Genomic DNA, 115,343 nt, shown 5'->3' with positions numbered 1-115,343 from the left:
TATCACTGGCTTTAAATATGGAACAGTCGAAACTATAGCTGAGGCAACAAAAAGAAACGCCACCTACACTAGGCCGAAAGGAGCACAGCATGGCACAGCCAAAAATATTTGCCCTTAACAAACTTACATTCAACGACTCTTACCCAGGACTGGATATCACCACAATTGAGTCAATGCTACCCTCAAAATTTAAAGGCAGGGAGCATTTTATCGACTTCTACTCAAGGTACAACGGAGGATACTTTGATGGAGGAGCATTCATATACAGAGATTTATTTTACAAAATAACAACCAAAGATCCCAATCTTTTTGAAATAGAGTCTTTCCATTACATTGAGACACCAGGCATTCTCCAACATCCAAGACCCCTGTCGATAACCGAGGTTATTAACAACAAAAAAATCAGCTATCCACGAAACCCTGAATTTTTCCAAAACAACATCCCGTTCGCCGGAAATTGCGGAGACAATGACTTCTGGCTTGACACCGTAACCGGCAGTGTGAAATACACCGCGATGGAAGATGATATAGGCCCCAACAATGCAATATTAGTAGCACCAAGCTTTTTAGATTTCTACACTCAAATCCAAGGCAGTCGAAGAAATTAGCAGATATGCCGCGAGTTCACCCAGGTCACCGATGCCCTCGAAAAGAGCAAGTACCTGAGCTGGAACACGTGCGGTCAGTTGCTCAGCTACCGCGACTGCAGCAATGCCCAGACGCTGTATCACTACGACGCCCATGGCCGCTTGCGCGAAAGCATCAATGCCCGGGGTGAACACACCCACTTCCGCTACGACGCACGTGGTTATCTGGTCGAAAGCGAACGCCCGGACGGTCGCATTGATCGTTATGAAATTGATGTCGCTGGTCAACTGACGCGCTATATCGACCCTGCCCAGAAAACCCTGCAATTTCGCTACGACCCCAGCGGCCGGCTGGTCGAACGCACGGACGCCATGGGCTACAGCGTGAAATTCCGCTACGACGCCTATGGTCGGCTACTGCAACTTACGAACGAGAATGACGAGTCATACCGCTTCGGCTGGGACGAACTGGACCGGCTGGTGGCACAAAAAGACCTGGATGGCAGTGGCCGCCTCTATGCTTACAACGTGCTGGATGAGGTCATTCGTCTTACCCATGTGCCCTCGCCTGACGAGCAGCCGCCGCTGTCCGACAACGCCCCGCCGACACGGACGGCTGCCATCCGCCACGACTTCGAGCGGGACGCCATCGGCCGGCTTGTCAGCAAGCGCACTGAAGATGGCACTACAGACTACCGCTACGACGCGGCCGACAATCTGTTGTCCATCACCTTCACAGACAACCAGGGCAAGAAGCAGCAACTCGACTACACCTACGACGCCAACGGGCAACTGCTCAGCGAAACCAACAGCGCTGACTTGCTGCAGTACCGCTATGACGAACTGGGCAACCTGCAGACGCTAGTTCTGCCCGGCCAGCGTGAACTCAACCACCTGTACTACGGCAGCGGGCACCTGCACCAGATCAACCTAAACGGCCGGGTCATCAGCGATTTCGAGCATGATGCGGTGCACGACGAGGTCCTACATACCCAATGCAAGGCGGCTCTCCGTACTGCACCCAGTAAACTCGCTCAGGATAGGGGGGCGTCCAAAGCGGAAATGGCAAACATCAGCGAGAATGCCATGCTCCTTAAGAACCTGCACAATCATCTGCTCGCCGTCATCGCCTGGAAAATCCGTTGATTCGTGCGTCAATCCAGATACGCAAGACAAGGCAACACGACCAGAGAGTAACGCTTCAGCCGCTTGCCCGTTTCGCCTTGGCCTACCTGAGGAATCAAACCGTGAATCCCCTCGCCAGCAAAACCGAAGCTCAGAAAAGCTGGCTGATTGAGCAGGGCTTCCAGGTTCAGGCATGCACCTGCGCTGACGCATGCTGCCTGCAGGCCATGCGTTTAAGAGGCAGCGGGACATCGTGTGAATTTACTTCCAAACCGCCGCGGCGCCACTTCTATCGAAAGCGTTTAACCCCGCAGCGTCCATCGTTGAAACAAAGAAGGAGCCGTAGCTCCGCACCGTGCCACCCGTTCGTAACTGGCACTGGCGATGACGGAACCTGAAGAGCAAGCCTGCGTCATAGCCTCATGCAGCAACTCGGCATCAGTGGACTCGATGCCGCCCTCCGCATGACTCAGGATGGAGACGGCGCACCGGTTTCGAGCCGTTCGATCTGGAATTGCCAGGAGCAACAACATGGGCAAACGGATGAGTGCAACCAACCTAAAGTGGGCCTGCGGCTGGCTCGCAGCCGCGGTTTTGGCACTGTGCTGGTGGCTGCCGCTACCTTTTCGTTCTACCGCCGATGATGGCCCGCCGCGGATCTACGGCAACCCCGAAGCGCGCTTCACCATCACCCTCTACGCCGACCTCGAATGCCCGCGCTGCCAGGCCTACCTACCGCAACTGCAACGCTGGATCGTCACCAACGATCACGTCAACCTGGCCTGGCGTCACCTGCCCCTCCCCCAGCATGAACCGGCCGCAAGTCGGGAAGCGCGGCGGGTCGAATGCCTGGGCCAGGGTGAGGGTCGCGAAGGCGTTTGGGGGGCCGTGCTCCGGGTCTACTTGCATAGCCAAGGCAACGGCCGTGAGTTGGCTGCTGGACACGACTATCCGGACATCGGCCCGTCCCTGCAACGCTGCCTGGCCGGCGAACGGGCTGCCCAAGTCGTGGACACGCAAAAAGCGGAAACCTTGGAGATTGGATTTAACGCTACACCCACACTGCGCCTGACCGACAATCACACCCAGCACACGCTGATCCTGGAAGACCCAATCGATCCCGATGCCTTGCTGTCCGCAGTGGACCTGTTGAGCGCAGCCGAGATTTTTGAAATGCCCGCTGACGTGATCAGCGATATGTCCAGGTAGCCCACGGCGTCACGGCCAGGGCGCCGCGTTGTGGTGTTTGTACTTGAATTTCGTGGAGGGAGGGGGATTGAAGCAGAATGCATTCGAACGAAAAAAGGCCCCGAAGGGCCTTTTTTCAACGATTTACAGACTTCGACTGAAACCTGTAGATCTTTATTTGGAGCGGGAAACGAGACTCGAACTCGCGACCCCGACCTTGGCAAGGTCGTGCTCTACCAACTGAGCTATTCCCGCGTCGTGATGGGTGCCATTCTAGCGATTTCTAAAACAGCGTCAACCCCTTGATTCAAAAAACTTTTATTTTTTTTCCGAGCCTTCGCGCAGGTGCGGCCAGGCGGCCAGCAGGTAGTGCACCATCGACCACAGCGTCAGCCCCGCTGCCACCAGCAGCAGCCCGTAGCCCAGGATCACCCAGAAGGTCACCGCCGGTGGGTTGCCCAGCAGGATCACCAGCGCCAGCATCTGCGCCGCAGTCTTCCACTTACCGAGGTTGGACACCGCCACATGCGCCCGCGCGCCTAGCTCAGCCATCCACTCGCGCAGCGCAGACACCACGATCTCGCGGCCGATGATGACCGCGGCGGGCAGGGTCAGCCAGAAGTTGGCGTGGGTCTGCACCAGCAGCACCAGGGCCACTGCCACCATCAGCTTGTCGGCCACCGGGTCGAGGAAGGCGCCGAACGGCGTGCTCTGCTGCAGTCGACGCGCCAGGTAGCCGTCCAGCCAATCGGTGGCGGCGGCAACGGCGAATACGCTGCTGGCGGCCATGTAACTCCACTGATAGGGCATGTAGAACAGCAGAATGAAGCACGGAATGAGCAGGACGCGTAGAACGGTGAGCAGGTTTGGAATATTCATCGGTACGACTGGCTGCAAGTTGAGCCCGGCATTCTACTCGCTATGCAGGCTGGCATAAATCGACTCGGCAAGCTTTTTACTGATGCCGGGGGCTTTGGCGATTTCATCGATACTGGCGCGGTTGAGCTCCTGCAGGCCGCCGAAATGTTTCAGCAGGTCGCGGCGGCGCTTGGGCCCTACCCCAGCCACATCTTCAAGGCTGGAGACTCGACGGGCCTTGCCACGGCGGGCGCGGTGGCCGGTGATAGCGAAGCGGTGGGCTTCGTCGCGGATCTGTTGGATCAGGTGCAACGCCAATGAATCGCCCTTGAGGGTAAATTCGTGATGCACATCGTTCAGGTACAGGGTTTCGAAACCCGCCTTGCGTGTAACGCCCTTGGCCACACCCAGCAGGGTGAGGTCGGTGAAGCCCAGCGCCTGCATCACATCGCGGGCCATGTTCAGCTGGCCCTTGCCGCCGTCCACCAGCAGCACGTCGGGCAGCTTGCCCTCGCCGTCCTTGATGCGCCCATAGCGGCGGGTCAGGGCCTGATGCATGGCCGCGTAATCGTCACCTGCGGTGACACCTTCGATGTTGAAGCGGCGGTAGTCGGACTTGATCGGCCCTTCGGGGCCGAACACCACGCAACTGGCCACGGTCGCTTCACCACTGGAGTGGCTGATGTCGTAGCATTCCAGGCGTTGCGGCACTTCATCCAGGCCCAGCACTTCGGCCAGGGCTTCGAAGCGCGCAGCCATGTGCTGGCGGTTGGCCAGGCGGGCATTCAGCGCCTGCTCGGCATTGGTCACGGCCAGTTGCTGCCAGCGGGCGCGGGTGCCGCGCACCCGGTGGCTGATGGTCAGTTCGCGGCCACGCAGCGTGTGCAGCGCTTCGGTGATGGCGTTGAAGTCTTCGTGAACAACGTTGACGATCAACTCACCGGGCAGCTCGCGCTCTGCGTTGCCCAAGTAGTACTGGGAAAGGAATGCGGCCATGACCTCGGCCACCTCCTCCTCGATGCCCACCTGCGGGAAGAAGTTCTTGCTGCCCAGTACTCGCCCGCCGCGCACGCTGATCAGGTGCACACAGGCACCACCCGGGTTGACGAAGGCGGCGATGACGTCGACATCGCCGCTGCCGCCCTCGATGTACTGTTGGTCCTGCACGCGGCGCAACAAGGCGATCTGGTCGCGCAGCTCGGCGGCTTTTTCGAAATCGAGGGCCATGGCGGCCTTCTCCATCTCGGCGTTCAACTCATTGCCCAGTTGCTGGCTACGCCCTTCCAGAAACATCACCGAATGACGCACGTCTTCTGCGTATTCCTCGGCAGTCACCAGGTCGGTGCAGGGCCCTTTGCAGCGCTTTATCTGGTACTGCAGGCATGGCCGGGTGCGGTTGGCGTAGTAGCTGTCTTCGCACTGACGCACAGAAAAGGCCTTTTGCAGCAGGCTGAGGCTTTCGCGAATGGCCCCGGCGCTGGGGTACGGGCCAAAGTAACGGCCCTTGGCCTTTTTCGCCCCACGGTGAATGCCCAGGCGCGGGAACTCGCCATCGGACAGAAACACGTAGGGGTAGGACTTATCGTCGCGCAGCAGGATGTTGTAAGGCGGCCGCCACTCCTTGATCAGGTTTTGCTCCAGCAGCAACGCCTCGGTTTCGTTGGCGGTGATGGTGGTTTCAACCTGGGCGATGCGCGCAACCAGCGCGGCGGTCTTGGGCGCAAGGCCAGCCTTGCGGAAATAGCTGGCCAGGCGTTTCTTCAGGTTCTTGGCCTTGCCCACGTAAAGCAGCCGGGCTTCGCCGTCGAACATCCGGTAAACGCCCGGGCGACCACTGCAGGTCGCCAGGAATGCGCTGGCATCAAAGACTTGAGACATGAGGTTTTACAGGCTTGCGTCAACCATACCGTGGCGAACGGCCAGCAAGGTCAATTCGACGTCGCTGGTGACCGAGAGTTTTTCAAAGATCCGATAACGGTAAGTATTGACGGTCTTGGGCGAGAGGCACAACTTGTCGGAGATGATCTGCACTTTCTGGCAGCCGACAATCATCAGGGCAATCTGGATTTCCCGCTCGGACAGCGCGTCGAACGGCGAGCCCTGCGGCTGGAACGGTTTCAGCGCCAACTGCTGGGCGATCTGCGGGCTGATATAGCGCTGGCCGGCAAAGGCCAGACGAATGGCCTGAACCATTTCGTCAAGGCCTGCACCCTTGGTCAGGTAGCCGGCAGCGCCGGCCTGCAACAAGCGTGTGGGGAACGGGTCCTCCTCGCACACCGTCACCGCCACTACCTTGATGTCAGGGTGGCTGCGCAGCAGTTTGCGGGTGGCCTCCAGGCCGCCGATACCGGGCATTTTCACATCCATCAGCACAACGTCCGGTTTCAGCTCCCGGGCCAGTTTCAGTGCCGATTCGCCGGAATCTCCCTCACCCACCACCTGCAGGCCGTCGATGTCGGCCAACATGCGTGTAATACCGGTTCGTACCAGATCGTGATCATCGACCACTAAGACCCTAATCAAGCACACACCTCGTCAGCAGGGCGATTGGATCCCGCCACCTTAACAAAATTTTTCACGGTGGGCCTAACGCATTGCTTCCGTCAGAAACGACTGACGTTGGACTGTGAGAGGCCTCACTATTTGCCGGGGCGTGGCGTCGTTGGCCAACCGCCCCAAAAGGTGCAAGAGCGCGGCCTGATCTTCCGACCGCAATTTCCGAAAAGCCCCCAGCAAACCGGACTCATCCGTGTTCAAACCTTCGAGCGCTGCCGGGGTGCGCAGGCCGCTGAGGACATACAACGCATCCACGCCCCGGGTCGCCAATGCCGCCAGGTAATCTAGCCGCGGCGTGCGCTCACCGCTTTCGTACTTACCCTGAGCGTTGGGCTCGACCCCACCGATATCGCCAAATACACGCTGGGTCATACCCAGTCGCTCACGCTCTTCCCGCAGCCGTGGACCGATTTCGTTCATAGGGGCTTCTCCTTTTCCCTTATCCTCTCAAGTACGGCCTGCCCGCCTGCAGGCAGCCGTAAAGGTGTGGATCCACTATGCCCATGCTCTGCGGTCGCGACAAGCCATCATTTAGCTACTACGTTGATATCCCGCTGCATCCGCACAAAGCATTCGTCTTCACCCATTTCGATGAAGCCATGGCGCTGGTACAGCAGGCGGGCCGGGTTGCTGCGGAACACCATCAGCCGCAACAGGGGAAGGCACCGCTGCCTGGCCCACAGCGCCAGTTCTTCCAGCACCCAGCTACCGACCCCTCGCCCACGGTACTCAGGCAACAGGTGCAACTCGCGGATGAACAGCGCCTGGCGGTCCTGGCTGAGGCTGCAAAAACCCAACAGCGTGTCGCCTTCGATCACCAGCCACTGCTCGCGCCAGCCCCAGGCCGCGTCGAAGGCGTCCTCGATCCACAGCAGGTCGAATTCACGGTAGTAGGGCAACATGGCGCGGCGCGTAAGGTTGCGGGCGAAGGTGCAGTGGATGTCTTGGGCGGGAATCAACTGTAAGGGCATCGCATCGCGCTCATTGGGCATAACACACTGGCGAACTGCCAGGGCCACACCTGTCCAGTTCGTTTTCCAACCAGTCGGCCAGCACCCGGGCATTGTTGTGCTCGCTGTCCTTGCCAGCATAAAGCAATGTCAGCGTCCCCTTCCTGGCCATGTCCAGCAGCGGATACCAGTGTTCGGGGTGGGCCGCCAGCGCTTGCTGGTACCGCTGGGTAAAACCGGCGAAATCCACTTCACCCTGATGGAACGCCTTACGCAATTCATTCGAAGGTGCCACCTCGCGCAACCACTGCCCATGGAGGTCATCCTTGCGCTTGTTGCGCGGCCAAAGGCGGTCGACCAGTACACGCTGGCCATCTTCATCCTCAACCGCATCATAGACACGTTTGCAGCGAATCATGGGCGTCTCCTGCCATTACCGTCCGTCTTGAGCCTAGATAATTCATTGATCGAGGTCACGGCCGGGTTACGAATTGTTTCTATGCTCAAGGCCTTCGGCACTTTCCGCCCAACGCCAACCGGAGCCCCCATGGCAACCCCGTCAGTGGCCAGCAGCCCACTACTGGCCAAACACGACGCTCGCCCGCAGCTCTCCCACAAACCTGGGCGTGCCACCTTAACGTTGTTCTTCAGCCTGCTGCTGGCGGGTATCGCCTACACCGCCTGGAGCCTCAAGCAGGATGTGACCGCAAGCGGTACGGTCATCACCACGGCCACACCGTTCCTTCTGCTGGGCCTGGCGCTGGTGATTGCCCTGGGCTTCGAGTTCGTCAACGGCTTCCACGACACCGCCAACGCGGTAGCCACCGTGATATACACCCATTCATTGCCGGCGCCGGTAGCGGTGGTGTGGTCTGGGCTGTGCAATTTCCTGGGCGTGCTTTTTTCCAGTGGCGCGGTGGCCTTCGGCATCATCGCCTTGCTACCGGTAGAACTGATTCTACAGGTGGGTTCTTCGGCCGGCTTCGCCATGGTCTTCGCCCTGCTGCTGGCGGCGATCATCTGGAACCTTGGCACTTGGTGGCTGGGCCTGCCGGCATCGTCCTCGCACACCCTGATCGGCTCGATCATCGGCGTGGGCGTGGCCAATGCGCTGATGCATGGGCGTGACGGCACCAGCGGCGTGGACTGGGCCCAGGCCAGCAAGGTGGGTTATGCCCTGCTGTTCTCACCGCTGATCGGTTTTGCTTGTGCAGCCCTGCTGCTGCTGGCCCTGCGCGCGCTGGTCAAACGCAAGGCGCTTTACCAGGCACCGGAAGGCCAAACACCGCCACCGTGGTGGATCCGCAGCCTACTGATTCTGACGTGCACCGGGGTCTCTTTTGCCCACGGCTCCAACGATGGCCAGAAAGGCATGGGGCTGATCATGCTGATTCTGGTCGGCACCCTGCCGATGGCCTATGCGCTGAACAAGACCATGCCCAACGCGCAGGCCCTGCAGTTTTCCGCCGTCGCCGAGGTGACCCGCCAGGCACTGGTACGCAGCAACCCGCAAGCGGCCCCGGATGACCCGCGCCAGGTGCTTACCCTGTTCATTGCCCAGCCCAAGGCCAGCCCGCACCTGGTACCGGCATTGGCGGCGCTGACCGGGATGATCGGCGAAGAGGTCAAAGGCTATGGCTCGCTCAAACGCGTACCGGCTGAAGCCATGGCCAACGTGCGCAACGACATGTACCTGACCAGTGAAGCCATCCGCCTCATGGAGAAAAACCACCTGGTGACATTCGATGCCGACACCCGCAGCCAAGTGCTGTTGTTCAAGGCCCAGGTGGACGACGCCACCCGCTATATTCCGTTGTGGGTGAAGGTGGCTGTAGCCATCGCGCTCGGGCTGGGGACCATGGTTGGCTGGCGGCGTATTGTGGTCACCGTTGGCGAGAAGATCGGCAAGACCCACCTCAGCTATGCCCAAGGCGCATCGGCTGAAGTGGTGGCGATGTGCACCATTGGCGCGGCGGATATGTTCGGGTTGCCGGTGTCGACCACGCATGTGCTGAGTTCGGGGGTGGCCGGCGCCATGGTCGCCAATGGGTCGGGGATTCAGAAACGCACGTTGTTCAATCTGCTGATGGCCTGGGTGCTGACCCTGCCAGCGGCAATGCTGTTGGCTGGCAGCCTGTACTGGCTGCTGAACCACATCTTCTGAACCCGTACGCCGCCTTCTGTAGGAGCGGGTTTACCCGCGAATACGGTAGCGGCAGCAACGGTGAACGGCGGGTGAAAATTGGCCAGCAGGCCCGGCCCTTTCGCGTGTAAACCCGCGCCTACGGGCGACCGCGCAGGCCTTTCAACGTTTGCACAAGGCTATTGTCCCTGCACGGGTTGATCAGCCCGGGATTTTCAGGCCACGCTGCACGGCTGGCCGTTCGAGGAAATTCACCAGCACGCGCTGCACTTCCTTGAACTGGTCGAAGCCCACCAGGTCACGGGCGTTGTAGCGCTCCACCAGGTTGCGCACCCAAGGGAAGATGGCGATGTCGGCAATGCTGTATTCCTCAGCCATCCACTGCCGACCTTTCAAATGCCGATCCAGCACGCCCAGCAGCCGCTTGGACTCGTTGACATAGCGGTCGCGCGGGCGCTTGTCTTCATATTCCTTGCCCGCAAAGAAATGGAAGAACCCGACCTGGCCGAACATCGGCCCGATGCCGCCCATCTGGAACATCAGCCACTGCAGGGTCTGGTAGCGCTGGGCGGGGTCCTGGCTGAGCAGCTGACCGCTCTTCTCCGCCAGGTACTGCAAGATCGCCCCCGACTCGAACAGCGGCAGCGGCTGACCGCCCGGCCCGTTCGGGTCAAGGATGGCGGGGATCTTGTTGTTCGCGCTGAGCGAGATGAACTCGGGGCTCAATTGGTCATCGTTGTCGAAGCTGACCTTGTGCGCCTCGTAAGCCAAGCCAATCTCTTCAAGCATGATCGACACCTTCACCCCGTTGGGCGTCGGCAGCGAGTACAACTGCAGGCGTTCGGGATGTTTGGCGGGCCATTTGCGGGTAATGGGGAAAGCACTGAGTTCGGTCATGATCAACCTTGCCAAGGGAATGAGCCTGTCACTCTAGAGACATCCCCAGCCGCTGACCATCACCGACCACTCATCAGCGTTGGCAGCTCAGGCCTGGCCGTGGGCCTTGAGCTTGAGCTTTTCGGTATCGACGCGGACAAACACGGAGTCGGCCGTCACCGTCAGTACATCCTCTGCCCAGACTTCGCAGATGACCCGGCTCTTGCGCCCCACTTCGCCTTCGACACGCGCCTTGAGCAACAGCTCGACGCCCATCGGCGTAGGTTTCAGGTAGGTCAGGTTGAGCGTGCCGGTAACGCAGTCGATACGCGGCAGGCTGCCCGGTTCTCGGCCTTCGTTACGGTAGTGGTAGGCCATCGCCGTCCAGTTGGAGTGGCAGTCGACCAGCATCGCCAGCAGGCCACCGTAAACCAGGCCAGGCCAGCCAATGAAGGTGCTGTCGGGCGAGTGCCGGCACACCAGGTGAACACCGTCGGCGTCCCAGTGGCTTTGCAGGTGCAGGCCGCTGGGGTGGGAACAGCCGCAGCCATAGCAAGTACCCTCAGGGGCCGCGAGGGCTTGAAGGGAAAGGGTGTGCTCAGTCATACGCTTCCTGTGCTTGTTGGAATGGGGGCGCGCAACGCCCCCATTAAAGCAGAAACATCAGGCCGTCTGGGCAACCATCTTCGTACGCCGCTGGGTCAGCGAAACCAGCAGGATGAACGCGGTCACCCCGGCAGTCATCAGCGTCTCATAGCGGTAGGCATCGCTGAACAGCATGTAGCCCAGCACCATGACGATGGTGCCGATCACCAGCCAGGTCAGCCATGGGAACAGCCACATCTTCAGTTCCAGCGGGCGCCCTTCACGCTCGGCACGGGCACGCATGCGCAGCTGCGACACGGCAATGACCAGGTACACCAGCAAAGCGATGGCGCCAGTGGTCGACAGCAGGAAGCCAAACACCTTGCCCGGGAACACATAGTTGACGAGGCAGCCAGCGAAACCCGCCAGGGTCGAGAAGATCACTGCCACGGTCGGCACGCCGGAACCGGAGATGCGCTTGGTCACGCTCAGCGCCTGACCACGCGCACCAAGCGAATAGAGCATGCGCGACGCCGTGTAGAGCCCCGAGTTCATGCAACTTGTCACCGCCACCAGCACCACCAGGTCAACCAGCAACTTGGCGCCCGGCACGTTCAGCACTTCCAGTACACGCTGGAACGATCCTACTGCTTTCAGCCCGGGGTCGTTCCACGCCACCAGCGACACCACCAGGAAGATCGACGCCAGGTAGAAGATGGCGATGCGGTACACCACCAGGTTGGTGGCGCGGCGAATCTTGTCTTTCGGGTTGGCGGTTTCGTCAGCCGCGATGGTGACGATTTCGGCACCGAAGAACGAGAAGATGGTGATCAGCACGCCCCCAAGCACCGTCCCGAACCCATTGGGCATGAAACCACCGCTGTCCCACAGCCGCCTGACCCCGGAGACCTCGGCCAGCGGCCAGAAGCCGAACACCGCCAAGGTGCACACCCCGATGAAGCCAATGATCGCGACCACCTTGACCAACGCGAACCAGTACTCGAAAGCACCGAAGTTCTTCACGCTGACCAGGTTGGTGCCCGACAGCACCAGCATGATCAGGAAGGCGAACAGCCAGGACGGCACGCCAGGGAAGTAGGCATGCAGGATGTCAGCACCGGCAATGGCTTCCACCGGAATGATCAACACCCAGAACCACCAGTACAACCAGCCAATGGTAAAGCCCGCCCAAGGCCCGATGGCCTCCGAGGCGTAGGTGGAAAAAGAGCCGCTGTTGGGGTTTGCGATGGCCATTTCACCCAGCATGCGCATCACCAGCAAGACCAGCAGGCCAGTCATGGCGTAGGAGATGAGGATGGCCGGGCCGGCGGTGGCAATGGCGTTGGAGGACCCGATGAACAGCCCGGCGCCGATGATGCCGGCAATGGAGATCATGGAAACCTGACGGGAAGTCAGGCCGTGCTGCAGTGAGCGCTGTTTCTTGTTGTCTTGCGAAGCCATGAAGAACCCTCGAATGGGTCGGCCGCAGCAAAGCGGCTGAAGGTCTGAGCAGAATTCTTATAAATTTCTGATGTGTGTTGTTGTTGTTTTTTGCAGATGACCGAAGCGGGTATTGACCTCCTCTTCGCATGACCGGTTGTAATCGTTGATCCAGGTCAGTATTAATCTATAGGCCGGGGTCAACAAACGACCTTTTCGAACCACATAATTCCTTTATGGAATGAACTCCTTCCTTTTTTGCTCGGTATTCGCCCGTCATGTCCAAACGCCTGATGCCTTCGACCACCGCCCTTCAGTGCTTCGAAGCGGCCGCTCGCCACCTCAGCTTCACCCGCGCGGCCCAGGAACTGCACCTGACCCAGAGCGCCGTCAGCAAGCAGGTCGCGCAGCTTGAAGACATGCTCTCGCACTCGCTGTTCCAGCGCATTCGCCGGCGCCTGCACCTGACCCCGGCCGGCGCGCTGTACCTCACCGAAGTGAACAAGATCCTCACCCAGATCGACATATCCAGCCGCTACATCCTCAGCTACGGCGACGAAACCGAAGTGCTGCGCATCGCCACACAGCCGACCTTCGGCGCCCGCTGGCTGGTGCCCCGGCTCAAGGGTTTTGGTGACCGCTACCCACGCATTCACCTGGATGTGCGCAACGAGCTGGAGCCATTCGACCTGGTACAGGCCAAGGCTGACGTCGCCTTTTTCTTCGGCCAGGGCACCTGGCCCGGGGCGACCTGCATCGAGTTGTTCAGCGAAGAAGTGGTGCCGGTGTGCAGCCCGCAGCTGCTGGCCAGCCACCGTTTCGACAGCGCCCAGGCATTGACTGAGCACCGCCTGTTGCAATGCGTGTCGCGGCCGGAGGCCTGGCATGAGTGGTTCCTGGGGCTTGGCTTGCATAGCCAGAACAGCTACCACGGGCCGCGCTTCGACACGTTCTACCTGTGCATCCGCGCGGCCATCTCCGGCTGCGGCATAGCCCTGATTCCCCGCTATCTGGTGGCCGAAGAGCTGAGCGAGGGCAAGCTGGTGGTGGCCTGGGACCACCCTGTGGCAAGCAACGGGAGGCACTTCATTGCGCATGCCGAGCATGCGGCCGAAGTGCCCAAGATCAGGGCCTTCGTGCAGTGGATCCGGGAGCGGGTGGCTGAAGGCGATTGATTTGACCTGCCCCGGCCTCTGGTAGGAGCGGGCTTGCCCGCGAAGAGGCCGGCACAGCCAACCCAAAAAACCGGCCAGATCACGAATCCATGGAATGATCGCAATCGAATAATTCGTTTGCGGAATAACCCGCCGACACGCTTGGATAATAAGAAACTCGAACAAGGTCCGCGTGCCCCCATGAACCAGGAAAGTATCAGCCAATCCATTGCCATCGTTCACCCGATCACACTTTCCCATGGCCGTAATGCCGAAGTCTGGGACACTGACGGCAAACGTTACATCGACTTCGTCGGCGGTATCGGCGTGCTCAACCTGGGCCACTGCAACCCCGCTGTAGTCGAGGCCATCCAGGCTCAGGCCACCCGCCTGACCCACTACGCCTTCAACGCGGCCCCTCACGGCCCGTACCTGGCCCTGATGGAGCAACTGAGCCAGTTTGTGCCAGTCAGCTACCCACTGGCCGGCATGCTCACCAACAGCGGCGCGGAAGCGGCGGAAAACGCCCTGAAAGTGGCCCGCGGCGCCACCGGCAAGCGCGCCATCATCGCGTTCGACGGCGGCTTCCATGGCCGCACCCTGGCCACCCTGAACCTCAATGGCAAGGTCGCCCCCTACAAGCAGCGGGTCGGCGAACTGCCTGGGCCGGTGTATCACCTGCCCTACCCTGGCGCGGATACCGGGGTTACCTGCGAGCAAGCGCTCAAGGCCATGGACCGCCTGTTCAGCGTCGAGCTGGCGGTGGAGGACGTCGCGGCGTTCATCTTCGAGCCGGTGCAGGGTGAAGGCGGCTTCCTTGCCCTGGACCCGGCCTTCGCCCAGGCCCTGCGCCGCTTCTGCGACGAGCGTGGCATCCTGATCATCATCGACGAGATCCAGTCGGGCTTCGGCCGCACCGGCCAGCGCTTCGCGTTTCCGCGCCTGGGCATCGAGCCCGACCTGCTGCTGCTGGCCAAGAGCATCGCTGGCGGTATGCCGCTGGGTGCAGTGGTCGGGCGCAAGGAATTGATGGCGGCGCTGCCCAAGGGCGGCCTGGGTGGCACCTATTCGGGCAACCCGATTGCCTGTGCGGCGGCCTTGGCCAGCCTGGCGCAGATGACCGACGAAAACGTTGCAACCTGGGGTGAACGGCAGGAACAGGCCATCGTCAGCCGTTATGAGCGCTGGAAGGCTTCGGGCCTGAGCCCGTACATCGGCCGCCTGACCGGCGTGGGCGCCATGCGAGGGATCGAGTTCGCCAATGCCGATGGCAGCCCGGCACCGGCACAACTGGCCAAGGTGATGGAAGCGGCCCGCGCCAAGGGCCTGCTGCTGATGCCCAGCGGCAAGGCGCGGCACATCATTCGCCTGCTGGCGCCGTTGACCATCGAGGCCGAGGTGCTCGAGGAAGGGCTGGATATCCTCGAGCAGTGCCTGGCAGAACTGAACTGAGGCTTACAGGCCGAGTTCTTCCGGGGTAAGCATGTCGGACTCGAAGGCGATCCAGCCGCCTTCCAGTTCGGCATGGCCGTTGACGATCGGGCCGTAATAGGTCAGGCCGTTCTCCAGGGTTACGCAAATGTGCGTGGCCGGTTTCTCAGGGGCCGCGAGCGTACCGACGAAATGCACCTTCTTCAGGGTTTCGGTCACCGCTTCCAGGCCCACGCGCATCCTGGGGTTTTCCGAAGCCTCGGTATCTCCGCCACGGTCTTCAGCGCTGATGGTCACGGTGGCGATGTACGGGTACTTGATGCTCAAACGGGGTTACCTCGGTGGGTGTATAGGCGTACGGGCGCGTAGAGTACGGCAGGCCGTCTCTGTTGTCTCTACTGGCCTCTTCGCGGGCACGCCCGCTCCCACAGGGATCGCATGTTGCTCAGGGTATGCAGGGTACCTGTGCGGGGCGGGTCTGCCTGGGAAGAGCCGGGCCTGCAACAGGTGATCTGAATGCCCCGATCTGTTAGGGTGCCCGCCGATGCACGCCACACCACACGAGGATCCCGAGTGAGCGCCGAAGAACCCCTGATCGCCGACCTGTTCGAAGTCGACAAACGCCTGTCCCTCAAGCCCGTCGTGGACTTCAACAGCTACCTGCGCAATGCCTTCGGCGAGGGCCCATGCCGCTGCCACCGCTGCGTGGAAGGCGCCGACCAAAGCACCTACAGCCACGCGCACAACTTCACCTTCGAAGGCCGCCAGTGGCACCGCCGGTTCGCCACCACCGCCGGCAGCGACGTCGCCCAGGTGTTGAAAAAAGCCTGGCTGTCGTACACCAAGGCTGATCTCAACCTGGTCGGCGCGCTGGACCTGACCACCCTCAAGACCTTCACCGAGGCCGCCCTGCACACGCGCCTGCTGGCCTTGCTGCCGGCCAGCGGCCTGGCCCGTGAAGTAGATGGCCAGTGGATGCTGCAAGCCCAGGCCGACTGACGGCCCGGTGGCAGGGCAGGATTCCACCGGTCTGCTAACTTGGTGGAATCCGTCCACCCACAGGTAGTCCGCCATGGCCCGCACAACGCCCATCGAGCTGTACCGCAATATCGGCATCGTCGCCCACGTGGATGCCGGCAAGACCACGACCACCGAGCGGATCCTGTTCTACACCGGGGTCAACCACAAGATGGGCGAAGTGCACGATGGCGCGGCGACCATGGACTGGATGGCCCAGGAGCAGGAACGCGGCATCACCATCACCTCAGCGGCGACCACAGCGTTCTGGCAAGGCTCGACCAAGCAGTTCGCCCACAAGTACCGTTTCAACATCATCGACACCCCAGGCCACGTCGATTTCACCATCGAGGTGGAGCGCTCATTGCGCGTGCTCGATGGCGCGGTCGTGGTATTCAGCGGCGCGGACGGCGTCGAGCCGCAGTCCGAGACAGTCTGGCGCCAGGCCAACAAGTACCACGTGCCACGCTTGGCCTACATCAACAAGATGGACCGCCAAGGGGCCGACTTCCTGCGCGTGGTCAAGCAGATCGATCAACGCCTGGGGCACCACCCGGTGCCCATCCAGCTGGCCATCGGCAGCGAAGAAAACTTCATGGGCCAGATCGACCTGGTGAAGATGAAGGCCATCTACTGGAACGATGCCGACCAGGGCACCAGCTACCGCGAAGAAGAAATCCCCGCCGATCTGCAGGCGCTTGCCGACGAATGGCGCGCGCACATGATAGAAGCAGCCGCCGAGGCCAATGACGAACTGCTCAACAAGTTCCTCGAAGGCGAAGAGCTGAGCGTCGACGAAATCAAGGCCGGATTGCGCAAACGTACCATCGCTAACGAAATCGTGCCGACTATCCTCGGCTCCTCTTTCAAGAACAAGGGCGTGCCGCTGATGCTCGATGCGGTAATCGATTACCTGCCCGCCCCCTCGGAAATTCCTGCCATCCGCGGCACCGACCCGGACGATGAAGAAAAGCACCTGGAACGGCACGCCGACGACAAAGAGCCGTTCTCGGCACTGGCTTTCAAGATCGCCACCGACCCGTTCGTCGGCACACTCACCTTCGCCCGCGTTTATTCCGGCGTGCTCAGTTCAGGCAATGCGGTACTCAACTCGGTCAAAGGCAAGAAGGAACGCATCGGCCGCATGGTGCAGATGCACGCCAACCAGCGCGCAGAAATCAAGGACGTGTGTGCCGGCGATATCGCCGCGCTGATCGGCATGAAAGACGTGACCACCGGTGACACCCTGTGCGACATGGACAAGCCGATCATTCTCGAACGCATGGACTTCCCCGACCCGGTGATTTCCGTCGCAGTAGAACCGAAAACCAAGGCCGACCAGGAAAAAATGGGGATCGCGCTGGGCAAGCTGGCCCAGGAAGACCCCTCATTCCGCGTGCGTACCGATGAAGAGACTGGCCAGACCATCATCTCGGGCATGGGCGAGCTGCACCTGGATATCATCGTCGACCGCATGCGCCGCGAGTTCAACGTCGAGGCCAACATCGGCAAGCCGCAGGTGGCCTACCGGGAAAAAATCCGCAATACCTGCGAGATCGAGGGGCGTTTCGTGCGCCAGTCCGGTGGCCGTGGCCAATACGGCCATTGCTGGATCCGTTTCGCCCCCGGTGATGAAGGCAAAGAAGGCCTGGAGTTCATCAACGAGATCGTCGGCGGCGTGGTACCCCGCGAGTACATCCCGGCAATCCAGAAGGGTATCGAAGAGCAAATGAAGAACGGCGTGCTTGCCGGCTACCCCCTGATCAACCTCAAGGCCGCCGTGTTCGACGGTTCGTACCACGATGTCGACTCCAATGAGATGGCCTACAAGATCGCTGCTTCAATGGCCACCAAGCAGCTGTCGCAGAAAGGCGGTGCAGTGTTGCTGGAGCCGGTGATGAAGGTAGAGGTGGTGACGCCCGAGGAATATCAGGGCGACATCCTCGGCGACTTGAGCCGACGTCGCGGCATGATCCAGGACGGTGATGAAACACCGGCTGGCAAGGTGATACGTGCCGAAGTGCCGTTGGGTGAAATGTTCGGCTACGCCACCTCGATGCGCTCGATGACCCAGGGCCGGGCCAGCTTCTCGATGGAGTTCACCCGCTATGCCGAGGCCCCGGCGAGCATTGCCGATGGCATCGTCAAGAAGAGCCGCGGAGAGTAAGCGGTTCTCCTGTGCCGGCCTCTTCGCGGGTAAACCCGCTCCTACAGGATGGCCGCAGGCCCAAACATTGTGCGCCCCCCTGTAGGAGCGGGTTTACCCGCGAAGAGGCCGGCACAGGCCACAATCAAGCTCAGTGCTGCTCGCCCGCCCGCTTCAACAGCTTTTTGCACCGCTCGGACAAATGCACCACGCGCAAATGCTTGCCCGCCTTGGCATAGCGCTCGCGCAGGGTTTTCAGCGCCGCAACCGCCGAATAGTCGACAAAGCTCAAATGCTGGCAATCCAGCGTGACCTGGGCCGGGTCCCCGGCCGTGTCGAACTGGTTGAGGAACGAGGTGGTCGAGGCAAAGAACAGCGTGCCATGCAGTTGATAACGCTTGCCGCCCTCCGCGTCCTCATGGGTGTCGGCATACAGCTCCCGCGCATGCTGCCAGGCAAAGTTGAGCGCCGCGATGATGATACCGAACAGCACTGCCATGGCCAGGTCGGTGAGCACCGTGACCACAGTCACCGCAACGATCGCCAGCACATCATTCACCGGCACCTTGTGCAACACCCGCAACGACGCCCAGGCAAAGGTCTGCTGGGCCACCACGAACATCACCCCAACCAGCGCCGCCAGGGGAATGCGCTCGATCAGCGGCGACAGGAACAGCACGAACAGCAGAATCATCACCCCGGCCACTACCCCCGACAACCGGCCCCGGCCATTGGAGCTGAGGTTGATCACCGTCTGCCCGATCATCGCGCAGCCGCCCATGCCGCCGCACAGGCCCGACACCATGTTCGCAGCGCCCAATGCCACACACTCGCGGTCCGGGAAGCCACGGCTCTCGGTGATCTCATCGGTCAGGTTGAGGGTGAGCAGGGTTTCCAGCAGGCCGACCATGGCCATCAGCACCGCGTAGGGGGCGATGATCTTCAGGGTTTCCAGATTCCAGGGCACCTCCGGCAGTGCCAGCCCCGGCAGGCCACCGGCGATGTGCGCCATGTCGCCCAGGGTGCGGGTAGGCAGCCCGAGCACGTACACCAGCAGGCCAACACCGAGGATCGCCACCAGGGCCGGCGGCACCGCACGGGTCAGTTTCGGCAGCACATAAACCACCGCCATGGTCAGCGCGACCAGGCCGATCATCAGGTACAGCGGCGTGCCACTGAGCCAGTGTTCGCCGTCCTTGAAATGCTCCAGCTGAGCCATGGCGATGACGATGGCCAGGCCGTTCACGAAGCCAAGCATGACCGGGTATGGCACCAGGCGCACCAGTTTGCCCAGACGCAGCAGGCCGAACAGGATCATCACCACACCGCCCAGCAGCACCGTGGCCAGCAGGTACTGCACGCCGTGCTGCACCACCAAGGCGACGATCACCACCGCCATCGAGCCGGCAGCGCCTGAGATCATCCCCGGCCGCCCGCCGAACAGCGCCGTCAGGGTACAAATGATGAACGCGCCATACAGGCCCATCAGCGGGTTGAGATGGGCCACCAGGGCAAAGGCGATGCACTCGGGGACCAAGGCAAACGAGGTGGTAAGGCCGGCGAGCAGGTCGGCGCGTAGTCGGGCGGGCTTCATGGGCTTCCTGTGGTGCAGTCCTGACGGACGTTAGAAAAACGAGGGGCGCGATGTTACGGAATTTGTCTGACAGCGGCCACCGCTCAACGCACCCGTTCCAGGCTCTGCACGGCCAGGTCCAGCGCACGCTGCATGTCCAGGCGCGCCGAACGGCCCAGGTCCGGGTCGTTCAGGCGGCCACCACGCTCTGAGGGCAGGATCGGCGCCGTCAGGTCTTCGGCATCCATCGCTTCAAAATCCTGCTCGGCGCCCAGGGTCAAGGCACTGCGCCGCAACAGCATGCGCACCTGTTCCGGGGTAAGTGCCGGGTTGATCGACAGCATCGTCGCCACAGTGGCAGTCACCAAGGGTGTTGCGTACGACGTGCCGCAATGCGCAGCCTCGGCAGACACTGGGCGTATGCAAGCAGCAGCACTGACGTCCACGCGCATGTCGATATTGGAACTGTGACGCTTGCGCACGTGATCGTGGGCTTCAACTGCCGTAGCCTTGTCACTGCGCTGATGCCCGCCCACTACCAGCAATTGCTCGGTGATAAACGACGAAGGCAGGCGATATTCATCGGTCCCCGACCAGGACGCACCATTGCCCGCCGAATTCACCACCACCACATCAGGGTGCTCCTTGCGCAGCCAGAGGAAGAACTCCTCAAGTAACTCCTCGTAGCCACTCATTGCCAGCCCGGAGCGCACCAGCGAATCGACCTCATCACCCTTCACATTGCGTGCCCCGACCCGGTGAATGCCCCAGCTCCAGTTCAGCACCCGCACGCCATCTTCGACCAGGTTCACCGAGGCAGCGATGTTGGCGGTGATACCGGCATCCGAGTTGCGCTCTACCACCACCTCGAAGCCAGGGCTGTGCTTGCCCAGCCCTGGCAAAAAGCCCTCACCCTGCGCAGCGAGAATGCCTGCGACATGGCTGCCGTGGCCTGCCGGGCGATCACCGTCGCGCGCGTAGAGGCATGTCTGGCCTTGTTCGCAGCCCCCTCGATAATGGCTGAACCCTGGGGCGTCAAAGTCCACTTCGCGCTCGATTACCCCGACCCGCACGGGCTTCACCGGCAAGCGAGATGCGGCAATCCGGCGCCGGTAGAAATACAGCGCGTCCATGAAGCGGTTGGCGGCCCATTCGTCCGCCTGGTCGATGGCCCGGGTGCTGCGCCCATTGCCCTCCTCCCCGCGCTCGGGGCCGGACTCTTCGACAATCACGGCATCCACGCTGACTTCACTGCCCATGCGCAGGACCATCGCATCGCGCTGCACCAGGTCATCTACCGGCAAGCGCAACTGGTAGACATTCAGCGGCGGTATGGCACCGACAACCTGGGCGCCGTATTTGCCGGCGATGCGCCGGGCCTCGTCGAGGCCGTCGTATTTTTCTTCGATCAACAGGCTGACCAGATCGACATAGGTGATCAGGCCATCCATGTTCTTCGCCACTTCATCGGGCCCTGCGGCGATCACATGACTGCGTTGGCGGCTCAGCCATACCGGGTTGCTGGTGCGGCCGCCATCGGCCAGCCAGAGCGGGGCACTGCGCTGGGCTTGTCTCGCCAGTTTCAGCGTTAGCCGGTCACCCTGGCGCTCGATATCGGCTTCTGACAGCCGCGTACCGCCGAGCCATACCGTTGGCAGATTTGCCCGGAGCCCTTCGGCACGCAGGCACCATCGCTGCTGGCTATCGCTGAACAAGTCGCCGCAACGCTGCAGCTGCTTGATGCGCAGCGTGTCCGCTGCAGCCTGTGCTCCAAGACTGCAAAGCCATAACAGCAAGATCAGGACACCCTTCATGCAATCACCCCACGCGCTCCCTGTGAGTGCGACTTACGGGGCACCTCAAAGGTTCACCTGTGGCCGGCGACTGCCTGGTCGCGGGCGAGCCATTCGGCCATGGCAGTATCCTCCAACGCGTACTCGCCACGATTGGCCTTCCATACCAGCTCCTTGTCGCGCAGGGCATCGAGGGCCTTCTGTACGTTTGCCGTGTTGACGTTGGCTACCGCCTGGGCCTGCTCCAGCTTGCGGCTGACCTCAACCAGGGTTTGCTCGGTAAACGGGGAAAACGGCTGCCGGCCCAGCGTGCGCTCAGCCATGACCTCTAGCACGGCCTGCTGCAACGGCGTAAGTTCGTTCCAAGCGCTTTCGTAGTCGCTCCACACCCCGGCTTGATGGTTCAGCGCCCCATTGCGCAGCAGTTCACCCAGGTTGCCCGCCTCACCCAGGCCGACACTGACTTCGGCCAACAGTTTGTTGAGCATTTCCGGGCGCCGGCCGACCAATTCGAACGCGTATGCCAGGTCCTCTACCTTGAACTGGTTACTGTCGGCCAGGCGACGGTTCCACAAGGCGGTGATGAATTCGACATATTCACGCCCCAGCAACGGAAAGGGCGTGATGCTGGCACCAAAGAATGGCTGCTTGCTCTTGAGTACCAGGTTGGCCAGCTTGTCGCGACTAGAGCCCGTGAACACCAGGCGCAAGCCATCCGGACGGTCGCCACGGTTAAGGTGGTCACGCGCGGCTTTCAGCGCGAACATCGCATTGAGGCCATCTTCGCTGTTAAGGGCGTGCTGAGCCTCGTCGATGATCAGCACTACCAGCTGCCCTGACACTTGATGCAACACGGCAAGCGCCTGGGCCAGGGTAGTACCCGCAGGCAGTTGCGGGCGGGTGAAATCCCAGCTCAGGGTGCGCAGCAGGTTGATCTTGTCGACACCGGCCTTTTTCGCCGTCCTGGCCAGCGCACCTTCGAATCTGGCCAGCGCAGTACCGATGGCGCCACTGATGAGCTGCGCAGGGGCGGCGTCGCGATCCGACCACAGGTCGACGTAAACCGGTAGCCAGCCGCGCTGTACGCATTCCGGTATGAAGTCGTTGTTGAGGAAGGTGCTCTTGCCCGTACGCCGGGGCGCGGCCAGGAACATGCCCGAGCTGTAATCGACCAACGACTCGCCGGCCAAGTCTTGAGCCAGTGCGTTGGCCAACTGATGACGGCGTAGGAGCGGGCGAACGGGAGACATGCAATTAACCTCAATTATCTTGCCTACTATAATTTATAGCCTACAAGATAAACCAGGATAATACGACCGTCTGCAACCGTGCCGGCGTGATCCAGATCCGGCAAAAAGTCAGCAAATTTGCCATCATGTTGATTCCACCTGCGGAGATCATGGACATGCCGCTACGCCCCCTTTTCACCTCCCTGTTGCTGGTCGCCAGCCTCACCGCCCATGCCGCCACCGAGGTGGTGCCACTTCAGCATCGCAGCAGCGCCGAACTGCTGCCCACCCTGCAGGCCTTCATCGGCAAGGACGGCACGGTCAGCGCCTTCGAGAACAAACTGATCGTCAACGCCAGCCCCGAGCGCATCGACGACCTGCGCGCCCTGCTGCAACAGCTGGATACGGCGCCCAAGCGCCTGCTGATCAGCGTCGACAACAACGACAGCAACTTCCAGGACAACCGCGGCAACGCACGCGTCATTCACTACGGCACCAGCAACCGCGACGGCGGCATGCAACAGGTACAAGCCAGCGAAGGGCAACCGGCACTGATCCAGGTGGGCCAGAGCATCCCCATTACCAGCACCAGCACAGACGGCTATGGGCGCATTCAAAGCAACACCGAATACCGCAACGTGACCCAAGGCTTCTACGTAACCCCGAGCCTGAGCGGCGAAACGGTTCGTCTGCAAATAAGCAGCAATAATGACCGTATCAGCCATGAACGTGCAGATGTAGTGAAAGTGCAAAGTACCGACACGACAGTCACTGGCAAGCTCGGCGAGTGGATCACCCTGGCGGGGTTCAACCAGCAGAGCCAAGCCGACCGCAGCGCGTCAAGCCACACGTACAGCACCCAACGGGGTGAAAACATGACATTGCGGGTCAAAGTCGACCTTGTGGACTGATCCCAGGCAATTCAAGGCTTCGACCAAAGGCCTTGAAACTGACTGCCAAGTCGCATTAGACCAAAGATGTAGTAAGGACAAAAAAGCACTACAAAACATTTGACAGGGTCTTTTTCCCAAGGGCATGATGGCCTCGCTCCCGCTAATCAGGGGCCCTGGCAAGGGCCTTCGGGGCGCGCTCCTTCCACCCCAGGAGGCGCCTCGTGTCTATACGGCCCACAAGGCGGTTCGACGGGATTGCGACTGCAACGAAGAAGTTGTCCCGAGGGACGGAAGCGCATCACCGCAGTACTGGCAATCGCGTAGCACCGCAGCAAGGCAACCACGAGCCGACCTGCCGGAGCGCACTTTCGCCTGGCCTGCCCAACCTTCCCCTTCGAGCCTTCGCGTTCGCCGCCGCATTCCTGCGAACAGGACAGCCGCCAGGCACCTGATCTGCTCCGAGCATCAGCACAATTAACCCAAGATCGATGCGACGAGGTTTATTTCCATGGCACTGACACGCGAACAGCAAATTGCAGCCCTCGAGAAAGACTGGGCCGAGAACCCGCGCTGGAAAGGCGTGACCCGTACCTACACCGCCGCTGATGTCGTTCGCCTGCGTGGCTCCGTGCAACCTGAGCACACCTTTGCCCGTCAGGGTGCAGAAAAACTGTGGAAGCTGGTCACCGAAGGTGCTCACCCGTCCTTCCGCCCCGACAAAGATTTCGTCAACTGCATGGGCGCCCTGACCGGCGGCCAGGCTGTACAACAGGTCAAGGCCGGCATCCAGGCCATCTACCTGTCCGGCTGGCAGGTTGCCGCCGACAACAACTCGGCCGAGTCGATGTACCCTGACCAGTCGCTGTACCCGGTCGACTCGGTACCGACCGTGGTCAAGCGCATCAACAACGCGTTCCGCCGCGCCGACCAGATCCAGTGGAAAGCCGGCAAGAACCCGGGCGACGAAGGCTACATCGACTACTTCGCGCCGATCGTGGCCGACGCCGAAGCCGGTTTCGGTGGCGTACTGAACGCCTACGAGCTGATGAAGAACATGATCGAAGCAGGTGCCGCCGGCGTGCACTTCGAAGACCAACTGGCCTCGGTGAAAAAATGCGGCCACATGGGCGGCAAGGTGCTGGTGCCGACTCAGGAAGCCGTACAGAAGCTGGTAGCAGCGCGCCTGGCCGCTGACGTATCGGGCGTGCCGACCATCATCCTGGCCCGTACCGACGCCAACGCCGCCGACCTGCTGACCAGCGACTGCGACCCGTACGACCAGCCGTTCGTGGTTGGCGAGCGCACCCGCGAAGGCTTCTACAAGGTACGCGCCGGCCTCGATCAGGCCATTGCCCGCGGCCTGGCCTACGCCCCGTACGCCGACCTGATCTGGTGCGAAACTGCCAAGCCAGACCTGGACGAAGCCCGCCGCTTCGCCGAGGCGATCAAGAAGGAGTACCCGGACCAGATCCTGTCGTACAACTGCTCGCCTTCCTTCAACTGGAAGAAAAACCTGGACGACGCCACCATCGCCAAGTTCCAGCGCGAGCTGTCGGCCATGGGTTACAAGCATCAGTTCATCACCCTGGCCGGCATCCACAACATGTGGCACGGCATGTTCAACCTGGCGCACGACTACGCCCGCAACGACATGACCGCCTACGTGAAGCTGCAGGAGCAGGAATTCGCTGACGCCAGCAAGGGCTACACCTTCGTGGCGCACCAGCAGGAAGTGGGCACTGGCTACTTCGACGACATGACCACCGTGATCCAGGGTGGCGCTTCGTCGGTGACTGCACTGACCGGTTCGACCGAAGAAGAGCAGTTCCACTGATAGTGGGTTGCCGTTGAACAAAGGCCCGGGGCTTGTGAAAGCTCCGGGCCTTTGTTTTTAACCGAGCAAGGGCCGGGCCTGCTGGCCAATTTTCACCAGCCGTTCACCGTTGCCGCCGCTACCGTATTCGCGGGTAAACCCGCTCCTACGCTGATCGGGAGGAGACACACATCGGCGATTGGGCACAGGCCGCTGCAGGAACGGGTTTACCCGCGAAAGGGCCGGCACAGGCCGCAGCAAAACCCCGGATCAGGGCTATGCTTGTGGCAGCCCAGCAGCAAGGACCGCCCATGCCTCGTCCAAGCCACCTGATGATTCTCGCCCTGACCGCCGCTGCCCTCTATCTATATGCACTGGCCAGCGACAACACCCTGCTCGCCCTCATGACCAAACCCATCCCGGTGCTGGCCTTGATTGCCTGGCTGCGCAGCACCCCGGTTTCGCCTTATCGCACATGGATCTCGATCGGCCTGGCCTTCTCGGTACTCGGCGACATCCTGCTGGCCATCCCCGCCGACCTGTTCGTGTTCGGCTTGGCTGCTTTCCTTTGTGCCCACCTTGCTTACCTGCGCGGCTATTGCGGCATTACCCTGCGCCCCGCCCTGCCCGCACTGATCTTCAGCGCAATCACGGGCATCGCGCTGCTCGGTGTACTGGCCAGCCACGGCCTCGGCCCGTTGCTGATCCCGGTAGCGCTCTACGCCCTGGCCATCAGCGCCATGCTCTGGCGCGCACTGGCCTGCGGGGGAGTGGCAGCACTGGGTGCCGGCCTGTTCGTGTTCTCCGACAGCCTGATCGGCATCGACCGCTTCGTCAGCCCGTTCGCCGCCGCACCGTACCTGATCATCCTCGCCTACTGGCTCGGCCAATGGGCCATCGCTTCATCAGTCAGTCATCGCTCAACCGATAAAGTATTGACCCAGAGCGGTGCGCGCAGGACCGAGAGCTGCTAGAACAAGGGTTTTTTGCAATTGCAAGTAGGGGGAATCGCCAGATGAACTTTACAAGGCACAGAAGAGCCAAATTCAACGGCAGCAGCTCAAATGATATTAATTATCATTACAGGGGTTGCAATTCGTTACCTGCAGCAAGAAACATAATTAACAAAACCGCGCGTAATGCCCGAATTTCAAGGCTCTCAGCCAGTTACGAACGGTTTTTGTACTTAATCCTACGAATAAATTTGCGACAGAAATTTTACTTGCACCAGGTTTACCCATAAAATCAGCGCGATTGATTCGGCTGCGACATTTGGTCACTGCATGTGCGACGCCAAGTCGCCGCTCTACACTTATTTCAGACTGCAGAGCTGGGTCTCTGTATAAGGATTTCTAGCATGTCCGATTCGGCAGGACTCATCGCCCACAACTGGGGCTTTGCCATCTTCCTCCTGGGTGTCGTCGGCCTGTGCGCCTTCATGCTCGGCCTGTCCAGCCTGCTCGGTAGCAAGGCTTGGGGCCGCGCCAAGAACGAACCCTTCGAATCCGGCATGCTGCCCGTCGGCAGCGCTCGCCTGCGCCTGTCCGCCAAATTCTATCTGGTCGCGATGCTGTTCGTGATCTTCGATATCGAAGCCCTCTTTCTCTTTGCATGGTCTGTGTCCGTCCGCGAAAGCGGCTGGACCGGATTCGTCGAAGCACTCGTTTTCATAGCAATTCTGTTGGCAGGTCTTGTCTACCTATGGCGCGTCGGGGCACTTGATTGGGCTCCCGAAGGTCGCCGCAAGCGGCAAGCGAAGCTGAAACAATGAGGCTTTGGCATGCAATACAATCTCACCAGAATCGATCCGGATGCGCCCAACGAGCAGTACCCGGTCGGTGAACGGGAAACCGTTACCGATCAACTGCTAGAGGACCAGGTCCACAAGAACATCTTCATGGGCAAACTTGAAGATGTGCTGCGTGGCGCGGTCAATTGGGGCCGCAAGAACTCCCTCTGGCCGTACAACTTCGGCCTGTCCTGCTGCTACGTGGAAATGACCACGGCCTTCACGGCACCCCACGACATCGCCCGCTTCGGCGCCGAAGTCATCCGGGCCTCGCCGCGTCAGGCCGACTTCATGGTCATTGCCGGTACCTGCTTCGTGAAGATGGCGCCGATCATCCAGCGCCTGTACGAGCAGATGCTCGAACCAAAATGGGTCATTTCCATGGGGTCGTGCGCCAACTCCGGTGGCATGTACGACATCTACTCGGTCGTTCAGGGGGTCGACAAGTTCCTCCCCGTGGACGTCTATGTGCCTGGCTGCCCGCCACGCCCTGAGGCTTTCCTGCAAGGCTTGATGCTGTTGCAGGAGTCGATCGGCCAAGAACGACGCCCGCTTTCCTGGGTTGTTGGTGATCAAGGTATTTACCGTGCCGAGATGCCAGCCCAGAAAGACCTGCGTCGTGAGCAGCGCATTGCAGTAACCAACCTGCGCAGCCCCGACGAAGTCTGATCCAGCGACCTGCCGCCCGCTCCCGAAGGAGCCGGCGGCCTGGCTTCATTCTTAACGTTGACCCAAAGCGACCGAGACCATGACAGCGGACAACGCTATTTTCATTCCGCCCTACAAGGCTGACGACCAGGATGTGGTCGTCGAACTGAACAACCGTTTTGGCGCCGAAGCATTCGTCGCCCAGGAGACCCGCACCGGCATGCCCGTGCTGTGGGTAAAACGCGCCCAGCTCAAAGAGGTGCTCAGCTTCCTGCGCGGCGTCGCCAAGCCTTACAGCATGCTGTACGACCTGCATGGCGTCGACGAGCGCCTGCGCACCCAGCGCCGTGGCCTGCCAGCCGCCGATTTCAGCGTGTTCTACCACCTGTTGTCGATCGAGCGTAACAGCGATGTGATGATCAAGGTGTCGCTCAGCGAAGGCGACCTGAACCTGCCGACCGTGACGGGCATCTGGCCAAACGCCAACTGGTACGAGCGCGAAGTCTGGGACATGTTCGGCATCGACTTTGCCGGCCACCCGCACCTCAGCCGCATCATGATGCCGCCGACCTGGGAAGGTCACCCGCTGCGCAAGGACTACCCTGCCCGTGCGACCGAGTTCGACCCCTACAGCCTGACCCTGGCCAAGCAGCAGCTTGAAGAGGAATCGGCACGCTTCAACCCGGAAGCCTGGGGCATGAAACGTCAGGGCGCCAACGAGGACTACATGTTCCTCAACCTCGGTCCCAACCACCCTTCGGCGCACGGTGCGTTCCGTATCGTCCTGCAGCTGGACGGTGAAGAAATCGTCGACTGCGTACCGGACATCGGCTACCACCACCGTGGCGCCGAAAAAATGGCCGAGCGCCAGTCCTGGCACAGCTTCATCCCCTATACCGACCGTATCGATTACCTCGGCGGGGTGATGAACAACCTGCCGTACGTGCTTGCGGTAGAGAAGCTGGCCGGCATCAAGGTGCCGCAGAAGGTCGACGTGATTCGCATCATGCTGGCCGAGTTCTTCCGCATCACCAGCCACCTGCTGTTCCTGGGTACCTACATCCAGGACGTCGGCGCCATGACCCCGGTGTTCTTCACCTTCACCGACCGCCAGCGCGCCTACACCGTGATCGAAGCGATCACCGGTTTCCGCCTGCACCCGGCCTGGTACCGCATCGGTGGCGTCGCCCACGACCTGCCACGTGGCTGGGACAAGCTGGTCAAGGACTTTGTCGAGTGGCTGCCCAAGCGCCTCGACGAATACACCAAGGCCGCCCTGCAAAACAGCATCCTCAAGGGCCGTACCATCGGCGTTGCCGCGTACAACACCAAGGAAGCGCTGGAGTGGGGCACCACCGGTGCCGGCTTGCGTGCCACCGGTTGCAACTTCGACCTGCGTAAAGCCCGTCCTTACTCCGGCTACGAAAACTTCGAGTTCGAAGTACCGCTGGCCCACAACGGCGATGCCTACGATCGCTGCATGGTCCGTGTCGAGGAGATGCGTCAGAGTATCCGCATCATCGACCAGTGCCTGCGCAACATGCCGGAAGGCCCGTACAAGGCGGATCACCCGCTGACCACGCCGCCGCCGAAAGAGCGCACCCTGCAGCACATCGAAACCCTGATCACGCACTTCCTGCAAGTCTCGTGGGGCCCGGTCATGCCGGCCAACGAGTCGTTCCAGATGATCGAAGCGACCAAGGGCATCAACAGTTACTACCTGACGAGCGATGGCGGCACCATGAGCTACCGCACCCGGATCCGCACCCCGAGCTACCCGCACCTGCAGCAGATCCCTTCGGTGATCAAAGGCAGCATGGTTGCCGACCTCATTGCGTACCTGGGCAGTATCGACTTCGTTATGGCTGACGTGGACCGCTAAGCATGAACAGCACGCTTATCCAGACAGACCGTTTCGCCCTGAGCGAAACCGAGCGCTCGGCCATCGAGCACGAAATGCATCACTACGAGGACCCGCGCGCGGCGTCCATCGAAGCCCTGAAGATCGTCCAGAAGGAGCGTGGCTGGGTGCCGGACGGCGCCATTCACGCCATCGGCGAAGTGCTGGGCATTCCGGCCAGCGACGTCGAGGGTGTCGCCACCTTCTACAGCCAGATCTTCCGCCAACCGGTCGGCCGCCACATCATCCGCGTGTGCGACAGCATGGTCTGCTACATCGGCGGCCATGAGTCGGTCGTCAGCCAGATCCAGAGCGAGCTGGGCATCGGCCTCGGCCAGACCACCGCCGACGGCCGTTTCACCCTGCTGCCCGTGTGCTGCCTGGGCAACTGCGACAAGGCCCCGGCACTGATGATCGACGACGACACCTTCGGTGACGTGCAGCCGGCTGGCGTTTCCAAACTGCTGGAGGGTTACGTATGACCATTACTTCCTTCGGCCCGGCCAACCGCATCGCGCGCTCGGCCGAAACCCACCCACTGACCTGGCGCCTGCGCGACGACGGCGAGCCGGTCTGGCTGGCCGAGTACGAATCGAAGAACGGCTACGCCGCAGCCCGCAAGGCGCTGGCGCAAATGTCCGCCGACGACATCGTGCAGAGCGTCAAGGACTCCGGCCTCAAAGGCCGTGGCGGCGCAGGCTTCCCCACTGGCGTGAAGTGGGGCCTGATGCCCAAAGACGAATCCATGAACATCCGCTACCTGCTGTGCAACGCGGACGAAATGGAGCCGAACACCTGGAAGGACCGCATGCTGATGGAGCAACAGCCCCATCTGCTGGTCGAGGGCATGCTGATCAGCGCCCGCGCCCTGAAGGCCTACCGCGGCTACATCTTCCTGCGTGGCGAGTACACCACCGCAGCGAAAAACCTCAACCGTGCCATCGATGAAGCCAAGGCCGCCGGCCTGCTGGGCAAGAACATCCTGGGCAGCGGTTTCGATTTCGAACTGTTCGTGCACACCGGTGCCGGCCGCTACATCTGCGGTGAAGAAACCGCGCTGATCAACTCGCTGGAAGGCCGCCGCGCCAACCCGCGCTCCAAGCCGCCCTTCCCTGCCGCCGTTGGCGTGTGGGGCAAGCCGACATGCGTGAACAACGTCGAAACCCTGTGCAACGTCCCGGCCATCGTCGCCAACGGCAACGACTGGTACAAGTCGCTGGCCCGCGAAGGCAGCGAGGACCACGGCACCAAGCTGATGGGCTTCTCCGGCAAGGTGAAGAACCCAGGCCTGTGGGAACTGCCATTTGGCGTTACCGCACGCGAATTGTTCGAAGACTACGCCGGTGGCATGCGTGATGGCTTCAAGCTCAAGTGCTGGCAGCCAGGCGGCGCCGGTACCGGCTTCCTGCTGCCCGAGCACCTCGATGCACAAATGTACGCCGGTGGCATCGCCAAGGTCGGCACCCGTATGGGCACCGGCCTGGCCATGGCGGTCGACGACAGCGTCAACATGGTGTCGCTGCTGCGCAACATGGAAGAGTTCTTCGCCCGCGAATCGTGCGGCTGGTGCACCCCATGCCGTGACGGCCTGCCGTGGAGCGTGAAGATGCTGCGTGCACTGGAAAGAGGCCAGGGCCGCGCCGAAGACATCGAGACGCTGCTGGGGCTGGTCAACTTCCTCGGCCCAGGCCGTACCTTCTGTGCTCACGCACCGGGTGCCGTCGAGCCGCTGGGCAGTGCCATCAAATACTTCCGCTCGGAGTTCGAGGCCGGTGTGGCGCCAGAAAGCGCTGCCACCCTGCGCCCCGACCTGGCGAAGCCGATCGTGGTCGGCGCATAACAAGATGATTAGGCGGGTGGTCCGTGCCACTCGCCAGCTTACCGGCAGGCCCGAGCAATCGAGGCGTGTCGCAAGCTCACCGATTTCCATTAGCCACGCCCGCTCACGCGGGCCAACGAAGAACTTTGAACAATGGCCACTATCCACGTAGACGGCAAAGCGCTCGAAGTCAACGGTGCAGACAACCTGTTACAGGCATGTCTGTCGCTCGGCCTCGACATCCCTTATTTCTGCTGGCACCCGGCGCTTGGTAGCGTTGGCGCCTGCCGGCAGTGCGCAGTCAAGCAGTACACCGACGAGAACGACACCCGTGGTCGTATCGTCATGTCCTGCATGACCCCTGCTTCCGACGGCACCTGGATTTCCATCGACGATGAAGAGTCGAAGGCGTTCCGCGCCAGCGTCGTCGAATGGCTGATGACCAACCACCCGCACGACTGCCCGGTGTGCGAGGAAGGCGGTCACTGCCACCTGCAGGACATGACGGTAATGACCGGCCACAACGAGCGCCGCTACCGTTTCACCAAGCGTACCCACCAGAACCAGGACCTCGGCCCGTTCATCGCCCATGAGATGAACCGCTGCATCGCCTGCTACCGCTGCGTGCGCTATTACAAGGACTACGCCGGTGGTACCGACCTGGGCGTCTACGGCGCCCACGACAACGTGTACTTCGGCCGCGTCGAAGACGGTGTGCTGGAAAGCGAGTTCTCCGGCAACCTGACCGAGGTCTGCCCGACCGGCGTATTTACCGACAAGACCCACTCCGAGCGCTACAACCGCAAGTGGGACATGCAGTTTGCCCCGAGCATCTGCCATGGCTGCTCCAGCGGCTGCAACATCAGCCCGGGCGAGCGCTACGGCGAACTGCGCCGTATCGAAAACCGCTTCAACGGTTCGGTCAACCAGTACTTCCTGTGCGACCGCGGCCGCTTCGGCTACGGCTACGTCAACCGCAAGGACCGCCCACGCCAGCCACAACTGGCCGACGGTACCAAGCTAGGCCTGGACGCCGCCCTGGACAAGGCCGCCGACCTGCTGCGCGGCCGTACCATCGTCGGTATCGGCTCGCCACGCGCCAGCCTCGAAAGCAACTACGGCCTGCGTGAGCTGGTCGGCGCCGAGTACTTCTACTCGGGCATGGAAGCGGGCGAACTGGCCCGCGTACGCCTGGCCCTGAACGTGCTGAACAACAGCCCGCTGCCCGTGCCGACCCTGCGCGACATCGAAGACCACGACGCCGTGTTCGTGCTCGGTGAAGACCTGACCCAGACCGCTGCCCGCGTTGCCCTGGCCGTGCGCCAGGCCACCAAAGGCAAGGCCGAGGCCATGGCCGAAGCAATGAAAGTGCAGCCTTGGCTCGACGCTGCCGTGAAGAACATCGGCCAGCACGCGCTGTACCCGCTGTTCATCGCGTCCCTGGCGGAAACCAAGCTGGACGACGTCGCCGAAGAGTGCGTACACGCCGCGCCGGCCGACTTGGCCCGCATCGGTTTCGCCGTGGCCCACGCCATCGACCCGAGCGCCCCTGCCGTCGCCGGCCTGGACGACGAAGCCAAGGCCCTGGCCCAGCGCATCGCCGACGCCCTGGTCGCCGCCAAGCGCCCACTGGTCGTTGCCGGTACGTCGCTGGCCGACCCAGCGCTGATCGAAGCCGCCGCTAACATCGCCAAAGCCCTGAAACTGCGCGAGAAAAACGGCTCGCTGAGCCTGATGGTACCTGAGGCCAACAGCCTTGGCCTGGCCATGCTCGGTGGCGAGTCGGTCGATGCCGCGCTGGACGCGGTCATCAGCGGCAAAGCAGACGCCATCGTCGTGCTGGAAAACGACCTGTACGCCCGCGTACCGGCCGCCAAGGTCGATGCAGCCCTGGCTGCGGCCAAGGTGGTGATCGTTGCCGACCACTCCAGAACTGCCACCGTCGACCGCGCCCACCTGGTGCTGCCGGCCGCCTCGTTCGCCGAGGGTGACGGTACCCTGGTCAGCCAGGAAGGCCGTGCCCAGCGCTTCTTCCAGGTGTTCGACCCGCAGTACCTGGACAGCAGCATCCAGATCCACGAAGGCTGGCGCTGGATGCACGCCCTGCGTGCCACCCTGCTGAACAAGCCGGTCGACTGGACCCAGCTGGACCACGTCACCAGCGCCTGCGCCGAAGCCGCCCCGCAACTGGCCGGCATCGTCAACGCCGCGCCAAGCGCTGCGTTCCGCATCAAGGGCATGAAGCTGGCCCGTGAGCCGCTGCGCTACTCCGGCCGTACCGCCATGCGTGCCAACATCAGCGTGCACGAGCCGCGCACCCCGCAAGACAAGGACACCGCGTTCGCCTTCTCCATGGAAGGCTACTCGGGTTCGGCCGAACCGCGCCAGCAGGTGCCGTTCGCCTGGTCGCCGGGCTGGAACTCCCCACAAGCCTGGAACAAGTTTCAGGACGAGGTCGGTGGCCACCTGCGTGCCGGTGACCCAGGCGTACGCCTGATCGAATCGCAAGGCGACCGCCTGAACTGGTTCAACGCCATTCCGGGGGCCTTCAACCCGGCCCGTGGCACCTGGACTGCCGTACCGTTCTTCCACCTGTTCGGCAGCGAAGAAACCTCCTCGCGCGCCGCTCCGGTTCAAGAACGCATCCCGGCTGCCTACGTAGCCCTGGCCAAGTCCGAAGCCGACCGCCTGGGCGTCAACGAGGGTGCCCTGCTGAGCCTGAACGTCGCCGGTGTGGCCCTGCGCCTGCCGCTGCGTATCAATGAAGAGCTGGGCGCTGGCCTGGTCGCGCTGCCGAAAGGCCTGGCTGGCATTCCGCCTGCCATCTTCGGTGCATCCGTCGAAGGTCTGCAGGAGGCAGCACAATGAGCTGGTTCACCCCCGAAGTGATCGATGTGATCCTCACCGTGCTGCGGGCCATCGTGGTCCTGCTGGCCGTGGTGGTCTGCGGTGCGCTGCTCAGCTTCGTCGAGCGCCGCCTGCTGGGCTGGTGGCAGGACCGCTACGGTCCGAACCGCGTCGGCCCGTTCGGCATGTTCCAGATCGCTGCCGACATGCTGAAGATGTTCTTCAAGGAAGACTGGAACCCACCCTTCGTCGACCGCGTGATCTTCACCCTGGCACCGGTAGTGGCCATGAGCGCCCTGCTGATCGCCTTCGTGGTCATCCCGATCACCCCGACCTGGGGCGTTGCCGACCTGAACATCGGCCTGCTGTTCTTCTTCGCCATGGCCGGCCTGTCGGTCTACGCGGTGCTGTTCGCCGGCTGGTCGTCGAACAACAAGTACGCCCTGCTGGGCAGCTTGCGTGCTTCGGCACAGACCGTGTCGTACGAGGTATTCCTGGGCCTGGCGCTGATGGGCGTGGTGGTGCAGGTGGGCTCGTTTAACATGCGCGACATCGTTGAGTACCAGGCGCAGAACCTGTGGTTCATCATTCCGCAGTTCTTCGGCTTCTGCACCTTCTTCATCGCTGGCGTCGCCGTGACTCACCGTCACCCGTTCGACCAGCCGGAAGCAGAACAGGAACTGGCCGACGGCTACCACATCGAGTATGCCGGCATGAAGTGGGGCATGTTCTTCGTCGGTGAGTACATCGGCATCATCCTCATCTCGGCGCTGCTGGTAACCCTGTTCTTCGGCGGCTGGCACGGCCCGTTCGGCATCCTGCCGCAACTGTCGTTCCTGTGGTTCGCCCTGAAGACCGCGTTCTTCATCATGCTGTTCATCCTGCTGCGCGCCTCGATCCCGCGCCCACGCTATGACCAGGTGATGGACTTCAGCTGGAAGTTCTGCCTGCCGCTGACCCTGATCAATTTGCTGGTGACCGCTGCGATCGTGCTCTACAACACGCCAGCCGTCGCGGCCCAGTGAGGATTTGACCCATGTTCAAGTATATCGGCGACATCGTTAAGGGCACCGGCACCCAGCTGCGCAGCCTGGCAATGGTGTTCTCCCACGGGTTCCGCAAGCGCGACACCCTGCAGTACCCCGAAGAACCCGTGTACCTGCCGCCGCGCTACCGCGGCCGCATCGTCCTCACCCGCGACCCCGATGGCGAGGAGCGCTGCGTAGCGTGCAACCTCTGCGCGGTGGCCTGCCCGGTTGGCTGCATTTCGCTGCAGAAGGCCGAGACAGAGGACGGCCGCTGGTACCCGGAGTTCTTCCGCATCAACTTCTCGCGTTGCATTTTCTGCGGCCTGTGTGAAGAAGCGTGCCCGACCACCGCGATCCAGCTGACTCCGGATTTCGAAATGGCCGAGTTCAAGCGTCAGGACCTGGTGTACGAGAAAGAAGATCTGCTGATCTCCGGCCCCGGCAAGAACCCTGACTACAACTTCTACCGTGTTGCGGGTATGGCAATCGCTGGCAAGCCGAAGGGCTCTGCACAGAACGAAGCCGAGCCGATCAACGTGAAGAGCTTGCTCCCATAAGGACAGAAAGATGGAATTCGCTTTCTACTTCGCATCCGGGATCGCCGTGGTCTCCACCCTTCGGGTGGTAACTGGCACCAACCCCGTGCACGCCTTGCTTTACCTGATCATTTCGCTGATTTCCGTGGCCATGATCTTCTTCGCCCTGGGTGCGCCGTTTGCCGGCGCCCTGGAAGTGATCGCCTACGCCGGCGCCATCATGGTGCTGTTCGTGTTCGTGGTGATGATGCTCAACCTCGGGCCGGCTTCGGTCGCCCAGGAACGGGGCTGGCTCAAGCCCGGTATCTGGGCAGGGCCGGTGATCCTCGGCACCCTGCTGCTGGCGGAGCTGCTGTACGTCCTGTTCGTCGCCCCGAGCGGCGCCGGCATCAGCGGTACCACCGTGGGCCCGAAAGCCGTGGGCATCAGCCTGTTCGGCCCGTACCTGCTGGTGGTCGAACTGGCGTCGATGCTGCTGCTGGCTGCAGCCGTCACCGCCTTCCACCTGGGCCGCAACGAGGCGAAGGAGTAAATCATGGGTGCTATCCCTCTCGAGCATGGTCTGGCGGTCGCCGGCATCCTGTTCTGCTTAGGTCTGGTTGGCCTGATGGTCCGCCGCAACATCCTCTTCGTGCTCATGAGCCTGGAAGTCATGATGAACGCCTCTGCCCTGGCGTTCGTCGTCGCCGGTGCCCGTTGGGTCCAGCCCGACGGCCAGGTGATGTTCATTCTGGTGATCAGCCTGGCAGCCGCCGAGGCCAGCATTGGCCTGGCCATCCTGCTGCAGCTGTATCGCCGCTTCCACACTCTCGACATCGATGCTGCCAGTGAGATGCGCGGATGAACCTTCTCTTCCTGACTTTCGTCTTTCCCCTCATCGGCTTCCTGCTGCTGTCGTTCTCGCGCGGACGGTTCTCGGAGAACCTGTCCGCCCTGATCGGCGTCGGCTCGGTAGGCCTGTCGGCCGCCACCGCCGCTTACGTCATCTGGCAGTTCAACGTCGCCCCGCCTGAGGGCGGCGCGTACAGCCAGCTGCTGTGGCAGTGGATGTCGGTGGACGGCTTCGCGCCGAACTTCACCCTGTACCTGGACGGCCTGTCGGTCACCATGCTCGGTGTGGTGACCGGTGTCGGCTTCCTGATCCACCTGTTCGCATCCTGGTACATGCGTGGCGAAGCCGGCTACTCGCGCTTCTTCTCGTACACCAACCTGTTCATCGCCAGCATGCTGTTCCTGATCCTTGGCGATAACCTGCTGTTCATCTACTTCGGCTGGGAAGGCGTGGGCCTGTGCTCGTACCTGTTGATCGGTTTCTACTACAGCAACCGCAACAACGGTAACGCGGCACTCAAGGCATTCATCGTCACCCGTATCGGCGACGTGTTCATGGCCATCGGCCTGTTCATCCTGTTCGCCCAGCTGGGCACCCTGAACGTGCAGGAACTGCTGGTGCTGGCACCGCAGAAGTTCCAGGCTGGCGACACCTGGATGGTGCTGGCCACGCTGATGCTGCTGGGTGGTGCGGTCGGTAAATCGGCACAGCTGCCACTGCAGACCTGGCTGGCCGACGCCATGGCGGGCCCGACTCCGGTTTCGGCACTGATCCACGCCGCAACCATGGTGACCGCGGGCGTGTACCTGATCGCCCGTACCAACGGCCTGTTCCTGCTGGCGCCGGACATCCTGCACCTTGTAGGTGTGGTCGGTGGCGTGACCCTGGTACTGGCAGGCTTCGCTGCGCTGGTACAGACCGATATCAAGCGTATCCTCGCCTACTCGACCATGAGCCAGATCGGCTACATGTTCCTGGCCCTGGGCGTGGGTGCCTGGGACGCGGCGATCTTCCACCTGATGACCCACGCCTTCTTCAAGGCCCTGCTGTTCCTTGCCTCCGGTGCGGTGATCGTTGCCTGCCACCACGAGCAGAACATCTTCAAGATGGGCGGCCTGTGGAAGAAGCTGCCGCTGGCCTACGCCAGCTTCGTGGTCGGTGGTGCGGCACTGGCGGCCCTGCCGATCGTGACCGTAGGCTTCTACTCCAAGGACGAGATCCTCTGGGAAGCCTTCGCCAGCGGCAACACCAGCCTGCTGTATGCCGGCCTGGTAGGCGCGTTCATGACCTCGCTGTACACCTTCCGCCTGATCTTCATCGCCTTCCATGGCGAAGCCAAGACCGAAGCCCACGCGGGCCACGGCATCAGCCACTGGCTGCCGCTGGGCGTGCTGATCGTGCTGTCGACCTTCGTCGGCGCCTGGATCACCCCGCCGCTGGCCGGTGTGCTGCCTGAAAGCGCCGGCCATGCCGGTGGCGAAGCCAAGCACGCGCTGGAGATCACCTCGGGTGCCATCGCCATCGCCGGTATCCTGCTGGCAGCCCTGCTGTTCCTGGGCAAGCGCCGCTTCGTCAGCGCCGTCGCCAACAGTGGCATCGGTCGCGTCCTGTCGGCCTGGTGGTTCGCTGCCTGGGGCTTCGACTGGATCTACGACAAGCTTTTCGTCAAACCGTACCTGCTGATCAGCCACATCCTGCGCAAGGACCCGGTTGACCGCACAATCGGCCTGATTCCTCGGATGGCGCGTGGTGGCCACGTGGCCATGAGCAAGACCGAGACTGGCCAACTGCGCTGGTACACCGCCTCTATCGCCGTGGGTGCCGTGCTGGTGCTCGGTGCCGTGGTAGTGGCTGCGGTATGACTATGAATCTTGCGACTTTGCCAAAGGAAACCAACCCGTCATGATTTTGCCTTGGCTGATCCTGATCCCCTTCATCGGCGGCTTCCTGTGCTGGCTGGGTGAGCGCTTCGGCGCCACCCTGCCGCGCTGGATCGCGCTGCTTACCATGTCCCTGCTGCTTGGCATCGGCCTGTGGCTGTGGGGTACCGGCGACTACACCCTTGCTCCCGCCCCGGGCGCCGAACCGGCCTGGGCCCTGGAATACAAAGTCCAGTGGATCCAGCGCTTCGGCATCAGCATCCATCTGGCCCTTGATGGCCTGTCGCTGCTGATGATCCTGCTCACCGGCCTGCTCGGTGTGCTGTCGGTACTGTGTTCCTGGAAAGAGATCCAGCGCCACGTCGGCTTCTTCCACCTCAACCTGATGTGGATCCTCGGCGGCGTGGTCGGTGTGTTCCTGGCCCTGGACCTGTTCCTGTTCTTCTTCTTCTGGGAAATGATGCTGGTGCCGATGTACTTCCTCATCGCGCTCTGGGGTCACAGCTCGGCAGATGGCAAGAAGACCCGGATCTACGCGGCGACCAAGTTCTTCATCTTCACCCAGGCCAGCGGCCTGATCATGCTGGTGGCGATCCTGGGCCTGGTGCTGGTCAACTACAACACCACTGGCGTGCTCACCTTCAACTACAGCGACCTGCTCAAGGCCGAGTTGCCAGCCGGTGTCGAGTACGTGCTGATGCTGGGCTTCTTCATCGCCTTCGCGGTGAAGCTGCCGGTAGTGCCGTTCCACTCCTGGCTGCCTGACGCTCACGCCCAGGCACCGACCGCAGGCTCGGTGGACCTGGCGGGTATCTTGCTGAAGACAGCGGCCTACGGCCTGCTGCGCTTCGCCCTGCCGCTGTTCCCGAACGCCTCGGCCGAGTTCGCGCCGATCGCCATGACCCTGGGCCTGATCGGTATCTTCTACGGTGCCTTCCTGGCCTTCGCACAAACCGACATCAAGCGCCTGATCGCCTTCTCCAGCGTCTCGCACATGGGCTTCGTGCTGATCGGTATCTACTCCGGCAGCCAGCAGGCCCTGCAAGGTGCGGTGATCCAGATGCTGGCCCACGGCCTGTCGGCTGCGGCACTGTTCATCCTGTCCGGCCAGCTGTACGAGCGCCTGCACACCCGTGACATGCGCCAGATGGGTGGCCTGTGGCACCGCATCGCTTACCTGCCGGCCATCAGCCTGTTCTTCGCAGCGGCATCGCTGGGCCTGCCAGGCACCGGCAACTTCGTCGGCGAGTTCCTGATCCTGATCGGCAGCTTCGTGCATGTACCGTGGATCACCGTGATTGCCACCACCGGCCTGGTGTTCGGTTCGGTGTACTCGCTGATCATGATCCACCGCGCCTATTTCGGCCCGGCCAAGACCGACACCGTGCTGGCCGGCATGGACGGTCGCGAACTGATCATGGTTCTGGGTCTGGCGGTATTGCTGATCCTGCTGGGCGTGTATCCGCAGCCGTTCCTCGACACCTCTGCCGCCACCATGAGTGGTGTGCAGCAGTGGCTCGGATCCGCTTTCACTCAACTCGCTTCGGCCCGGTAAGAGCGCTATGGAATTCACCACTCAACACTTCATCGCATTGGCGCCGATGCTGATCACCACCATCACCACGGTGGTGGTGATGCTGGCGATCGCCTGGAAGCGCAACCACTCGCAGACCTTCCTGCTGTCCACCGTGGGCCTGAACCTGGCCCTGCTGTCGCTCCTGCCGGCGCTTAAGGTCGCGCCGCTGGCGGTCACCTCGCTGATCACCATCGACAAATTCGCCTGCCTGTACATGGCGATCATCCTCATCGCGACGCTGGCCTGCGTCACCCTTGCCCACGCCTACCTCGGCGAGGGCTCCAAGGGTTTCCCGGGCAACCGTGAAGAACTGTACCTGTTGCTGCTGATGTCGGCCCTCGGTGGCCTGGTGCTGGTCAGCGCCAACCACCTGGCCGGCCTGTTCATCGGCCTGGAGCTGCTGTCGGTACCGGTCTACGGCCTGGTGGCGTATGCCTTCTTCAACAAGCGATCGCTGGAAGCCGGCATCAAGTACATGGTGCTGTCGGCCGCAGGCTCGGCTTTCCTGCTGTTCGGCATGGCACTGCTGTACGCCGACGCCGGCAGCCTGAGCTTCGACCAGATCGGCAAAGCCCTGGCTACCACCAGCATGCCAAGCCTGGTGGCCCAGCTGGGCCTGGGCATGATGCTGGTCGGCCTGGCCTTCAAGCTGTCGCTGGTGCCGTTCCATCTGTGGACCCCGGACGTGTACGAAGGCGCCCCAGCACCGGTCGCCGCGTTCCTGGCAACCGCCAGCAAGGTGGCAGTATTCGCCGTTGTCGTACGCCTGTTCATGCTCTCCCCTGCTGCCAGCAGCGGCGTGCTCAGCACCGTACTGGCGGTGATTGCCGTAGCCTCGATCCTGATTGGTAACCTGCTGGCGCTGACCCAGAGCAACCTCAAGCGTCTGCTGGGTTACTCGTCCATCGCCCACTTCGGTTACCTGGTCATCGCGTTGGTCGCCAGCAAGGGCCTGGCCCTGGAAGCCATGGGCGTTTACCTGGTCACCTACGTGATCACCAGCCTGGGCGCCTTCGGCGTCATCACACTGATGTCCTCGCCATACGGCGGCCGTGACGCCGATGCCCTGTACGAGTACCGCGGCCTGTTCTGGCGCCGCCCGTACCTGACAGCGGTACTGACCGTGATGATGCTGTCGCTGGCGGGTATCCCGCTGACCGCCGGCTTCATCGGCAAGTTCTACATCATCGCTACCGGCGTCGAATCGCACCTGTGGTGGTTGGTCGGTGCGCTGGTGATCGGTAGCGCCATCGGCGTGTACTATTACCTGCGCGTCATGGTTACCCTGTACCTGGTCGAGCCGAACCTGCGTCGTCACGACGCCCCGCTGAAGTGGGAACAGCGCACCGGCGGTGTCATGCTGCTGGCTATCGCCATTCTCGCTTTCGTACTGGGTGTGTACCCGCAGCCCCTGCTGGAAATGGTTCAGCAAGCGGGCCTGCAACTGATCGGTTGATCACCCCGGCAGCCCCGGTAACAGAAAACACCCCGCCTAGGCGGGGTGTTTTTTTATCTGCACGTTTTGCTACCTGCGCCCAATGGTGCCTCACTCACTCGGGCAGCCCTGGCCTGCGCCCGGCAAGGCGGCCTTGCGCAAATCACCATTGGCCGAAGGCAGGTACACTTCCGGATTGGGCATGCCGCTGGGGGAGAGTTCATGGGTCATTTCGAATTCGGCGCGCACTGACCAGCCACACGCCTCGGTGGTGCATTGCAAATAAGCGATTCGCAGGAAAATATGGCGCCCTTCGCTAGTACGTATGCGCATCCGGCTGTGGCAATGCGGGCAAACCAGCTTGTAAGTACTCACGGCAAGTACCTGCTAGCATTGCCCAGGCTAGCCTGTGTATCAGTATTGGCTGCAACTGTGGGTGTATTCTTCAATTTGATGGTTCTCATTGCAGAAGTGCTCCTTAAAACGCAGGGCTGTATTCATAACGAGTAGTTTAAGCCCATGGAATATCATTAAACCAGTCATGGATATTTGTTATGAGTACTCACATACTTGCTGAGGTGCTCACCCGCCTTAAGCTTCTCACTGGCGCAAACACAGATGCCGAGCTGTCACGTGCACTGTCGGTCAGCCCGCAAACGCTGAGCAGCTGGAAGGTTCGCGAAAGCATTCCTTACTCACTTTGCATAGACATCGCCAAAAAGCACGCATGCTCACTGGACTGGCTATTGCTGGGTCAAGCCGAGCACATCGCCGCTGACCCAGGTGATGCGGGCTGGGAGTGCGAAATGCTCGAACGGCTGCGCACGCTCTCGCACAGCGATCGCCAGGCCATCCTGCTGTTCATCAAGGACAAACAGCGCATCCAGCAGTTGGAACAGCAACTGAGCGAGCTCGGCGGCGCAACCAATGGCTAACCCCGACGGCGCCAGCGCTGGATGAGCTCGCGCGGGTCGAGTGTATCCAGCCAGACCATGACCTTGAGGCTGATGGGGATCACCACCACAGCGGCCACGAATGCCGCCATGCCCCGGGTCAGCAAAGGCACCAATGACGAAACCAGTGGCTCGAACAAATGGCCCACGCCCACGGTCACGAATAGCAGCAGCATTTTCTTGGCCAGCGTCAGGCGCCTGGCCTCACTGGTGATCAATCGATCGCGTGCCGCGCTCACCAACAATGCTCCCAGCAGCGCGGCGAACAGCACATCGCCATCCACCCCCAGGAACGTCACCAATGCCGGGGCCAGGTGGTCGAAAACAGATCGCTCAGGCATGCACTTGCCCTCCGCGCGGAACAGGCAGGCAGGCGGTTGAACCCAGGCTATACATGACCGCCGCTTCGACGAAACGGATGTAGCACACCTGCAAGGCACGCCCATGATCATGCCCGGCCACATCCTCGAGGCGCTTGTAGCCCCGCTCTCGCAGCACTGACCGCCAGCGGGCGAATTCGCGTGCAGCCTCGATAGCAGCGCAGCGCGCGGCCACTTCCAAAGCAGCATCACTGACAGACCGCGGCAGTTGCAGGTGCTCACGCAAACTGCCCAAATCCACCCGCGGCCAGAACGGGTCATGGCAATCGGCAAAGCGCGGTAGCCGAGGATCGTTGCTCATGCTCTACCCCCCTTACTGCTCGGCCAGCATGCCGTAGCGAATGGCCTTGATCACAGCTGCCACCCGGGTAGGCACTTCAAATTTGCGCAGGATGTTGGACACGTGAAAGTTGACCGTCGACTCCTTGCATTCAAGGATCTGGCCGATCTCCCACGAGCTCTTGCCATAAGCACACCACAACAGCACTTGCTGTTCACGTGGCGTCAGGCGAACCGGGGCGTCCGCCAAGGGTTGCTGCGAGTGTCGAGCGTTGTCAGTCATGTTTGAACTCCACGGGTGATTGAGCGAGGCATTACTGCCTACCTGCAGTCACCTTACGAAGCACAGGCCACCCACCTCCACCGCCGTGGTTTGTAAAGAACTTTCGTACAAGACCGTATGACGAAGGTTACGCACGATTTGCTGACTTTCTGCGTGCTCCAAGCCGCATTTCGCTCGTCTCAACGCCGTTGTCCATTCGCCTTTCGCCTGGAGTCGTACAATGCGTTCCGATTTACCCCTCTCGTCCTGCCTCGGTCTGCTGGCGGCCTTGGCTGCTACTCAGCCCGCTCTGGGGGCATCCTCGGTCGAATTGGGCCGAGTGCTGATCACCGATGAGGAGCAGAACGAGCTGACGGCAGCCAGCGAGCGCCTGCGTGAAATACCGGGGGCCAGCAACCTGGTGGACATGCAGCGCGTGGGGCAAGGCCGGGTGGCCAGCAACCAGGACGTGCTGGCCTATCAGCCTGGGGTGTTCGCCCAATCGGCAGGCAACGACGGCATCAAGCTGTCGATACGCGGCTCGGGCCTCAACCGCGCGCCGGGGGCGCACGGTTCCGGCGTTTACACGATGTTCGACGGCCTGCCGCTGACCGGCCCGGGCGGCACGCCTTACGAATTGTTCGAACCGCTGTGGCTGAGCCGTGCCGAAGTGCTGCGTGGCGCCAATGGCTTTGACCAAGGCTCCCTGGCCTTGGGCGGTGCCATCAACTACGTCACCCACACCGGCTACGACGCGCCTGCACTGCAAGTACGCTACGAGGTCGGTAGCCGCGGCTACCAGCATCGGCACATCAGTTCGGGCCAGGTGCTGGGCAATCTCGACTATTACGTGGCCCTGACCGACTCGGAATATGACGGCTACCAGGCGCACAGCAGCGGCAGCGCCAAGGGCATTGCCGCCAATGTCGGTTACCGCTTCAACCCCGACCTGGAAACCCGCTTCTACCTGCGCTACCGGGAAACTGAAAACGAACTGCCTGGGCGCCTGACCAAAGACCAGATCAAGCACCACCCACGCGCGGCCAACCCCAACTATCTGGCACGCGACGACAGCCGCCCGCAACCAGGCAGCACCTGGGTGGGCAACAAGACCACCTTCTACCTCGACGACGAGGCGCGCCTGGAAGCCGGCCTGGTCTATCACGACTACCCGATGGACCTGCGCGAAGGCCCCATGCGCCTGAAGGTCGCCTATACCGATGTCAGCGGTACGCTGAACTATTTCCGCCGCGACACACTGTTCGGGCGCGAGAGCAAGACCACCGTCGGTTGGCGTACCACCAAGCACCTGCCCAACAGCGGCGCTTCGCAATTTACCCGCAATGGCGATGTGTTCGGCGAGCGCACCCGTGACTTCACCTACCAGGGCTCGGACACCGTGCTGCATGTTGGCAACGATCTGGAACTGGTCCCCAACCTGTGGCTGAGCACCGGCCTGGCCATGATCTACACGCGCCGCGAAAGTGACGTGACCTACCCTGCTGAAGGCGGCAAGGTGAGCATGCATGACTGGGACTATGCCCCCCGCCTGGGGCTGCGCTACGACATCCGCCCGGACTTGCAGGTGTACGGCAACCTGAGTCGCTCGGTAGAGCCGCCACACCCGTGGTCGCTGATCTGGAGCGCGCCCAGCACAGGCGGCAAGCAGATCCAGCCGATCGAGATGCAGAACCAGACAGCCACCACCCTGGAACTGGGCGCCCGTGGCGACTCGGCCCTCGGCCGCTGGGACCTGGCCTGGTACTACTCGCAAGTACGCCACGAACTGCTGGCCGTTGAGGTAGTGCCGAACTTCACCTCGGAATTCAACGCCAGCGCTACCGTGCACCAAGGCGTGGAAGCCGGCCTCGACAGCACCCTGTGGGAACGCGCGGGCACTGGCAAGCTGAGCTTGCGCCAGGCCTACACCTTCAGCGACTTCCACTACCGTGATGACGACACGTTTGGCGACAACCGTCTGCCCGGCATCCCCATGCACTACTACCAGGCCGAGCTGCGCTATGACTGGCCGAGCGGCTTCTATGCCGGGGTCAACACACAAATGGCTTCGAAGGTGCAGGTGGACTACGCCAATAGCTACCACGCCGATGAATATGCCTTGCTCGGCGCACGCGTTGGCTGGGACTCACCGAAACAGGACTGGCAGACCTGGCTGGACCTGCGCAACCTGACCAACCAGCGCTATGCAGCGACCGTGACGCCGGCCTACAACGACGCTGGCCAGGACAATGCCCGTTCGACACCGGGCGAAGGGTTTGGCGTATACGCGGGGGTTTCCTACAGCTTCCGCTGACGGGTAGGCGCGGGTTTACCCGCGAATGCGTCGGCAAATTCAATGCCGCATTCGCGGGTAAACCCGCGCCTACACAGGGGCGTTGCACAGTAGGATTAGGGGCTCAGACCGCCCTGTTCAACTTCACCCATGAAGCAAACCTGTCGACAAACGCCTGCAAGAACGGTCGCGTCTTGTCGTTGAGCTTGCCCGAATCCTCGAACAAGCTCGCCGCACCGCCAAGGTAAGCCTCGGGCATCTGCATGCAGGGCATGTCGAGAAACACCAGCGACTGGCGCACCGCATGGTTGGCGCCAAAGCCACCAATCGCCCCCGGCGACACACTCACCACCGCCGTCGGCTTGCCGCTCCAGGCACTTTGCCCGTAAGGACGCGAACCCACATCGATGGCATTTTTCAGGCAGCCTGGCACCGAGCGGTTGTATTCCGGGGTGACGAACAGCACCGCATCACTGCGGCGGATTTCATCGCGAAAACGCTTCCAGGTTTCCGGCGGTGCCTCGGCTTCGATATCTTCGTTGTACAGCGGCAGGTCGCCAATCTCGACGATCTTCAGCGCAAGGCTGGACGGCGCCAGCTCCGAAAGTGCGCGGGCGACCTTGCGGTTGTAGGACTCCTTGCGCAAGCTGCCCACGACGACTGCTACCGAATACACCTGGCTCATGGCAATTCCAACCTTTGCGGGTTAAATAGACGTTGTAGTTATAGATGACCGTTCTCCAGTGCCTAAGTTTTTTTTCCGCAGGACGAAAACTTCCGCATCTGTTTCACGGTCTATGACTTCATACATTTCCTACGTAATTCAGAGGTTTCCACCCAAATGGCAGCAGTAATGGTCGGCCAATTCCACGCCCGTGACGCCGAAGGCCGCATCTACCCCGTGCACGAGTTTCAGGAATCCACCCTGCAACTCGACGGCAGCACGCTGGGCGCCCCCATCACCACCTACCGCCTGGCCATCGGCGACAAGGTCAACCACCTGGGTGATAACCGTTTCGAACTGGCACGCTCCGGCGTCGAGATCACGCGCATTCCGTGATGCAATCCACCGTGTAGCGGCCCCCTTCGTGCTGCAGGCCGTGCACATCGGCGACAAACCCGGGAAAGCCCTGGTTGAATGCTCGGGCGAATGCCAGGTAGTCCAGGATCGAGCGGGTCGCCTCGGTGAACCGCTCACCCGGCATGATCAACGGGATGCCAGGCGGGTACGGCACCAGCATCACCGCCGCCACACGGCCCAGCAGCGCCTCGATCGGTACCGCCTCCACCTCGCCACGCACCATCTTGTCATAGGCCTGGGCCGGGCTTACGGCCACCTCCGGCAAACGAGTGAACAGCCGCTTCAGCTGCTTGGCCGTGGCATTGACGCGGTAGCAGTCATGTAACTGGTCGCACAGGTCGCGCAGGCCTATGCCCTGGTAGCGGAGGGCGTCGGCAGCCCCCACACTCGGCAGGCAATTGCTGAGCGGGGTGTTGCCGTCATAGTGGCGCTTGAACTCCAGCAGTTCGGTGAGCAAGGTGCTCCACTTGCCCTTGGTGATGCCCATGGAAAACAGCACCAGAAAGCTGTACAGGCCGGTTTTTTCCACCACCAGCCCGCGCTCCCAGAGAAACTTGCTGACGACTGCCGCCGGGATGCCGTGCGCGCCCAGTACACCATCAGCGCTCAGGCCCGGCATCACCAAAGTCACTTTCAGCGGGTCGAGCAGCACATAGTCGGCCGCCACTTCACCAAAACCATGCCATTGCGCCCCCGGCTGCAACAACCAGTCCTGCGCGGCCAGACGGGCGATGCCCTCGGCACTGGGCGGCTGCCAGATGCTGAACCACCAGTCCTCTGCGGCAATGTGCTCACGCAGGTTGGCCAGGGCACGACGAAAACTCAACGCCTCGTCGAACATCTCCTGCAGCAGCGAGCGCCCGGCCGGCCCTTCCATCATGGCCGAAGCCACATCCAGCGAGGCGAGAATGCTGTACTGCGGCGAGGTAGAGATGTGCATCATGAACGCTTCGTTGAAACGGTCCCGGTCCAGCTGCCGCCTGGCCCCGTCCTGCACATGAATCATCGAAGCCTGGCTGAACGCCGCGAGCAGCTTGTGGGTGGAATGGGTACTGAACACCAGCGGGCTGTCTGCCGCGCAGGCGGTGCCCATGGCGTAGCGCCCGGTGAAAAAGTCGTGGAACGCGGCATAGGCAAACCAGGCCTCGTCGAAGTGCAGCACCTCGACACTGGCACCCAGGGCCTGCTTGATCAGCCCAGCGTGGTAACACAGCCCGTCGTAGGTGGAGTTGGTCACTACCGCCAGCTTGATACGCTGCCCACGATCACGGGCAAGGGGGTTGGCCTGAATCTTCGCGGCGATCGCCTCGGGGCTGAACTCGCTGAGCGGGATCGGGCCGATGATGCCCAGTTCGTTGCGCTCCGGGCACAGGTACAGCGGGATGGCACCCGTCATGATGATCGCGTGCACCACCGACTTGTGGCAGTTGCGGTCCACCAGCACCAGGTCGTCACGACCGACCATGGCGTGCCAGACGATCTTGTTGGCCGTGGAGGTACCGTTGATGACGAAGAAGGTGTGGTCGGCGCCGAAGTTGCGCGCCGCCCTGGCCTCGGCTTCGGCCAGCGGGCCTGTGTGGTCGAGCAGCGAACCCAGCTCCGGCACGGAAACGGACAGGTCCGAGCGCAGGGTGTTTTCCCCGAAGAACTGGTGAAAGGCTTGGCCTACCGGGCTTTTATGATAGGCCACACCGCCACCATGGCCCGGGGTGTGCCAGGAGTAGTTGGACTGCGCAGTGTGCTGCACCAGCGCCTTGAAGAACGGCGGCAGCAGGCCGTCGAGGTAGGTGTGTGCAGCACGCGCCACCTGGCGGGCGAGAAACGGCACGGTGTCTTCGAACAGGTAAAGGATGCCACGCAGCTGGTTGAGCTCACTCATGGCTTCGGCGGGAGCATTTTCCAGGGTCACCTGCTCGCCCAGGGCGAAGATCGGCAGGTTGGGTGCGCGCAGACGGGCCAGGCGGATCAGCTCGGCCATGTTCTGCAGTAAATGGGTGTTCTCGCCAGCGCCTTCGGCCGCGATGAGCATGCAGGCCAGGCCGTGGTGAGTGGCGGCGACCAGGCGTGCTTCGGCGTGGTCGGCTGCGGCGAGAATGGCAAAGCCATCCTGGCGCAATTCCTCGGCGATGCCGCGCACGCGCTCGCCGGCAACACTGTCGGCCTTGATGGCGCGGTGGACGATGAGGATCGGGAACTTGAGGTCCTTGTACATCAGGTGGCTACCTCCGAAGGACATGGCGTCCATTTCAGGGTAGTTGAGCCTTGTATTGCCTGTACTGGACCTTTCGCGGGTAAACCCGCTCCTACGACGGCCTGTGTCCAATCACCGACCGGTGCCCAGTAGGAGCGGGTTTACCCGCGAAAGGGCCGGGCCTGCTGGCCAATCTGCCCCCGCCATTCACCGCCGCAGCCGCCACCGTATTCGGCAGGTAAACCCGCGCCTACAACGATCTCCACTTCATGTTGCAGGGCGAAAGATCAGCCGGCTGGTGTCTCAGTCAGGGCCTGCCACAGCGAAGGCCCACCCGCCGACTTGGCAATGGCCGCCAGCCGCTCGGCATGCGCCTCCAGCTCTTCAGCGCTGGCCATGATCACCCGCCCTGGCGCACGCCCGACAATCCGGCGGATCTCGCTGCCGCCAGCGCCCTGCCCGTCCTCTTCGGCATCTGCGCCATTCCCAGCCAACGACAGGCTGGTCTGGCCACCGGTCATTGCCAGGTAAACGTCGGCCAGCAGTTCCGAGTCGAGCAGTGCGCCGTGCAACTCACGGCCTGAGTTGTCGATGTCGTAGCGTTTGCACAGCGCATCCAGGCTGTTGCGCTGCCCCGGGTGGCGCGAACGTGCCAGCAACAGGGTGTCCAGAATGGTGCAGTGCTGCGAAATGTCAGCACGGTCCTGCTGGCCCAGCAAGGCGAATTCGTTGTTGATGAAGCCAACGTCGAACGCCGCGTTGTGGATGACCAGCGTGGCACCCTGGATGAACTGGAAGAACTCCTCGGCGACATCGCCAAAGCGGGGCTTGCCGACCAGGAAGGCATCCGTGATGCCGTGAACGTTGATCGCGCCCTCGTCACTCTCGCGGTCGGGCTGCAGGTAGACGTGGAAGTGCCGCCCGGTCAGGCGCCGGCCGATGACCTCGACACAGCCGATCTCGATGATCCGGTGGCCTTCGCCAACCGGCATACCCGTGGTTTCGGTATCGAGAATGACGAACCGTTTATCTTGCTGCTGCTCCACGCGGGCGCTCCAACTTGCATCCGTTACAAAGGTCGCGATTGTACCCCAGCTCAACGCTGGGCGCGCACCTCATCGACCCCACGGTTGGCCAGCTGGTCGGCGCGTTCGTTGCCGGGGTGGCCGATATGGCCGCGTACCCACTTCCAGGTCACCTTGTGGCGGTTGACCTGCTCATCGAGCTGCTGCCACAAGTCAGCGTTCTTCACCGGCTCCTTGGCGGCGGTCTTCCAGCCGCGCTTCTTCCAGTTGACCATCCATTCGTTAATACCCTTCATCACGTACTGCGAGTCGGTGGTCAGCACCACCTCGCATTCACGTTTGAGCGACATCAGGCCCTGGATCGCGGCCATCAGCTCCATGCGGTTGTTGGTGGTCTCACGTTCGCCGCCCCACAGTTCCTTCTCGACGCCCTTGTAGATCATCAGCACGCCCCAGCCACCCGGGCCAGGGTTGCCCTTGCAGGCACCATCAGTAAACATCTCGACGCTATCGCTCATGTACCACTCTTGAATTCAGTGCTTGTCAGTTTCGGGGTTGGCTGAGGTGCGGTTGACTTTCGCCAGTGGCAGCGGCAGCAGCTTGCCCATTGGCTCGCGGCGTTCCGGCCGCAAAGGCCGCAGGCCTACCACCATCTTGCGCGCCACCAGCAGGTACACCCCGCCACCGGAGCCCTGCCAGCCGCCGGCCAGTCGTTCCCAGCCCTCCAGGCGTTGCTGCCAGGCAGGTGAGGCAAGCGGCGGACGATAGCACCCGAAGCGGCGTTTCTCCAGCGCGAAGCCCAGCAGGTTGAGCCAGTCGCCCACCCGGGACGGCGAGATGCAGCGCGCCTTGCGCAGAGCACCGTGACTGAAGAAATGGCGCATGCCCCAGCTGCTCCAGGGGTTGATCCCCACGATCAGCAGGTGCCCGCCCGGGCGGACGGCACTGGCGGCCTCGCGCAGCAGGCCATGGGGCGACAGGCAGAAGTCCAGGCCATGCTGCAGCACCACCACGTCGGCAGCGTGCTCGCTCAACGGCCAGGCCTGTTCTTCGCAGACAATCTCCACACCCGGCAAGGGCGCACCAAGGCGCACGTTACGCTGCACCTGGGGGGCTCTGGGCGGTGGCTCGGCGCAGGGCCCGTAATGCACGAGATAGCCGCCAAAGAAGCGCCCGAGCTCTTCTTCCAGCAGTTTGTCCTCCTCCTTGAGCATCAGTTGCCCAAGTGGGCCGTTGAACCACTCACGGGCCAGGCTGATCAGCTCGACCCAGTCCGGGTCGGCCTGTGCAAAAGCTTGGTCGGTCATTGCGCTCTCCCTCGAAGGTTCTCCCACCGCGCCATCGCGGCTAAGATGCCCTCATGTGCCACGCTAGGCGAATCGGATCCGCACCATGATACAGATCGATGCTCTCCCCGCTTTCTCCGACAACTACATCTGGTTGTTACAGGATACTGCCAAACGCCGTTGTGCGGTGGTCGACCCAGGCGATGCCGGCCCGGTGGAGCGCTGGCTGGCTGCCAACCCCGAATGGGTGCTGAGCGACATCCTCGTCACCCACCACCACAATGACCATGTCGGCGGTGTGGAGCGGCTCAGGCAATTGACCGGCGCACGGGTCTGTGGCCCCGCCAACGAACGCATTCCCGGCCGCGACCTGGCACTGGACGAAGGCGACAGGGTGGACGTGCTGGGTGTGACTTTCCAGGTGCTGGCGGTACCCGGCCACACCCTGGGGCATATCGCCTTCTTCAGCGACCAGCCAGCAACACCCATCCTGTTCAGTGGCGATACCCTGTTCGCCGCCGGTTGCGGGCGCATGTTCGAAGGTACACCCGAACAGATGCAGCCGGCCCTCGCCCGCCTGGCAGCCCTGCCAGAGCAGACAGCAGTGTACTGCGCCCATGAGTACACCCTCAGCAACCTGCGTTTCGCCAAGGCGGTGGAACCGACCAACCCGCACGTTCAACAACGGTTCGAGGACGTTAGCCGTTTGCGCGCCGAAAATCGCATCAGTTTGCCATCAACGATCGGACTGGAGCGCCTGACCAACCCCTTTCTGCGTACCTCTGAAACATTAGTTAAACAAAAAGCAGACGAATGGAAGGGACATTCAAACACCACGCATGTCGCTGTTTTTGCTGCCTTGAGGTCTTGGAAGGACACCTTCTGATAACCGCAAGATATATCGCAAGTGATGGTCAAAGGTTGACCAGGCCCGGAGCGGTTTCTAGAATCGCCGAACTTTTTCGCCCGGATACCTGTATCAGCCGATGTCTTCCCGTAGCCGCAGAACCTCTCATTCCGTCGCCCTGACGCGCCTGGCCCAAATCAGTGCGCTGGCCCTGGCCGCCACTTTGGTGGGCTGCCAGAGCACCCGTCAGCTCGACGAATCCGATAGCGTTCGCGCGCACAACTACCAGGCGCGGATCAAGCACAAGCCTTCCCCGCTGCTGGTCAAGCCGGCCGAGCAGGCGCCGCAGGATGTCTGGGAGCGCATGCGCCAGGGCTTCGCCCTGCAGGACAGCATCGACGTCAACCCGCGCATCGAACAGCAGCGCTTGTGGTTCGCCAGCAACCCGACCTTCATCGAAAGCGCCGGGGAACGTGGCAGCCTCTACCTGCACTACATCGTCGAGCGCCTTGAAGAACGCGACATGCCGCTGGAACTGGCCCTGCTGCCAGCCATCGAAAGTGCCTACAACCCCATGGCCTACTCACGCGCCAGCGCTGCCGGCATGTGGCAGTTCATGCCGGCTACCGGTCGCCACTTCAACCTGCGCCAGACCAACTTCTATGACGGCCGCCGCGATGTCACCGCGTCGACCAACGCCGCGCTGGACTACCTGACCCGCCTGCACGACATGTTCAACGGCGACTGGCTGTTGGCCCTGGCGGCCTACAATGCCGGCGAAGGCACCGTCAGCCGAGCCATCGAGCGCAACGAAAGGCTCGGCCTGCCGACCGACTACTGGAACCTGCCGCTGCCACAGGAAACCCGCGACTACGTACCCAAGTTGCTGGCACTGTCGCAGGTGGTGTCCACGCCAGAAGCCTATGGTGTCAATCTCACCCCGATCGCCAACGAACCGTACTTCGAAGCGGTGGCGATCAATGACCGCCTGGACCTTACCCGGGTCGCGGCCTTTGCCAACATCGACGAGGACGAGCTGATCCAGCTCAACCCGGCATTCAAGAAGCGCATGACCGTCGATGGCCCGAAACAGCTGCTGGTGCCCACCGCCAAGGCGCAGTTGCTCAGTGCCAGCCTGTCCAACCTCAACCCGGAGCAACTGGTCAGCCTGCAACCGCCGAAAGCAGCGTTTGCCCGGGCTGTGGCCGAAGCCAAGGCACCGGTGGGGGCGCGTAGCTACCGGGTCAAGCGTGGCGATAACCTGAGCGCCATCGCCAAGATCAACCGTGTGTCGGTCAAGGACATCAAGCGCTGGAACCGTTTGTCCAGCAACAGTCTGCGTGCTGGCCAGGTTCTGGCCCTGCGCGGTGGCAGTGCACCGAGCGCCGCCGGCAACCGGGTTGCCGCCTCCGGGAAGCGCTCCACGCAATACAAGGTCCGCAAGGGCGATTCCCTGTACCTGGTGGCCAAGCGCTTCAATGTGGAAATGAAGCACCTCAAGCGCTGGAACCCACGCAGCGGCCATGCCCTCAAGCCAGGCCAGACCCTGACCGTCTACCTCGGGCATTGATCCCGCAACCAGGGTCCTCACGCGGCCTTGTGAGAGCGGCCTGGTGTCGCGATAGGGGCGCGGAGCGGCCCCAGTATTTCAACTTTTCAGCATAAACTGCCGGGGCTGCTGCGCAGCCCTTTCGCGACACAAGGCCGCTCCCACAGGTACCGTGGCACCTGTTGCCCCCGGCTTGGGGCCCGCACCTTCAAAACCTCTCTTTTTCCAACCCCACCAAGCTGTTACTGTACTCGATCAAAGCCCAACGCCTCTGGATCGGATGCCGACTTGATACGTCCCCTCCTGCTGTCACTCAGCCTGGCCTTGAGCTTTCCCGCAGCCGCGATGGTGAGCGAAAGCCACGGATACGCGCAGTTCGGCACGCTCAAGTACCCGGCCACCTTCACCCACTTCGACTGGGTCAACCCGCAAGCGCCCAAGGGCGGCACGTTGCGGGCCATGGCTTTTGGTACCTTCGACACGCTCAACCCCTACACCTTCAAAGGGTCGAGCCCGATTACCACGCCCAATTTCCAGCAGTACGGCATCAGTGAGCTGAACGAGCCACTGATGGTCGGCACGGGCCAGTACGACCCGTCCGGTGACGAGCCAACCTCCAGCTACGGCCTGATCGCCCGCTCGGTGGAGTACAGCGAGGACCGCAGCTGGGTGGTGTTCAACCTGCGCCCCGAAGCCCGCTGGCATGACGGCCAGCCCATCACCTCGGCTGACGTGGCCTTCTCGTACCGCACGCTGCTCAAGGATGGCCACCCGATCTACCGCACCAACCTGCAGGAAGTGCAGCGGGTAGACATCCTCGGCCCGCTGCGCATCCGCTTCGTGTTCAAACGCGCCGGCAACCCGCTGCTGATCCTGCGTCTGGGCGAAATGCCGGTGCTGCCCAAACACTACTGGCAAAAGCGCGACTTCAAGGCCACCACCTTCGAGCCCCCCTTGGGCAGCGGCCCCTACCGCATCACCCAGGTACAACCCGGACGACGCCTGGTGTTTGAACGGGTGAAGAACTACTGGGGCAAAGACCTGGCGGTCAACCGTGGCAAGTACAATTTCAATCGGGTCGAATACGAGTTCTATCGCGACGCGACGGTGGCCTTCGAAGCCTTCAAGGCCGGCGAGTTCGACATCTATATCGAGCACCAGGCAAAAAACTGGGCCAACGGTTACAACTTCCCTGCCGTGCGCCGCGGTGAAGTGATCAAGGCACAAATCCCGCACAGCATTCCCACGCAAACACAGGGCCTGTTCATGAACAGCCGCCGGGCCGCGTTCAGTGACCCGCGGGTACGCCAGGCGCTGGGGCTGATGCTGGATTTCGAGTGGACCAACCGCGCGCTGTTCAGCAGCGCCTACCGCCGCTCGACCAGCTACTACCCCAACAGCGAGTTCACCGCCAGCGGCCTGCCCACCGGCAAGGAGTGGCTGCTGCTGGCGCCGTTCCGTGACCAGTTGCCGGCCAAGCTGTTCAGCGAACCGTACAAGGTCAGCCACACCGATGGCCGGGGTATCAGCCGCCAAACCCTGCGCCAGGCCCTGGGCCTGCTCGCCGAGGCCGGCTGGAAGCTGCACGGCCAGCGCCTGGTCGACAGCAAGGGCCAGCAGCTGCGCATGGAGCTGCTGTTGGTAAACCCCAACCTTGAACGCATCCTGCAACCTTATGTCGAAAACCTGTCCAGCATCGGCATCGATGCGCGCTTGCGCACCGTGGACCGTGCCCAGTACAAACAACGCCTGGACCAGTTCGATTTCGACATGATTCTGATGACCCTGAACCAGACCCTCAGCCCCGGCCTCGAACAGTGGCTGTATTTCCATTCCAGCCAGGCCGCGACAAAGGGCAGCAAGAACTATGCTGGGGTCAAGGACCCGGTGGTCGACCACCTGCTCGACACCCTGCTCGCCGCCCGCACCCGCGATGACCAGGTCGCCGCTGCCCGCGCCCTGGACCGCGTGCTTTCATGGCACTACTACATGATCCCCAACTGGTACCTCGACAACCATCGCCTGGCCTACCGCAACCGGTTCGCCTTCGTCACCACGCCGCCCTACACCCTTGGGCTGAACAGCTGGTGGATCAAGACTTCGGAGAAAGCCCAATGACGCCAACGCACCGTCTGCGCCGGCTGGCAGGCAGCCTGTTGCTCGCCTGCCTGAGCCTTCCCGCGCTGGCCGCACCGCAGCACGCGCTCACCCTTTACGACGAGCCACCCAAGTACCCCGCCGACTTCAAGCACTTCGACTACGTCAACCCGGATGCGCCCAAGGGCGGCACCTTCCGCCAGTCCAGCTTCGGCGGCTTCGACAGCCTCAACCCGTTCGTCAACAAAGGCGTGGCGGCCGAGAACATCGGCATTATCTACGACACCCTGATGCGCCAGAGCCAGGATGAACCGTTCACCGAATATGGCCTGGTGGCCGGCAAGATCGAAAAGGCCCCGGACAACAGCTGGGTACGCTTCTACCTGCGCCCTGAAGCGCGCTTCCATGACGGCCATCCGATGCGGGCCGACGACGTGGTGTTCACGTTCAACGCCCTGATCAAGGACGGCGCCCCGCTGTACCGCCAGTACTACGCCGACGTCGCCGAAGTGGTCGCCGAAGATCCACTCAAGGTGCTGTTCAAGTTCAAGCACAAGAACAACCGCGAGCTGCCATTGATTCTCGGCCAGCTGCCGGTACTGCCCAAGCACTGGTACGAAAACCGCGAGTTCAACCGTGGCAACCTGGAAATCCCGTTGGGCAGCGGCCCGTACAAGGTCGCCGAGGTCAAGGCCGGGCGCTCGGTGCGCTACGAGCGGGTCAAGGACTACTGGGCCAAGGACCTGCCCATCAACCGTGGCTTCTACAACTTCGATGTCATGACCTTCGACGCCTACCGCGACACCACCGTCGCCCTGGAGGCCCTCAAGGCCGGGGCATTCGACTATGGCCTGGAAGTCAGTGCAAAGAACTGGGCCACCGCCTACAACGTGCCCGCCGTGCGCGAAGGTCGCCTGATCAAGGAAGAGCTGCCCAACGGCAACCCCACTGGCATGCAGGGCTTCATCTTCAACATCCGCCGCCCGGTGTTCCAGGATGTGCGCGTGCGCCAGGCACTGAGCCTGCTGCTGGACTACGAGTGGACCAACAAGCAGCTGTTCAACGGCGCCTACACCCGTACCGGCAGCTACTTCGAGAACTCGGAAATGGCCGCCCGCGGCCTACCCAGCCCCAACGAGCTGAAAATCCTCGAACCACTGCGCGGCAAAGTGCCCGAGCAAGTATTTACCGAGGTCTTCCACAACCCGGTCAGTGACGGCAGCGGCATGATCCGCGAGCAACAGCGCCAGGCCTACAAGCTGTTGCAGGAAGCCGGCTGGAAAATCGTCGACGACAAGATGGTCGACGCCCAAGGCAAGCCGGCAAGCATCGAGTTCCTGCTGGCGCAGACCGAGTTCGAACGCATTCTGCTGCCGTTCAAGCGCAACCTTGCCGACCTCGGTATCGAGCTGAACATTCGCCGCGTCGACGTTTCGCAGTACATCACCCGCCTGCGCTCGCGTGACTACGACATGATCGTTGGCGGCTACCCGCAATCCAACTCGCCAGGCAACGAGCAGCGCGAGTTCTGGTCCAGCGCCGCCGCCGACAACCCCGGCAGCCGCAACTTCATCGGCCTGCGCGACCCGGCCATCGACCAACTGGTGGACCAGCTGATCAACGCCGACTCGCGCCAGAGCCTGGTCGACCACTGCCGTGCCCTCGACCGCGTGTTGCTGTGGGGCTACTACGTGATCCCCAACTGGCACATCAAGACCTGGCGTGTGGCCTACTGGAACCACATCGGCCACCCGAACGTGTCGCCCAAGTACGACATCGGCATCGACACCTGGTGGATCAAGCCCGATGTAACCCCGGCGGTCAGCGAAGCGCCTGCGGACGAGGCCAATTAAGATGCTGGCCTACATCCTGCGCCGCCTGCTGCTGATCATTCCGACCCTGTTCGGCATCCTCATCATCAACTTCATCATCGTCCAGGCCGCCCCCGGTGGCCCGGTCGAGCAAATGATCGCCAAACTCGAAGGCTTCGAAGGCGCCACCAGCCGCATTGCAGGTGGCGGCGCCGAGGTTTCCGTGGCCGGCTCCAACTACCGCGGCGCCCAAGGCCTGGACCCGGCCCTGATCGCTGAAATCGAGCGCATGTACGGCTTCGACAAGTCGCCGCCCGAGCGCCTGTGGATCATGGTCAAGAACTACGCCCGGCTGGACTTCGGCGACAGCTTCTTCCGCGACGCCAAGGTGATCGACCTGATCGCCGAGAAGATGCCGGTTTCGATCTCGCTGGGGCTGTGGAGCACGCTGATCATGTACCTGGTGTCGATCCCGCTGGGGATCGCCAAGGCCGTGCGCCACGGCAGCCACTTCGACGTGTGGACCAGTTCGGCGATCATCGTCGGCTACGCCATCCCGGCGTTCCTGTTCGCCATCCTGCTGATCGTGCTGTTCGCCGGTGGCAGCTACTTCGACTGGTTCCCCCTGCGTGGCCTCACCTCCAACAACTTCGACGAACTGAGCACCACCGGCAAGGTGCTGGACTACTTCTGGCACCTGGTGCTGCCAATCACCGCGCTGGTCATCGGCAACTTCGCCACCATGACCCTGCTGACCAAGAACAGCTTCCTCGACGAGATCAACAAACAATACGTGGTCACCGCCAAAGCCAAGGGCCTGAGCCGATCACGGGTGCTGTACGGTCATGTGTTCCGCAACGCCATGCTGCTGGTGATCGCCGGTTTCCCTTCGGCGTTCATCGGCATCTTCTTCACAGGCTCCTTGCTGATCGAGGTGATCTTCAGCCTCGACGGCCTGGGCCTGATGAGTTTCGAAGCGGCCATCAACCGCGACTACCCGGTGGTCTTCGGCACCCTGTTCATCTTCACCCTGCTAGGGCTGGTGGTGAAACTGATCGGCGACCTGACCTACACCTTGGTCGATCCGCGCATCGACTTTGCCAGCCGGGAGCACTGACATGGCCTTGTCCCCCCTCAACCGCCGGCGCTTCGAGCGTTTCAAGGCCAACCGCCGTGGCTGGTGGTCGCTGTGGCTGTTCCTGATTCTGTTCGGGCTGAGCCTGGGCGCCGAACTGATCGCCAACGACAAACCGATCGCCGTACGTTACGACGGCCAATGGTACTTCCCGGCGTTCAAGCGCTACCCGGAAACCACCTTCGGCGGGGAATTCCCGCTGGAAGCCAACTACAAGAGCCCCTACATCCGCGAACTGCTGGCGAAGAAAGACAGCTTCGTGCTGTGGGCGCCCATTCCGTTCAGCTACCAGAGCATCAACTATGACCTGCGTGTCCCCGCCCCCGCCCCACCTTCGGCGGACAACTGGCTGGGCACCGACGACCAGGGCCGCGACGTGCTGGCGCGGGTGATCTACGGCTTCCGCATTTCGGTTCTGTTTGCCCTCACCTTGACCGTGGCCAGCTCCATTATCGGCGTCATCGCAGGCGCCCTGCAGGGGTTCTACGGTGGCTGGGTCGACCTGGCCGGGCAACGCTTTCTGGAAATCTGGTCCGGCCTGCCTGTGTTGTACCTGCTGATCATCCTGGCCAGCTTCGTGCAACCCAACTTCTGGTGGCTGCTGGGCATCATGTTGCTGTTCTCGTGGATGAGCCTGGTGGATGTGGTACGCGCCGAGTTCCTGCGCGGGCGCAACCTGGAATACGTGCGCGCCGCGCGCGCCCTGGGCATGCGCAACGGCGCGATCATGTACCGGCACATCCTGCCCAACGCCATGATCTCGACCATGACCTTCATGCCATTCATTCTCACCGGCGCCATCGGCACCCTCACCGCCCTGGACTTCCTCGGCTTCGGCCTGCCCGCCGGTTCGCCCTCGCTGGGCGAACTGGTGGCGCAGGGCAAGTCCAACCTGCAAGCGCCATGGCTGGGCATCAGCGCCTTTGCCGTGCTGGCGCTGATGCTGAGCCTGCTGGTGTTCATCGGCGAATCCGCCCGCGACGCCTTCGACCCGAGGAAGTGACATGAGTGAACAGAACCTGATCGAAGTGCGGGACCTGGCCGTGGAGTTCGTGACCGGGGACCAGGTCAACCGGGTGGTGGACGGCGTCAGCTTCGATATTCGCAAAGGCGAGACACTGGCCCTGGTGGGCGAAAGTGGCTCGGGCAAATCGGTCACCGCGCACTCGATCCTGCGCCTGCTGCCCTATCCCCTGGCCCGGCACCCCAGCGGCAGCATTCGCTACGAAGGCAAGGACCTGCTGCAGCAGAGCGAGAAGACCCTGCAGCGCATTCGCGGCAACCGCATTGCGATGATCTTCCAGGAGCCGATGACCTCGCTCAACCCGCTGCATTGCATCGAAAAGCAGATCAACGAAATCCTCCTGCTGCACAAGGGCCTGACGGGCAAGGAAGCGACTGCGCGCACCCTGGAGTTGCTGGATATGGTCGGCATTCCAGAGCCGCGCAAGCGCCTCAAGGCCCTGCCCCACGAATTGTCGGGCGGCCAGCGCCAGCGGGTAATGATCGCCATGGCGCTGGCCAACGAGCCCGAGCTGCTGATTGCCGACGAGCCGACCACGGCGCTGGATGTGACCGTGCAGCTGAAGATCCTCGAGCTGCTCAAGGAATTGCAGGCGCGTATGGGCATGGCCCTGTTGCTGATCAGCCATGACCTGAACCTGGTGCGCCGCATCGCCCACCGCGTGTGCGTGATGCAGCGCGGGCAAATTGTCGAGCAAGCCGAATGCGCCACGCTGTTCAGCTCGCCACAGCACCACTACACCCAGATGCTGATCAATGCCGAACCCAGCGGGCTGCCGGCGCACAATCCGGTGGGCGCGCCGTTGCTGGAGGTGGATGACCTCAAGGTGTGGTTCCCGATCAAGAAGGGCTTTCTGCAGCGCACGGTCGACCATGTGAAGGCGGTGGACGGGGTCAACTTCAGCTTGCCCCAGGGCCAGACGCTGGGCATTGTTGGCGAATCCGGGTCGGGCAAGTCCACATTGGGCCTGGCGATCTTGCGGCTGATTTCCAGCCAGGGCGGCATTCGCTTTCATGGGCAGAACCTCGAAGGGCTGAACCAGAAAGCCGTGCGCCCCCTGCGGCGGGAAATGCAGGTGGTGTTCCAGGACCCGTTTGGCAGCCTGAGCCCGCGCATGTGCGTGGCGGACATTGTCGGCGAAGGGCTGCGCATCCACGGCATTGGCACCGCGCAGGAACAGGAAGCGGCGATTATCGCGGCCCTGGAGGAAGTAGGCCTGGACCCGCGCACGCGCCATCGCTACCCCCATGAGTTTTCCGGCGGGCAGCGCCAGCGCATTGCCATTGCCCGGGCGCTGGTGTTGAAGCCAGCACTGATTCTGCTGGATGAACCCACGTCCGCACTGGACCGCACCGTACAGCGGCAGGTGGTGGAATTGCTGCGTAACCTGCAGCAAAAGTACAACCTGACCTACCTGTTCATCAGCCATGACCTGGCGGTGGTAAAGGCGTTGAGTCACCAGTTGATGGTGATCAAGCATGGGCATGTGGTGGAGCAAGGGGACGCGCAGGCGATCTTCCATGCGCCGCAGCATCCGTATACCCGGCAGTTGCTGGAGGCGGCGTTTTTGGAGGTTGGGGGTTCGTAGGGAAAGGGGGCGTGTTCGCCTTGATTCATGCGGCGTGTTTGAGATCGAGCGCCGCGAGCGTGGTGCATAAGGCGTTGAAGCGGCAACCCAAATCACCGCTTCGATCCTGATGATGACCTCGGGACTTCGCATCAAGGTTGATTAATGTGCCGTGAGGGCCGCCCCTTTCGCGGGCACGCCCGCTCCCACGGGATCACCACAATCTTCAAGACTTGCAAATACCTGTGGGAGCGGGCGTGCCCGCGAAAGGGCCGGGCCAGGCAGCCGAGAAAATTAGCCCATCTGCTTGCCACGCCAACAGAATCAAGCAGCGGTGATCAATTTTTCTGACAATAATCGTCTTCCATCATCAGCCGAATCGGGCATAAATTCTCCGCCGTCAACTCCCAGTACCCACGGTAGAGCCCATGTCCAGTCCACAACACCAGCCCGCTTCCCCTGCCCTGGCCACCCTGATCCAGCGCTCCGGCCTGCCCAGCCCAACGCTGAGCGAAGCCCAGGCACACGCCGTGCTGCAGGCCCACTATGGCCTCGCCGGCAACCTTTCGGTACTGGGCAGCCAGCAAGACCTGAACTTTCGCGTGGTCACACCGCAGGGTGGCTATGTGCTGAAGGCCTGCCACGGCAGCTACGCCCAGCTGGAGCTTGAAGCCCAGCACGCCGCCCTGGCCTTCCTGCGCGATCAAGGTTTGCCGGTACCCGCCGTGCGCTCAGCCCACAACGGCATGGGGTTGCTGGAACTGGACATCGACGCGCAACCACTGCGCCTGCGCCTGCTCGATTACATCGAAGGCCAACCGCTGACCCGCCTCAAGCACATGGAGCCGCGCCTGATGGCTGAACTGGGCGGGCTCTGTGCAAAGCTGGACAAGGCGCTTGCCCATTTCGATCACCCGGGCCTTGCGCGTACCTTGCAATGGGACCCGCAGCATGCCGGAGCACTGATCGATCACCTGCTACCGGTGCTGCAGGACAGCGGGCAGCGCGCCCGCATCGAACACGCCACGCGACAGGCCAACGAGCGCCTGATGCCGCTGGTCGATCAACTGCCCAGTCAGGCCGTGCACCTGGACATCACCGACGACAACACCGTGTGGGCCCGTGATGCCCAGCGTCAGTGGCAACTGCAAGGCGTGATCGATTTCGGCGACCTGCTGCGCACCTGGCGTATCGCCGACCTGTCGGTGACCTGCGCTGCGCTGTTGCACCACGCCGAGGGCGACCCACTGCGCATCCTGCCCGCCGTGCAGGCCTACCAGGCGCTCAACCCGCTGACCGAGGCCGAACTGCGCGCCTTGTGGCCGCTGGTGGTGAACCGCGCTGCCGTGCTGGTGCTGAGCAGCGAACAACAGCTAACCGTCGACCCGGGCAACCAGTACACCCGCGATAACATTGCCCACGAATGGGAAATTTTCGACACGGCCACCGCCGTGCCTTTCGCCCTGATGGAGGTGGCCATTCTGCAGGCTGCAGGCCTGCAACCCACGGCGCCGGACTGGAGCGACTGCGCCCCCCTGCTCCCCGAGCTGGCCGGGCAGGCTGTCACACGGGTGGACCTGGGGGTCCTGAGCAAACACTTCGAGGCCGGCAACTGGGAGCAACCCGGTTACGACCTGCATCTGCTGACGTCGCAAGCCGCCCCGGCCTGCAGCCTGCACGGGCAGTATCGCCTGTCGCAAACCCATATCGACCGCCCCGACGAACCCGCCACCTGCGCCCTTGGCGTCGAGCTGCATGTGCCCAACGGCAGCCCGGTGCAAGCGCCGGCAGCCGGCACCTGGCAGCACCGCGGCGACGGCCGGGGCTGCCTGCGCACCCCGCATTGGGCTTTGTGGCTGCAAGGCCTGGAAGACGCACCGGCAGACGGCCAGGCCGTGGAAAAGGGCCAGTTCCTGGGCAGCAGCTGCGGCTTCCTCAGCGTGCAGTTGTGCCTGGACAATGGCATCCATCCGCCGCGCTTCGCCACGCCTTCACAAGCCGCCGCCTGGCTGGCCCTGTGCCCGTCACCGGCCGCCCTGCTGGGCTTCGATTGCGATGCCGAGCCACTACCCGATCCACAAGCCCTGCTGGCCCGCCGCGACGCCAGCTTCGCCCGCTCGCAGAAGCACTACTACGCGCAACCGCCGCACATTGAACGTGGCTGGCGCAACTACCTGATCGACATGCAGGGCCGTTCCTACCTGGACATGCTCAACAACGTCGCGGTGCTGGGCCATGGCCATCCACGCATGGTTGCCGAGTCGGCGCGGCAGTGGTCGCTGCTGAACACCAACTCGCGCTTCCATTACGCAGCAATCACCGAATTCTCCGAGCGCCTGCTGGACCTGGCCCCCGAAGGTTTCGACCGGGTGTTCATGGTCAACAGCGGCACCGAGGCCAACGACCTGGCGATTCGTCTGGCCTGGGCCTTCAGTGGCGGGCGCGATCTGCTCAGTGTGCTGGAGGCCTACCACGGCTGGTCGGTGGCCACCGATGCCATCTCCACGTCGATCGCCGACAACCCGCAAGCCCTGGAAACCCGCCCAGACTGGGTACACCCGGTCGAAGCACCGAACACCTTCCGCGGCCGCTTCCGCGGGGCCGACAGCGCCGCCGACTACCTGCAAGACGTCGACGCCAAGCTGGCTGACCTCGACGCCCGTGGCCGTCAGCTGGCGGGCATCATCTGCGAACCGGTGTACGGCAATGCCGGCGGTATCTCGCTGCCCGCAGGCTACCTGCGCGCAGCCTATGCCAAAGTCCGCGCCCGCGGCGGGGTGTGCATCGCCGACGAAGTGCAGGTGGGCTATGGCCGCCTGGGCGAGTACTTCTGGGGCTTCGAGGAACAGGGCGTGGTGCCGGACATCATTACCATGGCCAAGGGCATGGGTAACGGCCAGCCACTGGGCGTGGTCATCACCCGTCGCGAAATCGCCGAGGCGCTGGAGGCCGAGGGCTACTTCTTCTCCTCGGCCGGTGGCAGCCCGGTCAGTTGCCGCATCGGCATGGCGGTGCTGGATGTCATGCAGGAGGAAGGCCTGTGGGACAACGCCCGTGACACCGGGCGCTACTTCAAGGCACGCCTGCAGGCGCTGGTCGACAAGCACCCGCTGGCCGGAGCGGCACATGGTTCGGGCTTCTACCTGGGGCTGGAACTGGTGCGCGACCGCACCACCCTGGAGCCGGCCACCGAAGAAACCATGATGCTGTGCGACCGCCTGCGTGACCTGGGTATCTTCATGCAGCCGACCGGCGACTACCTGAACATCCTCAAGATCAAGCCACCGATGTGCACCAGCCGGGCCAGCGTGGACTACTTTGTCGACAGCATTGACCGGGTGCTGGGCGAAGGCCTGTAAGTGTCAAGGCGTGGGCCCGACGGCTGCGGCCCACGCCTGTAATGCCTCACACGCGGCCATGGCCACCTGTTCATCGGTGCGCCCGGTGAACTGCCGCTCGATCGCATCGGCGGCAATCAGCCCGGCAATGGTGGGCTTGCCGACAGCATCGGTCAGGTCCAGCCATTCCCCCCAACTGGCGGGTACGTCGTACCAGCGCAGGTAGCCTGAGGGTGAACACGGCCACCATCGCTCATCGAACTGCAGAATCACTTTCTCCAGCTTGCCCATCCCCAGATGCGCCAGCGCTCCCTGCTGGGTTTCAGGTAACGCAGGAGTAAAGTGCAACGTTTTCAGAACCCCCACCGGGACTGTGCAAATGCAGAAGTCGCACACCTCTTCATTTACCTTGACGCGCGCGCTCGACCAGTCGATGTGGGTGACAGGACTGTTCAGGCGGATATCCAGGTGCTTCGACAGCAAGTCGACAAGCTCGCTGTAGCCGCCTGGCAGCATACGATCACCATGCCCGACCCCCGCTTCATCCAAGGCACAGACCGACAGTTGCTCGACGGGCAAACACGCTTCCAGTACAAGGTTGGCGTCGATGGCGAACTGCGTGGCACGCGCGAGCGCGGGGTCGAGTGTGGCCATGTAGCCATCGATCGCCTCAGACAAAGGTTGTTGCCGATCGAGACGCCTGGTCAAGGCATCCCAGGCGGCGTCGATATCCGGCACCGCCCCGCCGCGTGCTGCTGCAAGCGGGCAACTGAAATCGGTCTCGACGCAAACCAAGCCATGCTGAAGTGCAACAGCGGCCAATGGATTCTCGGCGAAATGCTGAAGCCATGCCGCACCTTCATCTGCTTTCACGCCGCCCAACTCGACAGTGTGCGTGCGCCCACCCGTTCGCCCACGCGCCTCCAGCACCGTGCAATCGACCCCCCTTTCCCGCAAGCGTTGAGCGGCAGCCAGGCCTGCACACCCCGCACCGATCACGATCACCTTGCTCGCACCGGCACTCACGGCTGCCTCGGCGGCACGCAGCCCATCATTCCACGCACCATGAGTCATTGCCGGAGCGCTGGCATTACAAGCTTCTCCAGCGATGACCAAGCGCCCATGCAGCACTTGGCCCAAGGCGCTTCGATGCAACGGCGATCCGCCAGGCAGCAAGGCACTGTAGGCGCCGAGGCTGAATGGGTCGCAGCTCCAGTGGGTGACATGCCACGCGGTTGGTCTGTGCACGCTTTTCTCCATTAAGGGGGCTGTCCTGCAGGTGCATTAATGTTCATAATTTTTAGCCATAAAAGATGATCATCATCAGGTTTACTGACAATGGCCTTTACCAGCGACTCCCTGGCGATTTTCCTCGCCGTGCTCGATGCCGGCTCGTTCTCCGCCGCCGCCCGCAAGCTGGGCCGTGTGCCTTCAGCCGTGAGCATGGCAATCGCCCAACTGGAAGCGGAACTGGACCTGCCCCTGTTCGACCGGGCCACGCGCAAAGCCTTGCCCACCAACGCCGCCCTGGCGCTGGAACCTCAGGCCAGGCAGGTCATCTGCCAACTCAACCTGCTGGATGCCCAGGCCCTGCAATTGCACAAAGGCCTGGAAAAGCGCCTGACCATCGCCATGGCGCCCGAGTTGCAGACCGGCCGCTGGAGCCAGCCGCTGGAAATCCTCGCCCAGGCATTTCCCAGCCTGGAAGTCGAGGTACGTTCGGCCACCCAGACCGAAGCCATTCGCCTGCTGCATGACGGCAGTGTGCAATTGGCATTGGTGTTCGAACGGCCCGGCATCGATGAGCGCGAATCCTTCCTCGAAGCCGGCAGCCAACTGCTGGTGGCCGTTGCCTCACCACGCCATCCGGCCGGGCAGAACAGCGGTACGCCATTGCCTGAAGAGGCCTTTGCCGAACAACGGCAGATCATCGTGGCTTCGGGCAAGGCCACCGGATCGGACCCACGCATGGTGCTGTCCCGGCGCATCTGGCTGACCGACAGCTACCTGGCCACGCTGGACCTGGTGCAGTCCGGGCTGGGCTGGGCCTACCTGCCGCAGCCATTGGTCGAACCGCTGATTGCCTCGGGCGCGCTGGCCGAGGTGCGCTTCGACAACATGGCCAGCCGCCTGCGCTTGTGGGTAGACATCATCTGGATCAAGTCGCGCCCGTTGGGCCTGGGCGCGCGACGCTACCTGGAAGTCATTCGCCAGCTGTTCGAGAAGGAGCCCCCCAGGGCCTGACACCCTTGCGCACGTCCAGGCCCTGCAGGCGATCGCCTTTGGGAGGGTTATGCTGTCGGCGCTACCAACCTGTAGCCAACCCCCGCCTCGGTAATGATGAACCGCGGCGCCGTGGGGTCATCGCCCAGCTTCTGTCGCAGATGCCCGACCACGATGCGCAGGTAGTGGGTATCCTCCGCATGGGTCGGCCCCCAGATATCCTTGAGCAGCTGCTGCTGGGTAATCACCCGCCCGGGGTGCCCGGCCAACAGCGCCAGCAAAGCATACTCCTTGCGTGTCAATGCCACCTCCACACCCTCCAGCGTCACCCGGCGGAAGGCAAAATCCACCGTCAGCGGCCCAAAGCTGGCCGCCACTTCCGAGCCGCCGGCTTGGGGCACCTGGCGCAGCAACGCCCGCACGCGCGCGAGAAACTCCTGGATACCGAACGGCTTGGTCACATAGTCATTGGCACCACCATCCAGCGCATCGACCTTCTGCACTTCACTGGCACGCACCGACAACACCATCACCGGCACTGCACTCCATTCGCGCAACTCACGCAGTACCTGCTGGCCGTCCATGTCCGGCAGCCCCAGGTCGAGCACCACCAGGTCCGGCTTGCCCAATGCCGCCTGGGCCAACCCTTCGGCACCGGTGGCGGCCTCCAGCACCTTGTAGCCTTGCGAGGCCAGGCTGATACGCAGGAACTTGCGGATCTGCGGTTCATCGTCGATGACCAACAGGGTGGCGGACTGGCTCATGGGGTTTCGCTTTCGGCTTCAGGTTGAGGAGGCAGCGGCAAGCATAGAGTGATGCTGGTGCCTTGGCCATCAATGCCTTCGCCCACCAGAATCTGCCCGCCATGGGCACCGATCATGCCCTGGCAGATCGCCAGGCCCAGCCCGGTACCCTGCCCGCCGCGGTCGCCACGGGCGGCGGTGTAGAACATGTCGAAGATTTTCTCGCGGTCGGCTTCGGGAATGCCGGGGCCCTGGTCGCTGACGGTCAAGCGCAGCTGGTCTTCATGCACCGCCACCTGCAGCTCAAGCCGACCATTGGCCGGCGAAAAGCGTGCGGCGTTTTCCAGCACGTTGACCAGTGCCTGCTCGATCAACGCCGCATGCACGAACAGCAATGGCAGCTCGGCCGGCACGTCCGTGTGCACACGTAGCGGCGCCAGCACCACCCGCAGGCGGTTAAGCGCACTGCCGACGATATCCGCCGGGGCCACCCAGTCGCGGGCCAGCTTGAGGCCGCCATGGCCCAGGCGGGTCATGTCCAGCAGGTTCTGGATGTAGCGATCGAGGCGTTCGGCCTCGTTGCGGGTGCCCTCCAGCAGCTCGCGACGGTCTTCGGCCGGGATCGCGTCGCCCAACGCCAGCAGGCTGTCGATGCTGCCACGCATGGCGGTCAACGGCGTGCGCAAGTCATGGGATACGGAAGCCAGCAGGGCGCTGCGCAGTTGCTCGGTTTCGCCGTGCAGGCGTGCGGCTTCCAGCTGTTCGGCCAGGCGTGCGCGGGCCAGGGCCTGGGCCAGGGGCTGGCCCAGGGCGGTGAGCAGGCGCCGGCGTGGGTCGCTGAGCGGCTGCCCGTTGCGCGGGCGCACGCCCAGCAGCGCCAGCGGCTGATCGTCCACCGCCAATGGCCACCACCACCAGCGGCCATTAGGCAGGGTATCGCTGCCGTGGCCGGCGGCCTGCCCGTGCTGCCAGGCCCAATCGGCAGCCGCCCGTTCGGTGTCGCTGAAGGTGCAGGCTTCCCCGCTGGCCACTTGCAACTGGCCTTCGGCGTTGCGCTCCAGCAAGCACACCTGGGTGTCCTGCCAGCCGTCCAGGTGCTGGCCGGCAGCCTTGAATATGGCTTGGCGGTCGGTGGCTACCGTCAAGCGGCGAGACAGGTCGAGCAACTGGCTGGTCTGCGCCTGGGTCTCGCGCAGCGCCTGCAACTGGCGACGCTGGCGCGCGGCCAGGTTGCCGGTGAGCGCAGCCATCAACAGAAAGAACACCAGTGTCAGCACGTCTTCTTCGCGCTGGATGGTGAACGAGAAGTTGGGCGGTATGAACAGGAAGTCATAGGCCAGGAACGACAGCGCGGCGCAAGCCAGCGCAGGTCCCAGGCTACTGCGCACTGCGACCAGCAACACCGCCGCCAGGAACACCAGCGAGATATTGGGCAGCGCCAGCACACTGGACACCGCCCAGGCCAGACCCGCAGCCATCACGGTGGCCAGCAGCGCCAGCAGGTAATGACGCCACACCCACACCCGCCGCACGGCTGAACGCGGCGCTGGCGGCTGCACGTCGCGGTCCAGCACGTTGATTTCCAGGCCACGGCTTTCGCGCAGCAGCCGCGCCGCCACACCCGCGCCGAACAAACGCCGACGCAGGCGGTTGCGGGACTGCCCGACCAGCACCAGGCTGGCCCGCCGCTCGACAGCATGCTGGATCAGCGTGCGGGCCACTTCCCCAGCCCGCAGCAGCACCACCTCCCCGCCCAGTCGCTCGGCCAGTTGCTGCGCGGCTTGCAAACGATGCCGTGCGGTTTCGTCACGCAGGCGGCCGTTGTCCACATGCACCAGGCTCCAGGGCAGGTGGCGGCGCTGGGCCACGCGGCTGGCATGGCGCACCAGGCGTTCGGCCTGGTCATCACCGTCTATGCCCACCAGCAACCGGCCGCGCAAGGCCGGCGCCTCCTGGCCGCGCTGACGATAGCCGTGGGCCAGGTCGGCATCGACCTGAGCAGCGGCGGTCTGCATGGCCAGCTCGCGCAGGGCGGTGAGGTTGGTTTGCGAAAAGTACGCATCGATGGCCGCCCGAGCTTGCTCGGGCACGTACACCTTGCCTTCACGCAGGCGTTCGAGCAGCTCTCGCGGAGGCAGGTCGATCAGCACCAGCTCGAACGCTTCCTGCAGCACCCAGTCCGGCAGGGTCTCGCGCACTTGCACGCCGGTAATGTCACGGACCTTGTCGTTGAGGCTTTCCAGGTGCTGGACGTTGACCGTGGTGTACACGTCGATGCCTGCGGCCAAGAGTTCTTGCACGTCCTGCCAGCGTTTGGCGTGGCGGCTGCCGGGGGCGTTCGTGTGGGCCAGTTCGTCCACCAGGGCCAAGGCCGGTGCGGCACGCAACAGGCCGTCAAGGTCCATTTCCTCGAGGGTGACGCCACGGTACTGGCTACGCAGCAAGGGCTGCTGATGCAGCCCTCCGAGCAACGCTTCGGTTTCGGCGCGGCCATGGGTTTCGACCACCCCGGCCAACACCTGCACGCCCTGGCGTTGCTGGGCGTGTGCGGCCTGGAGCATGGCGAAGGTCTTGCCGACGCCGGGGGCAGCGCCGAGGAACACCTTCAGCCGGCCCCGGCCGGTGCGTGGGAGGTTGGCCAACAGCGCATCGGCGCGGGCGGAGTCACTCATGTTTCATCCTTTGCTTTTTCCAGCAGTCGGCCACTTCAGGGAAAGCCCCCTTAACGTGTGGGAGCGGGTTTACCCGCGAATACGTCAGTGGCACCACCACCGCATTCGCGGGTAAACCCGCTTCTACAGGCTTCCTGCCAGCGCTTCGATTACCTGACAATGGCAAGCTTTTCCAAGGCCTGGTTCAACGCCAGCACGTTGACCACCGGCGGGCCGATCAATGGGTGGAGGGTGGCCTGTTCCAGCAAGGCTTGCAAGCGCTCGACCGGCAGCTGCCGTGCCGCCGCCACCCGCGGGATCTGATAGGCCAAGGCCTCCGGTGGCAAGTGCGGGTCCAGGCCGCTGCCCGAGGTGGTCAGCAGCGCCTGCGGCACTGGCCCCTGCTGCGCCTGATACAACGTGGCCGCATCGCCCTTTACCCGCTCAGCCAGCGCCGGGTTGCTCGGCGACAGGTTGCTGGCGCCGCTGGCCACGGTCGCGTAGGCACCTGCCGAGGGCCGCGAGTGGAACCAGCCATCGCCCTGGAAGTCCTGGGCGATCAATGCCGAACCCCGCACCTGGCCTTGCGCATCGCGTACCAGGCTACCGTTGGCCTGGTTCGGGAAAGCGACTTGGGCAATACCGGTCACCGCCAGCGGATACAGGGCGCCCGTCACCAGGGTCATCAACAAAGCCAGGCTCAATGCCGGGCGTAGATAAGCAGTCATGGCGGCCTCCTCAGACCAGGTTCAGGGCGTTGAGCAGCAGGTCGATCAGCTTGATCCCGGCAAACGGCACCACAATGCCACCCAGCCCGTAGATCAGCAGGTTGCGCCGCAACAGGTGCGCCGCACTGGCCGCCTGCACGCGCACCCCACGCAGCGCCAGCGGGATCAGCACGATGATGATCAGCGCGTTGAACACGATCGCCGACAGGATGGCGCTCTGCGGGCTGGCCAGTTGCATCAGGTTGAGCACACCCAGTTGCGGGTAGATGGCAGCGAACAGCGCCGGCAGGATGGCGAAGTATTTGGCCACGTCGTTGGCAATGGAGAACGTTGTCAACGCACCGCGGGTGACCAGCAGCTCCTTGCCGACCTGGACTACGTCCAGCAGCTTGGTCGGGTCGCTGTCCAGGTCGACCATGTTGGCGGCCTCCCGCGCAGCCTGAGTGCCGTCGTTCATGGCCATGCCTACGTCAGCCTGGGCCAGTGCCGGGGCGTCGTTGGCACCGTCGCCACACATGGCAACCAGGCGGCCGTCATTCTGCTCCTGGCGAATACGCGCCAGCTTCTTCTCGGGCGTGGCCTCGGCCAGCACGTCATCTACCCCCGCTTCGGCGGCGATGGCGGCCGCAGTCAACGGGTTGTCGCCGGTTACCATCACCGTGCGGATGCCCAGCTTGCGCAGCTCGGCGAAGCGCTCGCGGATGCCAGGCTTGACCACGTCCTTGAGGTGGATCACACCCAGCAAGCGCTTGTCGACGCACACCAGCAACGGGGTGCCACCACTCTGCGCGATGCGTTCGACTTCACGGGCCAGCGCCGCCGGCATTTCCAGGCGTTGCATACCGACGAAGGCCAGCACCGCATCGACGGCGCCCTTGCGGTAGCGGTGCTGCTGGAAGTCGATGCCCGACAGGCGTGTCTCGGCACTGAACGCCACCGCTTCGAACTGCCCGGCAGGCGGGTCGACAAAGTCGTGCAACTGGCGCAGGTATTCGACAATCGATTTGCCTTCGGCGGTGTCGTCGGCCAGCGAGGCCAGCAAGGCGCCCTCCCCCAGCTCCTTGGCGGTAATGCCCGGTGCAGCATGCAGTGCGCTGCAGCGGCGGTTACCGAAGGTGATGGTGCCGGTCTTGTCGAGCATCAGCGTATGCACGTCCCCGGCCGCCTCGACGGCGCGGCCCGAGCGGGCAATGACATTCAGCCGTACCAGCCTGTCCATGCCGGCGATACCGATGGCCGACAGCAGGCCGCCGATGGTGGTCGGGATCAGCGTCACCAGCAGCGCGGCCAGGAAGATCAGCGGCAGGCTGCCACCCACGAAGTGGGCGAACGGCTGCAAGGTCACCACCACGATCAGGAAAATCAGGGTCAGGCCGATCAGCAGGATGTCGAGGGCGATTTCGTTCGGGGTCTTCTGCCGCTTGGCCCCTTCAACCAGAGCGATCATGCGGTCCAGGGTCGACTCGCCCGGGTTGCTGGTGATGCGGACAAGCAGCCAGTCGGAGACCAGCCGCGTATTGCCGGTCACCGCCGAGCGGTCGCCACCTGATTCGCGTATTACCGGCGCGGACTCGCCGGTAATGGCGGCCTCGTTGACGGCCGCAATGCCTTCAATCACCTCGCCGTCGCCGGGGATCATTTCGCCGGCGACCACGCGTACCACGTCGTCCTTGCGCAGCGCGCTGGCAGCTACCGTCTCGTAGCTGCCATCACGCAGACGACGCTGGGCGGTCAGGCCCTGGCTGCCGGCCTTGAGGCTGTCGGCGCGGGCCTTGCCACGGCCTTCGGCCAACGCCTCGGCGAAGTTGGCGAACAACACGGTGAACCACAGCCACAGGGCAATCTGCACCGCAACACCGGTGCTCACGCCGCCGCCGGGGGCAAAACACAGCACGGTGGTCAGCACCGCGGTCAGGGCCACCACCAGCATTACCGGGGAGCGCTTGAGCTGACGCGGGTCGAGCTTGACGAACGCCTGCACCAGCGCCGGGCGCCACAGCGCGGCGAAGCGGGTCTGGTCCTTGGCATTGTGCCGGCTATTCACTTCAGGAATGGGCATGTTCATGATCGGTCCTCAAAAACCCAGGCTAAGGTGTTCGGCGATTGGCCCAAGGGCCAGGGTCGGCAGGAAGGTCAGGCCACCGACAAGCAGGATGGTCACCAGCAGCAAGCCGGTGAACAGCGGGCCGTGAGTCGGGAAGCTGTTCTGCCCCAGCGGCGCGCTTTTTTTCGCCGCCAGGCTGCCGGCCAACGCCAGTATCGGCAGGATGTAGCCGAAGCGGCCGATGAGCATGGCCAGGCCGATCATCAGGTTGTGGTACACGGTGTTGGCGCCAAACCCGGCAAAGGCCGAGCCGTTGTTGGCCGAGCCCGAGGTATAGGCGTACAGCAACTGGCTGAAACCATGCGCCCCCGGGTTGGTGACCGCCCCGGCCGGGCCGGGCAGGCTGGCGGCGATGGCGCCAAGTACCAGCACGCCGACCGGCATCACCAGCAGGGTTGCCACCAGAAGCTGCACTTCACGGGCCTGCAGCTTCTTGCCCAGGTATTCCGGGGTACGGCCAATCATCAGCCCGGCCAGGAACACCGCGATTAGGACGAACAGCAGCATGCCGTAGAGGCCCGCGCCGACGCCGCCGAATATCACCTCGCCGACCATCATGTTGACCATCGCCACCATACCGGTCAGCGGGTTCAGGCTGTCGTGCATGGCGTTGACCGAACCGTTGGAGGCGGCGGTGGTGGTGACCGTCCACAGCACCGAACCGGTGGTGCCGAAGCGGCTTTCCTTGCCCTCCAGGGGGGCGGTCTGCTGCACCTGCGTGCTTTCCAGGGCCGGGTTCGGCTGGTACTCGGACCACAGCGCCGTGCTGCCACCGATCAGGAACAGGGCAAGCATGCAGGCGAGGATGGCGCGGCTCTGACGCAGGTCCTTCACGTAGTGACCGAAGGTGAACACCAACGCCACCGGAATGAGGATGATCGATGCCACCTCGAACAGGTTGCTCCAGGCCGTAGGGTTTTCGAACGGGTGCGCCGAGTTGACGCCGAAGAAGCCACCACCATTGGTACCCAGCTGCTTGATGGCGATCTGGCTGGCGGCCGGCCCCAGCGGAATGGTCTGGTCGGCACCTTGCAAGGTCAGCGCGTGGGCGTAGTCGGCAAAGGTCTGCGGTACGCCCTGCCATACCAGCAACAGCGCCAGCAGCAAGCACAGCGGCAGCAGGCCGTAGAGGGTGGCACGGGTCATGTCGACCCAGAAGTTGCCCAGCGTCGTCGCGCTGCGCCGGGCGATACCGCGGCACAGGGCAACCAGCACGGCCAGGCCGGTGGCAGGGCTGACAAAGTTCTGCACGGTCAGGCCAAGCATCTGGCTCAGGTAGCTGACCGACGCCTCACCGCTGTAGGCCTGCCAGTTGGTGTTGGTAACGAAACTGACGGCGGTGTTGAACGCCAGCGACCATTCCTGGCCAGGCAGGTGCTGAGGGTTGAGTGGCAGGTAGCCCTGCAACAGCAGCACGCTGAACAGCAGCAGGAAGCCGACCAGGTTGAACGCCAGCAGGGCCAGGGTGTATTGCCGCCAGTTCTGCTCCTGGCTGGCGTTCACACCCGCCAGCCGGTAACAGCCCTGCTCGACCGGCCCCAGCACAGGCGTCAGCCAGGTACGCTGGCCTTCCATAACCTTGAAGTAGAACCGCCCGAGCCAGGGTGCTGGTAGCAGCACGATGGCAAAGAATGCCAGGAGCAAGGCGAAATCGTAACTGTGCATGGCCGCTCCCTAGCTGCGATCGGCGCGCAGCAGCGCCACCAGCAGATAAAACGCCAATGCCACTGCCAGCAGCAGTGACAGCCCGTCGAGCATGTTCATGTGTGGTTCTCCCCGTGTTACGGCTTGGGCCGCTTTGGGGAAATTGTCCGAGGGAGGGGCGTAAAGGGGCGAGATCGGGGGATGGGGGTGGGGATAAAGAATGCGTAAAGATCAGCGTTGTGGTTTGCCTGTAACAGCCTCTTCGCGGGCTCGCCCGTTCCCACGGGCACTGCACAGCCTTCACGGCCTGTGTGGTACCTGTGGGAGCGGGCAGGCTCGCAAAAGGGCCGACGCAGGCTTACTGTTGTGGCAGCTGCGCCGCGTTACGGCTCCAGTCCAGCAGGAGGCTGTAGCCCACCGCCAGCAAGGTCGGCCCGATGAACAGGCCAATGAAGCCGAAGGCAAGCAAGCCGCCGAACACGCCCAGCAGCACGATCACCAGCGGCAGGTTGCCACCACGGCTGATCAGGTAGGGTTTGAGCACGTTGTCCACGCCACTGATGACGAAGGTGCCCCAGACGCCCAGGAACACCGCCATGCCGTATTCGCCCTTCCACACCAGCCAAGCGGTGGCCGGGATCCAGGCCAGTGGCGGCCCCATGGGGATCAGGCTGAGCATGAAGGTCACCAACCCCAGCACGATCGCCCCAGGCACCCCCGCGATCAGGAAGCCGATCAGCGCCAGCAGGGCCTGCGCGGCCGCCGTGCCGATCACCCCGTTGACCACCCGCTGCACGGTAGCGGCTACCAGGTCCAGGTAATACTCGGCGCGTTCGCCCACCAGCCGGTGCAGCAAGCGCAGCACGAATGCCGCCAAACGTGGCCCGTCGCGGTAGAAGAAGAACACGAACACCAGGCTCAGGGTCAGTTCCAGCACGCCGCTGCCGATCTGCGCGCTGCGCGCCAGCAACCAGTTGCCCACCTGCCCAAAGTAAGGCTTGATCGAGGTAAGCAAGGCTGCGCCTTGCTGGTCCAGCGATTGCCAACCGTTGACCAGACGCTCGCCAACGAATGGAATGCCACCCAACCAGGCCGGTGCATCGGGCAGGCCGTCGACCTGCACGTCACGCACAAACGCCGTAGCGTCGCGAATGTGATCGGCCAGGTTGAACCCCAGCCACACCAGCGGCAGTGCCACGATCAGGATCCAGGCCATGGTCAGCAGGCCGGCTGCCAGCGTCTCACGACCGCCCAGCAGGCGCGTAAGGAAGCGCATCAACGGCCAGCTGGCAAAGGCCAGGATGGCCCCCCACAACAATGCCGATATGAACGGTGCCATCACCCACAGGCCGGCACCTAGCAACGCCACCAGCAGAATCTGGACCAGCAGGCGATCATTGTTAACCATGAGGGTGCTCGTTCAAGGGATCAGTTCAAGGTGCAGGCCGTCTGTAGGCGCACTGCCGACTTCAAGACGGCGATTGCGCACCCCGGCCTTGACCAGCGCCTCGCGCCAGGCCTCAGCCTGGGCGCCACTGAGGCTGACACGCAAGGTGCTGTCAAGGTTCAGGCTGCGGGCCAGCAGGTTTACCCAGGCGTCTTGCGGCGCAGCAAGGTCAGGGTAGTCGAGCTTGCCGGTGTCACGCATTTCGCGCAGCACCGTGGCGGCGGTTGGCAGCAGCTCGCCCAGCGGGCTGCCTGCGATGAACTCTTCCACATGCAGATAGGCACGGCGGTTGCCACGGGTAACGCTGTACAGCGCGACCAAGGTGTCGGCCTCGTCTGCCGAGCGGCGTAGCAGGATGAACGCCTGCTGCTCGTCGCCTCCGTTGAGGCGGGCATTGGCGAACACATCATTGGCCCACAGGCTGGCCTCACCGCAATCACGCCCCTGACACCAGAACAACGGGTAGCCACCGTCGCGCACAAGTGCTTCGCGGGCACTGGTGAAGGCCTCGCGTGCAGTACGCTCAACAGGCAATTCGTAGGTTACCGAGCTGACCTGACCGCGGCTTTCGACTTTGTCATCGACCCGCAGGCGGCCACTGATCTTGCGTAGCGGGCCCATCGGGTAGACGCGCTCCTGTTCCGTCGCCGGGCGTTGATCGACCACCTTGGCGTCCTGCGGGACCGGCAGGACGCCGGCCCACGACACGGGGGTGGCGAGCACCAGACAGGCAGCCAAGGCAGTGCGAATGGAAACGGGTACGCTCATTGGCGAACCAGGCGGCGCTCAGCGCCGAATTGAAGCTCCAGGATGTCTGGCAGTTGCATGGTTGTCTCCCTGTTCAACCCGCCAAGCCTCGACACTTGTCCGGTGCAAGTCAAGCAAAGCCAAAGAAGCGATTGATACAGTCTGCAACAAGGGCCGCGCCCTGCGCATCGTTCAGGTGCAGGTGATGGCCGCCGGGTAGTGTCACCTGTTCAAAGGGTAGCTGCTCCAGCAACCCGGTGTGGCGCGCCAGCATGCCGTCGGCGGCCACCACCAACAGCGCCGGGCAACTCACCCGCCGCACATAGGCCATGGCCTGGGCCTCGCTCAGGCGCATCGGCGAGGGCAGGGTCAGCCGGCTGTCGCTGCGCCAGCTGTAGCCACCGGGCACTGGCATCAGGCCACGCTGGGCCAGCAGCTCGGCCGCTTCACGGCTGACCGCGACCATGCCTTTCATCCGGGCTTGCACCCCTGCTTCCAATGTCGCATACACCGACTTGCGCTTGCCATCCAGCCGCAACTGGGCTTGCAGTGCCATCCCTAAGCGCTCACCTGCGTCCTGCTCGGCGCCAGTCGGCGGGATCACGCCGTCGATTAGCGCCAGGTGACTGACCCGATCGGGCAATGCACCGGCCAGTTGCACCGAAATGATCGCGCCCAGCGAATGCCCCAGCAGGGCGAAACGCGGCCAACCCAGTTGCTCGGCCACGCGCAGCACGTCATGGGCATAGTCGGCCAGGGCATACCCGGCGCCGAGCGGGCGGTGCTCTGAATAACCATGGCCAGCCAGGTCCAGGGCGACGAGGCGCAGACCTTTCAGTTGCGGTGCCAGGCGGGCAAAGCTGTTGGCATTGTCCAGCCAACCATGCAGGGCAATCACCGGCAGCCCGTCTTCGGGGCCGAACAGGTGTGCAGCCAGTTCGATATGGCCCAGGCTCAGACGAATTTCCTCAACGTGTGCGCTCATGCCTGGCTCCAGCGGTCGAACAGGCCCTTGATCAGGCTGGCAGTGTCGGCCGGGCGCTCCAGCGGGAACATGTGCCCACCCGGTACACTGTGGTATTCACCTTTGGGCATACTGCGCACAGCCAAGGTGTGGTGGCGACGAATGACGTTGCTCCGGTTGCCGCGCACCATGGCCAGCGGCACCTGCAACTGGCGCGCGGGGGCGGGGCTGGTATGCGGGATGCTGCGGTAGATGCTGATTTCAGTAGCAGGGTCGAAGCGCAACTGTAGCCCTTGCTCCACCACCTGCAGGCCATGTTCTACATAAGCGTCGAGGCAATCGGGATCGAAATGGCGGAACAGTGATTTGCCAGCGAAATAGTCCCGGGCGCTATCGCGGTCGTTGAACGTTTCGCGACGCCCCAGGGTGCGCCCGGCCGGTGTGATGCGGTCGATGAAACCAAAGCGTTTGGCTGTACGCAGCAGCCATTGATCAGCGCGGGTGAGCACCGGGGAGTCGAGCATCACCAGCCCCCGGTAGTACTCGGGGCAGCGCAATGCCGCGTGCAGGTGCAACACGCCACCCAGCGAATGGCCGACGCCCCAGACCGGCTGGTCCTGCTGCGCCAGGTGATGCAACAATTCATCGACCAGGCTTTGCCAGTTTTCGTCCACGGGAAAGCGCGGGTCATGCGCGTGCTGGGCCAGGTGCTGCACCTGATAGTCCGGCGCCAGCGCTGCAAACAGCTTGCCGTAGGTGGCCGATGGGAAACCGTTGGCATGGGCGAAGAAGATCTGCTGCGACATGGCGCCTGGTCCGGACCGGAATGATGGCCCATTGTCTGCATCGCGGGGCGGTTCGGCAATGTCCATAAAGGTCATCGGCGAGGGGGATCAGGTCATGCCGAGCGGTCGAAACTGCTCAGCGACCGACGCAGGCAGGCCTGCATGTAGGCCACTTGGCTCTCCAGCGCCTCGCGGGCCAGACGCTGGTCCTGGTAGTCCAGTTGCAGGCGGCGCAAGGCCAGACAACTGATTTGCAGCAGGTGCGAGACCCGCAGGCAGGCCTCCTGCAGCGTCCGCAGGTCCTGCTCGCATTGTTGCCTCGCAACAGGGTCCAGCCCGGGGTTGTCGTTCACCTTGCGCATCAGGTGGTAAAGCTTGGCATCGGCCGATTCACGCAGCAGGCTGTATTGGGCGAAATCCAGCGAAGTACCTTGGTCAACCTGTTCCAGGGTGGGTTGCAGGTCCAGGGAGCGCAACAGCTCCAGCATTTCACCCCTCATTCGCCGTTCCCTGATATTTGCCATGTGGCAACGCTAGCAAGCGGTGGTGAAGTGCGGCAACTGACAAAAATGCCAGTTGCCTTATCGATCTTTACCCATGCCAGCATTCAGACGCGAGCGAAACAGTGGCCTGCACAAGCCATGGGAAGTTCACGCGGGTGAGTGGATGGCCCGAAGCGTCATCAACCCGGCCAGCGGCCACTCCCCTTCCAGTTCTGCCAGGCTGGCAGTGCTCATGGCTGCCGGCTGTTGCCTGTGGCCGTGCTCCAGCGCACCGACCAAGGTGCCTACCAGCGGCTGGTGGCTGACCAGCAGCACATGCTCAAGCCCCAGGCGCTCGATTTCGCCGATGACCTGCTGTACATCACCCTCGGGCGTCAGCCAGGGCACGGTGCGCACCGGTTCGGCGAAACCCAGGGTGTCATGCACCAGTGCGGCGGTCTGCTGGGCGCGTACGTAAGGGCTGGCGACAATCGCCTGCAATGGCTGCCCGATCAGGTAAGCCGCACTGTGCAGCACCTGCTCGCGACCATGGGCCGTCAACCGGCGCTCGGCATCTGTCTTGGCCCGCGGCTCAGCTTCACCGTGGCGCAGCACCCACAGCTTCACAGCTTGGGTTCCTCGTCACGCACCGGATGCGCGGCCGGTGCCACGGCGTGCGCGGCTTCACCTTCCGGCGCACGCGGGGCCGGCCAGTCAGCGAACGGCCATGGCTTCTGGTCGCTGTGGAAACTGCCGAAGCGACCAATCTGTGCCAGGTACTGGCTCAGGCTGTCGCCGAAGTTCATCAGGCTGGCGCTGGGCGCGCCATACACCAGTCGGTAGATCAGCTGTACCAGCACCAGGCCACCCAACAGCAATTCGGCCAGTTGCCAGACCACCAGGAACACCAGCATCCACAGCACCCGCAGGATGATCGACTCGCGCTGGGCGCGTTCGGGCGTATCGTTCATGTGTTGCTCCTTGCTCGTGTCAGAGCCGCCAAGGGCTCAGTTGAAACCGCTGATGGAAATGAAATCGACATCGGTCTTGGGCTCGGCGCGCATCAGGTGCTCGATCACCTGGTTCAGCGTGCGGCCTTCGAACAGGATGGCATGCAGGCCGGCCACCAGCGGCATGTACACCTGCACTTGCTGGGCCTTGGTCTTGAGCACCTTGAGCGTGTTGACCCCCTCGGCCACTTCGCCCAGGCGGTTGACCGCCTCTTCCAGGCTTTGGCCCTGCCCCAGTGCGTAGCCAACCTGATAATTGCGGCTCTTGGGCGAGGAGCAGGTGACGATCAGGTCACCGACACCGGCCAGGCCGAGGAAGGTCATGGGGTTGGCGCCCTGGCTGACGGCGAAACGGGTCATCTCGGCCAAGGCCCGGGTAATCAGCATGCTCTTGGTGTTCTCGCCCATCCCCAAGGCCACAGCCATGCCGGCGATGATCGCGTAGACGTTCTTCAGTGCACCGCCCAGTTCGACGCCAAAACGGTCGGCACTGGCGTAGACGCGGAAGGTACGCCCGTGCAGCACGGCCTGTACCTGCTGGCACAGATCTTCGTGCTCACTGGCCACCACTGTGGCAGTCAGTGCATGTTCGGCGATTTCGCGCGCCAGGTTGGGCCCTGACAAAACGCCGATGCGCGCCTCGGGGGCGATTTCTTCGAGGATCTGGCTCATCAGCTTGAAGCTTTGCGCTTCGATGCCCTTGGTCAGGCTGACCAGGCCTTTGCCGCGCAGCAGCTCGGCATGCGGTGCCAGCACGCTGCGCAAGGCACTCGATGGCAGGGCAACGAAGATCAGCTCGCTGGCCTGCAGGGTGGCCAGCAAGTCGTTGACCGGCTCAACCCCATCGTGCAGGCGGATACCCTTGAGGTAGCGCGGATTCTCGCGATTCACACGCATGGCCTCGGCCTGCGCCGGGTCGCGCATCCATTGGCGCACCGGCACACCGTTTTCCGCCAGCAGGTTCGCCACGGCGGTGCCGAAGCTACCGCCGCCCAGAACCGCAACAGGTTGCTGTTCAGTCATATCCAATCCATTAAAGCCAAAAGTTAAGTGGCGACCCCGCCATTATACGGCTCGCCTGCCATGCGCCAAGGTCAGCAACGCAGATCACACTGTCATGGCCACGTTGCACCAAATGCAGGCGCGAGCTTGCTGGCGATGCGCCGCACCGGCGGCGCTCGATTTCCGCCCCCACGAAAGCGTCAAGACAGGCACGCTGCAAAACCGCTGCAGATCACTGGAAAATACGCCAAGGTCAGTTACCATGCCTGTTTCAATCCTGAAACAAAGGCCGCTCCGTGTTCCCTGGCACGCCACCGTACCCGCGCCTGCTGTTATTGACCGCCCTGCTCGGCGGCCAGGCTGCGGCCGACGACCTGTTCATCGACACCCCCGACCTGCCACAGGTTCTGACCGCCACACGCCTGAAACAATCCCCCGCCGCTGTCCCGGGCAGCATGACCGTACTCGACAGCGAACTGATTCGCGCCAGCGGTGCCCGTGACATCCCCGAACTGCTGCGCCTGGTACCGGGCATGATGATCGGCTACGGTGCCGGCAATCAACCCACGGTCAACTACCACGGCAGCAACGTCAACGACGCACGGCGCATGCAGGTACTGATCGATGGCCGTTCGGTGTACCGCGCAGGCCTGGCCACGGTGGACTGGAGCGACATCCCCTTGGCCATGGAGGACATCGAGCGCATCGAGGTGTTCCGCGGCCCGAACACCGTCAGCTATGGCGCCAACGCGCTGATGGCAGTGGTCAACATCCTCACCCGCAACCCCGCCGACAGCCATGGTACACGGCTGAAAGTGACGCGCGGCCAGGACGGCATCAACGACTTCTATGCCAGCCACGGCTTCGGTTGGGACGGTGGCGACATGCGCCTGTCGCTGTCGGGCCAACAAGACGACGGCTTCGATGAGAACCAGTTCGGCCAGGACTACCGCGACAGCCGCCGCCTGACCCGCTTCAACCTCAGCGCCAACCACAACCTGGCGGTCGACCAGACCCTGGAGTGGCAACTGGCGGCCAAGGAAGGCAGCAATCAGCGGCCCTACACCTACCAGCCGGTGTTCCAGCAGTACGAGTCCGGGAACAATGCCGACGTCAACGCCAAGGACTATGCGGGCTCGTTGCGCTGGACCAAAGACTTCAGCGCTGAACACAGCCTTTATATCCAGGGCTCAGCCCAGCATTTTGACCGCCAGCAGGTCTGGCGCGCTTGCGATGCCTTGCAATCATTCAGCCCCGAATTGACTCAGATCTGGCAAATCAATCCCGATTTTGCCGAGAAAGTAGCGCGCGGAATCGCTGGAGGAACACCACTTTCGACCAGCGACCCTGTCCTGAGTGAGCTCCTGGAAAAGGTGAAACAGCAATGGAAGGAAGGTGGAGATCAGCAGGTCTGCGGCGACGTCGACCAGAGCACCCGCGAAACCCGCTATGACCTGGAAATCCAGGACACCCTGAGCCTGACCGACAGCCTGCGCCTGCTCAGCGGCATGAACTACCGCTATGATCGTGCCGACTCGCAGACATACTTCAACGGCAGCATCGACGACCAGACCTGGCGACTGTTCGGCCAGCTGGAATGGCGCGCCGACGAGCACTGGATCCTGCAGGGCGGCGCCATGCTCGAGGACTCCCGCCTGTCCGGCAGCTCGCTGACCCCGCGGGTGGCGATCAACTACCTGATCACCCCGCGCCATGGCCTGCGTGCGGTGTATTCCGAGGCTGTGCGCTCGCCAGACATGTTCGAGAACAACGTCAACTGGAGTTACACGGTCAAGAACCTGACCCCAACCCCTAATGCATTCAAGCTGCAAAACGGCGAATACTTCGTCAAGACCCGTGGCCCTGGCGACCTTGAACAGGAGCGCATGCGCTCGCGCGAGCTGGGTTACAACGGCTACTTCAGCGACATCGACCTGAGCCTGGATGTGAAGCTGTTCTACGACGAGATCACCGGCATGATCAGCGAGCCGCTGAGGAACAACCAGTACATCGCCAGCAACGCCAACAAGGCCCGTTTCAGCGGCAGCGAGGCGCAAATGGACTGGCGCCCCACCCTGCGCGACCGCCTGCGCCTGACCTATGCCTATGTCGATGCCTGGGCCAGTAACCCCGACGACCGTCGCCTTAGCGCCCGCAACAGCGGCTCGGCCGGGTGGATGCGCGAATGGGGTGCCGGCTGGTCGAGCGCGCTGTTCTATTACGGTGACGATGCCCTCAACCAGTACCGCTACGAGCGTCTGGACCTGCGCCTGGCCAAGCGTTTTCGGGTGTATGGCAGCAACCTGGAGCTGGCGGCGCTGTGGCAGCAGCGCCTGGACGATGAACCGACCTCGGCCCTGCAGAACCGCTACGACAGCCGTCACCGCCTGAGCGTGAGCGCGGAGCTGGAGTTCTGATGGCCCTGCTGCTGCGCCTGTTGCTGCTCTGCCTGTGGCCGTTGGGGCCTTTGTCCGCCAGCGAAGTCCTGCTGGTTGGGGCTGAGGACCAGCCCGGTGTACGCAGCTTCATCGCCGCACTGGAAAGCCGCCGGCCACACGATCATGTGCAGTTTCGCACCACCACCGAACTGCCGCGCCCGGGCAAGCTCAAAGCCGACCAACGCCTGATCCTGCTCGACAACGCAGCACTGGAATGGCGCCTGGGGGAAACCGCCGGCCCGCCGGCGCTGGTCATGCGGGTCAGCCGGGTACAGGCTGAACAGCGCCTGGGAAAGTCGCGCCCCGCGTTCCTCACACTGTTGTGGAGCGACGCACCGTTGGGACGGCAACTGCGCCTGGCACGCTACTTGTTGCCGCAGGCCAGGCGCGTTGGCGTGCTGTATGGCGAGCACAGCAGCTTTCTGCTGGACGAACTGCGCCATGCTGCACGGCCGCTAGGCCTGGAAATCGTGGCCCAGGACTGGTCCGACCCGCGTGACAACCGGCCGCTGCAGCACCTGCTGGGCAACAGCGATGTGCTACTGGGCCTGGACGACCCTGACTTGTACAACTCCAAGACCGCAAAGAACCTGCTGTTGAGCAGTTATGGCCGGCAGATGGCACTGATCGGCCCGAACGCCGGCTTCGTTCGCGCCGGCGCCCTGGCCAGTACCTACAGCGACCAGGACGACTGGCTGTGGGTGCTCGACCAGTTGCTCGACCAGCCGCCGACGCGCTGGCCGCGCAGCCTGTACCCAGTACGCTACGGGGTCAGTGGCAACCAGCAGGTGGCCCGGGCCCTGGGTCTTGAACCGATCGATCAGAATGCCGCCGTCAAGGCCCTGGCCGAGGGAGAACCCACCCCATGAGCAAACGCTTGAGCTGGGACATTCATACCCGCACGCAGATCATCAGTCTCGGCCCCGCCCTGCTACTGACCTTGCTCTTGATCAGCTTCTTTACCTTCGTACGCATCCAGGACCTGCGCCAGGAACTCAACCACACCGGGCAACTGATCGCCAACCAGTTGGCACCGGCGTCGGAGTATGGGGTGATTTCGGGCAACAACGAAGTGCTTGAAGGGCTGATGCGTGCCACCCTCAGCATCCCGCACGTGCGCTTTCTGGAAGTGCAGGACAGCCGCAACCACATCCTGGTGTACGTCGAGCAGTCCGATGAAAGTGCCAACCGCGCGCAACAGGTCGAGGTGTTCCAGGCGCCCATTCGCCTGCAGCAAATCCGCCTGGACAACGACTTCCTGCAACAGGGCAAAGCCACCACCCCGGCCATCGGTGACGACTACCTGGGCCGCGTGATCGTCGGCATGTCCGATGACGCCTTCAGTCAGCGCCAGCAGGAAATCGTGATCAAGGCCGGGATCCTGGCGTTGTTCGCCCTGCTGTTCACCTTCTTGCTGGCACGCCGCCTGGCCCTGAGCCTGGCCAAGCCGATCAGCGACATGGGCCATGCGGTCAAGGCGATTCAGCAAGGCGAGTACAACACCCCCTTGCCGGTCGTCGACGACAGCGAGCTGGGCCACTTGGCCCGCCACATCAACAACCTGGCCAGCGCCCTGGAACAGGCCAGTGCTGAACAGAAGCAGGCCATTGCCGAACTGATCCAGGCCCGCGAGGAGGCCGAACAGGCCAACCGCGCCAAATCGGATTTCCTGGCGATGATGAGCCATGAGTTGCGCACCCCGATGAATGGCGTGCTGGGCATGCTGCAACTGCTGGAAACCACGCCGCTGAGCAATGAACAGGCCGATTACACGGCAGTGGCCAGCGAGTCCACCGGGCATTTGCTCAAGGTCATCAACGACATCCTCGATTTTTCGCGCATCGAACGCGCCGCGCTGCAGCTGGAGCACATCGACTTCAACCTCGGCGAGCTGATCACCAACAGTGTCCAGTCGTTCCAGCACAGCGCCCAGCAACGCGGCCTGGGCCTGCACCTGCAACTGCCGGCCGGCATCGAGCAGTTGCAGGTGAACGGCGACCCCACGCGCATCCGCCAGATCCTGCTGAACCTGGTGGGCAACGCCCTGAAGTTCACCGAACGTGGCCAGGTGCAAGTCGACGCACGCTGGCAGGTGCTCGACCGGCAGTTGATCTGGCTGACCTGCAGCGTGCGCGACACCGGCATCGGCATCGACAGCGACCGCCTGGAAATGATGTTCGTCGCCTTCCAGCAGGCCGACAGCTCGATTTCCCGTCGTTATGGCGGCACCGGGCTGGGGCTGTCGATCGCTCGTACCTTGGCCGAGCGCATGGGCGGCAAGCTCCGCGGTGAAAGCCGTGAGGGCCTGGGTTCGACCTTTACCCTGGAGATGCCGCTGGCCCTCGCCACCCCTGCCCCCATCCCGTTGACGCCGCCAACGGCTGCACAAACGACGGTGCCGGACAATGATCAGGTACTGCTGGTGGAGGACAATCCGGTCAACCGCAGTGTCGTAGAAGCCATGCTGCGCAGCCTGGGGCTGGCAGTATGCACGGCAGAAGATGGCCTTGAAGCCATCGAGCGGGTCGGCCAGCAGCGCTTTGCTGCCGTGCTGATGGATTGCCGCCTGCCGCACCTGGACGGCTATGAAGCCACCCGACGCATCCGCCAGTTGCCCAACGGCGCTGGGCTACCGATCATCGCCCTGACCGCCAACGCGTTGCAGGGCGACCGCGAACGTTGCATGGCCGCTGGTATGGACGATTACCTGAGCAAACCCTTGCGCCGTACCGAATTGCAGCAGGTGCTGCAGCGCTGGTTACCCGGTCAGACAACCGCGACTGGCGATAAATGCTAAAGTGCGGCAGTCTTAAACACTGGACAGGACCTTCATCGGACCTGAAAATAGACGTTTCAGTGCACACCTGTACTTCTTTCACCAGGTGCGCTGTGACTTTCACCACAACGCAATAGTCTACCTGTAGGCTGCCGTCTCGAAGCGCTTGGTTTTCGGGCCGGCCGGGAAGATTCATCCCCTGCCGCAGGGGGTTATTGAGGAGCTCGCATGACCAAACAACACGCCTTTACTCGGGAAGACCTGCTGCGCTGCAGTCGCGGTGAGCTGTTCGGCCCAGGTAATGCGCAACTGCCCGCGCCGAACATGCTGATGGTCGATCGCATCACCCATATCAGCGAAGAAGGCGGCAAGTACGGCAAAGGTGAGTTGGTCGCCGAGCTGGATATCAACCCGGACCTGTGGTTCTTCGCCTGCCATTTCGAAGGCGATCCGGTCATGCCGGGCTGCCTGGGCCTCGACGCCATGTGGCAGCTGGTTGGCTTCTTCCTTGGCTGGCAAGGCCTGCCGGGCCGTGGCCGCGCCCTGGGTTCGGGCGAGGTGAAATTCTTTGGCCAGGTACTGCCTGAAGCCAAGAAAGTCACGTACAACATTCACATCAAGCGCGTCCTGAAGGGCAAGCTGAACATGGCCATCGCCGATGGCTCGGTCAGCGTCGACGGCCGCGAGATCTACACTGCCGAAGGCCTGCGGGTCGGCGTGTTCACCTCCACTGACAATTTCTAAGGGTTATTCGCATGCGCCGCGTCGTTATCACTGGTCTGGGCATCGTATCGTGCCTGGGCAATGACAAAGCTACCGTCACCGAAAACCTGCGCAACAGCCGTCCGGGTATCCGTTTCAACCCGGAATACAAGGAAATGGGGCTGCGTAGCCAGGTTTCCGGTTCCATCGACCTCAACCTCGAAGAACTGATCGACCGCAAGGTTTACCGCTTCGTCGGCCATGCGGCTGCCTACGCCTACCTGGCCATGCAGGACGCGATCAAGGACGCCGGCCTGACCGAAGAGCAGGTTTCCAACCCGCGTACCGGCCTGGTGGCCGGTTCCGGCGGCGCCTCGACCCTGAACCAGATGGAAGCGCTGGACACCCTGCGTGAGAAAGGCGTCAAGCGCGTCGGCCCATACCGCGTTACCCGCACCATGGGCAGCACCGTGTCGGCATGCCTGGCCACCCCGTTCAAGATCAAGGGCATCAACTACTCGATCTCGTCGGCCTGCGCCACTTCGGCTCACTGCATCGGTACCGCACTGGAGCAGATCCAGTGGGGCAAGCAGGACATCGTCTTCGCCGGTGGTGGTGAAGAAGAGCACTGGAGCCAGTCGTTCCTGTTCGATGCCATGGGCGCCCTGTCGACCAAGCGCAACGAAACCCCGGAACTGGCCTCGCGCGCCTACGACGCTGACCGTGATGGTTTCGTCATCGCTGGCGGTGGCGGCATGGTCGTGGTCGAGGAACTGGAACACGCCCTGGCCCGCGGCGCCAAGATCTACGCCGAAATCGTTGGCTACGGTGCGACTTCCGACGGCTACGACATGGTTGCACCGAGCGGCGAAGGCGCCATCCGCTGCATGCAGCAGGCGCTGTCCACTGTCGACACCCCGATCGACTACCTGAACACCCACGGTACCTCGACCCCGGTCGGTGACGTGGCCGAGATCAAGGGCGTGCGTGCCGTGTTCGGCGACAAGGCGCCGAAGATCAGCTCTACCAAGAGCCTGTCGGGTCACTCGCTGGGCGCTGCCGGCGTGCACGAGGCGATCTACTGCCTGCTGATGATGGAAAACAACTTCATCGCCGGCTCTGCCAACATCGACGAGCTGGATCCGGAAGTCGCCGACTTGCCAATCCTGCGTAAAACCGAAGAAAAAGCCAAGATCGACACGGTCATGAGCAACAGCTTCGGCTTCGGCGGCACCAACGCCACCCTGGTGCTCAAGCGCTGGGAAGGCAAGTAAGACGCTGCTGCTGTCAATGAAAACGCCCCGACTGGTTCGGGGCGTTTTTGTTTGTATTGCCTGTGCGGGCCTCTTCGCGGGTAAACCCACCACACAAGCCTTCAGCGCTGTGCCCACCCTGTAGGAGCGGGTTTACCCGCGAAGAGGCCCGCACAGGTCACTGCTGTACCTTGGGCAACACCGCCAGAAAATTCTCCCGGGCCACCTTGTGCGCCACCGCCTCCGGCAAGGCATCCAGAAACGGCTTGAACCCGTGCATCTGCTCCCCCAGGCTGCCGAACCGCCCCACCACATCCGACCCCAGCATGAACCGCTCCGGGTACTTCTCGACCAGCGCCAACCATGCCTTGCGCGGCACGCCCTGCTCATCCAGCAAATACGGCTGCAGCACACTCCACGACAAATCGACATACAGGTTTGGGTAGTCCTCCAGCAATCGCGTCAGCACCGGCAGTAGAAAGTCCATCTGCGTCTGGTGGCGGTGTATCTCCATGCTGCTGCCCGCATGCGCCCAGATGAATCGCGTGTGCGGATGGTTGCGCAGCGGCTCTTCGATCTCCGCCAGGTACAGCGGGTTGCGCTCGCGCTTGGAGGTGATGTTGGAATGCAGCAGCACGGGCAGGTCGCGCTCGGCCGCCAGGTGGTAGATACGCGTCATGGCTTCATTATTGGCACGTGGCGTGTCGCCACTGGTCAGCGCTGTCAGGTCATCATGTCGGGTGAACACCTCGCCGATGCCCTGCCACAGCCCCGGGTACATATCGAGCATGCGCTCGATATGGCTGACAGCATTCTTGTCCACCGGGTTGAAACCACTGAGGAACGGGTGGAACCGCTTGCGCTGCTCACTTGGCAATTGCTGCAGCGCCGCCGCCACGTAAGTGTCGGTGGCGCTGTACCAATAGGCGTCGGCGTCATCACCGGCGTAGTAGCGCGGGCGCTTGGGCTCGTCTTCGTGCCATTTCTTGGCCACGGGTATGCCTGAAATCATCGACTGCTCAACCCCTGCGGCATCCATGGCCTTGATCAGCGCCGGCATGCCTTCACTTTCCTGGAAGAAGTCCACGTAGTGCAAGTGGGCATCACTGTAGCGGTACTCGCGCGCCTGGGCCGCCTGGCACAGCCAGCCGAACAACAGCACACAAGCCAGCGCTCTGGCGGTCATGGTCATCTTCCTCATGCAAGTACGAACCCAGTAGACCAGGCGGCCGCCAAGACGGTTCAGCCACGGCGGGCAAACCGCTATGCTTGAGGCACTTCCACCGTGCCTGGAGCCTTCCCCATGAGCAGCCCACTGGTCATCCACCCCCGAGCCGAGACGGTCGAGGGCCAGCCGATCCTGCGCCCGCTGCCATCAGCCCAGTGCCGCAGCGTCGGCCCGTTCGTGTTCTTCGACCACATGCTCGAAACAGACTATGCCCCGGGGCATGGCATGGACATCCGCCAGCACCCGCATATCGGCCTGTCTACCCTGACCTACCTGTTCGAAGGCGCAATCCTGCACAAGGACAGCCTCGGCTCGGCGCAGCGGGTGCTGCCTGGTGATGTCAGCTGGATGACTGCGGGCAGCGGCGTCGCCCATGTCGAGCGCACCCCGGAAGATGCCCTGGCCCATGGTTCGCGCCTGCATGGGCTGCAAGTATGGCTGGCGTCGCCACGCGCGTTTGAGCAAGGCCCGGCAAGTTACAGCCATCACCCAGCCGAGAGCCTGCCCGTCAGTGACAGCCTGGGTGTACGTATCTGCATGATTGCGGGCAGCGGGTTCTGCCTGGCGTCACCGGTGCCGGTGCTGTCCCCTACCCTTTATGCGCATGTCCGGATGCAACCGGCGACCACCTTGCTGGTACCGACCGAGCATGTGCAGCGGGCGCTGTACGTGCTCGATGGTGAGTTGATGATGAACGATGAAGACGTGGAGCCGTGCACCCTGGTGGTGTTGCCGCAGGGCGAAGAGGTGACATTGTATGCCGAGGGTGAATGCCAACTGGTACTGATTGGCGGCGCACCGCTGGATGGGCCGCGTCGGATGAACTGGAACTTCGTCGCCAGCGACCCGGAGCTGATCGAGCGGGCCCGGGCCAGATGGGCTGCGGGGGATTGGCCGGAGGTGCCGGGGGAACATTCGAGGATCGAGTTGCCTCGGTGATCGGGGCCGCTTTGCGGCCCTTCGCGGGTAAACCCGCTCCTACACCTGATCGGGGGTGGACACAGGTCGGTGATTGGGCGCAGGCCGTCGTGTAGGCGCGGGTTTACCCGCGAAGGGCTGCAAAGCAGCCCCCTGCAATCTCAACGCTGGAATACTTCACTCAGCAGATTATGCATCGAACGAAACGCTCGCTCGGAAGTGCGCCGGTTATACTGCATCTTGCCCGGCACATTGGCATTCGGGTCGGTAAACGAGTGCACCGCGCCGCCATAACTGAGCAACTGCCAGTCCACCTTGGCCGCGTTCATCTCGTCCTCGAATGCCGGCAACTGCTCCTTAGGCACCAATGGGTCGGAGGCACCGTGCAACACCAGCACCGAGCCCTTGATGTGCTTGGCATCTTCAGGGTCCGGCGTGTCCAGGGTGCCGTGGAACGACACGGCCGCACGCAGGTCGGCGCCGCTACGGGCCAGTTCCAACGCACAGCAGCCACCGAAGCAGAAGCCGAAGGTGGCCACCTTGCCAGGCTCCAGCAGCGCCTTCGACTGCCCCAGCAATTGCGCCAGGGCTTCCTGCATGCGCTTGCGCAGTTCGCCACGGTCATTCTTCAGCGGCATCATCGCCACGCCTGCTTCATCGGCATTGGACGGGCGCACCGATTGCCCGTACAGGTCGGCGATCAGCACCACATAGCCCTTCTCGGCCACTTCCTTGGCAATGCGCTCGGCACCTTCACCAATGCCCATCCAGTTCGGCGCCATCACCAGCCCTGGGCGGCCCAGCGCACCCGGCTCATAGACCAAACGGCTTTCGAAGGCCTTGCCAGACAGGTGATAAACCAGCGATTCGACGATTACTTTGCTCATCAAGCACTCCTTTGGCACTCGTCATAAAAAAGCCCGCCGAAGCGGGCTTTGCTGTGCATCAACTCAAGCAGACAGCTCGACCAGTAGCTTGTTCAGGCGACGAACGTATGCCGCCGGGTCCTTCAGGCTGTCACCGGCCGCCAGGGCCGCCTGATCGAACAGGATATGTGACAGCTCGGCGAAACGGTCTTCGCTCTGCTCGTGGTCCAGCTTCTCGATCAGCGGGTGGCTCGGGTTGAACTCGAAGATCGGCTTGGACTCCGGCACTTTCTGCCCGCTGGCTTCCAGGATCTGGCGCATCTGCAGGCCCAAGTCCTGCTCGCCGATGGCCAGGATCGCCGGCGAGTCGGTCAGGCGGTGCGAGACGCGCACTTCGGCCACGCTGTCACCCAGCGCACCTTTCAGTCGCTCGACCAAACCTTCCTTGTCCTTGGCGACTTCTTCCTGGGCTTTCTTGTCTTCTTCCGAATCCAGCTTGCCCAGGTCCAGGTCACCACGGGCAATATCGACAAAGGCCTTGCCGTCGAATTCGTTGAGGTAGCTCATCAGCCACTCGTCGATGCGGTCAGTGAGCAGCAGCACTTCGATGCCTTTCTTGCGGAAGACTTCCAGGTGCGGGCTGTTCTTGACCTGCGCGTACGACTCGCCGGTGAGGTAATAGATCTTGTCCTGACCTTCCTTGGCGCGGGCCAGGTAGTCGGCCAGGGCGACGCTCTGCTCGCCGCTGTCGTCCTGGGTGGAAGCAAAGCGCAGCAGGCCGGCGATTTTCTCCTTGTTGGCAAAATCTTCGGCCGGGCCCTCTTTCAGCACCTGACCGAAGTTTTTCCAGAAGCCCTTGTATTGCTCGGGTTCGTTCTTCGCCAGCTTCTCCAGCATGTCCAGCACACGCTTGGTCAGCGCGGTCTTCATCGAATCGATGATCGGGTCTTTCTGCAGGATTTCACGCGACACGTTCAGCGACAGGTCGTTGGAATCAACCACACCCTTGATGAAGCGCAGGTACAGCGGCAGGAACGACTCGGCCTGGTCCATGATGAACACACGCTGCACGTACAGCTTCAGGCCGCGCGGCGCTTCGCGCTGGTACAGGTCGAACGGCGCACGGGCCGGCACGTACAGCAGCGAGTTGTATTCAAGCTTGCCTTCGACCTTGTTGTGGCTCCAGGCCAGCGGGTTTTCGAAGTCATGGCCGATGTGCTTGTAGAACTCCTGGTATTCCTCGTCCTTCACCTCGGTGCGCGAACGGGTCCACAGGGCGCTGGCACGGTTGACGGTTTCCCACGCTTCGGCCGGCTGCTCTTCACCTTCAGCGGCGGCCTGCTCTTTCGGCAGTTGAATCGGCAGGGCGATGTGGTCGGAGTATTTCTTGACCACGTTGCGCAGGCGCCAGCCATCGGCGAACTCCTGCTCGTCCTTCTTCAGGTGCAGGACGATACGGGTACCGCGCTGTGGTTTGTCGATGGTGGCGACTTCGAATTCGCCCTCGCCTTTCGACGACCAGTGCACACCTTCGGCCGCTGGCTGGCCCGCACGGCGGCTGTACACGTCGACCTTGTCGGCAACGATGAACGCGGAGTAGAAGCCCACGCCGAACTGGCCGATCAGGTGCGAGTCCTTCTTCTGGTCACCGGTGAGGTTCTTCATGAAGTCGGCAGTGCCGGACTTGGCGATGGTGCCCAGGTGGGCGATGACGTCTTCGCGGCTCATGCCGATGCCGTTGTCCTCGAGGGTCACGGTACCGGCGTCCTTGTCGAAGCTCAGGCGAATCTTCAGGTCAGCATCGCCTTCGAGCAGCTCTGGCTTGGCCAGGGCTTCGAAACGCAGCTTGTCGGCGGCGTCGGAAGCATTGGAAATCAGCTCCCGCAGGAAGATTTCCTTGTTCGAGTACAGCGAGTGAATCATGAGGTGCAGCAGTTGCTTTACCTCGGTCTGGAAGCCCAACGTTTCCTTTTGTGTTTCCACAGTCATGGTCTTCGAAACTCCGATCTGATGGCGGTGGCGCCTGGCGGCCGGTTCGGCCAGCGTTAACGGCGGATGTCATGCAGATGGGGGCTGCCCGGATGATTTCAAGGGCTTTTCCGGTTCGATCTTGAAATGCGCACGGGCCGTGGCAATCGGCGACTGCCTGTCGCCCTGCCAGGCGGTGATGGCCACGTTGGTCACCCGCCGGCCCTGACGCCACAGCTGGCACTGGGCGTAGGTATCGCGAAAATGCCCGGCGCGCAGGTAGTCGATAGAAAAGTCGATGATCTTCGGAATGCTTGCGCTCTCGCTGTAGATCAGCAGGTACAGCGCTGCCGACAGCTCCATGAAGCCGGCGATCACGCCGCCATGAATGGCCGGTAGCAGTGGGTTGCCGATATTGTCCGGGCTTGCCGGCAGGCGGAACAACACATCATCGCCCTGACGTTCGCATTCGATGCCGATCAGCCCGGCATAGGGAATCAGCGCCAGCAATGGTCGATAGTCGCCCACCGCATGGGCGGCGTTGAGCTGCTGGCGCACCGCGTGCGGAATCATGCCTTGCCCTCCTTCAGACTGTCGCCGAAACGGATGCCGCCCTTGATGTCCTGGCCCAGGCGCATGAACGTGCCCACCACCTGGCAGATGGGCTGGTCGGGGTCGTCCTGGTAGGCGGTGCCACGGGTAAAGATCACGTCGCGGGTAACACGGTAGCACTGGGCGTGGCCGTAGATGTCCTTGCCGGCCTCAGCCGGGTGCATGTAGTCGATGCGCAGGTCCAACGTCGGGCACACTTCGAAGCGCGGCAGCACACACAACGTGGCCATGCCACAGGTGGTGTCCATCAGCGTGGTCAGCGCACCGCCGTGCACGGCACCGGTTTGCGGGTTGCCGACAATCGCTGGCGACCATGGCAGGACCAGGGTCATGCCATCACCATCAGCCTGCGCCACGCGCATCTGCAACAGCTGACAATGTTTTAACGCCGAGAGAAAGCGTTCGGCCATTGCCATCAAGGTTGAATCGTTCATCGGCTGTTCCCACCGGCCGCAGGGCAGCGGCATAAATTCGTTAAAAAGTCTATGTAGAACGGGGCGTTATATATCTGTAATCTTCGTGGAACTTATTCCGCGTAGTTGCACTCGAAGGAACAAGTCACTTATTCCACCAAGGAGAAACACCCCCATGCGTAAACCTTTTGCTTTTGCTCTGATGCTGGCCGCTGCCATGGGCCTGGCTGCTTGCGATAAAGCGAGCGAAGACAAAGCCCAGGACGCACAGCAACACGCCGAGCAAGCCCAGGAAAAAATGGGTGAAGCTCAGGATAAGATGAACGAAGCCGCCAAGGAAAACGCCGAAGCTGCCAAAGATCAGGCCGAAGCCGAGCAGAAGGCTGCCGAAGAAGCCGCTCCGGCTACTCCGGCTCCAGCTACGCCGGCAGAACCTGCCAAGCAGTAACTCGAGTCAACAAAAAAACCCGACAACTGTCGGGTTTTTTTGTGTTTGCAAGTTGCAGCTTAAACGTTTAACCCAATAGTTCACTCGCCGCCGGCATTTATCAGCGCCCGCCGCGCGCCGCGCAGTAAATTTTGCGGGCGGGTTCTCGTTCAAAGTACAACCCCGCGACGTGTCTCGGAGGAACTTACTTTGGCCGGAACCCTGCATGAAACGTCCCCCCTTGGCCCGCCGGGCCCTGATCACCTTAGTTGGCCTGGCGACATTGCTGGCCGTAAGTGCCTGGCAGATCATGCCACCCCGCCATGATGGCCTGAATACCGTCACTGTCAGCCGGGGTGATATCGAGAGCAGCGTTACCGCCATCGGCACCTTGCAGCCACGCCGTTATGTTGACGTCGGCGCCCAGGCATCCGGGCAGATCCGTGCCATCAAGGTCGAGGTCGGCGACGCGGTGCAAGAAGGCCAGTTGCTGGTCGAGATCGACCCTTCCACGCAACAGGCCAAGCTGGACGCGGGACGCTACTCGGTCGAAAACCTGCAGGCACAGTTGCAAGAGCAACGTGCCCAGCATGAGCTGGCCCGGCAGAAGGCCGAGCGCCAGCAGAGCCTGGCGGCAGGCGGCGCCACGCGCGAAGAGGATGTGCAAACGGCCCGCGCCGAGCTCAAGGCCACCCAGGCGCGCATCGACATGATCCAGGCGCAGATTCGCCAGGCCCAGGCCAGCCTGCGCAGCGACCAGGCCGAACTGGGTTACACCCGCATCTATGCCCCCATGAGTGGCACCGTGGTCGCACTGGATGCCCGCGAGGGGCAGACGCTTAACGCCCAGCAGCAGACCCCGCTGATCCTGCGCATCGCCAAATTGTCACCGATGACAGTCTGGGCGGAAGTGTCGGAAGCGGACATTGGCCACGTCAAACCCGGCATGCACGCCTATTTCACCACGCTCAGCGGTGGCACCCGGCGCTGGAACAGCACTGTACGGCAGATCCTGCCGGTGCCGCCCAAGCCGCTGGAGCATGCCAACCAGGGCAGCGGCAGCCCGGCCAGCAAAAGCAATGGCCGGGTGGTGTTGTATACGGTGTTGCTGGACGTCGATAACGCCGACGGCGCCCTGATGGCAGAAATGACCACCCAGGTGTTCTTCGTCGCTGACCGTGCGCACGATGTGCTGACCGCCCCGATTTCCGCGCTCAACCCGGGCAAGCAGCCCGATCGCAGGCTGGCACAGGTACTGACGAAACACGGCGCCATTGAAAATCGCGAAGTGCGCACCGGCATCAGCGACCGCCTGCGCGTGCAGATTCTCGAAGGGCTGGAAGAAGGTGATCGCCTGCTGATCAGCCCCTTGCTCAGTGCAGGAGGGTAAATGCCAGTCCCACTGATTGAGCTGCGCGATATCCGCAAATGCTATGGCGGCGTCGATACACCGCAAATCGAGGTCTTGCGCGGTATCAACCTGAGCATTCACGCCGGTGAATTCGTCGCCATTGTCGGTACCTCCGGCTCAGGCAAGTCTACGCTGATGAACATCCTCGGCTGCCTGGACCGCCCCTCCAGTGGCGACTACCTGTTCGCGGGTGAACAGGTGGCCAGCCTGGACAGTGACGCACTCGCCTGGCTGCGGCGTGAAGCCTTCGGTTTCGTGTTCCAGGGCTATCACCTGATTGCCTCCGGCACCGCCCAGGAAAATGTCGAAATGCCGGCGATCTATGCCGGCACGCCTGCCGCCGAGCGCCACGCACGCGCCCATGCCCTGCTGACCCGCCTGGGCCTGGCCGAACGTACCGGTAATCGCCCGCACCAGTTGTCCGGCGGCCAGCAACAACGCGTATCGATAGCCCGCGCGCTGATGAACGGTGGCCACATCGTTCTGGCAGACGAACCCACCGGCGCCCTCGACAGCCGCAGCGGTACCGAAGTCATGGCCCTGCTCGACGAACTGGCCAGCCAGGGCCATGTGGTGATCCTCATCACCCACGACCGGGAAGTCGCCGCACGGGCCAAGCGCATCATCGAAATCCGCGATGGCCAGATCATCAGCGACCAGGCCCAGCCTGAGCCACTGCCCGCTTCGCACCCTGAGGTCGACGTGCTGCAGGCCGTCGACCTGCGCCAGCGCCTGAACGACGGCAGCGAGCACAACGGTGCCTGGAAAGGCGAACTGCTGGACGCCGTCAAGGCGGCGTGGAGGGTGATGTGGATCAACCGCTTCCGCACCGCACTGACGTTACTGGGCATCATCATCGGCGTGGCGTCGGTGGTGGTCATGCTGGCAGTGGGTGAAGGCAGCAAGCGCCAGGTCATGGCGCAGATGGGCGCCTTCGGCTCCAACATCATCTACCTCAACGGCAAGCCACCCGCCCCCAGGGCGCCGGAAGGCATCATCACCCTGGACGACACCCGCGCCATCGCCACCCTGCCCCAGGTGCGCATGATCATGCCCGTCAATGGCGGCAAGGCCGGTGTACGCTATGGCAACCAGGACCTGAAGCTCTATGTCGGCGGCTCCAACACCTACTTCCCGCAGATATTCAACTGGCCAGTGGCGCAGGGGAGTTTCTTCACCGAGGCCGACGAAGCCGCCGGCGCCGCAGTGGCAGTGATCGGCGAAAAGACCCGGGAAAAACTGTTTGCCGACCGCAACCCGGTGGGCCAGTACATTCTCATCGAGAACGCACCGTTCCAGGTCATCGGGGTGCTGGCCGGCAAGGGCGCCAGCTCTGGCGACCAGGATGCCGACGCCCGAGTGATGGTGCCCTACACCACCGCCAGCGTGCGCCTGTTCGGCAACCAGGCCCCGGAATACGTGGTGATCGCCGCCGCAGATGCGCGCCAGGTGAAGCAGACCGAGCAGGTCATCGACCAGTTGCTGCTGAAACTGCACAACGGCGTAACCGACTTCGAACTGACCAACAATGCGGCCATGATCCAGGCCGAAGCCAGGACGCAGAACGCGCTGTCGCTGATGCTGGGCGCCATTGCCGCCATTTCGCTGCTGGTGGGCGGCATCGGGGTGATGAACATCATGCTGATGACCGTGCGCGAGCGCACACGGGAAATTGGTATCCGCATGGCCACCGGCGCGCGCCAGCGCGACATCCTGCGCCAGTTCCTTACTGAAGCCGTGATGCTGACGATGGTCGGCGGCGTCAGCGGCATCGCCCTGGCATTACTGATCGGCGGCGCCCTGAGCCTGGGCCAGGTCGCCGTCGCCTTCTCGCTGCCCGCCGCCATCGGTGCCTTCGCCTGCGCCGTGGTCACCGGTATCGCGTTCGGCTTCATGCCCGCCCGCAAGGCTGCACGGCTCGACCCGGTGGCCGCCCTTACCAGCGTATGAGTACCCCAACGTTGATCAAACCCTTGCCCCTGCTCGGCGCCTGCCTGCTGCTGAGCGCCTGCGCCACCCCTGCAACGCCGCCGCAACACGGTGTGCACGCCCCGGCCCGCTGGCAGGCGGCCGCGCCTCAGAGCACACCACGCCACTTGACCGGCTGGTGGCAGTCGTTCGGCAGCCCGGCACTGAACCAGCTGGTGGAGCAAGCCCGCACCGACAGTTTCGAAGTCGGCGCGGCCATGGCCCGGGTTCGCCAGGCACAGGCCGATGCGGTCATTGCCGGCGGCCCCTTGCTGCCCGAAGTTACGGGGGCAGCCAATGCCAACCGCGAGCGCCTGCAGCACGGCAACGGCTACAGCCAACTGAATTCCAGCCCGACCCAGCGCACCACTCATTACCTGGATGTGGCCCTGAAGGCCAGCTACGAGGTGGACTTCTGGGGCGGCAACGCGGCAGCGCGCGAGAGTGCCCTGCACGGCCTGCAAGCCAGTGAGTTCGACCGCGCGACCGTTGAACTGACCTTGCTCGGCAAGGTTGCCGACAGCTACATGCAGGCGCTGGCCTTCCAGCAGCAGGGGCGGATTGCCGACCTTAACCTGGCCAATGCCGAGCGTGTCCTGCAACTGGTGCAAACCCGCTTCGATGCAGGCTCGGCCACAGCACTGGAACTGGCCCAGCAACAAAGCCTGGTCGCCACCCAGCAACGGCAACGCCCGCTTTACCAGCAACAGGCCCGGGAGGCCCTGATCACCCTGGCGACCCTGGTCGGGCAACCGGTGCAGGACTTGCAACTGGGCCACACGCGTTTTGAACAGCTCAACTGGCCCTCGATCGATGCGGGCCTGCCCAGCGAACTGATCAGCCGACGGCCGGACATCGCCAATGCCGAGGCCAAGCTGGCGGCGGCTCAGGCCAATGTGCGCGTAGCCCGCGCGGCGATGCTGCCCAAACTCAACCTGACGCTGATCGTCGGCAGCGGCGCCGATCACTTCCCGGACGTCTTGCGCAACCCCTTCACCAGCCTCGCCGCAGGCCTGGTCACGCCGGTGTTCAACAACGGCCGCCTGCGCGCTGAACGCGACAAGGCGGTAGCAACCCAGGAGGAACTGCTGCAGAACTACCGCGGCGCCATCCTGGCCGGTTTCGGCGATGTGGAAAAGGCCCTCAATACCCTGGACGGCATCGACCGGCAACTGCATTGGCAGGCGATCGAACTGCAACAGGCGCGCAAAGCCTTCGACATCGCCGAAAGCCGCTACCAGGCGGGCGCCGAGGACCTGCTGACCGTCCTGCAAACCCAACGCACCCTGTACCAGGCTCAGGACGAGGATGTGCAACTGCGCCTCAAGCGGGTCATGGGCAGCATCGCCCTGTACAAGGCCCTGGGCGGCGGCTGGCAGGTCGCTGGCGCTGAACCGGGTGCCGCACCTGGCGCTTAAACATCGGCAGGTGCGGTTCGTCTTTATCCATGGACAGCACCCGACACGTCGCACTCGCCCTCTCACAGGAAGCCCTATGAACGCACCCTCTTTCAGTCTGATCCTGGCCGATGGCCGCAAAGCCAGTGCCCAGGATGAAACGCCAGAGAGCGGTAGCCTGCGCCTCGACAGCAGCGCCGCCATCCCCTACCGGGAGGTCGACAACCGCATCGTCTTCGAGCAACTTCCGCCAGCATTTCCGGCCAGCGCGATGCTGGCAGTGCTGGCGACCCGTTTCTGCCACCGCAAACAATGCAACGAGGTGAATGTGCAGGTCCCTGGCGACCGGGAATTTGCCGTGCGTGCGGTACGCGAAGGCATTTTCGATCACTGGCAGGTCGACGACCAAGGCAGGCTTGCCCTGCGCTGTACCCGCCAGACCTTCTGGCAGCAACCCCTGCCATGGCTTCGCGAGCCGGCCAGCGTGCACACGGCCCCGCGTTATTGCTTCAGCGGCGAGAAACGCCACCCGCAACGCCCGCCCAAACCGGCGGGCGAAGTCTATCGACGCCATCTGCCGAAGCTGAACGCCACCTTTTCACTGCGCACCATCGACCCGGTGAAGGACCTTGCAGCCTTCAACCGCTGGATGAACCTGGAGCAAGTCGCGTTCTTCTGGGAGCAGACCGGCACTCCGGAAGAACATGCGCAATACATTCGCGAAATGCTCGACGACCCGCGCGTACACCCGCTGATCGGCTGCTTCGACGACGAACCCTTCGCCTACTTTGAAGTGTACTGGTGCAAGGAAGACCGCATCGCCCCCTACTACGACGTCGCCGATTACGACCGTGGCTGGCACGTGGTGATCGGCGAACCCAAGCACCAGGGCATCGGCAAACTGCGCGGCTGGTTCCGCTCGCTGATGCATTACATGTTCCTCGATGACCCACGCACCCAGCGGATTCTCGGCGAACCGCGCATCGACCATACGCGCCAGATCGACTTCCTCAAGTCCCAGGGGTTCGGCCACCTGAAGGACATTCAACTGGCCCACAAGAAAGCCGCTCTGCTGCGTCTGGAGCGCGAAGCCTTCTTTGATGACCACGTCCTTTGATCCGCCTGGAGAAGACTTCCCCATGATTCGCAAACCGCTCAGCGCGACCCGCGAGCTTGCCCAGTTGCTCAAGCCGTTCTGGCCCATCGTGCTGGTTTCCATACTGTTGGGCATCCTCGGCGGCTTCAGCGTCACCACGCTGCTGGCCACCATCAACCGCGCCCTCAACAGCGAAGCAGGGCTGACCCACGCCGTGCTGTGGTTGTTTGCCGGCCTCTGCGTGCTGACCTTGCTCAGCAGCATCTTCTCCGACATGGGCACCAATTTCGTTGGCCAGAAGATCATTGCCAAACTGCGCAAGGAGCTGGGCGAAAAAGTGCTTTCGGCGCCCATCGAGCAGATCGAGCGCTATCGCAGCCACCGCCTGATACCGGTGCTGACCCACGATATCGATACCATCAGCGATTTCTCGTTCGCCTTCGCCCCCCTGACCATTTCGCTGACGGTGACGCTGGGCTGCATGGGCTACCTGGCAACATTGTCCGGCCCGCTGTTCCTGCTGATGCTGCTGGCATTGGGCGCCGGCATCACCGCCCAGGTCATCGCCCGTACGCGCGGCATCAAGGGGTTCAATACCGCCCGCGAGGCCGAGGACGACCTGCAGAAGCATTACAACGCCATTGCCCAGGGCGCCAAGGAGCTGCGCATACACCGGCCGCGCCGGTATCGCATGTTCACCCGGCACATCCAGGGGATCAGCGAGCGGATCAGCGCCATCCAGATCAAGGCAGTCAATACCTACATCCTGGCCAAGACGTTCGGCTCGACGCTGTTCTTCATCGTCATCGGCCTGGCCCTGGCCCTGCAGAGCACCTGGACAAGCGTCGATCAGGCGGCAATGACCGGCTTCGTGCTGGTGCTGCTGTACATGAAAGGCCCACTGGACCATCTGGTCAGCGTACTGCCGCTGGTCAGCAAGGCACAGGTGGCATTCCAGCGCATTGCCGAGCTGTCAGAGCAGTTTTCCTCGCCCGAACCGAACCTGCTGCTCGACGGCCAAGGCGCACCGCGCCAAACCATCGACAGCCTGGAACTGCGCAATGTGCAGTACGCATTTCCGGCTGTCGAGGGCAGCACGCCGTTTCGCCTGGGCCCGGTGAACCTCACGATCAACCAGGGCGACATCGTGTTCATCGTCGGCGAGAACGGTTGTGGCAAGACCACGCTGATCAAGCTGCTGCTTGGCCTGTATGCGCCGCACAGTGGTGACATCCTGCTGGATGGTCAGCCGGTCTCGGTGCTTGACCGGGATGACTACCGACAACTGTTCACCACCATTTTCGCCGACTACTACCTGTTCGACGACGTGGTCCAGGGTGACCAGCAGATTCCCGACGATGCGACCCAATACCTGCAACGCCTGGAGATCGCGCACAAGGTCAGCGTACGTGACGGCGCCTTCACCACCACCGACCTGTCCACTGGGCAACGCAAGCGCCTGGCCCTGATCAGCGCCTGGCTGGAGCAGCGCCCGGTACTGGTGTTCGACGAGTGGGCAGCCGATCAGGACCCAACCTTCCGCCGCATCTTCTACACAGAGCTGCTGCCGGACCTCAAGCGCCTGGGCAAGACCATCATTGTCATCTCCCACGATGACCGCTACTTCGATATTGCCGACCAGTTGGTACACATGGACAGCGGCAAGGTTCGCACCGCAGCCCAGCCGGCCTGACCGGCTGCATCCCTCGCCCCGACCAGGTCGGTTACAACCCTGGCCGGGGCCTGCCCACCCGCCCCGTCACCCACACGCCCGCCGGTAAATTTGCCGTGCGGCGGCTCGTTTACTGGCCATACACCTCTCCAGAGGACAGCGGCCATTCGCCGGCAAGGCCGGCCCCCATGCTGCTGTCCTTCGCCTCGACTGCCACAGGGACCGCCATGCACGAATCACTGGATGCCGACTCGCTCGCTGAAGACTTGCTGGACGACGCCTTGCTCGCCCTCCTCCAGGATGAGCGGCCTGAACCCGACCGGATAGCACCACGCGAGAGCGCCGGGCCGGCCCCCCTCTCCTTCGCCCAGCAGCGCCTGTGGTACCTGCAGCAGTTCAACCCGCAGAGCGCGGCGTACAACCTGCCACGGGCACTGTCACTGAAGGGTGAACTGCATGGCCAGCAGCTGGCCATGGCCTTGCAGGCGGTGGTCGACCGCCATGACATCCTGCGCAGCAGGTTCGCCGAGGTCGAGGGCATACCGCAGCAGTTCGTCGAAGCCGACGCACGCCTCGAAATGCCCTGCGACGACCTGACCGCCATGCCCGCCACGCAACGCCCTCATGCATTGCAGCGGCTCATCGAAGCGGATGCGCTGGCACCGTTCGACCTCGGCAAGGCGCCCCTGATCCGGGCCCGACTGGTGAAAGTACAAGGTGACGAGCATGTGTTGCTGCTGAACATGCACCACATCGTTTCAGACGCCTGGTCCAATCCGATCCTGCTGCAGGACCTGCTGGGCGCCTATTCGCAGGCAGCCGCCCAGGGAGCCTGCAAGCTGCAACGGCCCGCCATCCAGTATGCCGATTACGCCATCTGGCAACGCCAGGCTTACCTGCAAAGCGATGCGTGCCAAGCGTCTGCCCGCTACTGGCATACCCGGCTGGGTGACGAACTGCAGCCGTTGATGTTGCCGGGTGACCTCGACCCGCGCTGCGCTGACGCACCGCCCGAGGGCACCAGTGCCCGCTACCATGGCCTGCAACTGGACGCCGAGGTGTTCCAGGCCCTGCTGCAGCTCAGCCGGCAGCAGGGCGTGCAACCCTTCGTCATCGCCCTGGCCGCCTGGCAGGTGCTGCTGGGCCGCTACAGCGGCCAGCGGCAATTCACCCTCGGCGTGCCCAGCGCCGGGCGCAACCGCAGCGAAACCCAGCAGCTGGTAGGTTTTTTCGTCAGCACCCAGATCTACCGCGCCGAACTCGACCCGCAGCAATCCGTGCAGACCCTGCTGCAAAACCTGCGGGAGCAGTCTATTGCGGCCCTGAGCCACAGCGACTACCCGATGGAGCTGTACCTGGAGACGCTGCAGCACAACGGCCAGGTGCTACCCACCCAGTTGTTCCAGGCGCTGTTCAACTGGCGCGTGGCCGGGACTGCCAGCGGCCCGCTGGCCCTGGGCCCACTGCAGCTGGACTTCCTCGATACCGCCAGCGCCCAGGCCAAATGCCTGATCGGCATCGACCTTGAATACGCAGCCGACGGCCTTGGCTTCAGCCTCGAATACGACTGCAGCCAGTTCAGCCACGCCACCGTGCAACGCATGGCCCGGCACTGGCAGAACCTGCTGCTGGCCATGGCCCGGGGGCCCGAGCAACGGCTGGGCGAGCTCGACATGCTGGGCACGCCGGAGCAGCAGGCCACCTTCGCCCAGTGGAACCCGGCCCCCGCCGAGCACCCGGCCGATCAGGCCCTGCACAGCCGCATCGAGGCCCAGGTGCAGCGCACCCCCGATGCCATCGCCGTCACCTGCGAGGGCCAGGCCCTGAGCTATGCCCAGCTCAACCAGCGTGCCAACGCCCTGGCCCGGCGCCTGGTCGACGACGGGGTCGGGCCCGACGTGCTGGTCGGCCTGGCTGCCGAGCGCTCGCTGGACATGGTCGTTGGCATCTTCGCCATCCTCAAGGCTGGCGGTGCCTATGTGCCGCTGGACCCGGCCTACCCGGCCGACCGTTTGGCCTACATGATCGAAGACAGCGGCCTGCAGCGCCTGCTGGCCCAGCCCCAGGTGCTGGCCAGCCTGCCGGTGCCGGCAGGCGTGCGCGTGCTCAGCCTGGAAGGCAACGATGACAGCACCCAGGCCGACCCGCTGGCCTGCTCGCCGGTCACGGTCAGCCCGGACAACCTCGCCTACGTGATCTACACCTCCGGTTCCACCGGCAAGCCCAAGGGCGTGCTGCTGCCGCAGCGCAACGTGCTGCGCCTGTTCACGGCCACCGACGCCGACTTCCGCTTCGGCAGCGACGACGTGTGGAGCCTGTTCCACTCCTATGCCTTCGACTTCTCGGTGTGGGAAATCTTCGGCGCCCTGCTGTACGGCGGGCGCCTGGTGATCGTGCCGCAGCACACCAGCCGCTCACCCGAGGCCTTCTACCAGTTGCTGGCCGATGAACAGGTCACGGTGCTGAACCAGACCCCGTCGGCGTTCAAGCAACTGATGGCGGTGGCCACCACGGCCGAGCCGCAGCGGCCACTGGCACTGCGCAGCGTGGTGTTCGGGGGCGAGGCGCTGGACGTCAACAGCCTGGCACCGTGGTTCGAACGCTTCGGCGACCGCCAGCCGCAGCTGGTGAACATGTACGGCATCACCGAAACCACCGTGCATGTCAGCTACCGGCCGCTGTCGCTGGCCGACCTGGGCAAGGCGGCCAGCAGCCCGATGGGCTTGCCGATCCCCGACCTGTCCTGGTATGTGCTCGACGGCGACCTGAACCCGGTAGCCAAAGGCTGCATCGGCGAGCTGTACGTCGGCCGCGCCGGCCTGGCGCGCGGCTACCTCAAGCGCAGCGACCTGAGCGCCACACGCTTCGTGCCGGACCCGTTCGGTGCCCCTGGCGGGCGCCTGTACCGCACCGGTGACCTGGCGCGCTACCACGCCGACGGGGTGATCGAGTATGTGGGACGCATCGACCACCAGGTGAAGATCCGCGGCTTCCGCATCGAGCTGGGGGAAATCGAAGCCCGCCTGCAGGCGCAGCCGCAGGTGCGCGAGGCCCTGGTGCTGGCCCAGGAAGGCGCGACCGGCCAGCAGCTGGTGGCCTACCTGATCCCCGCTGCCGAGGTAGCGCTGGAGCAGCAGGCCGGGCTGCGCGCGCAACTGCGCGAACAGTTGAAGGAAGCGCTGCCGGACTACATGGTCCCGGCGCACCTGCTGCTGCTCGACCGGTGGCCGCTGACAGCCAACGGCAAGCTCGACCGCAAGGCCCTGCCCAAGGCCGATGCCAGCCTGCTGCAGCAAGCCTACAACGCTCCCCAGGGCGCGCTGGAACAGGCCTTGGCCACGTTGTGGCAAACCGCGCTCAACGTCGAACGTATCAGCCGCGACGATCACTTCTTCGAACTGGGTGGCCACTCGTTGCTGGCCATCCAGCTGCTGGCCAGCATCAAGCAGGCACTGGGCCTGACAGTGCGTATCCAGGACCTGCTCGCCTACCCCCGCATCGACCTGTTGGCTGCACATCTGGGCCGTGAGCATGCCTGTGCGAGCCCGTGCATCGTGCCCCTCAACCGCCCGGCCACACCGCTGCCTGCATTGTTCTGTATCCACCCCAGCGGCGGCATGGTCTTCAGCTATCAGCCGCTGGCCAGGTGCCTGGAACCGCAGGCTTGCGTCTACGGCGTGCAGCACCGGGGCGGCAGCCCGGCGCCGGCCGAACAGCAGGGCTGGCAAGCGATGATCACCGACTACACCGCACAGATCCGCCAGGCACAACCGTCCGGGCCATACCGCCTGATGGGCTGGTCCCTGGGCGGCAGCATTGCCTGGGACATCGCCCGGCAGCTGGAACAGGCCGGCTGCGAAGTCGCATTCCTGGGGCTGGTCGACAGCACCCTGCCCGAGGCGCAGTTGAGCCGCGCCGCGTTCCCCCTTCACACCCCTCGCCCAGCCCGCCACAGCGATACGCCGGGCCAGCGCGAGCTGCAAGACACCGTCGAGCTGTTCGGGCTGTTGTTCCCGCAGGCCAAACAGGCCGCCGCCGAGCAGCTGCACGCCAACCCTACTCAGGACGTCAAGGCGTTCTACCAGTGGGCCACGGCGCACCTGGCTGACGCTGGCAGCGATGTCCAGGGCGTGCTGGCCAGTGCCAAGGCCCAGATCATGAATGCCCAGGCGTTCGACATCCACGATCAGCTGGAAGCGAGCTTCGCCGATTTCACCCTCACTCCGCTCAGGGTCAAGCCCAGCTGCTGGTGGTCGCAGGTGCACAAGAGCGCAGCACACATTCACGCCGCCGAGCAGGTCATCCGCCAGTTCTGCGCAGGGGGTGAGCTGGACGTTTCGCTGCACTCACCCTACCCACACGAAACCATGATGCTGGAGCAGCCCCTGATCGACTCGTTCATCGAGGCGTTCGGCCGTAGCTGCCCGGCACCCTGAATACCCCGTCACACCTGCCAAAAAGGAAACGTTCGCCATGAAGTGCGCCCCCTACACCGTCACCGGCCTGGCCCTTGCCCTGGCCATGGCGGCCTGCCCGCTACTCGCCCAGGCTGCCAGCAAGACCCCGGGCGAGGTCTTCCAGGATTGCAAGGCCGGCTGCCCGGAAATGGTCGTGCTGCCTGCGGGCAGTTTCGTCATGGGCACGCCGGATGACGAACCGGGCAAGCAGCCCGACGAAGGCCCGCAACATACCGTGACCTTCGCCAAACCCTTCGCCATCAGCCGCTTCCAGGTCACCGCCGGCGAGCTGGATGCCTATATCAAGGAAACCGGCGTGGTCATCAAGGACGGTGACAAACGCCCAGGGCGCCTGTGCCAGGCCAGCAAGCCTCGCTACCCGCAAGGGCCGCGCCAGCCGGCAGTGTGCGTTGATTACTACGATGTGCAGGCCTATGCGCAGTGGCTGAGCAAAAAGACCGGCCACACTTACCGCATGCTCAGCGAGGCCGAACGCGAGTACGCGGCACGGGCCGGCTCCACCGGGCCGTTCCCGTTCCCGTTCGATGAAGAAGGCGACTACCAGATCAGCAAGCACGCCAATACCTACGGCCCCAAGGACGGCTACAGCTACACCTCACCGGTAGGCAGCTATCCGCCCAATGCCTTTGGCGTCTATGACATGCACGGTAACGTGTATGAATGGGTCGCCGACTGCTACCACAAGGACTACGTCGGCGCGCCCAGCGATGGCAGCGCCTGGATGGAGGCCGACGGCGGGCTTTGCCAGGCGGCGCACATGCGCGGGAATGACTGGGGTGAAGCGCCGATCTTCTCGCGTTCGGGCAATCGCAATGATCGCGAACGCACGGTACGTGGCGACTTCCTGGGCTTTCGTGTAGCGCGGGAGCTGTGACCTGGCGCAGGCCATCTGGGCGGGGTACCCGCCAAGATGGCCTGCGTGGCCCCAGGTTCAGAACTGTGGGGTGTATTTGACCGAGAACATGAAGTTGCGAGGGTCGCCGTAGTAGTTGTTGGCACTGACCGCAGCATACGACGGGATGTAGTACACCTTGTCGAAGATGTTGTTGAAGTTGACCGCCAGGCTGACTTCATCGCTGACCTTGTAACCAAGGCGCGCATTCCAGATGGTGAAGCCGGGCGAATCGAATTTGCGGTCGTAGGCAACGGTGCTGCTCTGGCTGTTGAAACCGCCACCGACACTGAAGCGGCTGAAGTCACCAGGCAGGGTGTAGTCCGTCCACACCTTCACCGAGTGTTTCGGCGTCCAGGTGGAGAAGATCTTGCCCTCGTTCGTGTTGTCCTTGAGGTACTTGGTGGTGTTGTAGACGTAACTGGCCGACGCTTGCAGGCCTGGCAGCACCTCACCGTTGATCTCGGCTTCAAGGCCTTGGCTACGCACTTTGCCAGACGCTGCCGCGCAGTTGGAGCCGCCACACAACGATTCGGTGTTCAGAATCGGCACCGCGCGGTTTTCATGGTCATAGCGGAACAGCGCGACGCTGGTATTGACCTGGCCGTCGTTGAGCTCGCCCTTCAAGCCCAGCTCGTAGTTGCTACCTGTGATCGGCTCGATCGTGGAACCACCCACGCCAATGGCACTCTGCGGGATGAAGACGTCGGCATAGCTGGCGTAGGCCGACCATTGCGGCGTCAATTCGTAAACCAGGCCCGCGTAGGGGGTGACAACACCGTTGTTGGCCTTGGAGGCCGGGCTGTCGTATTGATGGACGCCGGCCTGATAGACCTGGGAATCGTAATCATAGGAGTACCAGCTGGTACGCCCGCCCAGGATCAAGGTCAGCGGGTCGGTCAGCTTGACGCGCCAGGTACCGTAGATACCTTTCTGCACGATCTTGTACTGGCTGTCGGTACGCGTGCCACGGGCCGCCAGGCTGTCGTAGTTCTCGAAGGGCAAGTGGTTGTCGAGATCGAAAATGTTCGCCCCCGCGCTGCGCACCACCGCCATGGTGTTGTCGCTGGTGAAGCGTGAGTAGTTACCGCCGAAGACCACTTCCTGGTCGAAGCCAAAACCGTTGAAGTCGCCATCGACGAACATGTCCAGGCCACGGCTGTGGGAGTTGAAATCAGTGGCATAGCGCCAGTCGAACAACCCAGACCCATCGTTGGCCAGGCCGGTCGGCGCTACCACGTAGGCGTAGGTCATTTCGTTGCGCTCGTTGATCGCCACCGCCGCGGTCTTGAACTTCCAGTGGTCGTTGAAGCGGTGCTCGAGGTCGACATACAACGCCAGCTGCTCGGTCATGCCGCGGTTCCAGTCGGAGCCGGTGAAGGTCGAGCGCGACAAGCCTACGTCCCGGCCATCACTGAAGCGCGGCAAACCGGCGACCATGGGCGTGAAACGCGTCTTGCGATCGCTGATGCCGACACCGAGGGTGGTGTCTTCAGACAGGTCGAAGTCCAGCGCACCGTAGACCTTCTGCTCCCAGCCGCCCACATAGTCGATGAACGAGTTGCGCGTATCGTAGTCGACCACGGCACGCCCACGGATGTTGCCCGCCTCGTTCAGCGGGCCGCCAACGTCAACCTGGGTGGCATAGTGGTCCCAGGAACCGGCCTGGGCGGTCAGGGTGACTGTCGGCTTGGCCTGGCCGCGCTTGCGCACGAAGTTGATCGCGCCACCGGGGCTGTTGGCCCCTTGCAGCAGCGCAGCGCCGCCACGCAGCAGTTCGACACGGTCATAGAATGCCGTCGGTTCCGTCAGGTAGCTGCCCAGCGCGTAGATGCCACGGGTCATGGGCACGCCATCGTACTGCAGCGAATCGATTTCAAAACCGCGCGAGGTGATGAAGCCGCCGGTACCCGGGCTTTTGGCGAAGGTCATGCCCGGCGCGTTGGCCAACAGCGTCGGCAAGTCGGTGATGTTCTGGTCATCCATGCGCTTGCGGGTCATCACCGACACGCTCTGCGGAATGTCCTTGAGCTTGTGTTCGCTCTTGCCGATGGTGACGCCACCGGTGGTATACGAGTTGCTGCCTTCGGTGGTCACGCCCAACGTGTTGCCCGTGATGCTGGTGGTGCCCAGCTCCAGCGCCGAGGACGCTGGCCGCTCACGCCGCACCAGGGTCAGGGTATCGCCCTCCAGGCTGTAGCTGACCGGCAAGCCGCGCAACAGCTTGGCCACTGCCGCATCGACGGTGTAGCTGCCACGCACTTCATTGCCACGCAGGTCGGCCATTTCCGAGGCGTTGTAGATGAACTGCACATCGGCCTGCTCGCCAAGCGCACGCAGGGCGTTGGGCAGCGACTGGGCAGCGATGTCGAAGTTGACCCCCTGAGCCCAGACCTGGGCGGCCATGGGCAGCATCAATGCGGCGCCCAGCACCCCTTTGCCGAGCAACGCCCGTGATGAGCGGGCGCTGATCGAGCGGGACATGCAAAGCGCCTTGACCAATGGTTTGAACTCGAAAAATCCTGCTGGCATGGTATTTCTCTATTTATATCGTGTAATGAAATCGTCCCGCGCCCGCCAACGGCCCCCAAACGGCCGAGCTGCCCATCCTCCCCCGGACAGATCCCGCGACAGACGCCTGACACGCAAGTCAAAACGGCTTGCCACGTGTGGCTTTCAGCGCGCTCCTACATAAGACGCATCACCCTGGAAAATCCAGAATGAGAATTTTTTGCATTAGTATCTCGCCGGCATCCTTCCACGCAATCGGCACGGCAGTACGGGGGAGGCAATGCAAAAGACCCCAGGGGCGGGTTGCCCGCCCCTGGGCGTGGTGAGGCTCAGCGGCTCTTTTCCAGCAGCCGGGCTTTTTCTTCAGGGCTCATGCTGTCGAGCCGCAGACGGGCCTGGGCCAGCTTGAGCAACTGGCCAGGGTTGGCTTCGCGCTCGCGCAGCGCCTGGGCAAGGGTGGCAACCGTAGCGTGGTCGAAGATGACGCCTGGATTGATGTCGCACTGCAGCAACTTGCGAATACCTGCCGCCAGCTTGATGACCAGCAGCGAATGCCCGCCCAGTGCAAAAAAGTCCTGCTCGATGCCCACTTGCTCCAGCCCCAGCAGTTGCGCCATGCGCTGCGCAATCACGGTTTCCAGTGCATCACGCGGGGCCAGCAGCCCCGCCGCAGGTTCATTGCCCACCTGCCGCAACGCTTGCCGGTCGAGCTTGCCGTTGCCCAGGCGCGGCAACCGCGGCAATGCCTGCAGGGTACGCGGCAGCATCACCGCCGGCAGTTGCCGGGCAAGATACTCGCGGACCGCGTCCAGGGCAGCCGCCGTGGCCTCGTCGCGCAAGCTGACATACGCGCTCAGCGCTTCTCCATCGCACAACACCGCCGCCTCGACCACCTGCGGTGCACCCGACAGCTGTGCCTCGATCTCCGCCAGCTCGATGCGGAAGCCGCGTACCTTCACCTGATGGTCGCGCCGGCCTTGCAGCTCGATAGCACCGTCCGGGCGATAGCGGGCCAGGTCGCCGGTGCGGTAAAGCCGCTCGCCCGCCACGAACGGGCTCTCGACGAACGCCGGCGGGTCACTCTGCACGTCTTGCAGGTAGCCGCGACACACCTGCTGCCCACCGACATACAGTTCGCCCAGCACGCCGGTGACCGCCAACTGCAAGTGCTGATCCAGCACATAGACCTGGTTGTTGGGCAACACCTGCGACAACCCGAGGGTGCCGGTCGGTACCGCCCGAACCGGATGCACCATGACCCCGACCGTGGTTTCGGTCGGGCCGTAATGGTTGAACAGCTTGCAGTCCGGACGTATCTGCAACAGGCGCTGCAGCAACGCCGCGCTCGGGGCTTCCCCGCCCAGGATGACGGTGGCCGGTACTGCCGGTGCCTTCGACTCCAGCAGCGCGCTCAGGTGCGACGGCACGATCTTCAGGCAGTCGATTGCCTGCTGCTCGAGGTACGCAGCAAACAGTTCAGCATCCTTCATCACCTCGTCGGCGGCCACGTGCAGTGTCGCACCCACATACAAGGCTGCGAACAGCGTCGTATGGCCAAGGTCGGCCGACACCGTCGAGCCGAATGCGAAGTGACGACAGCCCTCCAGCGCCAGCGTGTGGCACACGCCTGCGGTGTAGTTCAGCAGTTGCCGGTGCTCGACCACCACGCCTTTGGGGGTGCCTGTCGAGCCCGAGGTGAACAGGACATAGGCGGCATCGCTGGCGCTGGCGGCGTGCGGTTGCAGCCGTGCAGTGTCAACCGCCAGCGGGTACAGGCTGTCGAGGCTCAGCGCCTCTATGCCCTGCTCACGCAGGCTGGCCACCGCTGCCGGTTCGACCAGCACCTGCGTGGCGCCGGCCTGTGTCATCAGGCGCACCTGCCGGGCAACGGGCCAGTGCGGCTCCAGCGCCAGGTAGGCTGCGCCGACACGCCAACTGGCCAACATCGCCACGACCCAGTCCAGCGAACGCGGCAGCGCCAGTGCCAGCACCGCCCCGGGTTGCACGCCAGCCTGCTGCAGCGCCAGCGCCAGGCGCTGCACTGCCAACTCCAGTTGGGCGTAACTCAGGCCCGCGTCACCTGCGACCAGCGCCAGCGCGTCGGGGGTGTCGATTGCCCACTGGCTGATCTGGGCCGCCAGTGATGTCTCGGCCAGTGGTTGCGGCGCGGGGTTGATCGACAGCAGGCGCTGGCGCTCGGCTTCACCCAGCAGGTTCAACTGCCGCAGCGGGCGGTCCGGCGCCTGGACGATGCTGCGCAGCAATTCAATGTACTGCTCCAGCAGGCCTTGCATGCCGCGCGCACTGTAGCGCCCGGCCAGGTAATCCAGGCTCACGGTAATCGGTTGGTCAGCACCCGCTGCTGGGCAAATGCGCAGCTGCAGCTCGATGCCCGTCGGCAGGCGCGGCACCAGTAGCTCGCCCTGCCAGCACAGCCCGCCGGCAACCTGCGGCGCGAGCGCCGGCGTAGTGGAAAACGCCACGGTCGGCACGGCTGTGGGCACCCATTCCGGTACCCAGTACTCCTGCCACGCCACATGCTGCTCCAGCGCGGCGCCGAGCGCTGCAAGGTGCTCGCCGAAACGGGTTTCGTCAGCCCACTGCAGGCACAACGGCAATAACTTGCTGAACGCCCCCGCACTGTTCGCGAAGTAGTCATAATCCTGTCGCGCATCGTGCTGCCAGGCGCCCAACAACCGGTTGCTGTCGCCAAGCCGGCCCAGCAAGGCCCACCAGGCCGCCTGCAGCAGCGTGTCCAGGCTGGCCTGACGGGCGTCGGCCAGGCGTTGCAACTGCCCCTGCAAGGCCAGCGGCAGATTCACCTGATGGTGTGCCTGATGCGTCGCTGGCTGGTCCTGGCGATAGGCTGGCCAAGGCGCGCTCATGCCCTGCTCCGTTGGCATCAGGTGCCCTTGCCAGTAGCCACGGGCTGCCGCTGCATCCTCATCCTGGGCCACTTCGGCACGCCACTCCAGATACTGCCCGAAGGCTTCAGGCAGGTCTTCATCCGGCACGGCTGGCGTGTCATACAACGCCGCCAGGTCACGGTACAGCATGGCCATGCCAGCCGCGTCGCAGGCAAAGCCCGCCACCCCCAGCCATAGATGCCATTGCCCGGCATCGGCGGCCGGTACCAGCAAGGCCTGGGCGGCTGGCAGCTGGTCGATTTCGAAGCGCTGCTGCAACCAAGGCTCGAGCAGTGCCGGCGCACCTGCCTCGGCCTGCACTGCCAGCGTCAGGGCTGGCCGCCGGGCGCCGATGAACTGGCGCATGCCGCGGTATCCCGGGGCAGTGCCCAGGCGCCCGGCCAATATCGGGTGGCGCTCGACCAAGCGCTCAAGCGCCTGGCTCAGGCGCGCCGGGTCCGGCCGGCCCTGAACGCTGATCTTCAGCAGCGTCGCGGCCTGTGACCAGTCCGGGCAAGCGGGCAAGGCATCGAGCCAGTGTTGCTGGTCGACGGTCAGGGCAAAACCGATGTCCTCGGCCTGGTCTACGTAACTGTTCATCCCTGGGCCTCCTCGGTCGCCATCACCTGCATGGCCGCAGCCGCCTCCAGCGCGGCCCGGTCGAACATGTCGCCCATCGCCACGACGATCTTGCGTGGCCCCTCGTACGGGTCACGGGCATGCGCCGCCAGCATGTTGTCGACCAGGATCACGTCGCCTTTCTGCCATTGGAACCGCACGGCACAGGCTTCATACAGCTCGCCGATCAGTTGCATGTCCTGGTCGGGGATCGGCGAACCATCGCCGAAGTACACATGCCGTGGCATGCGCTCCAGGCCGAACATGGCCAGCAGGTCTTCACGCGCATCCGGCTCCAGCCAATAGATGTGGTGCAGCTGCACCTGATTGAAGAACGAGCGTGCGCCGGTGATCGGGTGCGTGATGATTGCCGGGCAGCGGGTGCGGGTCTGCAACTCGTCGTTGTCCAGCCAGCGCCATTCGATGCCAGCGGCACGGCAACGGGCCTCGACCTCGGCGCGGTCATCGGTGCGGAAGAAATGCTGCCATGGCACGTCGAGCTTGTCGGCGAACGTGCGCACATACAGCAGCCCTTTGTCCTCGAGGGTTTGCCGCAGTGCCTGCGGCAGCTTTTCGTACATCAGGCGGCAGTCGACCACCGGCGTGGCACCGCCGACCGGCGAAGGCTGCTCGCAATAGAACATCTGCTTGCGCGGCCAGCTGTCCTGGTGCGCACTCTCGTTATGGAACAAGATCATTTTGGTTTCCGGGTAAGGCGTGGAGCGGTAGGTGTTCTTGCCCCCCTCCTTCTTCGGCAGGTCACCGTATTGACCGTAAAGCCCCGGCTGTACAGCTTCGGCGAATGCTTCAAACCCCTGGATACCCTCCAGGGCAAAGCCGCGGAACAGGATCCCCGCATGCTCGCCCAGCTTGCGCTCGACCAGCGGCCGGTTGTTGCGCACCCACTCGATCAGGTCGATCGATGCGTCGCCAGGCTCGACGAGCAACGGGAACAGCTGGCCTGGTACCAGCAGCGACTCGCGCACCGCAGCCCGTGGCGGTGCAGCTGCAGTGGCGCCGGCAGAGCGCTTGAGGAATTTGCCCAGCTTGTCGGCCTTGCTGGCCGGGGCGCTTACCGGTGTGCTGCCAGCCAGGGCGCCACCCTGTAATGGAACGTTCATCGCTTGCCACCTCATATCCTGAACACTGACGATCTGTTCGAGCATCGCGATCCATGCGCTGACGAGTCGCTGGATATGCTCTTGCCTGAAAAGCGTTGTCGCAAACTGCCAGTTGCCACTGAGCTGCCCGGCCTCCTGTTCGATGAACAGGGCCATGTCGAACTTCGAATAGAGCGCCGTGGCGGGCAGCGCCTGCACGGTAATGTCGGCCAGGGCTTCGCTGCGTACGGGCAGGTTGTTCATCACGAACAGCACCTGCACCAGCGGGTTCATGCCGCGCACCCGCGGGGCGCCATGGGCCTCGACGATCATGTCGAACGGCAGGTCCTGATGCTCCAGGGCCGCGAGCAAGGTGCGCTGGGTGCCCTGCACGAAGT

Annotated in this window: 95 protein-coding genes and 1 tRNA gene (1 of these 96 only partly in view); 50 read left to right on the top strand and 46 right to left on the bottom strand. The window is 63.1% G+C overall.

Annotated elements, in window-relative coordinates:
• The first annotated feature begins 89 nt into the window (after positions 1 to 89).
• From REH59_RS09295 to REH59_RS09285, 3 genes are all read left to right on the top strand, one after another.
• Positions 90 to 608 (top strand): SMI1/KNR4 family protein, encoded by a 519-nt coding sequence (locus tag REH59_RS09295; protein ID WP_128573545.1) that lies wholly within the window; start codon positions 90 to 92, stop codon positions 606 to 608.
• A gap of 78 nt (positions 609 to 686) precedes the next feature.
• Entirely contained in the window at positions 687 to 1,733 is a 1,047-nt protein-coding gene (locus REH59_RS09290) for an RHS repeat protein (protein WP_014859036.1), read from the top strand.
• A gap of 510 nt (positions 1,734 to 2,243) precedes the next feature.
• Positions 2,244 to 2,921 carry a DsbA family protein gene (locus REH59_RS09285; RefSeq protein ID WP_014859037.1) on the top strand — a complete coding sequence of 226 codons (678 nt, stop codon included), beginning with the start codon at positions 2,244 to 2,246 and terminating at the stop codon, positions 2,919 to 2,921.
• Positions 2,922 to 3,079: 158 nt separating this feature from the next.
• Here REH59_RS09285 and REH59_RS09280 read toward each other — a convergent pair.
• The 7 genes from REH59_RS09280 to REH59_RS09250 form a co-directional block, all read right to left on the bottom strand.
• Positions 3,080 to 3,155: transfer RNA gene (locus tag REH59_RS09280), tRNA-Gly, on the bottom strand.
• Between the two features lie 63 nt (positions 3,156 to 3,218).
• Positions 3,219 to 3,779, bottom strand: a complete 561-nt coding sequence (gene pgsA, locus REH59_RS09275; RefSeq protein ID WP_003251374.1) for a CDP-diacylglycerol--glycerol-3-phosphate 3-phosphatidyltransferase — start codon at positions 3,777 to 3,779, stop codon at positions 3,219 to 3,221.
• Between the two features lie 33 nt (positions 3,780 to 3,812).
• Positions 3,813 to 5,636, bottom strand: coding sequence for an excinuclease ABC subunit UvrC (gene uvrC, locus REH59_RS09270; RefSeq protein WP_128573546.1), 1,824 nt, complete (start codon positions 5,634 to 5,636; stop codon positions 3,813 to 3,815).
• A 6-nt stretch (positions 5,637 to 5,642) separates the two neighbouring features.
• Positions 5,643 to 6,281 carry a response regulator transcription factor GacA gene (gene uvrY / locus REH59_RS09265; protein WP_003251380.1) on the bottom strand — a complete coding sequence of 213 codons (639 nt, stop codon included), beginning with the start codon at positions 6,279 to 6,281 and terminating at the stop codon, positions 5,643 to 5,645.
• 63 nt (positions 6,282 to 6,344) lie between these two features.
• Entirely contained in the window at positions 6,345 to 6,734 is a 390-nt protein-coding gene (locus REH59_RS09260; RefSeq protein WP_014859041.1) for a helix-turn-helix domain-containing protein, read from the bottom strand.
• 107 nt (positions 6,735 to 6,841) lie between these two features.
• Complete coding sequence (locus REH59_RS09255; protein ID WP_014859042.1) at positions 6,842 to 7,285, bottom strand: GNAT family N-acetyltransferase; 444 nt, start codon at positions 7,283 to 7,285, stop codon at positions 6,842 to 6,844.
• 10 nt (positions 7,286 to 7,295) lie between these two features.
• Positions 7,296 to 7,682 (bottom strand): DUF488 domain-containing protein, encoded by a 387-nt coding sequence (locus tag REH59_RS09250; RefSeq protein WP_012051781.1) that lies wholly within the window; start codon positions 7,680 to 7,682, stop codon positions 7,296 to 7,298.
• 129 nt (positions 7,683 to 7,811) lie between these two features.
• Here REH59_RS09250 and REH59_RS09245 point away from each other — a divergent pair, with 129 nt between their 5' ends.
• Positions 7,812 to 9,428 (top strand): inorganic phosphate transporter, encoded by a 1,617-nt coding sequence (locus tag REH59_RS09245; protein ID WP_014859043.1) that lies wholly within the window; start codon positions 7,812 to 7,814, stop codon positions 9,426 to 9,428.
• Positions 9,429 to 9,608: 180 nt separating this feature from the next.
• On the opposite strand, the gene REH59_RS09240 is transcribed toward REH59_RS09245, so the two are convergent.
• The 3 genes from REH59_RS09240 to REH59_RS09230 all read right to left on the bottom strand — a co-directional run bounded on the left by REH59_RS09240 (position 9,609) and on the right by REH59_RS09230 (position 12,329).
• Positions 9,609 to 10,304 (bottom strand): glutathione S-transferase N-terminal domain-containing protein, encoded by a 696-nt coding sequence (locus REH59_RS09240; RefSeq protein ID WP_014861662.1) that lies wholly within the window; start codon positions 10,302 to 10,304, stop codon positions 9,609 to 9,611.
• 87 nt (positions 10,305 to 10,391) lie between these two features.
• Positions 10,392 to 10,889 (bottom strand): PaaI family thioesterase, encoded by a 498-nt coding sequence (locus REH59_RS09235; RefSeq protein WP_014755926.1) that lies wholly within the window; start codon positions 10,887 to 10,889, stop codon positions 10,392 to 10,394.
• Positions 10,890 to 10,946: 57 nt separating this feature from the next.
• Positions 10,947 to 12,329: an amino acid permease gene (locus tag REH59_RS09230; protein WP_014861663.1), complete on the bottom strand. Its 1,383-nt coding sequence runs from the start codon at positions 12,327 to 12,329 to the stop codon at positions 10,947 to 10,949.
• 257 nt (positions 12,330 to 12,586) lie between these two features.
• Between REH59_RS09230 and gcvA the strand changes: the two genes are divergently transcribed.
• Positions 12,587 to 13,483, top strand: a complete 897-nt coding sequence (gene gcvA / locus REH59_RS09225; RefSeq protein ID WP_003251398.1) for a transcriptional regulator GcvA — start codon at positions 12,587 to 12,589, stop codon at positions 13,481 to 13,483.
• A 180-nt stretch (positions 13,484 to 13,663) separates the two neighbouring features.
• Complete coding sequence (locus REH59_RS09220; protein ID WP_003251401.1) at positions 13,664 to 14,914, top strand: 2-aminoadipate transaminase; 1,251 nt, start codon at positions 13,664 to 13,666, stop codon at positions 14,912 to 14,914.
• 3 nt (positions 14,915 to 14,917) lie between these two features.
• Here REH59_RS09220 and REH59_RS09215 read toward each other — a convergent pair whose 3' ends face one another.
• Positions 14,918 to 15,220 carry a hypothetical protein gene (locus tag REH59_RS09215; RefSeq protein WP_003251402.1) on the bottom strand — a complete coding sequence of 101 codons (303 nt, stop codon included), beginning with the start codon at positions 15,218 to 15,220 and terminating at the stop codon, positions 14,918 to 14,920.
• 246 nt (positions 15,221 to 15,466) lie between these two features.
• Between REH59_RS09215 and REH59_RS09210 the strand changes: the two genes are divergently transcribed.
• Together REH59_RS09210 and fusA are read left to right on the top strand one after the other, a co-directional pair.
• Positions 15,467 to 15,892 carry a hypothetical protein gene (locus REH59_RS09210; protein WP_014755923.1) on the top strand — a complete coding sequence of 142 codons (426 nt, stop codon included), beginning with the start codon at positions 15,467 to 15,469 and terminating at the stop codon, positions 15,890 to 15,892.
• A 73-nt stretch (positions 15,893 to 15,965) separates the two neighbouring features.
• Positions 15,966 to 18,077: an elongation factor G gene (fusA, locus tag REH59_RS09205; protein WP_004576937.1), complete on the top strand. Its 2,112-nt coding sequence runs from the start codon at positions 15,966 to 15,968 to the stop codon at positions 18,075 to 18,077.
• A 130-nt stretch (positions 18,078 to 18,207) separates the two neighbouring features.
• Here the strand turns inward: fusA and REH59_RS09200 are convergent, their stop codons facing one another.
• The 3 genes from REH59_RS09200 to REH59_RS09190 all read right to left on the bottom strand — a co-directional run bounded on the left by REH59_RS09200 (position 18,208) and on the right by REH59_RS09190 (position 22,672).
• Positions 18,208 to 19,650: a SulP family inorganic anion transporter gene (locus REH59_RS09200; RefSeq protein WP_003251409.1), complete on the bottom strand. Its 1,443-nt coding sequence runs from the start codon at positions 19,648 to 19,650 to the stop codon at positions 18,208 to 18,210.
• Between the two features lie 83 nt (positions 19,651 to 19,733).
• Positions 19,734 to 21,443, bottom strand: coding sequence for a S8/S53 family peptidase (locus tag REH59_RS09195; protein ID WP_014861664.1), 1,710 nt, complete (start codon positions 21,441 to 21,443; stop codon positions 19,734 to 19,736).
• A 53-nt stretch (positions 21,444 to 21,496) separates the two neighbouring features.
• Entirely contained in the window at positions 21,497 to 22,672 is a 1,176-nt protein-coding gene (locus REH59_RS09190) for a hypothetical protein (RefSeq protein ID WP_014861665.1), read from the bottom strand.
• 125 nt (positions 22,673 to 22,797) lie between these two features.
• Here REH59_RS09190 and REH59_RS09185 point away from each other — a divergent pair, with 125 nt between their 5' ends.
• The 16 genes from REH59_RS09185 to nuoN all read left to right on the top strand — a co-directional run bounded on the left by REH59_RS09185 (position 22,798) and on the right by nuoN (position 41,668).
• Positions 22,798 to 23,562, top strand: a complete 765-nt coding sequence (locus REH59_RS09185) for a secretin N-terminal domain-containing protein (RefSeq protein ID WP_209019162.1) — start codon at positions 22,798 to 22,800, stop codon at positions 23,560 to 23,562.
• Between the two features lie 490 nt (positions 23,563 to 24,052).
• The gene (aceA, locus tag REH59_RS09180) at positions 24,053 to 25,378 is read left to right on the top strand and encodes an isocitrate lyase (RefSeq protein WP_014861668.1); all 1,326 of its coding nucleotides are present in this window, start codon (positions 24,053 to 24,055) and stop codon (positions 25,376 to 25,378) included.
• 290 nt (positions 25,379 to 25,668) lie between these two features.
• Positions 25,669 to 26,331 (top strand): lysoplasmalogenase, encoded by a 663-nt coding sequence (locus tag REH59_RS09175; protein ID WP_014861250.1) that lies wholly within the window; start codon positions 25,669 to 25,671, stop codon positions 26,329 to 26,331.
• Between the two features lie 383 nt (positions 26,332 to 26,714).
• A complete protein-coding gene (locus REH59_RS09170; protein ID WP_003251427.1) occupies positions 26,715 to 27,128 on the top strand; it encodes an NADH-quinone oxidoreductase subunit A in 414 nt (137 codons plus the stop codon).
• A gap of 9 nt (positions 27,129 to 27,137) precedes the next feature.
• On the top strand, positions 27,138 to 27,815 hold the full coding sequence (locus tag REH59_RS09165; RefSeq protein ID WP_003251429.1) for a NuoB/complex I 20 kDa subunit family protein: 678 nt from the start codon (positions 27,138 to 27,140) through the stop codon (positions 27,813 to 27,815).
• Between the two features lie 79 nt (positions 27,816 to 27,894).
• Positions 27,895 to 29,676 carry an NADH-quinone oxidoreductase subunit C/D gene (nuoC, locus tag REH59_RS09160; RefSeq protein ID WP_003251431.1) on the top strand — a complete coding sequence of 594 codons (1,782 nt, stop codon included), beginning with the start codon at positions 27,895 to 27,897 and terminating at the stop codon, positions 29,674 to 29,676.
• A gap of 2 nt (positions 29,677 to 29,678) precedes the next feature.
• Complete coding sequence (nuoE, locus tag REH59_RS09155) at positions 29,679 to 30,176, top strand: NADH-quinone oxidoreductase subunit NuoE (RefSeq protein ID WP_003251433.1); 498 nt, start codon at positions 29,679 to 29,681, stop codon at positions 30,174 to 30,176.
• The gene (gene nuoF / locus REH59_RS09150) at positions 30,173 to 31,534 is read left to right on the top strand and encodes an NADH-quinone oxidoreductase subunit NuoF (protein ID WP_014861249.1); all 1,362 of its coding nucleotides are present in this window, start codon (positions 30,173 to 30,175) and stop codon (positions 31,532 to 31,534) included. The genes nuoE and nuoF overlap by 4 nt, the downstream gene beginning before the upstream one ends.
• 132 nt (positions 31,535 to 31,666) lie before the next feature.
• Complete coding sequence (gene nuoG, locus REH59_RS09145) at positions 31,667 to 34,381, top strand: NADH-quinone oxidoreductase subunit NuoG (RefSeq protein WP_014861248.1); 2,715 nt, start codon at positions 31,667 to 31,669, stop codon at positions 34,379 to 34,381.
• The gene (gene nuoH / locus REH59_RS09140) at positions 34,378 to 35,385 is read left to right on the top strand and encodes an NADH-quinone oxidoreductase subunit NuoH (protein ID WP_003251440.1); all 1,008 of its coding nucleotides are present in this window, start codon (positions 34,378 to 34,380) and stop codon (positions 35,383 to 35,385) included. The genes nuoG and nuoH overlap by 4 nt, the downstream gene beginning before the upstream one ends.
• 11 nt (positions 35,386 to 35,396) lie before the next feature.
• The gene (gene nuoI / locus REH59_RS09135) at positions 35,397 to 35,945 is read left to right on the top strand and encodes an NADH-quinone oxidoreductase subunit NuoI (RefSeq protein ID WP_003251442.1); all 549 of its coding nucleotides are present in this window, start codon (positions 35,397 to 35,399) and stop codon (positions 35,943 to 35,945) included.
• A gap of 10 nt (positions 35,946 to 35,955) precedes the next feature.
• Positions 35,956 to 36,456, top strand: a complete 501-nt coding sequence (gene nuoJ, locus REH59_RS09130) for an NADH-quinone oxidoreductase subunit J (RefSeq protein ID WP_003251444.1) — start codon at positions 35,956 to 35,958, stop codon at positions 36,454 to 36,456.
• A gap of 3 nt (positions 36,457 to 36,459) precedes the next feature.
• Complete coding sequence (gene nuoK, locus REH59_RS09125) at positions 36,460 to 36,768, top strand: NADH-quinone oxidoreductase subunit NuoK (protein WP_003251446.1); 309 nt, start codon at positions 36,460 to 36,462, stop codon at positions 36,766 to 36,768.
• Positions 36,765 to 38,618, top strand: a complete 1,854-nt coding sequence (gene nuoL, locus REH59_RS09120) for an NADH-quinone oxidoreductase subunit L (RefSeq protein ID WP_014861247.1) — start codon at positions 36,765 to 36,767, stop codon at positions 38,616 to 38,618. Before nuoK ends, nuoL begins: the two co-directional genes overlap by 4 nt.
• Before the next feature lie 40 nt (positions 38,619 to 38,658).
• Positions 38,659 to 40,191 (top strand): NADH-quinone oxidoreductase subunit M, encoded by a 1,533-nt coding sequence (gene nuoM / locus REH59_RS09115; protein ID WP_003251448.1) that lies wholly within the window; start codon positions 38,659 to 38,661, stop codon positions 40,189 to 40,191.
• Positions 40,192 to 40,198: 7 nt separating this feature from the next.
• The gene (gene nuoN, locus REH59_RS09110; RefSeq protein ID WP_014861246.1) at positions 40,199 to 41,668 is read left to right on the top strand and encodes an NADH-quinone oxidoreductase subunit NuoN; all 1,470 of its coding nucleotides are present in this window, start codon (positions 40,199 to 40,201) and stop codon (positions 41,666 to 41,668) included.
• A 90-nt stretch (positions 41,669 to 41,758) separates the two neighbouring features.
• Here nuoN and REH59_RS09105 read toward each other — a convergent pair whose 3' ends face one another.
• The gene (locus REH59_RS09105) at positions 41,759 to 42,022 is read right to left on the bottom strand and encodes an ogr/Delta-like zinc finger family protein (RefSeq protein ID WP_004576942.1); all 264 of its coding nucleotides are present in this window, start codon (positions 42,020 to 42,022) and stop codon (positions 41,759 to 41,761) included.
• Positions 42,023 to 42,201: 179 nt separating this feature from the next.
• Between REH59_RS09105 and REH59_RS09100 the strand changes: the two genes are divergently transcribed.
• On the top strand, positions 42,202 to 42,582 hold the full coding sequence (locus REH59_RS09100) for a helix-turn-helix domain-containing protein (protein ID WP_014861245.1): 381 nt from the start codon (positions 42,202 to 42,204) through the stop codon (positions 42,580 to 42,582).
• On the opposite strand, the gene REH59_RS09095 is transcribed toward REH59_RS09100, so the two are convergent.
• Genes REH59_RS09095 through REH59_RS09085 form a run of 3 tightly spaced genes read right to left on the bottom strand, consistent with a single transcriptional unit; the run spans position 42,579 to position 43,542 of the window.
• A complete protein-coding gene (locus tag REH59_RS09095) occupies positions 42,579 to 42,941 on the bottom strand; it encodes a hypothetical protein (RefSeq protein WP_014861244.1) in 363 nt (120 codons plus the stop codon). The genes REH59_RS09100 and REH59_RS09095 overlap by 4 nt on opposite strands.
• Entirely contained in the window at positions 42,934 to 43,281 is a 348-nt protein-coding gene (locus REH59_RS09090; RefSeq protein ID WP_014861243.1) for a head completion/stabilization protein, read from the bottom strand. The genes REH59_RS09095 and REH59_RS09090 overlap by 8 nt, the downstream gene beginning before the upstream one ends.
• Before the next feature lie 12 nt (positions 43,282 to 43,293).
• Positions 43,294 to 43,542, bottom strand: a complete 249-nt coding sequence (locus REH59_RS09085) for a helix-turn-helix domain-containing protein (RefSeq protein WP_003251454.1) — start codon at positions 43,540 to 43,542, stop codon at positions 43,294 to 43,296.
• Between the two features lie 220 nt (positions 43,543 to 43,762).
• Here REH59_RS09085 and REH59_RS09080 point away from each other — a divergent pair, with 220 nt between their 5' ends.
• Positions 43,763 to 45,835 (top strand): TonB-dependent receptor family protein, encoded by a 2,073-nt coding sequence (locus REH59_RS09080; RefSeq protein WP_014861242.1) that lies wholly within the window; start codon positions 43,763 to 43,765, stop codon positions 45,833 to 45,835.
• Between the two features lie 103 nt (positions 45,836 to 45,938).
• Here REH59_RS09080 and chrR read toward each other — a convergent pair whose 3' ends face one another.
• Positions 45,939 to 46,499 (bottom strand): class I chromate reductase ChrR, encoded by a 561-nt coding sequence (gene chrR / locus REH59_RS09075; RefSeq protein ID WP_003251456.1) that lies wholly within the window; start codon positions 46,497 to 46,499, stop codon positions 45,939 to 45,941.
• 156 nt (positions 46,500 to 46,655) lie between these two features.
• Between chrR and REH59_RS09070 the strand changes: the two genes are divergently transcribed.
• A complete protein-coding gene (locus tag REH59_RS09070) occupies positions 46,656 to 46,874 on the top strand; it encodes a hypothetical protein (RefSeq protein WP_003251457.1) in 219 nt (72 codons plus the stop codon).
• On the opposite strand, the gene REH59_RS09065 is transcribed toward REH59_RS09070, so the two are convergent.
• The 4 genes from REH59_RS09065 to REH59_RS09050 form a co-directional block, all read right to left on the bottom strand.
• Entirely contained in the window at positions 46,858 to 49,107 is a 2,250-nt protein-coding gene (locus REH59_RS09065) for an Orn/Lys/Arg decarboxylase N-terminal domain-containing protein (RefSeq protein ID WP_014861241.1), read from the bottom strand. The genes REH59_RS09070 and REH59_RS09065 overlap by 17 nt on opposite strands.
• 266 nt (positions 49,108 to 49,373) lie before the next feature.
• Complete coding sequence (gene dnaQ, locus REH59_RS09060) at positions 49,374 to 50,132, bottom strand: DNA polymerase III subunit epsilon (protein WP_003251459.1); 759 nt, start codon at positions 50,130 to 50,132, stop codon at positions 49,374 to 49,376.
• Positions 50,133 to 50,182: 50 nt separating this feature from the next.
• Positions 50,183 to 50,629, bottom strand: a complete 447-nt coding sequence (gene rnhA, locus REH59_RS09055; RefSeq protein ID WP_003251460.1) for a ribonuclease HI — start codon at positions 50,627 to 50,629, stop codon at positions 50,183 to 50,185.
• A gap of 15 nt (positions 50,630 to 50,644) precedes the next feature.
• The gene (locus tag REH59_RS09050; RefSeq protein WP_265536629.1) at positions 50,645 to 51,418 is read right to left on the bottom strand and encodes a class I SAM-dependent methyltransferase; all 774 of its coding nucleotides are present in this window, start codon (positions 51,416 to 51,418) and stop codon (positions 50,645 to 50,647) included.
• Positions 51,419 to 51,503: 85 nt separating this feature from the next.
• On the opposite strand from REH59_RS09050, the gene gloB reads away from it, so the two are divergent.
• The 8 genes from gloB to REH59_RS09010 all read left to right on the top strand — a co-directional run bounded on the left by gloB (position 51,504) and on the right by REH59_RS09010 (position 64,786).
• A complete protein-coding gene (gene gloB, locus REH59_RS09045; RefSeq protein WP_004576947.1) occupies positions 51,504 to 52,283 on the top strand; it encodes a hydroxyacylglutathione hydrolase in 780 nt (259 codons plus the stop codon).
• A gap of 100 nt (positions 52,284 to 52,383) precedes the next feature.
• Positions 52,384 to 53,814, top strand: coding sequence for a lytic transglycosylase domain-containing protein (locus REH59_RS09040; protein WP_014861238.1), 1,431 nt, complete (start codon positions 52,384 to 52,386; stop codon positions 53,812 to 53,814).
• Between the two features lie 267 nt (positions 53,815 to 54,081).
• Complete coding sequence (locus REH59_RS09035) at positions 54,082 to 55,911, top strand: extracellular solute-binding protein (RefSeq protein WP_209019157.1); 1,830 nt, start codon at positions 54,082 to 54,084, stop codon at positions 55,909 to 55,911.
• A complete protein-coding gene (locus tag REH59_RS09030; RefSeq protein WP_320450485.1) occupies positions 55,908 to 57,743 on the top strand; it encodes an extracellular solute-binding protein in 1,836 nt (611 codons plus the stop codon). The genes REH59_RS09035 and REH59_RS09030 overlap by 4 nt, the downstream gene beginning before the upstream one ends.
• A gap of 1 nt (position 57,744) precedes the next feature.
• The gene (locus tag REH59_RS09025; RefSeq protein WP_003251466.1) at positions 57,745 to 58,818 is read left to right on the top strand and encodes a microcin C ABC transporter permease YejB; all 1,074 of its coding nucleotides are present in this window, start codon (positions 57,745 to 57,747) and stop codon (positions 58,816 to 58,818) included.
• A gap of 1 nt (position 58,819) precedes the next feature.
• Positions 58,820 to 59,839 (top strand): ABC transporter permease, encoded by a 1,020-nt coding sequence (locus tag REH59_RS09020; RefSeq protein WP_003251467.1) that lies wholly within the window; start codon positions 58,820 to 58,822, stop codon positions 59,837 to 59,839.
• 1 nt (position 59,840) lies between these two features.
• Positions 59,841 to 61,448 (top strand): ABC transporter ATP-binding protein, encoded by a 1,608-nt coding sequence (locus REH59_RS09015; protein ID WP_003251468.1) that lies wholly within the window; start codon positions 59,841 to 59,843, stop codon positions 61,446 to 61,448.
• A 407-nt stretch (positions 61,449 to 61,855) separates the two neighbouring features.
• On the top strand, positions 61,856 to 64,786 hold the full coding sequence (locus tag REH59_RS09010) for an aminotransferase (protein WP_265536628.1): 2,931 nt from the start codon (positions 61,856 to 61,858) through the stop codon (positions 64,784 to 64,786).
• Positions 64,787 to 64,789: 3 nt separating this feature from the next.
• Here REH59_RS09010 and REH59_RS09005 read toward each other — a convergent pair whose 3' ends face one another.
• The gene (locus REH59_RS09005; protein WP_265536627.1) at positions 64,790 to 66,025 is read right to left on the bottom strand and encodes a flavin monoamine oxidase family protein; all 1,236 of its coding nucleotides are present in this window, start codon (positions 66,023 to 66,025) and stop codon (positions 64,790 to 64,792) included.
• Between the two features lie 78 nt (positions 66,026 to 66,103).
• Between REH59_RS09005 and REH59_RS09000 the strand changes: the two genes are divergently transcribed.
• Positions 66,104 to 67,009: a LysR family transcriptional regulator gene (locus REH59_RS09000; RefSeq protein WP_003251473.1), complete on the top strand. Its 906-nt coding sequence runs from the start codon at positions 66,104 to 66,106 to the stop codon at positions 67,007 to 67,009.
• Between the two features lie 47 nt (positions 67,010 to 67,056).
• On the opposite strand, the gene REH59_RS08995 is transcribed toward REH59_RS09000, so the two are convergent.
• The 14 genes from REH59_RS08995 to REH59_RS08930 all read right to left on the bottom strand — a co-directional run bounded on the left by REH59_RS08995 (position 67,057) and on the right by REH59_RS08930 (position 81,316).
• On the bottom strand, positions 67,057 to 67,752 hold the full coding sequence (locus REH59_RS08995; protein WP_014590291.1) for a response regulator: 696 nt from the start codon (positions 67,750 to 67,752) through the stop codon (positions 67,057 to 67,059).
• Positions 67,749 to 70,403 (bottom strand): sensor histidine kinase, encoded by a 2,655-nt coding sequence (locus REH59_RS08990; protein WP_265536626.1) that lies wholly within the window; start codon positions 70,401 to 70,403, stop codon positions 67,749 to 67,751. Before REH59_RS08990 ends, REH59_RS08995 begins: the two co-directional genes overlap by 4 nt.
• A gap of 149 nt (positions 70,404 to 70,552) precedes the next feature.
• Positions 70,553 to 71,110 carry a potassium-transporting ATPase subunit KdpC gene (gene kdpC / locus REH59_RS08985; protein WP_003251480.1) on the bottom strand — a complete coding sequence of 186 codons (558 nt, stop codon included), beginning with the start codon at positions 71,108 to 71,110 and terminating at the stop codon, positions 70,553 to 70,555.
• A 10-nt stretch (positions 71,111 to 71,120) separates the two neighbouring features.
• Positions 71,121 to 73,175, bottom strand: coding sequence for a potassium-transporting ATPase subunit KdpB (gene kdpB, locus REH59_RS08980; protein ID WP_003251482.1), 2,055 nt, complete (start codon positions 73,173 to 73,175; stop codon positions 71,121 to 71,123).
• 9 nt (positions 73,176 to 73,184) lie between these two features.
• Entirely contained in the window at positions 73,185 to 74,879 is a 1,695-nt protein-coding gene (kdpA, locus tag REH59_RS08975; protein ID WP_014860312.1) for a potassium-transporting ATPase subunit KdpA, read from the bottom strand.
• A gap of 9 nt (positions 74,880 to 74,888) precedes the next feature.
• Positions 74,889 to 74,978, bottom strand: coding sequence for a K(+)-transporting ATPase subunit F (kdpF, locus tag REH59_RS08970; RefSeq protein WP_003251485.1), 90 nt, complete (start codon positions 74,976 to 74,978; stop codon positions 74,889 to 74,891).
• Between the two features lie 238 nt (positions 74,979 to 75,216).
• The gene (locus tag REH59_RS08965; RefSeq protein ID WP_014860313.1) at positions 75,217 to 76,266 is read right to left on the bottom strand and encodes an AI-2E family transporter; all 1,050 of its coding nucleotides are present in this window, start codon (positions 76,264 to 76,266) and stop codon (positions 75,217 to 75,219) included.
• A gap of 12 nt (positions 76,267 to 76,278) precedes the next feature.
• Positions 76,279 to 77,073 (bottom strand): DUF4892 domain-containing protein, encoded by a 795-nt coding sequence (locus REH59_RS08960; protein WP_003251489.1) that lies wholly within the window; start codon positions 77,071 to 77,073, stop codon positions 76,279 to 76,281.
• A gap of 109 nt (positions 77,074 to 77,182) precedes the next feature.
• The gene (locus REH59_RS08955) at positions 77,183 to 78,037 is read right to left on the bottom strand and encodes an alpha/beta hydrolase (protein ID WP_014860314.1); all 855 of its coding nucleotides are present in this window, start codon (positions 78,035 to 78,037) and stop codon (positions 77,183 to 77,185) included.
• A complete protein-coding gene (locus REH59_RS08950) occupies positions 78,034 to 78,822 on the bottom strand; it encodes an alpha/beta fold hydrolase (RefSeq protein WP_003251493.1) in 789 nt (262 codons plus the stop codon). The genes REH59_RS08955 and REH59_RS08950 overlap by 4 nt, the downstream gene beginning before the upstream one ends.
• A 92-nt stretch (positions 78,823 to 78,914) precedes the next feature.
• Complete coding sequence (locus REH59_RS08945; RefSeq protein WP_014860315.1) at positions 78,915 to 79,289, bottom strand: hypothetical protein; 375 nt, start codon at positions 79,287 to 79,289, stop codon at positions 78,915 to 78,917.
• Between the two features lie 162 nt (positions 79,290 to 79,451).
• Positions 79,452 to 79,910, bottom strand: a complete 459-nt coding sequence (gene sixA, locus REH59_RS08940; RefSeq protein WP_012051746.1) for a phosphohistidine phosphatase SixA — start codon at positions 79,908 to 79,910, stop codon at positions 79,452 to 79,454.
• Positions 79,907 to 80,254 carry a DUF4389 domain-containing protein gene (locus REH59_RS08935; RefSeq protein WP_003251499.1) on the bottom strand — a complete coding sequence of 116 codons (348 nt, stop codon included), beginning with the start codon at positions 80,252 to 80,254 and terminating at the stop codon, positions 79,907 to 79,909. The genes sixA and REH59_RS08935 overlap by 4 nt, the downstream gene beginning before the upstream one ends.
• A 36-nt stretch (positions 80,255 to 80,290) precedes the next feature.
• Complete coding sequence (locus tag REH59_RS08930; RefSeq protein ID WP_010954935.1) at positions 80,291 to 81,316, bottom strand: NAD(P)H-dependent glycerol-3-phosphate dehydrogenase; 1,026 nt, start codon at positions 81,314 to 81,316, stop codon at positions 80,291 to 80,293.
• Positions 81,317 to 81,591: 275 nt separating this feature from the next.
• On the opposite strand from REH59_RS08930, the gene REH59_RS08925 reads away from it, so the two are divergent.
• The 5 genes from REH59_RS08925 (at position 81,592) to fabB (ending at position 88,485) form a co-directional block, all read left to right on the top strand.
• The gene (locus REH59_RS08925) at positions 81,592 to 83,712 is read left to right on the top strand and encodes a TonB-dependent receptor plug domain-containing protein (protein WP_003251502.1); all 2,121 of its coding nucleotides are present in this window, start codon (positions 81,592 to 81,594) and stop codon (positions 83,710 to 83,712) included.
• On the top strand, positions 83,712 to 84,602 hold the full coding sequence (locus REH59_RS08920) for an ABC transporter substrate-binding protein (protein WP_014860316.1): 891 nt from the start codon (positions 83,712 to 83,714) through the stop codon (positions 84,600 to 84,602). The genes REH59_RS08925 and REH59_RS08920 overlap by 1 nt, the downstream gene beginning before the upstream one ends.
• Positions 84,599 to 86,530, top strand: coding sequence for an ATP-binding protein (locus tag REH59_RS08915; protein WP_014860317.1), 1,932 nt, complete (start codon positions 84,599 to 84,601; stop codon positions 86,528 to 86,530). The genes REH59_RS08920 and REH59_RS08915 overlap by 4 nt, the downstream gene beginning before the upstream one ends.
• A gap of 207 nt (positions 86,531 to 86,737) precedes the next feature.
• Entirely contained in the window at positions 86,738 to 87,253 is a 516-nt protein-coding gene (gene fabA / locus REH59_RS08910; RefSeq protein WP_003251509.1) for a 3-hydroxyacyl-[acyl-carrier-protein] dehydratase FabA, read from the top strand.
• An 11-nt stretch (positions 87,254 to 87,264) separates the two neighbouring features.
• Complete coding sequence (fabB, locus tag REH59_RS08905; RefSeq protein ID WP_014860318.1) at positions 87,265 to 88,485, top strand: beta-ketoacyl-ACP synthase I; 1,221 nt, start codon at positions 87,265 to 87,267, stop codon at positions 88,483 to 88,485.
• A gap of 157 nt (positions 88,486 to 88,642) precedes the next feature.
• Here fabB and REH59_RS08900 read toward each other — a convergent pair whose 3' ends face one another.
• The gene (locus REH59_RS08900; RefSeq protein ID WP_003251513.1) at positions 88,643 to 89,650 is read right to left on the bottom strand and encodes an amidohydrolase family protein; all 1,008 of its coding nucleotides are present in this window, start codon (positions 89,648 to 89,650) and stop codon (positions 88,643 to 88,645) included.
• A gap of 117 nt (positions 89,651 to 89,767) precedes the next feature.
• On the opposite strand from REH59_RS08900, the gene REH59_RS08895 reads away from it, so the two are divergent.
• Complete coding sequence (locus tag REH59_RS08895; protein ID WP_003251514.1) at positions 89,768 to 90,631, top strand: pirin family protein; 864 nt, start codon at positions 89,768 to 89,770, stop codon at positions 90,629 to 90,631.
• Positions 90,632 to 90,771: 140 nt separating this feature from the next.
• Here the strand turns inward: REH59_RS08895 and REH59_RS08890 are convergent, their stop codons facing one another.
• From REH59_RS08890 to REH59_RS08875, 4 genes are all read right to left on the bottom strand, one after another.
• A complete protein-coding gene (locus tag REH59_RS08890) occupies positions 90,772 to 91,497 on the bottom strand; it encodes a dienelactone hydrolase family protein (protein WP_003251516.1) in 726 nt (241 codons plus the stop codon).
• A 63-nt stretch (positions 91,498 to 91,560) separates the two neighbouring features.
• Complete coding sequence (htpG, locus tag REH59_RS08885) at positions 91,561 to 93,465, bottom strand: molecular chaperone HtpG (RefSeq protein WP_003251518.1); 1,905 nt, start codon at positions 93,463 to 93,465, stop codon at positions 91,561 to 91,563.
• Between the two features lie 69 nt (positions 93,466 to 93,534).
• Positions 93,535 to 94,017: a PaaI family thioesterase gene (locus REH59_RS08880; protein ID WP_003251519.1), complete on the bottom strand. Its 483-nt coding sequence runs from the start codon at positions 94,015 to 94,017 to the stop codon at positions 93,535 to 93,537.
• The gene (locus REH59_RS08875) at positions 94,014 to 94,490 is read right to left on the bottom strand and encodes a PaaI family thioesterase (RefSeq protein WP_003251521.1); all 477 of its coding nucleotides are present in this window, start codon (positions 94,488 to 94,490) and stop codon (positions 94,014 to 94,016) included. The genes REH59_RS08880 and REH59_RS08875 overlap by 4 nt, the downstream gene beginning before the upstream one ends.
• Positions 94,491 to 94,644: 154 nt before the next feature.
• Between REH59_RS08875 and REH59_RS08870 the strand changes: the two genes are divergently transcribed.
• The 8 genes from REH59_RS08870 (at position 94,645) to REH59_RS08835 (ending at position 107,792) form a co-directional block, all read left to right on the top strand.
• Positions 94,645 to 94,917, top strand: coding sequence for a hypothetical protein (locus REH59_RS08870; RefSeq protein WP_003251523.1), 273 nt, complete (start codon positions 94,645 to 94,647; stop codon positions 94,915 to 94,917).
• 205 nt (positions 94,918 to 95,122) lie between these two features.
• Positions 95,123 to 96,286 (top strand): efflux RND transporter periplasmic adaptor subunit, encoded by a 1,164-nt coding sequence (locus tag REH59_RS08865; RefSeq protein WP_121783121.1) that lies wholly within the window; start codon positions 95,123 to 95,125, stop codon positions 96,284 to 96,286.
• Positions 96,287 to 98,257, top strand: coding sequence for a MacB family efflux pump subunit (locus tag REH59_RS08860; protein WP_014859689.1), 1,971 nt, complete (start codon positions 96,287 to 96,289; stop codon positions 98,255 to 98,257).
• Positions 98,254 to 99,693 carry an efflux transporter outer membrane subunit gene (locus REH59_RS08855; RefSeq protein ID WP_121783119.1) on the top strand — a complete coding sequence of 480 codons (1,440 nt, stop codon included), beginning with the start codon at positions 98,254 to 98,256 and terminating at the stop codon, positions 99,691 to 99,693. The genes REH59_RS08860 and REH59_RS08855 overlap by 4 nt, the downstream gene beginning before the upstream one ends.
• A gap of 76 nt (positions 99,694 to 99,769) precedes the next feature.
• Positions 99,770 to 100,789 (top strand): GNAT family N-acetyltransferase, encoded by a 1,020-nt coding sequence (locus REH59_RS08850; RefSeq protein WP_003251532.1) that lies wholly within the window; start codon positions 99,770 to 99,772, stop codon positions 100,787 to 100,789.
• A gap of 22 nt (positions 100,790 to 100,811) precedes the next feature.
• A complete protein-coding gene (locus REH59_RS08845; protein WP_014859687.1) occupies positions 100,812 to 102,461 on the top strand; it encodes a cyclic peptide export ABC transporter in 1,650 nt (549 codons plus the stop codon).
• A gap of 206 nt (positions 102,462 to 102,667) precedes the next feature.
• Positions 102,668 to 106,876, top strand: coding sequence for an amino acid adenylation domain-containing protein (locus REH59_RS08840; protein WP_265536624.1), 4,209 nt, complete (start codon positions 102,668 to 102,670; stop codon positions 106,874 to 106,876).
• Between the two features lie 37 nt (positions 106,877 to 106,913).
• Positions 106,914 to 107,792, top strand: a complete 879-nt coding sequence (locus tag REH59_RS08835) for a formylglycine-generating enzyme family protein (protein ID WP_003255995.1) — start codon at positions 106,914 to 106,916, stop codon at positions 107,790 to 107,792.
• 57 nt (positions 107,793 to 107,849) lie between these two features.
• On the opposite strand, the gene REH59_RS08830 is transcribed toward REH59_RS08835, so the two are convergent.
• The 3 genes from REH59_RS08830 to REH59_RS08820 all read right to left on the bottom strand — a co-directional run.
• The gene (locus REH59_RS08830; protein ID WP_012051731.1) at positions 107,850 to 110,342 is read right to left on the bottom strand and encodes a TonB-dependent siderophore receptor; all 2,493 of its coding nucleotides are present in this window, start codon (positions 110,340 to 110,342) and stop codon (positions 107,850 to 107,852) included.
• A gap of 308 nt (positions 110,343 to 110,650) precedes the next feature.
• Positions 110,651 to 113,827, bottom strand: a complete 3,177-nt coding sequence (locus REH59_RS08825) for a non-ribosomal peptide synthetase (RefSeq protein WP_265536623.1) — start codon at positions 113,825 to 113,827, stop codon at positions 110,651 to 110,653.
• Positions 113,824 to 115,343, bottom strand: partial view of a non-ribosomal peptide synthetase gene (locus tag REH59_RS08820; protein ID WP_320450484.1) — the 3' portion only. It continues 8,779 nt past the right edge of the window; only the last 1,520 of its 10,299 coding nucleotides appear in the window; its start codon lies off the right edge, out of view; the stop codon is at positions 113,824 to 113,826. The genes REH59_RS08825 and REH59_RS08820 overlap by 4 nt, the downstream gene beginning before the upstream one ends.

It is taken from the genome of Pseudomonas sp. BO3-4 (assembly GCF_034044115.1).
In the GTDB taxonomy this organism is placed as follows: Bacteria; Pseudomonadota; Gammaproteobacteria; order Pseudomonadales; family Pseudomonadaceae; genus Aquipseudomonas; species Aquipseudomonas alloputida.
This window is presented reverse-complemented; position numbering and strand designations above follow the sequence as displayed.

Bases quoted from the DNA above. Each gene is read 5' to 3' on its own strand.
- REH59_RS09295 (WP_128573545.1), top strand. From the start codon at position 90: ATGGCACAGCCAAAAATATTTGCCCTTAACAAACTTACATTCAACGAC.
- REH59_RS09285 (WP_014859037.1), top strand. From the start codon at position 2,244: ATGGGCAAACGGATGAGTGCAACCAACCTAAAGTGGGCCTGCGGCTGG.
- pgsA (WP_003251374.1), bottom strand. From the start codon at position 3,779: ATGAATATTCCAAACCTGCTCACCGTTCTACGCGTCCTGCTCATTCCG.
- uvrC (WP_128573546.1), bottom strand. From the start codon at position 5,636: ATGTCTCAAGTCTTTGATGCCAGCGCATTCCTGGCGACCTGCAGTGGT.
- REH59_RS09260 (WP_014859041.1), bottom strand. From the start codon at position 6,734: ATGAACGAAATCGGTCCACGGCTGCGGGAAGAGCGTGAGCGACTGGGT.
- REH59_RS09255 (WP_014859042.1), bottom strand. From the start codon at position 7,285: ATGCCCTTACAGTTGATTCCCGCCCAAGACATCCACTGCACCTTCGCC.
- REH59_RS09250 (WP_012051781.1), bottom strand. From the start codon at position 7,682: ATGATTCGCTGCAAACGTGTCTATGATGCGGTTGAGGATGAAGATGGC.
- REH59_RS09245 (WP_014859043.1), top strand. From the start codon at position 7,812: ATGGCAACCCCGTCAGTGGCCAGCAGCCCACTACTGGCCAAACACGAC.
- REH59_RS09240 (WP_014861662.1), bottom strand. From the start codon at position 10,304: ATGACCGAACTCAGTGCTTTCCCCATTACCCGCAAATGGCCCGCCAAA.
- REH59_RS09235 (WP_014755926.1), bottom strand. From the start codon at position 10,889: ATGACTGAGCACACCCTTTCCCTTCAAGCCCTCGCGGCCCCTGAGGGT.
- REH59_RS09230 (WP_014861663.1), bottom strand. From the start codon at position 12,329: ATGGCTTCGCAAGACAACAAGAAACAGCGCTCACTGCAGCACGGCCTG.
- gcvA (WP_003251398.1), top strand. From the start codon at position 12,587: ATGTCCAAACGCCTGATGCCTTCGACCACCGCCCTTCAGTGCTTCGAA.
- REH59_RS09220 (WP_003251401.1), top strand. From the start codon at position 13,664: ATGAACCAGGAAAGTATCAGCCAATCCATTGCCATCGTTCACCCGATC.
- fusA (WP_004576937.1), top strand. From the start codon at position 15,966: ATGGCCCGCACAACGCCCATCGAGCTGTACCGCAATATCGGCATCGTC.
- REH59_RS09200 (WP_003251409.1), bottom strand. From the start codon at position 19,650: ATGAAGCCCGCCCGACTACGCGCCGACCTGCTCGCCGGCCTTACCACC.
- REH59_RS09195 (WP_014861664.1), bottom strand. From the start codon at position 21,443: ATGAAGGGTGTCCTGATCTTGCTGTTATGGCTTTGCAGTCTTGGAGCA.
- REH59_RS09190 (WP_014861665.1), bottom strand. From the start codon at position 22,672: ATGTCTCCCGTTCGCCCGCTCCTACGCCGTCATCAGTTGGCCAACGCA.
- REH59_RS09185 (WP_209019162.1), top strand. From the start codon at position 22,798: ATGTTGATTCCACCTGCGGAGATCATGGACATGCCGCTACGCCCCCTT.
- aceA (WP_014861668.1), top strand. From the start codon at position 24,053: ATGGCACTGACACGCGAACAGCAAATTGCAGCCCTCGAGAAAGACTGG.
- REH59_RS09175 (WP_014861250.1), top strand. From the start codon at position 25,669: ATGCCTCGTCCAAGCCACCTGATGATTCTCGCCCTGACCGCCGCTGCC.
- REH59_RS09170 (WP_003251427.1), top strand. From the start codon at position 26,715: ATGTCCGATTCGGCAGGACTCATCGCCCACAACTGGGGCTTTGCCATC.
- REH59_RS09165 (WP_003251429.1), top strand. From the start codon at position 27,138: ATGCAATACAATCTCACCAGAATCGATCCGGATGCGCCCAACGAGCAG.
- nuoC (WP_003251431.1), top strand. From the start codon at position 27,895: ATGACAGCGGACAACGCTATTTTCATTCCGCCCTACAAGGCTGACGAC.
- nuoE (WP_003251433.1), top strand. From the start codon at position 29,679: ATGAACAGCACGCTTATCCAGACAGACCGTTTCGCCCTGAGCGAAACC.
- nuoF (WP_014861249.1), top strand. From the start codon at position 30,173: ATGACCATTACTTCCTTCGGCCCGGCCAACCGCATCGCGCGCTCGGCC.
- nuoG (WP_014861248.1), top strand. From the start codon at position 31,667: ATGGCCACTATCCACGTAGACGGCAAAGCGCTCGAAGTCAACGGTGCA.
- nuoH (WP_003251440.1), top strand. From the start codon at position 34,378: ATGAGCTGGTTCACCCCCGAAGTGATCGATGTGATCCTCACCGTGCTG.
- nuoI (WP_003251442.1), top strand. From the start codon at position 35,397: ATGTTCAAGTATATCGGCGACATCGTTAAGGGCACCGGCACCCAGCTG.
- nuoJ (WP_003251444.1), top strand. From the start codon at position 35,956: ATGGAATTCGCTTTCTACTTCGCATCCGGGATCGCCGTGGTCTCCACC.
- nuoK (WP_003251446.1), top strand. From the start codon at position 36,460: ATGGGTGCTATCCCTCTCGAGCATGGTCTGGCGGTCGCCGGCATCCTG.
- nuoL (WP_014861247.1), top strand. From the start codon at position 36,765: ATGAACCTTCTCTTCCTGACTTTCGTCTTTCCCCTCATCGGCTTCCTG.
- nuoM (WP_003251448.1), top strand. From the start codon at position 38,659: ATGATTTTGCCTTGGCTGATCCTGATCCCCTTCATCGGCGGCTTCCTG.
- nuoN (WP_014861246.1), top strand. From the start codon at position 40,199: ATGGAATTCACCACTCAACACTTCATCGCATTGGCGCCGATGCTGATC.
- REH59_RS09100 (WP_014861245.1), top strand. From the start codon at position 42,202: ATGAGTACTCACATACTTGCTGAGGTGCTCACCCGCCTTAAGCTTCTC.
- REH59_RS09095 (WP_014861244.1), bottom strand. From the start codon at position 42,941: ATGCCTGAGCGATCTGTTTTCGACCACCTGGCCCCGGCATTGGTGACG.
- REH59_RS09090 (WP_014861243.1), bottom strand. From the start codon at position 43,281: ATGAGCAACGATCCTCGGCTACCGCGCTTTGCCGATTGCCATGACCCG.
- REH59_RS09085 (WP_003251454.1), bottom strand. From the start codon at position 43,542: ATGACTGACAACGCTCGACACTCGCAGCAACCCTTGGCGGACGCCCCG.
- REH59_RS09080 (WP_014861242.1), top strand. From the start codon at position 43,763: ATGCGTTCCGATTTACCCCTCTCGTCCTGCCTCGGTCTGCTGGCGGCC.
- chrR (WP_003251456.1), bottom strand. From the start codon at position 46,499: ATGAGCCAGGTGTATTCGGTAGCAGTCGTCGTGGGCAGCTTGCGCAAG.
- REH59_RS09070 (WP_003251457.1), top strand. From the start codon at position 46,656: ATGGCAGCAGTAATGGTCGGCCAATTCCACGCCCGTGACGCCGAAGGC.
- REH59_RS09065 (WP_014861241.1), bottom strand. From the start codon at position 49,107: ATGTACAAGGACCTCAAGTTCCCGATCCTCATCGTCCACCGCGCCATC.
- rnhA (WP_003251460.1), bottom strand. From the start codon at position 50,629: ATGAGCGATAGCGTCGAGATGTTTACTGATGGTGCCTGCAAGGGCAAC.
- REH59_RS09050 (WP_265536629.1), bottom strand. From the start codon at position 51,418: ATGACCGACCAAGCTTTTGCACAGGCCGACCCGGACTGGGTCGAGCTG.
- gloB (WP_004576947.1), top strand. From the start codon at position 51,504: ATGATACAGATCGATGCTCTCCCCGCTTTCTCCGACAACTACATCTGG.
- REH59_RS09040 (WP_014861238.1), top strand. From the start codon at position 52,384: ATGTCTTCCCGTAGCCGCAGAACCTCTCATTCCGTCGCCCTGACGCGC.
- REH59_RS09030 (WP_320450485.1), top strand. From the start codon at position 55,908: ATGACGCCAACGCACCGTCTGCGCCGGCTGGCAGGCAGCCTGTTGCTC.
- REH59_RS09025 (WP_003251466.1), top strand. From the start codon at position 57,745: ATGCTGGCCTACATCCTGCGCCGCCTGCTGCTGATCATTCCGACCCTG.
- REH59_RS09020 (WP_003251467.1), top strand. From the start codon at position 58,820: ATGGCCTTGTCCCCCCTCAACCGCCGGCGCTTCGAGCGTTTCAAGGCC.
- REH59_RS09015 (WP_003251468.1), top strand. From the start codon at position 59,841: ATGAGTGAACAGAACCTGATCGAAGTGCGGGACCTGGCCGTGGAGTTC.
- REH59_RS09010 (WP_265536628.1), top strand. From the start codon at position 61,856: ATGTCCAGTCCACAACACCAGCCCGCTTCCCCTGCCCTGGCCACCCTG.
- REH59_RS09005 (WP_265536627.1), bottom strand. From the start codon at position 66,025: ATGGAGAAAAGCGTGCACAGACCAACCGCGTGGCATGTCACCCACTGG.
- REH59_RS09000 (WP_003251473.1), top strand. From the start codon at position 66,104: ATGGCCTTTACCAGCGACTCCCTGGCGATTTTCCTCGCCGTGCTCGAT.
- REH59_RS08995 (WP_014590291.1), bottom strand. From the start codon at position 67,752: ATGAGCCAGTCCGCCACCCTGTTGGTCATCGACGATGAACCGCAGATC.
- REH59_RS08990 (WP_265536626.1), bottom strand. From the start codon at position 70,403: ATGAGTGACTCCGCCCGCGCCGATGCGCTGTTGGCCAACCTCCCACGC.
- kdpC (WP_003251480.1), bottom strand. From the start codon at position 71,110: ATGACTGCTTATCTACGCCCGGCATTGAGCCTGGCTTTGTTGATGACC.
- kdpB (WP_003251482.1), bottom strand. From the start codon at position 73,175: ATGAACATGCCCATTCCTGAAGTGAATAGCCGGCACAATGCCAAGGAC.
- kdpA (WP_014860312.1), bottom strand. From the start codon at position 74,879: ATGCACAGTTACGATTTCGCCTTGCTCCTGGCATTCTTTGCCATCGTG.
- kdpF (WP_003251485.1), bottom strand. From the start codon at position 74,978: ATGAACATGCTCGACGGGCTGTCACTGCTGCTGGCAGTGGCATTGGCG.
- REH59_RS08965 (WP_014860313.1), bottom strand. From the start codon at position 76,266: ATGGTTAACAATGATCGCCTGCTGGTCCAGATTCTGCTGGTGGCGTTG.
- REH59_RS08960 (WP_003251489.1), bottom strand. From the start codon at position 77,073: ATGAGCGTACCCGTTTCCATTCGCACTGCCTTGGCTGCCTGTCTGGTG.
- REH59_RS08955 (WP_014860314.1), bottom strand. From the start codon at position 78,037: ATGAGCGCACACGTTGAGGAAATTCGTCTGAGCCTGGGCCATATCGAA.
- REH59_RS08950 (WP_003251493.1), bottom strand. From the start codon at position 78,822: ATGTCGCAGCAGATCTTCTTCGCCCATGCCAACGGTTTCCCATCGGCC.
- REH59_RS08945 (WP_014860315.1), bottom strand. From the start codon at position 79,289: ATGCTGGAGCTGTTGCGCTCCCTGGACCTGCAACCCACCCTGGAACAG.
- REH59_RS08935 (WP_003251499.1), bottom strand. From the start codon at position 80,254: ATGAACGATACGCCCGAACGCGCCCAGCGCGAGTCGATCATCCTGCGG.
- REH59_RS08930 (WP_010954935.1), bottom strand. From the start codon at position 81,316: ATGACTGAACAGCAACCTGTTGCGGTTCTGGGCGGCGGTAGCTTCGGC.
- REH59_RS08920 (WP_014860316.1), top strand. From the start codon at position 83,712: ATGGCCCTGCTGCTGCGCCTGTTGCTGCTCTGCCTGTGGCCGTTGGGG.
- REH59_RS08915 (WP_014860317.1), top strand. From the start codon at position 84,599: ATGAGCAAACGCTTGAGCTGGGACATTCATACCCGCACGCAGATCATC.
- fabA (WP_003251509.1), top strand. From the start codon at position 86,738: ATGACCAAACAACACGCCTTTACTCGGGAAGACCTGCTGCGCTGCAGT.
- fabB (WP_014860318.1), top strand. From the start codon at position 87,265: ATGCGCCGCGTCGTTATCACTGGTCTGGGCATCGTATCGTGCCTGGGC.
- REH59_RS08900 (WP_003251513.1), bottom strand. From the start codon at position 89,650: ATGACCGCCAGAGCGCTGGCTTGTGTGCTGTTGTTCGGCTGGCTGTGC.
- REH59_RS08895 (WP_003251514.1), top strand. From the start codon at position 89,768: ATGAGCAGCCCACTGGTCATCCACCCCCGAGCCGAGACGGTCGAGGGC.
- REH59_RS08890 (WP_003251516.1), bottom strand. From the start codon at position 91,497: ATGAGCAAAGTAATCGTCGAATCGCTGGTTTATCACCTGTCTGGCAAG.
- htpG (WP_003251518.1), bottom strand. From the start codon at position 93,465: ATGACTGTGGAAACACAAAAGGAAACGTTGGGCTTCCAGACCGAGGTA.
- REH59_RS08880 (WP_003251519.1), bottom strand. From the start codon at position 94,017: ATGATTCCGCACGCGGTGCGCCAGCAGCTCAACGCCGCCCATGCGGTG.
- REH59_RS08875 (WP_003251521.1), bottom strand. From the start codon at position 94,490: ATGAACGATTCAACCTTGATGGCAATGGCCGAACGCTTTCTCTCGGCG.
- REH59_RS08870 (WP_003251523.1), top strand. From the start codon at position 94,645: ATGCGTAAACCTTTTGCTTTTGCTCTGATGCTGGCCGCTGCCATGGGC.
- REH59_RS08865 (WP_121783121.1), top strand. From the start codon at position 95,123: ATGAAACGTCCCCCCTTGGCCCGCCGGGCCCTGATCACCTTAGTTGGC.
- REH59_RS08860 (WP_014859689.1), top strand. From the start codon at position 96,287: ATGCCAGTCCCACTGATTGAGCTGCGCGATATCCGCAAATGCTATGGC.
- REH59_RS08855 (WP_121783119.1), top strand. From the start codon at position 98,254: ATGAGTACCCCAACGTTGATCAAACCCTTGCCCCTGCTCGGCGCCTGC.
- REH59_RS08850 (WP_003251532.1), top strand. From the start codon at position 99,770: ATGAACGCACCCTCTTTCAGTCTGATCCTGGCCGATGGCCGCAAAGCC.
- REH59_RS08845 (WP_014859687.1), top strand. From the start codon at position 100,812: ATGATTCGCAAACCGCTCAGCGCGACCCGCGAGCTTGCCCAGTTGCTC.
- REH59_RS08840 (WP_265536624.1), top strand. From the start codon at position 102,668: ATGCACGAATCACTGGATGCCGACTCGCTCGCTGAAGACTTGCTGGAC.
- REH59_RS08835 (WP_003255995.1), top strand. From the start codon at position 106,914: ATGAAGTGCGCCCCCTACACCGTCACCGGCCTGGCCCTTGCCCTGGCC.
- REH59_RS08830 (WP_012051731.1), bottom strand. From the start codon at position 110,342: ATGCCAGCAGGATTTTTCGAGTTCAAACCATTGGTCAAGGCGCTTTGC.
- REH59_RS08825 (WP_265536623.1), bottom strand. From the start codon at position 113,827: ATGAACAGTTACGTAGACCAGGCCGAGGACATCGGTTTTGCCCTGACC.